We start from the raw sequence: 115,343 nt of genomic DNA, 5'->3' as shown, positions 1-115,343 counted from the left end.
GTTCTGGACGCCGCAGGATACCGATAATCACTCCGGTATTTTGCAGGTCATTAACATTGAAATGATGAGTAACTATCTGCTTGAACCCACTCTGCCCTGGGTTGAGCGCGCCATTTTCAACGTGGGCGACAAAAGCCTTGAATACGGAAATCCGATGGTAGAACAGGCGCTACCCTCTGAGGATGAAGTAACCTGGCAGGAGTCTTCACTGCGTTATCCTTTCTCTATCACGCTATTTGGTCCGGCCCCAACGCGACTGGCGCTGATGACCATGCCCTCACAGCTGCCGTTAGCCCTGCTATTGAGCCTGCTGATGGGCTATATCGTCTGGCTGGCGACCGCCAGCCGCATGAGTCTTTCCTGGCAAATCAGTTATGGCATTAACGCCCGTGAATTTATGGTCTACTGCCAGCCGCTGATTAATTCACGCAGCGGCGACTGTGACGGTATCGAACTGCTGCTGCGCTGGCATACCCCGCGACAGGGCTGGATACCACCGGATGTCTTTATCCCCCTGGCCGAACGCCAGGATCTGATTGCCCCGCTCACGCGCTTTGTGTTGAGCGAGGTGGCGCGTCACCTTCCCCTGCTGCCCACCTGTCCAACGTTTCATATTGCAATTAACGTCGCTGCGAGCCATTTTCATCAGCATCAGATTATTGACGATCTCCGGCGCCTGTGGTGGCCGGAAAATCCCGTCCCTCAGCTGATCGTCGAGCTTACGGAACGCGACGCTCTGCCGGAGGTCGATCAGCGCGTGGTGGCCTGTCTGCACACGCTGGGGGTGAAGCTGGCCATTGATGATTTTGGTACGGGACACAGTTCTCTCTCGTACCTGAAAACTCTCAGCCCGGACGTGCTGAAAATTGATAAGGTCTTTACGGCAGCCATCGGCACGGATGCGATTAACGCGACGGTAACGGATATGGTGATTTCACTGGCCCAGCGCCTGAATATCAGCCTGGTGGCGGAAGGTGTTGAAACGGAAGAGCAGGCAACCTACCTGCGGGAGAAAGGCGTGGATGTGTTGCAGGGTTACTTCTATGCCCGCCCCATGCCGCTGGGCGATTTCCCCGACTGGCTGAGCAGCCATAAAACCCTGCTGTTTGCCTGATATGCCCTCTGAGGCCGTGAGGGAAGCCACCCACTGCCCGCGTGGAGACACAGGTTCGCCCGCCACTGAGAGGCGAGCGCCCTGCGCCCAACAGCCGCGCATGACGGCAGACCGATTGCTGTCCGCCGCCATGCGCGATAAAGCGTACGCCTGGGAACATTACGCCTCTTCTTCTTCATCCTCATGGCGCTGACGCTTCACGCGAACCAGGTCGATTCGGTATTCAGTCGCTTCCAGGATCTGGAACGTTAGCGGCGGTAGCTCAATCACCTCGCCCACCTGCGGCAATTGCCCCTTCTGGGCAATCAGCAACCCGGCCAGCGAAGCATGATCTCTGTCGGCCGTGACCAGCACCTGCGTGTCCAGCAGCTGCTGTAACGAGTGCAGGTCGGTGCCACCCTTGACCTGCCATCCTTCGCCATCGGCGATGATATCCGGAGTTTCATCTTCATCCGGGAACTCACCGGCAATCGCTTCCAGCACGTCCAGAGGGGTAATCAGTCCCTGCACCACGCCAAACTCATTGGTGACCATCACAAAGCTTCCTCTGGCCCGGCGCAGCACGCCAAGCAGGTTAAGCGGTTCCAGCGTATCCGGCACGATGATCGGCGGTGTGGCCGAGGCGAACGTTGCCGCATCTATCCCCTGATCCAGCGCAACCAGCAGCTCCTTCGCCCGGACCACTCCGATAACTTCATCCAGCTCGCCACGGCAAACCGGAAACAGGCTGTGGGGCGTATCCAGCAGCTGGAGACGAACCTCATCCGCCGGACGGTCGGCATTGACCCAGGAGATTTCACCGCGCGGCGTCATAATACTGCGCACCGAGCGCGAAGCCAGCGTCAGTACGCCGTTAATCATATAGCGCTCCTCATCCTTAAAGGTTTCGCGCGGCTTGTCATTCGTCTCATTCTGTTCGCTGCTGCCGGTGGCTGGGCCACGACGCCCCCCCATCAGACGGACAATCGCTTCCGCCGTACGCTCGCGCATCGGCCTGCGAGCCTGATGGCGCATAAAGTTCACCCGTGCAATCTGATTAAACAGCTCAATCAGAATGGAGAAACCGATGGCGGCGTACAGATATCCCTTAGGAATATGGAAGCCAAAACCTTCGGCAACCAGGCTCAGGCCAATCATCAGCAGAAAACTCAGACAGAGTACGACAACGGTCGGATGCGCATTGACGAATCGGGTCAGCGGCTTCGAGGCCAGAAGCATAATACCCATCGCAATAACCACGGCGGTCATCATTATCGCCAGGTTGTTCACCATGCCCACGGCGGTAATTACGGCATCGAGTGAAAACACCGCATCCAGCACCACAATCTGAATAACGACCGCCCAGAAACTGGCGTAGCCCTTGTTGCCCTCGCCGTTATGATCGCGGTTTTCCAGCCGTTCATGCAATTCCATGGTGGCTTTGAACAGCAGGAACAGCCCCCCCACCAGCAGGATCAGGTCGCGGCCCGAAAAGCTGAATTCGCCTACGCTGAACAGCGGCCGCGTGAGCGTCACCATCCAGGAGATCAACGACAGCAGCCCCAGGCGCATCACCAGCGCCAGAGAGAGGCCTATAAGTCTGGCCTTATCGCGCTGCTTCGGTGGAAGCTTATCCGCAAGAATGGCAATAAAAACCAGGTTATCAATCCCCAGCACGATTTCAAGAACGATAAGCGTCAGCAGACCGGCCCAGATTGAGGGGTCTAAAATAAATTCCATTACAGACTCCAGATACGTGTAGGTATAAAGGCAGCGGGCGACGAGAAACTCGCGCAGCCGGAAACAGTGTAGAGGGGGTAAATCAGGTCGTCTGAAAAGGTGACGAAAATAAAACTGGTCGATTGTACCAGAGGCTGTGTAAAGCGACGTCGATGACAGTCCATAGGGTGGGCTGAGGCCCGTTACTCCTGTGTTAAAAAAGGATCCCTACTGTAAACAGCCGTGACCATAACGTCAAAAATATTTTCTTACACTTACACGCCGACCTGGCTTAAAGGCTAACCAATCAGACAACTGACCTTAATGAGTGAAACAAGGGTCTAAATAGCTGAGCACGGTCACATAATTTATTTTTTCGCACATTAAAATAAATCGCGTCTTAAGGGGTAACGTTTACACGGCTTAATGAAATAATGAATCGTCCCCTGCCATGTCATGTTTTACACACAGCATCAGAAAGGCCAAGACCCTTTGATGACTACACGCGCGGCTCAGCACTCTTTGTGGGTCGCTGGATAAGTATACGGAGGTAGCAAGTGACCATTGCTATTGTGATCGGCACGCACGGTTGGGCTGCTGAGCAGCTCATTAAAACGGCCGAAATGCTTCTCGGAGAACAGCAAAACATCGCGTGGATAGATTTTGTTCCGGGTGAAAATGCAGAAACTCTGATCGAGAAATATCAGGCGCGGCTGACCAATTTAGATACCCACCAGGGTGTCCTGTTTCTGGTAGATACCTGGGGAGGCAGCCCCTTTAATGCCGCCAGTCGTATCGTGGTTGATAAAGAAAACTATGAGGTTATCGCCGGGGTCAATATCCCCATGCTGGTGGAAACGCTTATGGCGCGCGATGACGACCCCAGCTTCGCTGAGCTGGTGGCCGTTGCCGTAGAAACGGGACGTGAAGGCGTCAAGGCACTCAAAACCAAAGCGCCAGAGTCTGCCCCTGCTCCCGCAGCAGTCAAAGCCCCTGCCGCCCCCCGGAAACCGCTGGGACCTGATGATCATATGAAAATCGGGCTGGCGCGTATTGATGACCGGTTAATCCATGGTCAGGTTGCCACCCGCTGGACGAAGGAAACCAATGTGAACCGTATTATCGTCGTCAGCGATGAAGTCGCCGCCGACACCGTTCGCAAAACGTTGCTGACCCAGGTGGCGCCGCCAGGTGTAACGGCGCACGTCGTTGATGTCGCGAAAATGATACGCGTCTGGAATAACCCAAAATATGCCCGGGATCGCGTTATGCTGCTGTTTACCAACCCTACCGACGTTGAGCGGCTGGTTCAGGAAGGGGTGAAAATAACCAGCGTGAATATCGGCGGCATGGCATTTCGTCAGGGAAAAATTCAGGTGAATAACGCCGTGTCCGTTGATGATAAAGATATTGCGGCGTTCAGGGATCTTAACGAGCGCGGTATTGAACTGGAGGTGCGTAAAGTTTCCTCCGACCAGCGGCTAAAAATGATGGACCTGATTAACAAAATGAATAAATAGCAAAGTTCGCATTATTGCCTGAACGCACAGGCTTAACTCAGTTCATGACTTTAAGAGGAGAAGTGCAATGGAGATTACCACTCTTCAAATTGTACTGATATTTATCGTTGCCTGTGTTGCAGGCATGGGATCAATTCTTGATGAATTCCAGTTCCACCGGCCGCTGGTGGCCTGTACCCTGATTGGCTTTGTCCTCGGTGATGTAAAAACCGGCGTAATTATCGGTGGTACGCTGGAAATGATCGCCCTGGGCTGGATGAACATCGGTGCCGCCGTGGCGCCTGATGCCGCCCTCGCCTCAATCATTTCAACTATCCTGGTTATTGCCGGTGGGCAAAGCGTCGGGGCCGGTATCGCGCTGGCTATTCCGCTGGCGGCTGCGGGTCAGGTGCTGACCATCATTGTACGAACCATTACCGTCGCCTTCCAGCATGCAGCCGATAAGGCCGCAGAAAAGGGCAACCTGACCGCTATTTCGTGGCTGCATGTTTCCGCACTGATTTTACAGGCCATGCGCATCGCGATCCCGGCAGCCATCGTTGCCGTCTCCGTGGGAACCAACGTTGTCCAGGGCCTGCTGGATTCCATCCCTGAGGTGGTGACCAACGGTCTTAACATCGCGGGCGGTATGATTGTCGTTGTCGGTTACGCCATGGTCATCAACATGATGCGCGCTGGCTATCTGATGCCTTTCTTCTACCTGGGTTTCGTTACGGCTGCCTTTACCAGTTTCAACCTGGTTGCGCTGGGCGTCATCGGCGTGGTGATGGCATCGCTCTATATCCAGCTGGCGCCAAAATATAATCGCGTGGCAGGTGCGCAGGCTTCAGGGCCAGCCGCTAATGACCTTGATAACGAACTTGATTAGGGAAAAGGTGAGCAAAATGGTTGATACCACTTCTACGACCACAGCAACGGCTGTGCAAAAGAAACTGACGCCAGGCGACGTACGTGGTGTGTTCCTGCGGTCGAACCTGTTCCAGGGGTCATGGAACTTCGAACGCATGCAGGCCCTGGGCTTCTGTTTCTCTATGGTGCCGGTTATCCGTCGGCTCTATCCTGAAAATAATGACGCCCGTAAGCAGGCCATTAAGCGCCACCTGGAGTTTTTTAACACCCACCCCTATGTCGCGGCACCGGTACTTGGCGTCACCATGGCCATGGAGGAGCAGCGCGCGAACGGCGCTGCAATCGACGATGCAGCCATCAACGGCATTAAAGTCGGTCTGATGGGGCCGCTGGCAGGCGTGGGCGACCCCATTTTCTGGGGGACCGTTCGCCCGGTTTTTGCTGCACTGGGTGCGGGCATCGCCATGACCGGCAGTCTGCTGGGTCCGATCCTGTTCTTTGTCCTGTTCAACCTTGTCCGCCTGCTGGTGCGCTACTACGGCGTGGCCTATGGCTACCGCAAGGGCGTCGATATCGTAGGGGATATGGGCGGCGGCTTTCTGCAAAAGCTGACCGAGGGAGCGTCGATTCTTGGCCTCTTTGTGATGGGGGCGCTGGTCAATAAATGGACCCACGTGGACGTGCCGCTGGTGGTATCCCGTATTACCGACCATACCGGAAAAACCACGGTTACCACCGTACAGTCAATACTGGATCAGCTGATGCCGGGGATGATACCGCTACTGCTGACCTTCGGCTGTATGTGGCTGCTCCGTCGTAAAGTCAATGCGCTGTGGATTATCATGGGCTTCTTTGTGATCGGTATTTTTGGCTACTGGATTGGCTTACTCGGGGTGTAACGCTTCGCCGGGATTATCCGGCGAACTGAAAAGGCAGGCCGGAACAGTGAGTTAGCGTTCCGGCCGACCTTTTGTGGGGATAATAACAGATGTCACTGACTGATTACTTCATCGTGCTTTTTATCGCACTGTTTATGATGTATGCGATTTATGATGAGCTGATTACGGCTCGCAGGCGGGGAGATACCCGACTGAGGGTTCCACTTAAGCGCCGCAATGGACTGGACAGCGCCATTTTTATCGGACTGATTGCCATTCTCATCTACAGAAACATTACCAGCCACGGAACGCAGGTCACCACCACCTTACTGATGGTGCTGGCCTTTTTTTCTGTCTATCTGTTCTGGCTACGTCAGCCTAAGCTGCTGTTTAAGCTGGAAGGCTTTTTCTATGGTCCGGTGTTTATTGACTATCGCCGCATTCAGAGCATGAATTTATCAGAGGACGGGGTATTGGTTATCCAGCTTGAACAGCGTCCACTCCACATCCATGTCAGTAAGCTCGACGACCTCGAGAGCATTTACCATTTTATGGTCCGGCAGCACCTGGCGGATAGCTAAAGCGCCACCGTTATCCCTCAGACTACCGCAGACTGGCTACTGCGCTGCCACAGGCGCAGCGTAAAATCGGTTTCACACTCAAACTCAGGCGTTGTTGCCAGTACCCCCCACACTTCCGGGCGCGCGCGCCACGCAAGCGGCGTCATTTGCAGCAGCGCGGCGGACTCTTCGCTGTTGAGCCGCATCGCATAGTTAAGTGAGTGTTGTTCCACCAGCACGAATCCCTCCATTTGCTCCGGGGTATCGTCATGCAGCCGCACATCCTGGTAGATCAGCGCCTTAAACTGAATTAAGTGACGTGGGCCCGGCGTCACCGTCAACACGTATCCCTGCTCTTTCACCACCCGAGCCAGCTCACGGGCTTTACAGGGCGCATAGATGCGCAATACGGCATCAAAGGTAGCTTCCGCAAAGGGCAGACGATGGCTTGACGCCACGCAGAATGAGACGTCACGGTAGCGCTTAGCGCCGATCCTTACCGCCACCCGGGAGACATCAAGGCCGTGTATGTCCGCCTCACCCCGGGCCGCCAGATGAAGCGCCACGGCCTGCGTGTAATACCCCTCTCCACAGCCGATATCCAGAACCTTCACCGATCCTTCAGCTAGAGCACCGGCAATAATTTCACAGACCTTCTGCTGGAGCGGGTGATAGTGTCCGGCATCGAGGAATTCTCGTCTGGCCTGCATCATCTCTGCGCTGTCACCAGGCTGCTTCGAGCGCTTATGCTGCACGGGCAGCAGGTTAACGTAGCCCTCTTTTGCCCGATCAAACTGGTGCCTGTTCTCGCAGCGCCAGCCAGACGCATCAGGCAGCAGAAGCTGGTGGCAAAGTGGGCATTGGTAGGACATAACGGCTCTCCGGATAGTATTGACGGCGGCAGTTTACCGGAAACGGGGGGCAAGGGCAGAATTTATTGGCGCGCATGAAAAAGCCCTGCCGGTACTGGCAGGGCTTTAGCATTAAGATTTTGCCCTTAACGACCCACCGCGCGGCGAGTCACAGGCTAAGATCGAAATTAGATAGCGGTGACGTTCACAGCAGCAGGGCCTTTCTGGCCGTCCTGAATTTCGAACTCAACGTTCTGGCCTTCAGCCAGAGTTTTGAAACCATTGCCCTGGATTGCAGAGAAGTGAACGAACACATCTTTGCTGCCGTCTGCAGGGGTGATGAAACCAAAACCTTTAGACTCGTTGAACCACTTAACCTGACCTTTAATCTTTGCCATTTTGCAAATTCCTTAGAGTGTTTATTCGCCCGAGGGCTTAACGTACAGAAAAACCAGAGACATTACTGCATGAGGCACGGATTAAGGCTCGGCAAGGAAGCGGTATTCAACGTCTTTACTCGAAACTTCTTTACTGAAGATGCCATACATAAACAGAACTGTACCTCGTTTTAACTAAAAGCGTTATCACATATTCGTTTATTAATGGCAAGTCATTTTTAAACGGTATATGAGATATCGCTCAGGATTGAAACAGAACAAGCCGCGAATGCACATTTCTGAGAAGTGCGCACGTCATGTCAGACAGGTATACTCCGGATGGGGGGGGTAACACCTGTACAGACAGCCTTTTACTGATTTCCATCTCCTGAAACCAAGCTTATCCTGCCGTCGGGCTTAAGTCTATTACCTGATAAATCATTAAGTGAAGACTAACCGTGGATATTGCACATTTATGGCAAAGCTTACTCAAAAAAATTCATTTAAACCTGTGTAAGTAAGTGATTACACGCCCGTCCCACTGGTACAAAAAAAAGTCAGCTTTAAAAGCGAGAATTTAAATTGCACCAAAATCAGGAGACTATATTTATCACTGCCCCATTAGCAGGCAGTGACCAACACCAATTAATAATGGCCTTATCATCAGTGATTTTGCTTTATTTGGAATATCCGGCTTCCCCTGCCCGTTAACATTTCTGGCGTTTTAAGAATTTTCCTGGCTGATATTATTAAGCGATTTCTTTGTGCCTATTTTCCACGCCTGAAAGCGCGCAGCATCGAGGCCGGCAGCCTGCATCGCCGCTGCCAGCACCACCGGCGGCTCGTCAAGGGATTCATCTGCCAGTTCAAATACGCCCCAGTGAATAGGTATGCTCAGCGGCTGGCCCAGCGCGGCATGCAGTGAAACCGCCTGTTCAGGATCCATATGCTGCCCGCGCATGAACCACTTTGGTGCATAGGCCCCTACGGGCAGCGCCGCAAGATTAAAGGGTCCCAGTCGTCGATTGATCTCCAGCAGGTTGTCGCTGTACCCGCTGTCGCCGGTAAACCAGAAATTGACCGCCGATGATTTAATGGTCCAGCCGCACCACAGCGCACGATTCCGATCAAAGGGCGTACGCATGCTCCAGTGGCGTGCCGGAACCGCATGCACCGTAAGACCTGCGGTCTGGGTGCTTTCCCACCAGTCAAGCTGGGATACCTTCCCCGCCCCGCGCTTGCGGAACCAGGATTGCAGCCCAAGCGGGACAATAAACTCCACGTCAGGGAAACGACGCAGGATTTGCCTGATGGTCTTGCGGTCGAGATGATCATAGTGGCTGTGAGAGATCAGCACGCAGTCCAGCGCGGGTAAATCCGCAATGCTCAGCGCCGCCGGGGTTTTACGCTTCGGCCCGTAAAAGCTGAGGGGTGACGCGCGCGGCGACAGAACGGGGTCAATAAGGAGATATTTTCCCTCCAGCCGCAGCAGCAGACAGGCATGACCCAGCCACCAGACGGCATCTTCGCTGCCGCCCAGCTCGGCCCTGCGCCACCACTGCCCGATAAATCCGGCGTATCCCTGCGCCGGGGGAAAGGGGAGTCCGGCAGCTTTACGCTCTTTTCGCCAGCGCTTAAGATCGCCATTCTGTCGCAGGTCAGGTTCGGGATTGCGAAAACCTTCAGGCGTATGGTGCGCCTTGGCAGGATCGTACCAGGGATTTTTCCAGGCCATGCGTTTCCTTTTAGATAATTAACGTTCAGGAATAAGACGAATAAACTCTCTGTTCTGGCTGTCGGCAGCGGAATCGCCCTGCTCATTACCGGCCAAAACCTCGTTCAGGCGGCTAAGCAGCAACGTTTGCCGTTTTTGCTCCTCCAGCAGCGACTCCAGCAGGCGGATATGCTGACTGGCCTTCACGCTGGCCCGATTGACAAAAAACCAGACTATCAGCCCGAGGATAACCAGCGCGAAGATAAAGCCTGCTGAAGCGAGCCCCGCTGCGCCATTTGCTAATTCATTCATAAAGGCCTCTGAAAACGAATGTCATACAGTATCTGCAAATGCAGACTTAGCCGAATTCTACCCGCTCCGCCTGGAAATGATAGCGTCATCACAGCTATTTCAGAACCTTCGGGAAGGCGTGTGGCGCCCCATTATGTATGCTTCATGACGAAATGCGGGCCGCGCCGCAGTATGCTGCTATGATGAGTGCCAGCAGCGAGGCGGTAACGTCAGGATTGCTTTTATAACGATCTTAAGGAGTAAACATGAGATTTTTAGTTCGACTCGTTGCGCTGTTAATTATTATCTGGCTGGCCCTGCTGGTGACCGGCTATGGCGTACTGGCGGGCAGTACGAAAAATGTTGCGGGCATGGGCCTTCAGTGTCAGTACCTCACCGCAAGGGGGATGATAACGGCGCAGTACCTGCACACCGACAGCGGTATTGTGGGGGTAACCGACTGTCCGTTGCTGAAAAAAAGCACAGAAGTGGTCGATAACTGATCCGAAGCGGGTCTGCTCCACGCAGATCCGCGCGATAAGTTGGATTAATCGCCAAAAAATCATTAGCATGGTGATATTCACCCCTCCTCCACAGTAAGGCCGATGCCGAAAACTCCTTCGATGGACGGACTGCCCGTTCCGCAGCGCTATGGCGCTATCCTGGCTATAGCGCTCGGCCTTACCGTTGCGGTGATGGACGGTGCTATTGCCAACGTTGCCCTGCCGACCATCGCCCGCGATTTGCTGGCCAGTCCGGCTGAGTCTGTCTGGATTGTTAACGCCTATCAGATGGCGATAATTGTCTCGTTACTCTCCCTCTCCTTCCTCGGCGATATTATCGGCTACCGGCGCATCTATCAGGCAGGACTGGTCATTTTTACCTGTACATCGCTGTTTTGCGCCTTCTCCAATACGCTGGGCATGCTTACCCTGGCGCGCGTGCTACAGGGTTTCGGCGGCGCGGCGCTGATGAGCGTAAATACGGCGCTGATCAGGATTATCTATCCGCAGCGGTTTCTCGGGCGCGGAATGGGCATCAATTCGCTGATCGTCGCGGTGTCCACCGCCGCCGGTCCAACCGTTGCGGCGGCGGTGCTTTCGGTCGCATCATGGAAATGGCTGTTTCTGATTAATGTGCCAATAGGCATTGCGGCACTGGGTCTGGCACTGCGTTTTTTGCCGGACAATACGCAGAAAGCCCAGGGGCAGCGCTTTGATGTTATCAGTGCGGTAATGAATGCGCTGACCTTCGGCCTGCTCATTTCGGCTCTCAGCGGCTTTGCGCAGGGGCAGAATAGCCGGCTGATCCTGGCTGAAGTAGCCGCGCTGGGGGTGATCGGTTATTTTTTTATCCGTCGCCAGCTTCGTTTACCCTTCCCCCTGCTGCCGGTTGATCTCTTTCGCATTCCGATCTTTTCCCTCTCCATTGGGACATCTGTTTGCTCTTTCTGTGCCCAGATGCTGGCAATGGTTTCACTGCCGTTCTTTCTGCAATCGGTACTGATGCGGGGTGAGGTTGCCACCGGCCTGCTGCTGACGCCCTGGCCGCTGGCAACCATGATTGTCGCGCCCATCGCGGGCAGAATGATTGAGCGCTACCATGCCGGTCTGCTGGGTGCCATTGGGCTTGCCCTGTTTGCCATCGGCCTGTTTGCGCTGGCGCTGCTGCCCGCCTCACCGGGTGATGGGGATATTATCTGGCGCATGGCGCTATGCGGCGCGGGTTTCGGGCTTTTTCAGTCGCCGAATAACCATACGATCATCTCTTCCGCTCCGCGTCAGCGAAGCGGCGGTGCCAGCGGTATGCTGGGAACCGCGCGCCTGCTGGGCCAGACCAGCGGTGCGGCACTGGTCGCGCTGATGTTCAACCTGTCTGGCGATCGGGGCACACACGCCTCGCTGATATTAGCGGGCATTTTCTCCGTTGCGGCGGCGGTTGTCAGCGCAATGCGCATCCGCCAGCCCGGCCCCCCTGCGTGATGCGTTTTGCGGTATAAAAAAACCGGGCCGTGCCCGATGCCAGTCGTTAAAGGAGATCAGCATCGGACCCAGACCCGGTTTTGTGTCAAACGTACCGCTATTTCAGATACTGTCCACTGCGAAGCGCCTCGATGCGCTTATCCAGCGGCGGATGAGACAGAAACAGTTCACTCAGGGATTTGGACTTGCCGTTGATGCAGAATGCCTGCATGGTGCTGGCTTCCTGCGGCTCATAGCTGGTCTTCAAACGCTGTAGCGCGGCAATCATCTTCTCGCGCCCCACCAGCTTAGCCGACCCGGCATCCGCATGGAATTCACGGTGACGCGAGAACCACATGGTAATAATGCTGGCTGCGATACCAAACACCAGCTCCAGCACCATTGATACCACAAAGTAAACCATCGGGTTGCCGTTGTTGCTCTCACCTTCTTCACGATCGCCGGAGAGAAATCCTGCGGCCAGCTGGGCCAGTATGCGTGAAATAAAGATAACAAAGGTGTTCACAATACCCTGGATAAGCGTCATGGTGACCATGTCACCGTTAGCGATATGGCTGATTTCATGTGCCAGCACCGCTTCAGCTTCATCCCGGCTCATATTCTGGAGCAGCCCGGTTGAAACCGCGACCAGCGATGCGTCACGGCGCGCCCCGGTCGCGAACGCATTAATATCTGGTGCGTGATAAACAGCAACCTGCGGCATGGCAATGCCCGCACGCTGAGCCTGTTGCGAAATGGTCTGCATCAGCCAGCGCTCAGTTTCATTACGCGGCTGCTCAATCACTTCGCCACCAACGGATTTCAGGGCCATCCATTTAGACATCAGCAGTGAAACGAACGCACCGCCGAAGCCAAACAGACCCGCCATAATCATCAGGCCATAAACACTGCTCGACTGGATCCCCGTCAGGCTGAGTATCAGCCCGAAAACCAACATTACACCCAGGTTGGTCAGCAGGAAAAGCGCAATACGCATCATATAATTTCATCTTCCTCAGTTAACGGATCGCACAACGCGGATAGCTATCGTATGGGTTCCGAAAAACATTTCAAGCGCTCTTAATCGTTAAGTACTTAAAAAAACATAACTTTACACTGTAAACGAATGAGGCAGCGGATAAGAAGGACGCGCACGATGATGCCGCTAAGGAGGGGTGAAAAATGCTGGAGGGGACTGGCCGTAAAAAAAGGCACAGACTGTGCTGTGCCCTGAGACGCTATTTTGCTGCGGAATCTGACGGTTGCGCTTTCTCAAGCTGTGCCATGTCATTGGCAATGTTGACCGTCTCATCCAGATAAGGATCGGGTTCCTTATAGTCCTTAGGCAGATCCTCAAGCCTGGCAAGCGGCTTCCTGCCCTCCTGCTTCAGGCGCGCGTTAATGCGTTCCAGACGCAGTGCATCATCTTCATGGTTCTCTTTCTCACGCTCGGCCAGATTGAGAGAGATAATGTTGCGCTTATCCTTCATGGCGTTGAAGCGTGCGATATCCTTGAGGATGTACTGGAACTCCTGATCCTGCGCGATACGTGCCTGATGGTCCTTCAGCAGCTGCGGGACCAGCGCTTTCACGTCACCCGTTTTGGTGTAGTTTGCAGCCGTCACGCTATCCCATGGCAGCGCGTTGTCCTCAAACTTCTCACCGGTTTCAATCGCCTCCACGCCGGTTGGCATCATCAGATCTGGCGTCACGCCTTTACGCTGCGTACTGCCGCCGTTGATGCGATAAAACTTCTGAATGGTGTACTGGACGGAGCCCAGCGCAGGCCATTCAGGGCGCAGCATCTGATCGTAAATGCGGTTCAACGAGCGATACTGCTGCACCGTCCCTTTCCCGAAGGTCGGTTCACCTACAATCAGTGCACGACCATAATCCTGCATGGCAGCGGCAAAGATTTCAGAGGCAGAGGCGCTGAAGCGATCGACCAGTACCACCAGCGGACCTTTATAGTAAACGATCCCGTCGTTATCACTGTCCTGACGCACCTTACCGATGTTGTCACGAACCTGAACTACAGGACCGCCAGGAATAAACAGACCAGAGAGTGAAACCGCCTCGGTCAGTGCCCCGCCGCCGTTGGTGCGCAAATCGATGACAATACTGTCAACGTTTTGCTTTTGCAGCTTCTGCAGCTGAACCTTAACATCGTCGGTCAGGCCCACGTAGAAACCGGGAATATCCAGTACGCCGACTTTCTGCTTGCCAACGTTATGCACGGTCATTTTCACCGCGCGGTCTTCAAGGCGGATCTTTTCACGCGTCAGCGTGACCAGGCGGGTTTTGGTGCCCTTACCTGCTGGCAGCACTTCAAGGCGCACTTTGCTGCCTTTCGGGCCTTTGATCTGCGCCACAACGTCATCAAGCCGCCAGCCAATAACATCCACTATCGGCTTGCCCGGCTGGCCTACGCCGACAATTCTGTCGCCGACGGTGATGGCTTTGCTTTTCGCCGCCGGTCCGCCAGCCACCATGGAGTTGATGACGGTGTAATCGTCATCCATTTGCAGCACCGCACCGATCCCCTCAAGCGACAGGCTCATTTCGGTATTGAACTGCTCGGTGTTGCGTGGAGACAGGTAGTTGGTATGGGGATCGATCTCGTGAGCAAACGCGGTCATCGCCAGCTGGAACACATCCTCACTGTTGCTCTGGGCCAGACGACGAATGGCAAACTGGTAGCGTTTGGTCAGGACATCGCGGATCTCTTTATCCGATTTACCAGTCAGTCTGAGGCTCAGCTCGTCATATTTGACTTTCGCATCCCACAGCTGGTTCAGTTCATCCGTGGTTTTCGGCCATGGCGCTTTGCTGCGGTCGATGTCAACGGTGTCATGACCATTAAAATTCATCGGCCTGTTCAGTACCGACAGCGCATACTGATAGCGCTCAAAACGACGCTTCTGCGCCAGATTATATAAATCGTAAAATACGTCCAGCTGGCCGGATTTTAACTCATCACCCAGGGTGCTTTTCTTGCTGGCATACTGCTGGATATCTGACGTCAGCAGCACGTTATGGCTGTAGTCGAGCAGATTAAGATAGCGTTCAAAAATCTTAACCGAAAAATCTGCATTAAGATCGAACTGGCGATAGTGGGATCGCGTAAAGCGAGAGGCTACGCGCTCACTCACTGTGGCATGCTGCGGCTCCTGATGAAGCTGAGGGATCTGGTCTGCGCGCACGATAGTATCGGCGGCAAAAACTTGCCCTGCCAGAAGCAGTCCCGCAATTGCGGTGGTTTTAAAAAAGTTGTTCATGCCCTGATTGGCCTCCGTATCAGAACTGCAAGTGTTCTGCGCGTACTATCATTGCCATGCCGGAAGCTAACTGTACACGGACGCCATCTTTAGTGATTTCAAGAATGGTGGCATCCATCGCACTTTTGCCTGCGGTGACTTTGATGTTCTGGCCGACTTGCAGTGCTGTGGTATCGGTAACGGGTTTGCTGCGCGGTGGTTGACGCTCGGCGGAAGGTGCGCGCTCGACGGCAGGTTTGCTGCGGACTTTACGCGGCTGCTCACCTTCAGCGCCAGGTTTACGCACCGGCTTACGGGGACGGCGCGGCGCACCTTCTTCACCCGCTTCGCGTTTTTTTGCCTGCTGCTGTTCGCGCTGGGCCTGTACACGGGCTTTTGCCTCTTCGAGCTGCTTACGGGCATGCTCAACATGCTGCTCTTCAAGAACGCCACACGCACTGCCGTCAAGATCAACGCGCGTTGCGCCTGCCTTGATGCCGTACAAATAACGCCAGCTTGACGTGTAAAGACGCAAAGCAGAACGAAGCTGAGTTTTACTCAGGTTCATTTCGCCCTGAACACGATCAACTAAATCCTGAAAGATGCCGATCTTAAGGGGTTTTGCTTCACCTTCTGCGCTAAAGCATTGGGGAAAACGCTCTGCCAGAAAGGCGATAACTTCTTTACTGCTATTCAACTTAGGTTGATTTTCCATGAAATTTCCTGATTACAACGGGTTTGCCAATCAGCGCAGGCATGAACAGGCGTCATTATAATGACACCGTCAGCAAATGCTACGTGATCCAGCGCTTTAGCTGCGTTTGATGTGAATAAATTTTTCCACATCCGATCCGGCCAGCACGTCACACAGCCCGTCGGTCAAAGTTTTCAGTCCGACTTCATCATCATTGTCGAAGCGGTTATATTCCACGCTATCGATATCCAGCACGCCGATTGTCTGGCCATTCACCACCAGCGGCAGAACGATTTCAGCATTGCTGGCCGCATCACAGGCTATGTGGCCCGGGAAGGCGTGAACATCTGAAACGCGCTGAACTGCGCATTCCGCCACCGCCGTACCACAAACCCCTTTACCCACCGGAATACGCACGCAGGCAATTTTGCCCTGAAACGGCCCCAGCACCAGCGTATCTGGCTCGGTCAGAAGATAAAAACCCGCCCAGTTAACGCTTTCAAGACGCTCAAATAAAAGCGCGCTACAATTACCCATTGCGGCCATGAAGCTGGTTTCACCGGCGATAAGCGCGCGCAAATCGCGGTTGAGGTCCGAATAAAATTCTGTTTTTGTCATTTTTTAACCATTGTGGAAACTTGTCGCGCGGTGGATGATGACCGCACCTGATAAAATAAGCATTATATGTTCAGATCGATAAGGTGAATCATCCCGAGAGTTAATATACCCTTAGTACCGTCTGGACCTTGAGCATGACCCGATGTGTTATCTGACATCATGGTGTACGACCAGGCCTAACCCTGCCCTGCATACGCACTGCCGGGTCAATCAGCATAGTCAGGATTATGAAAATACTCACCATTAGTCATGCTCTGCCTCAGGCACGTTATCAGCGTTGTCCACAATGCGATACCCTTTTTTCCTTGCCGGATGTGAAATCAAATGAGTCTGCGCACTGCCCTCGCTGCAATGCGCGTATCCTGAATGGTCGCGACTGGTCGATGACCCGTTTGACCGCCATGGCCGTCACCATGCTTCTCCTTATGCCGTTTGCCTTTAGCGAGTCGCTGGTTTCTATTCGTCTGCTCGGCACCAATATCAGCGCAACCCTGATTGGGGGTATTTATCAGATGGCGCAGCAGGGTAACGTGATCACCGCCTCTATGGTCGCGTTCTGTACCATTGGTGCGCCGGCAACGCTGGTGGCCTCGATCGCTTATCTCTATTTTGGCAAAAGGCTGGGGATGAACCTTCGGCCGGTACTCCTGATGCTTGAACGGCTGAAAGAGTGGGTGATGCTGGATATTTACCTGGTGGGTATTGCCGTCGCTTCGATTAAAGTGCAGGACTACGCCAGTATCACACCCGGTCCCGGTCTGGTGGCCTTTATTTCGCTGGCAGTGCTGAGCCTGGTCACCCTGATTCATATGAACATTGAACAGCTGTGGCATCGTTTTTATCCGCAGCCGCAGCCGCAGATTTCGCCCGACAGGCTCAGGGTATGCCTGAGCTGCCACCATACCGGGTTACCTGACGAACGGGGACGCTGTCCACGCTGTCATACCCCGCTGCGCCACCGTCGCCGCTTTAGCCTGCAAAAATCCTGGGCGGCGCTGATAGCGGCGATAGTTCTGCTCATTCCGGCCAACCTGCTGCCTATTTCTGTTATCTATCTGAATGGCGCCCGGAAAGAAGACACCATATTGTCGGGGATACTCTCGCTGGGGTCAGGGAATGTGCCCGTCGCGGCAGTGGTTTTTATTGCCAGTATTTTAGTACCCTTTACTAAAGTGATTGTCCTGCTGACGTTGTTGATCAGCATACATTTTAACTGTGAACAGGGTCTTAAAACCCGCATCCGGCTACTGCGTGTGGTTACCTGGGTAGGACGCTGGTCTATGCTGGACCTGTTTGTCATCTCGTTAACCATGTCTCTGGTCAACCGCGATCAGCTTCTGGCTTTTACTATGGGACCGGCTGCCTTTTATTTTGGCTCATCGGTCATTCTTACTATCCTTGCCGTCGAGTGGCTGGATAGCCGTTTACTTTGGGATGCTCATGCAACAGGAAACGCCGACTACACCGACTGACGCACGCATAAAGAGACGGCGCAGAATTTCTCCGTTCTGGCTGCTGCCTTTTATTGCGCTGCTGATCGCGGGCTGGCTCGTCTGGACGAATTTCCAGGAGCGCGGCACGACGGTCACTATTGATTTTGCCACGGCTGACGGCATCGTGCCGGGCCGTACACCGGTGCGCTATCAGGGCGTGGAGGTCGGGCTTGTGCAGGGTATCAGCATGACTGACGATCTGCGCACCATCAAAATCAAGGCCAGTATTAAGAGCGATATGCGCGATGCGCTACGCGATCAAACGGAGTTCTGGCTGGTAACGCCTAAAGCGTCGCTGGCGGGCGTCTCGGGCCTGGACGCGCTGGTAGGCGGCAACTACATCGGCATGATGCCGGGTAAAGGCAAGCCGCGTGAGAATTTCGTCGCGCTGGATACGCAGCCCAAATACCGCGTTAACACCGGCGAAATGCTTATTCATCTGCATACGGCCGACCTTGGATCGCTGAACAGCGGCTCGCTGGTCTATTTCCGTAAAATCCCCGTTGGCCGCGTTTACGACTACAGTATTAATGCGGGTAATCGGGGCGTTACGGTCGATGTACTGATTGAACGACGCTTTACTAACCTGGTGAAAAAGGACAGTCGATTCTGGAATGTCTCCGGGCTTAAGGCGGATGTGGGGTTAAGCGGGGCGAAAGTGCAGCTTGAAAGTCTGGCGGCGCTGGTGAACGGTGCCATCGCCTTTGACTCGCCGGATGCCTCACCCCAGGCAAAAACGGATGATAACTACGATCTCTATCCCGATCTGGCACACAGCCATCGTGGGGTGGTGATTACGCTGGATCTGCCTGATGGTAAAAATCTGCGCGCCAACAGTACGCCGCTGATGTATCAGGGGTTGGAAGTGGGCACCCTGACCGCCCTCAATTTGCAGCCAGGCGGCAAGGTAACCGGTGAGCTAACGCTGGATCCCTCCGTTACCGGGCTGATGCGCACCGGCACGCGTATTGAAATGCGCAGTCCTAAAATCAGCCTCACCGACAGCAGCCTGAGCAGTCTGCTAACCGGCAACACGCTGGAGCTGATCCCCGGCGACGGCGAGCCGCAGGATCACTTTACCGTTCTGCAAAGTAATGCTGCGCTGCTTCAGCAGCCGGACGCCATCGCGGTAAAGCTGACCGCCCCGGAAAGCTACGGCATTGACGCAGGCCAACCTCTGATGCTACACGGTATGCAGATTGGTCAGGTTGTCAGCCGCGATCTTACCGACAAAGGGGTTAATTTCAGCGTGGCCATCGCGGCTAAATATCGCCATCTGGTGCACGGCGACAGCAAATTCATCATTAACAGCCGGCTGGACGTAAAGCTGGGGCTGGACGGGATGGAAGTGCTCGGTGCCAGCGCCAGTGAATGGGTCAGCGGCGGCATACGGCTGGAGCCTGGCAGCAAGGGCGAGGTGAAATCCAGCTACCCGCTCTATGCCAATGCGGAGAAGGCGGCTGAGGGCATTACCACCAATCAGCTGCCCACCACCCTCACCCTGACGGCCAACAGCCTGCCCGATATTCAGGCGGGATCCGTGGTGCTCTACCGTAAGTTCCAGGTGGGCGAAATCGTAGATGTCATTCCAAAAGCCAGTCAGTTCGACGTGCGCGTGCATATAAAGCCGGAGTACCGCAATCTGCTGACGGCAAACAGCGTGTTCTGGGCTGAGGGCGGCGCGCGCGTGCAGCTTAACGGCGGCGGACTGACGGTCCAGGCTTCACCGCTTAACCGTGCGATAAAAGGGGCGATTAGCTTCGATAACCTGACCGGCGCGGGCATCGGCCTGACCAGCAAAGACAAGCGCGTGCTCTACGCCTCTGAAACAATGGCTCGGGCGGTGGGCAGCCAGATTATGCTGCACACCTTTGATGCCAGTAAGCTTTCACCCGGTATGCCGATTCGCTACCTCGGCATAACCATTGGGCAGCTTGAATCACTGGCGCTGAATCAGGATAAAAATCAGGTGATCGCAAAAGCCGTGCTTTACCCTGAATACGTGAATGATTTTGCGCGCTATGGCAGCCGCTTCTCGGTGGTTTCGCCGGTGATCTCTGCGGCCGGCGTTAACCATCTCGATACGCTGCTGCAGCCCTATATTAATGTCGATCCGGGTAAAGGCCAGGCACAGCGCACCTTTGAACTGCAGGAGTCCACCATCACCGACGCGCGCTATCTTGATGGCCTGAACGTGGTAATGGATGCGCCTGAGGGCGGCTCGCTGTCCGTGGGTACACCGGTGCTGTTCCGCGGAATTGAAGTGGGTACCGTGACCGGCACCTCTCTGGGCGCAATGGCTGACCGGGTGCAGATAACGCTGCGGATCAGCAAGAAGTACCAGCATCTGGTGCGTAATAACTCGGTCTTCTGGCTGGCCTCGGGCTATAACCTGAAATTCGGTCTGATCGGCGGCGTGGTGAAAACCGGCACCTTCCAGCAGTTTATTCAGGGCGGCATTGCGTTTGCCACGCCGCCAACCATCCCGCTGGCGCCGCAGGCCACCTCTGGCAAGCACTATCTGCTTGAGGATGAAGAGCCGAAAGACTGGCGTAAATGGGGGACTGCGGTTCCCGCGAAATAAGTCATAACGGGCAGCCTGGCTGCCCGTTTTTTTTACGTCCCCCGCCTGTGGTAAACTCCCTGCACTTTATCCCAGCGGAATTTTTCAGTGTCCCACTCTTCCCGAATCTATTTCCCCGACTCATTTCTCGACCAGATGCGCACCCTGCTGCCCGATGCAGCGGATTATGAGCGCTTTATCGCTATCAGCCAGCAACCGCTGCGTCGCAGCATTCGCGTCAATACGTTAAAAATCACCGTCGAGGCATTTCTGCTGCTGGTTGAACCGTACCGCTGGGCGCTGACGCCCATACCCTGGTGTACCGAAGGTTTTTGGATCGCCCGGGAAGACGCCGGTGCCCTGCCGCTGGGCAGCACGGCGGAACATCTCGCGGGCCTGTTCTACATTCAGGAAGCCAGCTCAATGTTGCCGGTCACCGCGCTCTTTGACGGCATGCCAGAACCCGAGCGGGTGATGGACGTTGCCGCTGCGCCCGGCTCAAAAACCACGCAGATTGCTGCCCGCATGGGTAACCGGGGCGCAGTGCTGGCCAACGAGTACTCCGCCAGCCGGGTGAAGGTGCTGCATGCCAACCTCAGCCGCTGCGGCGTCAGCAATACCGCGATTGCTCATTTTGACGGTCGCGTCTACGGCCCGGCCCTGCCTGAAAGCTTCGACGCGGTACTGCTGGACGCGCCCTGCTCGGGTGAAGGCGTTATCCGTAAGGATGCGGATGCACTGCGCAACTGGTCGCCCGAAAGTACGGCTGAGATTGCCGCCACCCAGTGCGATTTAATCGACAGCGCTTTCCATACGCTGCATCCGGGCGGCACGCTGGTCTATTCCACCTGCACATTGAACCAGAGTGAAAACCAGCAGGTTATCGCCTGGCTGATGGCCAAATACCCGCACGCGGTGGCGATTGAGCCGCTCGACGGGCTGTTCGCAGGCGCAGAGCGCGCCGCTACGCCGGAGGGTTTTTTGCACGTCTTCCCGCAGATTTTCGACAGTGAAGGTTTTTTTGTGGCGCGCCTGCGCAAGCTGCAAAGCGTTCCTCCCATGCCCGCGCCGGGCTACAAAGTTGGGAAACTCCCCTTCTCACCGGTCAAAAACCGTGAGCAGCAGGAAATCAGCGCGGCAGCTGCGAAAGCGGGACTGGTATGGAACAGTGCGACGCACAGCCTGTGGCAGCGCGATAAGGAGCTGTGGCTCTTTCCGCAGGCGATCGAATCTCTGCTGGGTAAGGTGCGATTTTCACGTATCGGTATCAGGCTGGCAGAAACCTTTCCTAAAGGCTGGCGCTGGCAGCATGAAGCCGTGATTGCGCTGGCAGATCCGCAGGCCACCAACCGCTTCGAACTGACGCTTGCCGAGGCCGAAGAGTGGTACAGAGGACGGGATATCTACCCGGAACGGGACCTGCCGGGGAGAGAAATTCTGGTTACCTGCCAGCATCAGCCTCTCGGCATCGCTAAAAAGGTGGGAAGCCGGATAAAAAATAATTATCCGCGCGATCTGGTGCGCGACGGAAAACTTTTCTCATCCTGATGGCTTACTGTATTTGCGCCAGCGTCAGCGAGTGACCATAAACGGCACCGGTATCTATATAGTGCTGGTTGAAAGCGTGAAGCGGCTTATCGAGGGGCGTATGACCAAAATAAAAGGCATCCGCCCCACGGATCTCCGCACCCGTGCCGTTTTGCAGGCGTTCAAGACGCGCCCTGCTCCAGACCACGTCGGTCGCATCCACTGCGGCCCCCCAGGCGTAAACGGCGGCGGGATAATCGGCATGGGCGACCACGATAAGGCGGCTGCCCTGCACGATATGCAGGATCAACGGCAGCAGGCGGCACTGGCTCAGCGCATGCTTTGCCTCAATCATGCCCGACCCGCTCAGCTGATAAAACCAGTCACCACCGTTTCTAATCCACGGGCTGTGCTGTCCGACGGTCAGCGCAGCGATCGCCATTTCTTCATGATTACCCCTTACGCTACGAAACCACGGCTCAGTCAACAGCGTCAGGCAGCCGAGACTGTCCGGGCCCCGGTCGATCAGATCGCCGACGGCGACCAGCAGGTCCTGAGAATAATCAAAATTCACCTCACCCAACCTTTCATCCAGCAGTTGCCGACAGCCGTGCAGGTCGCCGACGATATAGATATGTCGCCAGCTTTCACCGTTAAGAGACTGATAGATCATAATGAGACCACCCAAACATTTCGGGAAATTATTGACTGTATGTTTAAGATTAACCTCCTACAGTGTAGGCAGTTTACCGACGAGGGTAGTATGAGCTTATGAGCAGCCGTAAACAGTTTTATTGCCTGCTGGCGGTCATTACCGTGGGGAGTGTGCTGGTGATTGAGGGGCTGGCGAGACTGGTGCACCTGATTATTGTGGGATAAAGCCAGGGGCAGCGTCAGCGGTGAATCGAGGCGATTCACGCCTGACGCAACGATAACGGGATTATCTGGCTTTCAGGGCCCGCGGGTTTTTGCGCAGCGACGCCGACCAGTTATACTCTTTAATCTCACTCTCTTTCGCAGAGGCAGGCTTGCGAGGCTTGCTGGCGATAACCGCTTTGGTCGTCTCCTTCACTACGCGATCTTTCATCACCAGACGCTTAGCTTCCTTCATGATCTCCTTTTCTTCCTTCTTGCTGGCGATATGCGCCAGTTTAAGCGTCAGATGCTTCACTTTGGCTTGAACCAGCTCTTTCTCGGCATCGGTAAACTGGTCAATCGAAATCTCTTTGTCACTTTTCATCAGGTTGGCTCCAGGCCATTACGTACGGACGCAATTGTCGTGTATCGATCTTGCTTCCTGAGGGTAGAGCCTTGACGCACGATTAACAAGGGAAAGCGCATATTTCGTGCGGGATAATCGGAAATTCGTTGACTATAGTCGTGAATCTGAGGTAAACGCGGCGGATTGTACTGCTTTGAACCCTGACCTGCGACACGGCTGTGCCTGGCGGTAAAGTTGAGCCTGTACATAATCTTGTGGTGCGACACGAGGCTGTTCCTGTGATTGTTTCAGCCAGTATGCAGTAAGAAGTGCGAAGAAACCTGCTGTCTCACCAGCAGTTCCCTACCCGACTGTGCGCTGAGAGTAATTTCAGGGTGCAAAGCGTCGGGGACCATGTAGCCACGGATTATCCGTAGGGATGGACTGTGAGGTCCAATCTGAAACTGCCAGCCGCAGGCGGTGAAGGCGCCAGGGATAAGGGTATGGTCAGCATAAGCAAACCCCGACAAGCATCGTAATATGTAAGAAGCCAAAGCGGCTGTCAGGCTTCAGCCAAAAGGCAAGCGATCAGGTATACCTTCTCACAGATGGGGTATCGTGAGTGTTACATCGCCGGTGTTAACGGGGGACCTAACCCCTTGAGTCACAGGAACGGAACGTGGTAACCCCGTACAACTCCGTCAGGTAGCGAACTCGTGAGAGTAAGCCATGGTTGTGCGGGAACGGGACGCCGGAAGAAGCGAATGATCGGTTGTAACGACCGATATACGGTTTTTTTTTTTTACCGACCTGAAAAGGGGCTGACGTCCGGAGGGTCTTCTCTGGCGAGAAAGTCTGGAATATCGACGTTATGAGGGAACGCAAATGACGCAGCAGGTTACAAGCCAGTGCGGTGCGCCTTCAGCATCATCTCTGTGGTCATCGATCGACTGGCAACAGGTTGAAGATGATGTATTTCGATTACAGATGCGTATCGCCAAGGCAACCAAAGCGCAACGCTGGAATAAAGTGCGAGCGCTCCAGCGGCTTCTTACCCGATCTCATCAGGCGAAGTTGTTGGCAGTGAAACGCGTCACATCGAACCGGGGGCGTAATACTTCAGGTATCGACGGAACGTTATGGATAAACCCGCAACAAAAGTGGCAGGCCGCTCTGGCATTGTCCTGCCGGGGTTATCAGGCTCAGCCTCTAAGACGTATCCATATTCCCAAAAAGAATGGCAAAACAAGGCCGTTAGGGATCCCAACGATGCATGATCGTGCCATGCAGGCACTTTTTCTATTGGCAACAGAGCCCGTGGCAGAGACTACAGCGGATCATCACTCGTATGGTTTTCGGCCAAAACGCTCAGCCGCAGATGCAATAGAACGGTGTTTTGTGGTGCTGGCGCAGAGGTCATCAGCGCAGTGGATCCTCGAAGGGGATATTAAAGGCTGCTTTGATAACATCAGTCACGACTGGATGTTAAGACATCTCCGCATCGAGCGTAAAATACTCGAGCAGTGGCTGAAGGCAGGCTTTATCGAGAAAGGACAGCTTTTCTCCACCACAGCAGGAACGCCGCAGGGTGGGATCATTTCTCCCTGTCTGGCTAATGGTGTTCTGGACGGTATGGAATTGATGCTGAAAAGCATCACAAAACCCACCGACAAAGTGCACCTGGTCAGGTACGCCGATGATTTTGTGATAACCAGCAGCTCGAAAGAGCAACTGGAAAACATCATCAAACCGGCGGTAACGGGCTTCCTCAGGGAAAGAGGGCTGACGCTATCTGAAGAGAAAACGGCGATCGTATCGATCACTCAGGGATTCGATTTTCTGGGGTTTAATGTACGCAAGTACGGCAGTAAACTGTTGATTAAACCTGCGAAAAGCAGTATCGAATCCTTCCTGGATGTTATCCGAAAAGAGATCAGAGCAGGCATTGCGCTACCTACAGCTTCGTTAATAGGCTTGCTCAACCGTAAATTGACCGGCTGGGTAAACTATTATCGTCATGTGGTGGCAAAAGCCATCTTCAGTAAAATCGACACTGCCATCTTTTGGGCTCTTTATCGCATGATAAGGCGAAAACATAGCAGGAAATCAAAGGGCTGGCTTTACCGAAAGTATTACGGTAGCAGAGGGATGCGTCGCTGGATATTTCACTCGGTCTATCAGGTGAAGAGTGGCGAAAGCAGGATAATTAGCCTGAAACAAGCCTCAGCAACGCCAATACGACGTCACCGACAAATCCGTTCAGCCGCCAATCCCTACGATGTGGAATACCTTGATTACTTTAAAGAGAGAATGCGGAAATATCCTCCACAGCAGGAGGTTGCCGGGCCAGGGTTATCTAGCTTTATGAAGGCCTGAGCCGTGTGCGGGGAAACTTGCACGCACGGTTCTGAGGAGAGGGAGTCGCAGAAATGCGGCTCTCTTATCCGACTAACTGCCACCGCATTAAAGGTGATCGCTCAGACGGTCACCGAACTCGATAATAAAACGACTCATTGCCAGCCGCCAGTTCCTGATCGGCATATTCCATTTTTTTGAAGCATCCCCGATCGCCAGATAAATGACTTTTCGTACTGAGTCGTCCGTCGGGAACACCTTGCGTTTTTTGATAGCCTGTCGGATCACGCTGCCGCTGTGACGAACCTTCACCACGATACAGTCAGGGTAAACAATGGGATAAAGCGCATCCAGTGGCCGATTTTGCCACGCAGTCACCTGTTCTTTAACCGCATCAGTAACTTTAGATATCAGCGTTGGGGATACATCCGCGTCGTACATTTCTTTGAACGTGGCGACGATTTCGCGGGTCGTCATGCCTTTGGCGTACATGTATATTCATTTATGCGGCCTAAAGCTAACCTTTAAAACCCGGTTTACCGTTAGCCTGACGCCAATGTTTTACTTCCTGAACAACGCCTTCGGGACTATCATCTTTTCCATCCTTTGGGTAGAAGATAAGGTCGGAGCCTGATGGATGTTCAGCAAGTCGCCTAAACTCCCTGACGCGGCAATTATCGTCCTCTTCTGTTGGCCCTTCAGCATTATAAATTTTACGAACTAAATCTAAAAATTCGCTTTCTGTATAATCAGATAATAATTTTTTTCACCCATATTATTTACTCTGCCTCGTTGAATGAATATCGATATGCCGCTTAGGTGAAGTTATGCCCATATTATCGACATTATAAACCTCCCCACCTTTACTTATTGGAATAATATGATGGATTTCATAGCGTTCTCTTCCTCCAGCACGATCCAGTTCTCGTGTGAAAGGAGAGTTTCCATTACGTATATGAATTTTGTTACTCCCCCGGAACTGGCTTGATAGCTCAGGGGCTTTTGTAACCTCTAACCAAAAAGCCTTACGGAACTGGTCAAAGTTTCCAAAGGTTCGCACTCGTAGCCTGTCAGCAATCTGGCCTGGAACCAGTACGGGATTGTTTCGTATATTGATGAGGTCTGAGCTGGCTGTAATATCCTGTGATGTAATTCGTTATTGCCGTGCTGGCTTCGCTAAAATTCGCATAGCCATTATCCGGTACCCACTCTGTTTTCAGGCTTCTGAAGAACCGTTCCATTGGGCTGTTATCCCAGCAATTTCCCCGGGCTGCCCAGGCCATCGACAGGGCTTTACCTGTCAGTGCTGAATCTGGGAAAAATGACATCGCCCAGCCAACCGGTTTACGGGAAAACAAATCGAGTACAACATCCAGATAAGCCCAGCGTTTTCCCGTCCAGATATAAGTCACATCACTGCACCAGGCCTGGTTAGGCTCGGTAACAGCAAACGGGCGATCCAGATAATTAGGGATCTCAATGTTCCTTAGACGCCTTCTTATAACGATGGCCAGGTTGCTAACAGCTGATAATATTGAGCACTTTCATCAGCTTTGTTGCCCGCCAGCGGCTCAGTTTTATACCTTTGGTGGTGACCATTGCGGCAATGCTTCGCGCTCCTGCTGAACCGTTACTTTCGCGATAAACTTCACGCACAAGGCTCAGTAATGCCACTCTCGTGGCGTCAGGCTTCCTGGGCTGCCGCCAGTATTTATAACTGCTGCGATGAACCCCAAACACGTTGCACACAACGGCAACAGGAAACCGCGCCCTGAGTTTCTCCACTAATGAGAATTGTTCAGGGAGTCTGACATCAAGAGTGCGGTAGCCTTTTTTTTTCAAATATTCACTTATATTTCAATATCTTGAATTCTTTTCTTCAACTCACGTATCTCGATTTGCTCAGGTGTCATGGGTGAAGCTATGGGTGATTTTCCCGCTCGCTCTTCTTTCAGTTGTCGAACCCATTTGTCCATCGTGGATTTGCCGACATTCATCGCAGTGGCAGCGACGGCAACGGTGTAATGCTGATCGAGTACAAGCTGGGCAGCCTCGAGGCTAAACTCGGGGCTAAACTCGGGGCTAAACTCGGGGCTAAAATTGCGTCTGTTACGTCCGGTCATAATGTCACCTGTTTTGACTATGAGGTGATGATTTCACCTCTATTCAGGTGGCCAAATTCACTGTGCCACTACAGATCTATAAAGTTTTGCTTTAGTATGGACTGAGTAAAAAGCAGGCGTTAGGATAACTTGTTTATTGAGAACAGCGAGGAAAGGTATGGACACGGTAGAGCAGTTGAATGGAAAATATTTCTTCGATGGAATGAGCGTTGATGGCGATGAGCTTTTGCTCTGGTTAATACTTGATGAATTCAGAAAAAGATTTAGTGAAATCACGGATATTGTGGCAGTTGCCTCAATATTAGCAAGTTTTCCTGTTATCCCTGTCAGGGGGAAATTGGACGCCAAAAAAGCGACAAGGGGAACAAGTCCGCTTTCAATGATGAGCCGGATGTATATTCGTCAGAGATTTAAGAAGCCACGGCGAACTATTACCTGGAAGAAAATGTTACGTGGCGAGTGGGCATATACGACCAGCGTCGGAGCTTACGTTGGGCGCTGGGTTCCATGGGTTGGAGCTGCGATAACAGCTTACGATCTCTCAATCATTACCCGGAATGTTATTCACCGATATAAATTAATCACAGGGGTAAGAGGATAACGATGGTATGAATAAAGCTGAAGTTGTACGCAACCTGATTGCTAAATATTTTTGGGTGATGTCCGATGATGCATCCCTGAGTACAGGTAGGAAAAGCGTATTGCCTGAAGAGGCCAGTGATTTCATTGAAGAGTATGCTTCCTCACTTCAGATTGATATGAAAAGTTTCGACTTCAGCAAGTATTTTCCTAATGAGGGCGTTAGGTTTTTACCTAATGCTATTTTGCCAAAATTTTTGCGCAGTGATAATAATCAGCCCGAGCCATTAACCGTTCATATGCTGATTGAATCTGCTGAGGCGGGGCGTTGGCTATACTGATAGCTGTAACATAGACCATTTGTAAGAGACGTGAAAAGCTTTAGCAAAACAAGTATCAAATGACTGGAGTCGTCTTTTGCCCGCTGATCCTTCAGCAAATCCCAATCCCATACATCCCCCCACCCGATCTGGCAATCTGAGCACACCCATTACACGGAGTGCATCAGATATCTGATTATCGTCACGGTGTCCACGTTGTCGAAATCAAATATCCCCGAACAAAATTACTTTTATCAATACCAAAGGTAAGAAGAACCGCACGGTTCCTGTCGGGGATGAACTTTATAACGAGCTTAAGGACAATATTTCTCGGAATGCTATCGCCAGTTTTACCGGGTTATTCGCCTTGCAGCGATAGAGTTGCCAGAGGGTCAGATGAGTCATGTACTGCGTCACAGCTCTGCCAGCCACTTTATGATGGCCGGGTGCAATAGGGTACAACAGGGTGTGCTATAACTGATTGATTTTAATGTAAGTCACTGTTTTTAAAGCCCAAATAAAAAAAGACCGAAGACGATTCCTGTCTTCGGTCCAGGGAAATGGCTCTTTTAACGGAGCCTTGCGCTAAAAGTTGGCATTAATGCAGGCTATGTCGCCTTGCACTTTAAAAGGTAGTACAGGCGCGTGGATAATCCAGCCAGTTGTAAACCGAGCATAAAGAAGATGTTCGCTTTGTGATCGTAACGGAACAATTGCAAATGGATCTGAAAAAGGGGCGGGAAAAACAGTTAACGCGCTGGCATAAAGTGAAAACCCGATACCAGCGCCATCTTAATGCGTTATACAGATTTCTAAATAGCTGTTACAAAGCGCTATTTCGTCACGAAGCTTTTACTCGTATTTAATCACAGAGCTTCCGGGCACGATCGATTATCGGCTGCAGGCTTTTCTTCTGGCCCGGATGCTGTGGGTCATCTGTCTGGATAACGCTAATCGGCTGGCCCTTTGCGCTGCCACTTTTTACCAGCGCCTCGGCTTTGTCATTGAGCGGATACTGCATCAGCGTGCTGGGGTTGATGGCGAACAGCGCGTTGCCCCTGGTGCAGGTCAGCATCACTTCTTCACGATCGAACATCCATTTGTCTTTGCCGACCTGGAAACGACTGACGGTAATAATTTCCGCCGCCATCGCACTGGAACAAAAACTTAACGCGATCATCAGACTGGCCAACTTCTTCATGGTGGTTCAATTCCTCTTAAGAAAACGTCTGCCGCGCAGACGGTAGAAAAATGATAATCAGGCGGGTTCAACCGTGGCAAACAGGCTTACCAGCAAAAGGACAATGGCCGCCAGCAGCAGCTCAGCCAGCGTCGCCTGTATAAACCGGCGCTGGCCCTGCTCCCCGCTGTGCTGGAAGCGTGGGACCAGCCAGTAGCGATTAAACAGCGCGATGCCGCACATTAGCCCCACCAGCGCAATTTTTATCAGCAGCAGCCTGCTGTAGAGTTGAAAATGACCCGGCGGCCAGCCGAGCAGCAGCCATGCGTTAACCACCCCACTCAGCAGCACCAGCGCAACGGCAAGATGCCCATAGCGTGAGAAGCGCATCAGCGTATAGATTGCGTCATTGCGCGCGGGCTGTCGCATATCCCTCATCAGCAGCAGAACCGGCAGCAGTCCACCCGCCCAGAAGGCAGCGGAAATCAAATGCACGGCGTGATTGCTACGCTGTAAAAAACCGAGCGCGCCGTCCAGCATGGCGGCGTGGCCGGTAAATGCCAGACCGGCAAGCTGTCCGATCCCGCTTATCAGCAGCAGCTGCTGTCGCCCCCTGCCCTTTAGCGCCAGCGCCGCAACGCCGACCACGCTGGCGATAAGCTGCCACTGCCAGGCCACGCCAAAGCGGGTTTGCAGCACCAGCCGCCAGACCTCTACATTGCTCACATCCTGCCAGCCGTTGCCCATCATGCCGGTTTGGATCACCAGCAGCAGCACCGCCGTTAGCAGCGAGGCGATCGCGCCTGACGTAAGCAGCGGAGTGAGTCGCACCGCCATATGCGTCCTGAATTGGCAGGGCGCCAGCAGAACGGTAAAGGCGCTGGCGCCGGTTAGCGTGAGCAGCGCCATAAAGTGCAGCCAGCGGCACAGCACCCAGCACAGGCTGACAGACATATTACTTCACGCTGAAGGTGTAATTCCCATTGGTTTTATGCCCGTCAACCGACAGCACGTGCCAGCTGACCTGGTACTGGCCGCCTGGCAGTGGCTGCTTAAGCGGCACTATCAGCTGGTTGTGCTGTTTTGGCGCGCGTTCGGCCTTTTCCAGCGGCACGGCCTGCTGGCTGGCATTGAGCACCTCTATGCCGCTAAAGGCGGGTTCGATATCCTCAGAAAAGGTCAGCGTCAGGGCCTGCGGAGAGGCCTCCACGTTGGCGTTCGCTGCCGGATACTGGCTTTTCAGGTGGGCATGAGCAGAAGCCTGCTGCGAGAACGCGGCCGCGAGTGCCAGCGTAAAAACCATTGAGAACTTACGCATAATCATCCTATTATCCTTTTTCTGGCAACCTGTTGGCTGCATTAAGGCCGAAAGAATACTCCGCTTAAAATAAGGTGTCGAGCCGATAAGGGCGATTCCCGCCGTGAGGCTTGCGAAAGTCGCGCAACTGCTTTACTTTTGGCGCGGATATCAGGAGATCCCCATGAAATACAATCTGGCTGACGTTTCCCAGGAAGAGAAAGATAAGGTTAACGTGGACCTTGCCGCCGCAGGTGTGGCCTTTAAAGAGCGGTATAATATGCCGGTCATTGCTGAAATGGTTGAGCGCGAACAGCCAGAAGCGCTGCGTGACTGGTTTCGACAGCGGCTGGTGCAGTACCGACAGGCATCGCTCAGCCTTTCCCGTCTGCCCTATGAACCCAAACTGAAATAGCGTGAAATTTGTGGCTTCCCCGCTTACAGGTTTTTGCCGATGCGGCCAGCCAATATCACATGACGATTATCGTCGGCCTGCCGCTCACAGGGACAAAAATCGTACGCTGCTTGCCGCCATCACTTTTTTACCGGAGGGAACGCGCATCGCTTACGGTAAGCTAACGATCAGATTTTCAAAAGGGACGCTTTATGCTGCGTGTAATAGATACTGAAACCTGTGGATTGCAGGGTGGGATTGTTGAAATCGCCTCCGTGGATGTGGTGGGTGGAACAATTATCAATCCCATGAGCGATTTGGTGTGTCCGGATCGCCCTATTAGCCGCCAGGCGATGGCAATTCATCGCATTACGGAAGCGATGGTGGCCGATAAGCCGCCCATTGAGCAGGTTATCAGCCGCTATCACGGCAGCGCGTTTTACGTAGCGCATAACGCCAGCTTTGACCGCAGGATGCTGCCGGAGATGCACGGAGAATGGATTTGCACCATGACCCTGGCGCGCGGCCTGTGGCCGGGTCGCAAGTATGGTAATCAGGCACTGCGCGAGTCATTACAGCTGGAGGTGGAAACGCCCCCGGACCTGCATGCCCACCGGGCGCTGTACGACTGCTATGTGACGGCGGCACTGCTGATCCACATCATGGATTTTTCCGGCTGGGATGAAGCGGAATTAGTTCGCCGGATGAACGTTCGCGGCTCCAGCAGCACCTTCCCTTTTGGCAAATATCGCGGCAGCAAAATTGACGAGGTGGCAAAGCGCGACCCCGGCTATCTTAAATGGATGCTGAAAAACATCCCCGACCTGAAGCCCGACCTTCGCGGCGCGATGGAACGGGCGTTGTCAGCAGACTAATGTGCATTACCTGCGCTGAGCGTTTCCTGCGCCAGCGCAATAATAAAGGCATACTCCATTGCCACTCCTTCATACGATTTGAACCTGCCTGATTTCCCGCCGTGTCCGGCATCCATATCCGTGCACAGCAGCAGCAGGTTGTCATCCGTTTTCAGCTCGCGCAGCTTCGCCACCCATTTAGCAGGCTCCCAGTACTGAACCTGTGAGTCGTGCAGACCGGTGGTCACCAGCATATGCGGACAGGCCTGACGGCTGACGCAGTCGTAGGGGCTGTACTGGGATATGTAGCGATAGTACTGCTCCTCCGCTGGGTTGCCCCACTCGTCATATTCACCGGTGGTGAGCGGAATGGACTCGTCCAGCATGGTGGTGATGACATCGACAAAAGGGACCTGCGCCACAACGCCGTGGAAACGGTCCGGCACCATATTGATAACAGCCCCCATCAGCAGACCACCCGCGCTACCGCCCATGGCATAGAGCTTTTGTGGATCGCCATAGCCGCGATCCACCAGCGCGTTGGTAACATCAATAAAGTCGTGGAAAGTATTCATCTTATTCAGTAGTCGGCCATCGTCGTACCACTGCTGCCCCAGTTCGCCGCCGCCGCGAATATGCGCCAGCACATACACAAAGCCGCGATCGAGCAGGCTCAGGCGGCTGGCGCTAAAGTCGGCATCCATACTGCTGCCGTAGGAGCCATAGCCATAAACCAGCATTGGGTTTTTACCGGGACGGAAATGCTCCCGGTGGTAGACCAGCGAAACCGGCACCTCCACGCCGTCGCGCCCCTTGATCCACTGATGCTCGCTTTTATAGTGGCTGGCATTGAATCCTTTCACTTCGGCCTGCTTTAGCACCCGCCGCTCGCCGCTGTCCATATCCATCTCAAACAGGGTGTCGGGCGTGGTCATGGAGGAGTAACCGTAGCGCAGCCTGTTAGTCTCAGGGTTGGGATTGTAGGCAAGCCAGGTCACATAAGCCGGATCGTCATAGGCGATACCAAAGGATTCGCCGCTGTTCCTGTCGATCTGCCGCAGGCTGGTAAGGCCGCGCTGCCGCTCTTCCACCACCAGCCAGTCGCGAAACAGGCTGAAATCCTCCAGCACAATGTGTTCGCGTGCGGGGATCAGCGTCTCCCAGCTATTTTCCCGGAAGTGATCGGTGCGGTAGAGCCCGAAGTTTTTTCCTTCACGATTCGACCGCACATAGAAGTGATGCTGATAATGGTCGAGGGTATATTCGTGATCCTTGCGGCGCGGGCTGAACACCTGGGGGGCGGTATCCGCATATTCAGCATCCAGCAGCAGAATTTCACTGGTGGTGCTGCTGTTCAGCGCAATAAGGATAAAGTGCTCGGAGGTGGTTTTATGCACGCTGACGTAAAAGGTGTCATCCTTCTCTTCATACACCAGCTCATCTTCCCGCTGCGGCGTGCCCAGCCTGTGTCGCCATACCTGCCAGGGCAGCAGCGTTTGCTTGTCCTTTAAAACGTAATAGAGCGTCGTGCTGTCGTTGGCCCAGACAAAGCTGGATGATACATTTTCCAGCACTTCATCATACCAGTGCCCCGTTTCCAGATTGCAAAAGCGGATGCCGTACTGACGGCGGGAAAGAAAGTCCTCGGCCAGCGCCATGATGTTGTTATCCGGCGAAATATCCAGCCCACCCAGCGTGTAAAATTCACTGCGCGCGGCACGCTGGTTACCGTCTGTCAGCGTCTGCCAAACGTCGGGCGTATCGGTGCTTTCAGGCTGACGCGTATAGATAGCGTACTCATTCCCCTCTTCATAGCGGCGCTGGTAGCGGTAGCCATTTTTGATATAGGGCACCGAACGGTCGCGCTGGGGAATGCGATCGACAATTTCTTTTAACAGCCGATCCTGAAGCGCCTGCTGCGACTGCATCACCGCCCTGCCGTAATCATTTTCGGCATGAAGATAGTCCAGCACATCGGGATCTTCACGCTGGTCATCGCGCAGCCAGTAATAGTTATCTGTTCGCGTATCGCCGTGCAGCGTCATCTCGAAAGGTTTTTTTCTGGCTATCGGTGGTTTTTTCATCGCATCTGTCCCACTCACTAAAACATATGCACTAAGGGTGGCATGTTGCAGCGATGAATGCCAGGCAACGATAAAGTGTGATCTGAAGCACACTCCAAAGCGCTGACTATACTCATTACTCTGCCGGCGACCTCAGACCCTTTCCAGGGGCGATATCAGGCAGAGCGGGGCCGAAAGACAACCCGCAAATTTTACGGCACATTTTTAAAAGGGAGCAGATATGCGATTTAGTAATAACCCATTGTTTATCAACACCGTTTTGCTGGGCGGCACGCCCGAAGAGAAACTGATTGCGGCGTCTAAAGCTGGCTTTCAGCAGGTAGAACTTTGGCGTCAGGACGTGGAAAACGCGCAAGGAAATGCACAGGACGTAGGGACATTTACCCGGGAACAAAAACTTTCTCTGACGGATTACCAGGTGCTGCTGGATTTTGACGGCGCGCCGGATGACGAGCGTGAAGATAAGCGTAAGCTGGCCCTTGAGATGCTGGATACGGCCGTAAGCCTGGGCGCAACCACGCTACTCACCCCGGCGTCTACGCATCATGCCTGCGTGGCCCATCGGGAAGAAGATGACCTGCGCTGGCTGGTGAAGGAGGCAGATAAACGTGGGCTGCGCGTGGCGTTTGAAGCGATGGCGTGGAGCACGCATATCAATACTACCGTTCAGGCATGGCAGATGGTGCAGCGAATCAATGCGCCCAACCTCGGGCTGGTTGTCGATGCGTTTCATATCTTTGCCCGCAACCGTACCATTGCCGATCTTGCAGGGATCCCGATGGAGAAGATTTTCCTCGTCCAGCTGTCAGACCTTAGCACCCTACCCGGGCGGGACCAGCTGATAGATACCGCCCGCCACAGCCGACTGCTGCCGGGCCAGGGGAATTTCCCGCTCTACACGCTGCTGGACTACCTGGACGCTCAGGGTTATACAGGCCCGCTGGGACTGGAGGTCTTTAACGACAGCTACCATCAGCAGGCGCCTGAGGAAGTTGCAAAAGAGGCGATGCACGCCCTGAAACGCTGTATTGCCCAGCGTGGCCAGTAAAACCCACTCAGCATGGCAAGTCGCATCACTGCTCACGAGGTGCATAACGACTTTCGGTCCCCTTCTGATACCGGCTGGTTCGCCGCATAACTCCTTATAATTATTCGCCCCGGGCTGTCGCTGGGGCGATTAGCACGCTATGCCGCTTTGGACGTACGGGCAGACTTACGTTTGCTCGCGTTAGCTGATGCACCCTCATCGGTTTCTTCATCCGATTCATCCGCTGATGCCTGCACGTCTGTAGGCTGCTGCTCGCCCACTTCAACGGGGTTAGCGCTCTCAGCCCCTGCAGGGGCAGAAGCGTTATTCGCCTCTGCTTTTGCCCCTTCGGGCATTTTGCTGGTTTTCACAATATGCTGTACGGCATCCTTGTTCTCTGCCAGGAACAGACCAAAGGCTTCACGCTGCTGCTCATCAAGCGCCACCGGCCCTTCACTCAGCCAGTCGCTGAAGACTTCAGCCATATCAAGCATTTTATCGTAGGCGTCCGCGTCTTTTTTACTGGCGAATGTCATCTTTTCCTCACCTTTTCTAACGACAACGTATTTTATCTCAACAGCCATTCCGCTCACCTCATTTAACTGTATTTTTATACAGTATAGCAGCAGGCTAATTTTAGCTCAAGCCCGGAAAAGCAGATGAATACGCAAACGTTTTCGTTTATACTGCGCGCGTTTTTTCCTCCAATCAGGTAGCAACTATGACCACTCTCGGAACCGCGCTGCGCCCCGCCGCAACCCGCGTAATGCTGTTAGGATCAGGTGAACTGGGTAAGGAAGTCGCGCTGGAATGCCAGCGGCTTGGCGTCGAGGTCATTGCCGTCGATCGCTATGCCGATGCGCCCGCCATGCACGTGGCCCATCGCAGTCATGTGATCAATATGCTGAACGGCGAGGCGCTGAAATCACTCGTTGCGCTGGAGCGCCCTGACTATATCGTGCCGGAAATTGAAGCCATCGCCACGGATATGCTGGTTGAGCTGGAGAAACAGGGTCAGCATGTGGTGCCAACCGCCCGCGCGGCGCGTCTGACGATGGATCGTGAAGGTATTCGTCGCCTGGCTGCGGAAGAGCTCAGCTTACCCACCTCTTCCTATCGTTTTGCCGACAGTGAAGCCGCTTTTTTGCAGGCCGCCGATGAAATTGGCTTCCCGTGCATCATTAAGCCGGTAATGAGCTCATCGGGCAAAGGTCAGAGCTTTATTCGCGATGCCTCACAATTGGGCGCGGCCTGGCAGTATGCCCAACAGGGTGGACGGGCGGGTGCCGGACGCGTCATCGTGGAGGGCGTGGTTAAGTTCGATTTTGAAATCACCCTTTTGACCGTGAGCGCGGTTGACGGCATCCATTTTTGCGCCCCCATTGGCCACCGTCAGGAAGACGGCGACTACCGTGAGTCCTGGCAGCCGCAGCAAATGAGCGATCTGGCCTTACAGCGCGCGCAGCAGATAGCCGAAAAAGTGGTTAGCGCTCTTGGCGGCCACGGCCTGTTTGGCGTGGAGCTGTTTGTATGCGGCGATGAGGTGGTATTCAGCGAAGTGTCACCGCGGCCACACGATACCGGCATGGTGACGTTGATTTCTCAGGATCTCTCCGAATTCGCCCTGCACGTTCGCGCCTTCCTCGGCCTGCCGGTTGGCGGCATCCGCCAGTATGGCTGTGCGGCCTCTGCGGTGATCCTTCCCGAGCTGGAGAGCGATAATGTGCGGTTTGCAAATCTCGGCGCGGTACTGGGGGCCGGCTTGCAAATCCGCCTGTTCGGTAAGCCTGAGATTCAGGGTAAGCGCAGGCTGGGCGTCGCGCTGGCGACGGGTCAGGATAGCGACGATGCCATTCAGCGCGCTGTCGCCTGTGCGGCAGGCATTAAGGTTAGCGGCTAAGACTTCGATTAGCAGCTTTGATGCTGTGGTAAAAAAGGATCCTGCGTGGATCCTTTTTTATTTTGTCACCCGTTGCCGTAAGGATATTTTTGCCCTTAATAAATTCTGGTGGGACCGTAATAAACTTAGCCGTAGGGATGTCGCGTGATCCCCTTGCAGGCATAACGTTTATCCCCGGAAAGCGTGGTGAGCAGGTTATTTGAAAATATAAGGCTCAGTTGTTTTGAAAGAGCCTTATCCTGTAACCCTATTTGCAACAGTGCTCTCAATAAAACTATGTAATATTCGGTACCTGAAGTTTCATGCGTATAATTTTTCTGCCACTGCCAGGCATGACGCACCATGTCCTGAAGCGACATTTCTGCTTCCCAGCCTAGTACTGTCCTGGCTTTATCGACGTCTGCCCAGAACGCCGGCAGGTCCCCCTCCCTACGCGAGCGGATGGCGTAGGGTATCTGCACTTCGTTCTCTTTCTCAAAACACTTCAGAAGCTCCATGACAGATGTTCCCTGCCCTTTACCCAGATTGAATATATGTACGCCCGGCTTGTCCATAATTACCACCACTTTTAGGTGCCCCCGGGCGATATCCATAACATGAAGATAATCACGCTTGCATGTCGTCGCTGTCTGCCAGGATAATTTTATTAAAGGAGGCAAAGAGGGTATTGGCTTCCTCACTACCGACCCATTGCAATATTTCTGAAACAACATCCGGATAAGACGTTGACGAAAATCCGGCATAGACCTCCGGCTCTGCTCCCGTCATGCCCGCAGGTTGAATCACATTAAGTTTTGGTAACTGACTCTGTCGTTTGAATGCGGCAATTTTGACCGTCACGCCAGCCGCGATGGTTCCTTCACCCGTCAGTCGTGCAGGCTCCCAGGCTGAATCAGGGCGCGCAGAGGAATTGCGAAGGATAGCGGCCACCAGCGGCCATCCCTCTTTTTCGCCAAAAACCTGTAGGATTGTCGTTAGTGCTAAAAAGCCTGCGCCTGACTGTGCCGGATTCGGAAAAGCGATCATCCCTTTAAGGGCGGGATGTGCCAAATCCTTCCAGCCTTTTACCTGAACATCCTGCTGCTCCAGCAGAAGTGGGTCTGCAACGATTGCGGTAGAAAAGCCTGTAACGCGGAGGTATCCATCAGTATCACCTCCGGGTGAAAACACTTTGTCACCCAGGTTGACAGTTTTCGCCGCCGTGTCAGCCCACCCCAGGATCATATCAGCCTGAGGCTCATCCCTTTCAGCTTCAAGACGGTTTCTGAGCATCGTCGTTGACATACGCTCGATTTCGATCGCGACGTCTGGCAGAAGTAAAGCGAGTCTGTGCATATACTCTTTCAGCTCATAAGGCTCAAATGAGCTGTAGGCTTTTATGCACGCCCTCGTACCGCTCCCGGATGGCGCGTCAATCACAATGGAAGTCATGGAGCCGGTATCCTTATCCCACCAGTTGTTCAAAACGATAAGCAAGCTGAGGATCGGTAAAATCTGCAATAGCAGCGGAAGCCCCATGCTTAAACAATTCTTGTTCTCCCAGAGCACCTTTAAGGCCAAAGGTGAAAACACCCGCAGAAGACGCAGACTGAACACCTGGTCCCGAATCTTCAAATGCAAGCGCCTGACCAGATGAAACACCCAGAAGACGCATCGCTTCCTGGTAGGGATAGGGGTCAGGTTTACTGTGGGGAAGTTCTGCACCAATCAGCAGGTGATCTACATACTCATGGAGATTGAGGCTGCGGAGCATCATTTCGGCGCTTTCTCTTGGCGCATTCGTCACGACGCAGATCCCAACTCTGTGCGCCTGCGCTTTCTGAAAAAATTCTGTGACGCCCTGACGTCCCTCCAGCGGGCCCTTTAACTGTTCACGAAAAAGGGCTTCTTTACGCTCTCCCAGGGCATGGCGTTCTTCCAGGGATAATTCGGGAAACAAATCACGGGTGATCGTGTCCATTGGCGCCCCCATAATCTTTTCATTGTAATACTCCAGCGTCATGGACTGACCAAAGTCAGCTAGCAGCTGATCAAAGGCATTAATATGTAAAGGGTCCGTATCCAGTAATGTCCCATCCAGATCGAATAACAAGCCTGCGTGATACTTCATATTTTTCTCATTCCTTAAAGTTGACCCTGGCTTTCACTGTACCTGCGGGAATACGCGATTCAGCAGCGGGGCATAACGTGCAACAGTAGCTACATCAATCAGGCCAGGACTGGTCATGATTGCGTCATCATGTGCGGTGTGCCAGCAGTCGAAGTCCGTTACCATGGCGATCATGTTGTAGCAGATTTCCGCTTCCCTACAGAGCTTAGGCTCCGGCATTGCTGTCATTCCAATGACTGTCCCTCCGATCTGTTGATGGAAGACGGACTCCGCGCGGGTCGAAAACTGTGGGCCTTCCATGACGACATAAAGCCCTGTCGGCAAATGTGAGATCCCGTTTTCCCTGAGCGAATGAACCACCAAAGAATGGTTATTGCTGCAGACGGGCTCGCCAAAAGGGACATGGGCGACTACGCCAGCGCTGAAAAATGTGTTCACCCGACGGTAAGTACGATCAATAAATTGATCCACTGCAATGAAAGTCCCCGGAGGAGCTGAAGCTGTCAGGCTGCCCACAGCACTGAATGAAAGTACCTGTTCAACGCCGAGCATTTTTAGTGCGGCAATATTGGCTCTGACGTTGATTTCTGATGGTAAGCGCGTATGTCCGATCCCGTGGCGATTGTTAATGGCCACTGGAACACCGCTAATCTTGCCCAAAGTAATACAACCAGAGGGATCGCCGAACGCAGTTTTGACTTCTATATGTTCAGGAGACTCAATGATGGATAACTTATCCATTCCACTGCCACAGATGATGCCAATGCGGACTTTTTTATTCATGGGATATTCCTTTTTCGTGTTCACTAACGGGTAACCGGACCGGGCTGACAAGACGGTAATACAGCTCAGAAAGTGCAGCAGGCTGGCCGTCTGAACCAAAAATCATTCCCCGCGAAATATACTGGGTATAACGGGGCTCATTGATTTTCAAAGCCCGGTCTACTGAGGGGAGATACTGGTAGCGGACATTAGGATAAACGTGGTGTGCAAGATGATAAGCATCAGACATTGGAAAAATCAGGTACCGCTGAACGATACCTGCCAGCCCTGAAAAGTCCGTTGCTCGTCCGTGTTCATAATCATGAGCCAGGCGATTTCGTTGAGGAGTATAGGGCGTGTGCCAGCGGTGTGAATCGCCACAGTTTTAATCGACACTCAAGGTCATTTAAGATGGCTTAAAGAGAGGTGCCCATGAGCGGTATGTGTTGTCCTGAAGAGTGTAAAATTGAAGCAGTCAAACAGGTTGTTGATGTTGGTCATTATGTTTCCAGCGTTGCAACACGTCTCGATATCACCCCCCACAAACTTTACGCCATAAAAAGAGCCGCGGCTTACTTCGCAAAGCAGTCCAACTGAGGTACGCCATTATTCGTGACTACAAGCATTACTGGCCTGTTCGCCTACTCTGTCGGGTGCTGGATGTGCATACGAGTGGGTTTTACGCCTGGCTTCGGCAGCCGAATTCACAACGCCATCAGGCAGATTTGAGACTGACAGAATAAATCAAACAATATTGACTGGAATCGGGATGCGTTTATGGCTATCGCAAGATCCATCTGGACCTGCGAGCTAGCGGGCAGCAGTGTGGATTGACCCGGGGCTGGCTAATGCAGCAAAACAATTGATGCCAGGCCATAACAGTCCACATCAAAGGGAGAGGATAGTTTAACGTAATCTCGATGCCTTGATCAGCCCTGTGACAAGGGCTTAGCTCGCGGCTGACATAAAACTCGCGCAGCGTGCCATGACGCTGCGCGAAGAGGCGTTACTCGAACTCGTTCCAGGAGCGTCCGTCGCGGGTAATCATCGCGACAGAAGCAACGGGCCCCCAGGTTCCTGCCTGATACGGCTTAGGTGCTTCTTTATCGGCTGCCCATGCGTCCATGATGGAGTCAACCCATTTCCAGGCCTCTTCGACCTCATCACGGCGCACGAACAGCGCCTGAATACCCCGCATGGTTTCCAGTAACAGCCGCTCATAGGCATCGGCCAGATGCGACTGGTTAAAGGTTTCCGAGAAGCTCAGGTCCAGCTTGGTGGTTTGCAGGTTATGCTTATGATCAAGCCCTGGCACCTTATTGAGGATCTGAATATCCACGCCCTCATCAGGCTGCAAACGGATGGTCAGCTTGTTCTGCGGTAGCTCCTGCCAGGACTCTTTGAACAGGTTCAGCGCGGGATTTTTAAAATAGACCACCACTTCAGAGCACTTGGTCGGCAGACGCTTACCGGTACGCAGGTAGAAAGGTACGCCTGCCCAGCGCCAGTCGTCGATATCCACGCGGATAGAAACGAAGGTTTCAGTGCTGCTGGATTTGTTAGCATCCTCTTCTTCCAGGTAGCCCGGCACTTTTTTGCCCTGCACAAAGCCGGAGGTGTACTGGCCCCGCACGGTTTTCTCGCGCACGTTAGTGTGATCGATGCGGCGCAGCGAGCGCAGAACTTTCACTTTCTCGTCACGAATACGGTCAGCCGAGAGATCGGCCGGCGGCGACATGGCAATCATCGTCAGAACCTGTAACAGGTGGTTCTGGATCATATCCCGCATCTGGCCAGCTTTGTCGAAATAGCCCCAGCGCCCTTCTATTCCCACTTCCTCCGCCACGGTGATCTGCACGTGATCGATGGTGCGGTTGTCCCAGTTAGACGCGAACAGCGAGTTGGCAAAGCGCAGCGCCAGGAGATTTAAAACCGTCTCTTTGCCCAGGTAGTGGTCAATACGGAAGACCTGGTTTTCCTCAAAATATTCGCCAACCTGGTCGTTAATTTCGCGTGAGGTATCCAGCGACGTCCCCAGCGGTTTTTCCATTACCACGCGAGCGGGCTGGGCGTTGAGCTTCGCGGTGCCCAGGCCTTTGCAAATCGCCCCAAAGGTACCTGGCGGCATGGCGAAGTAGTTAATAGTGACGCGTTTTTTCTGATCGAGCATTTTACCCAGTTTGGTGAAATGCGCAGAGTCATTGACGTCAAGGTTGCAGAAGTCCAGACGATTGCTGAGCTTATCCCACAGCGCCTCGTCAATCTTCTCCTTCATAAAGGTTTCAAGCGCTTCGCGAACTACCTTGGTATAAGCGGCCTTATCCCAGTCGGCGCGACCCACACCAATAATGCGCGACTCTTCGTGGATCTGCCCGGCTTTTTCCAGCTGATACAGCGAAGGCAATAGTTTCCGGCGTGCGAGATCGCCTTTGGCACCGAAAATAACCAGATCGCATGCCTGAGCCGTTTGTGTAACCGCCATTATAATCTCCTCGTTGCAGGGCGAGCCTGACCTGCTGATTCCATAAACATCCAGGCTCTTATTATCATTCTCTTTGAATACAATGTACTGCTTTTGGCCGGTCCACGTAAACCTGACCGCGCCGTTACAGCACAGAGTATGCCATTTAAGCCGATTATATCGACAATGCCGCCCTCAGGTCGGTAGGTTCATTCGTTCTTTTCAACGGTTTTGTGTCTGATGACCGCGCTAAAAATACGATGTAGCTCAAACTCTGACAAAATAAACTGCGATTGCCGTCTCAATGCTGCCGCTGCCTGTTTAGCCCATTGTATATTCTCTACAAATTGACATCGGTTTCTCCTTTGAATGAAATCGTCAGAAAAGATGAGCGAAGCACGCTATGAATATGCTGGAAAAAATTCAGGTCACGCTGCTGAACCTGAGCAAATCCGAACGTAAGGTCGCGGAGGTGATTCTGGCCGCCCCTGAATCTGCTATCCATACCAGTATTGCCCTGCTGGCCCGCAAGGCGGCGGTAAGTGAACCGACCGTGAACCGCTTTTGTCACAGAATGGGCACCAAAGGGTTTCCCGACTTCAAACTGGTACTGGCGCAAAGCCTGGCGAACGGTACCCCCTATGTCAGCCGGCATGTCGAAGAACATGATAGCGCCGGGGCATATCTGCAAAAGATATTTGAATCGGCCATGGCCGGTCTCGACAGAGCGAAAAACAGCCTGGACGCCGTGGCCGTCAATCGCGCCGTCGACCTGCTTACGCAGTCGAAAAAGATCGCCTTTTTTGGCCTTGGCGCGTCCGCCGCCGTGGCTCACGATGCCATGAATAAATTTTTCCGCTTCAATGTACCGGTGATCTATTCCGATGATATTGTGATGCAGCGCATGTGCTGCATTAACAGTGCGGAAGGCGATGTGATTGTGCTTATCTCGCATACCGGGCGTACTAAAAATTTAGTCGAACTGGCGCAGCTTGCGCGGGAAAATGATGCTACCGCGCTGGCTATTACCTCGCCCGGGTCGCCCTTAGCGCTGGCAGCCACGCTGGCGCTGACGCTTGATGTGCCGGAGGACACCGACATCTATATGCCGATGGTCTCCAGGCTGGCGCAGCTCACGGTGGTGGACGTGCTGGCGACAGGGTTTACGCTGCGTCGGGGAGCCAGTTTTCGGGATAACCTGAAGCGGGTGAAGTCGGCGCTAAAAGAGTCACGTTTTGAAAAAGAGCCGCTCACGCCGGGTTAACCGCCGAAATGGCGCAACGGATTAATCAGGGCGTGGCCCGCTGAATAACAAGTGCTCACTTTTACCGGGGTTGCTGTGGCAACACCCCCTTACAACGTCAATGGAGTTATAGATGTCAAGACGTCTCAGAAGAACCAAGATTGTTACCACGCTGGGTCCTGCTACAGACCGCGATAATAACCTCGAAAAAGTCATCGCCGCGGGTGCCAACGTTGTCCGTCTGAACTTCTCACACGGTACGGCTGAAGATCATCTTCTCCGGGCGAATAAAGTGCGTGAAATCGCCGCGAAGCTGGGGCGTCATGTGGCGATCCTCGGGGACCTGCAGGGACCTAAGATCCGTGTTTCCACCTTCAAAGAGGGTAAGGTGTTCCTGAGCATTGGCGATCGCTTCCTGCTCGACGCCAGCCTGGGGAAAGGTGAAGGCGACAGCGAGAAGGTCGGTATCGACTATAAAGGTCTGCCCGCCGACGTCGTGCCGGGGGATATTCTGCTGCTGGACGACGGCCGCGTGCAGCTCAAAGTGCGCGAGGTCCAGGGCATGAAGGTCTTCACCGAAGTGACGGTGGGCGGTCCCCTTTCCAATAACAAAGGGATCAATAAGCTGGGCGGCGGCCTGTCAGCGGAGGCCCTTACTGAGAAAGACAAAGCGGATATCCTGACCGCGGCCAAAATCGGCTGTGACTACCTGGCCGTCTCCTTCCCGCGCTGTGGTGAAGACCTCAACTATGCCCGCCGCCTGGCGCGTGATGCTGGTTGTGAGGCAAAAATCGTCTCCAAAGTGGAGCGTGCCGAAGCCGTTGCCAGCCAGGAAGCGATGGACGATATCATTCTGGCCTCTGACGTGGTGATGGTTGCCCGCGGCGATTTAGGGGTAGAGATCGGCGATCCCGAGCTGGTTGGTATCCAGAAAGCCCTCATCCGCCGCGCCCGTCAGCTTAACCGCTCGGTGATTACCGCCACCCAGATGATGGAGTCAATGATCACCAACCCGATGCCGACCCGCGCAGAGGTAATGGATGTGGCCAACGCCGTGCTTGATGGCACCGATGCGGTGATGCTCTCCGCCGAAACGGCGGCCGGGCAGTATCCGGCGGAAACCGTCTCCGCAATGGCAAAAGTGTGTCTGGGAGCGGAAAAGATCCCGAGCATCAACGTCTCCAAACACCGGCTCGACGTGCAGTTTGATAATATCGAAGAAGCCATCGCCATGTCGGCAATGTATGCCGCTAACCATCTCCAGGGCGTTACGGCCATTATCACCATGACCGAGTCGGGGCGGACCGCGCTGATGACCTCGCGCATTACCTCCGGTCTGCCGATATTCGCCATGTCCCGCCATGAGCGCACGCTGAATCTGACTGCACTGTATCGCGGCGTGACGCCGGTGTTTTTCGACAGTGACAAGGATGGCGTCGCCGCAGCGCATGACGCCACCGACCTGCTGCGCGATAAGGGCTTTCTGATGTCCGGGGATCTGGTCATTATTACCCAGGGCGACGTGATGAGCACGACCGGTACCACCAATACCAGCCGTGTGCTGCGCGTGGAGTAGCGCCATGATAACCTCTGTGCCGTAAACGTTGAACGGTACAGCGCGGATGCAGTTTCAGGGCGGGATTTCCGCCCTTTTGGGTGCCCTTCACATTGCTACTTAGGATAGAGGTCCTTACGTCGGTAAGGCTCGATATCCCCCTCTTTACGCGTTTTCAGCAGCTTGAGGATCCAGGTGTACTGCTCGGGGTGCGGGCGCACGAAAACTTCCACCTCTTCGTTCATCCGCCGCGCCAGGGTGGTATCGTCCGCCTCCAGCAGATCGTCCATCGGTGGCCGCAGCAGGACGTCCAGCTGATGCGTTTTGCTGTTATAAACCGGAAACAGCGGCACGACTCTGGCACGGCACACCTTCATCAGGCGGCCCACGGCAGGCAGCGTCGCCTTATAGGTGGCAAAGAAATCCACAAATTCACTGTGTTCCGCCCCGTGATCCTGATCGGGCAGATAGTAGCCCCAGTATCCCTGCCGTACCGAGCTGATGAAGGGTTTGATGCCGTCATTGCGGGCATGCATCCTGCCGCCAAAGCGACGGCGAATCGCGTTCCAGACGTAGTCCATCAGCGGATTGCGCTGGTTATGGAACATCGCCGCCATTTTCTGCCCTTCAGACGCCAGTACCATAGCCGGGATATCAACTGCCCAGCCGTGCGGGACGAGGAAAATCACGTTCTCTCCCGCATCGCGACAGCTGTCGATAATTTCGCGGTTGTGCCACTTAATGCGCTCACGGGTATGCGCAGGACGCAACGCCAGCTCTGCCATCATCACCATTGACTGTGGTGCAGTGGCGAACATGTCGTCGATGATTTTTTCCCTGTCTGCTTCAGGAAGCTCAGGCATACAGTAAAACAGATTAATCTGTGCCCGACGTCGTGCGCTTTTCGCAAATTTTCCCGCCAGCCGCCCCAGCGACCCCAGCAGCGGATCGCGCAGTCTGGCCGGAACCCAGGCCATCCCTGCACAGCAGCCAATCGCCAGCCAGTTGCCCCAGTAGCGCGGCATCAGAAAGGATTTCTGAAAAACGGGGATAAATTCGATGCTGCTTTTTTTGCTCTTTTCCATGCACTCGCCTCAAACAATAACCGGCCTATGATAGTGCCGACGGGCGATAATGCAATGCCCCAGCATTTTGCGGATAAAACGAAAAAGCCGGCGGGAAGAACCCGTCGGCTTAAGAAACATCCACTAAGCCTAGTTAAAGCGCAGCTGCGGCATCACTTCCCGGACCTGGGCCAGATAAGCACTGCGCTCACTGCCGGTCAGGCCTTCCATCATGGGCAGCTTCGCGGTAAGAGGATTCACCGCCTGATTATTGATCCAGATTTCATAATGCAGATGAGGGCCGGTAGAACGTCCGGTGTTGCCGGTTAAAGCGATACGGTCGCCGCGTTTGACCTTCTGACCCGGCTTCACCAGCAGCGTTTTCAGATGCATATAGCGGGTCATATACTGCCGTCCGTGGCGGATAGCAACGTAGTTACCTGCCGCGCCGCTGCGCTTAGCAACGATTACTTCACCATCGCCCACCGCCAGCACCGGGGTACCGATTGGCACCGCAAAATCCACGCCCTTATGCGGCGCAATGCGCCCCGTGACCGGGTTCAGACGACGGGGGTTATAATTTGAGGAGACGCGATACTGTTTAACCGTGGGGAAGCGCATAAATCCGCGGGCAAGCCCGGCACCACTGCGATCGTAGAACTTACCGTCATCGGCACGAATGGCATAATAATCCTTGCCGCCGGTCTCCAGACGCACCCCTTTAAGCTGACTCTGCTGGCTTTTGCCATCCATCATCTCGCGGGACATCAATACTGAAAATTTGTCACCCTGGCGCAGCTTGCGGAAATCCATCTGCCACTGGAGGGCTTTGATTACCGCACTGATTTCACCGCTGCTTAGCCCTGCCTGTTTGGCGCTGGTGACGAAGCTGCCGCCCACCGTGCCGGAAAGCACGCTGCTTTTCCATTCGCCTTTCAGAATTTCAGCGCTGACTTTAAAGGTATCGCCTGAGCGATCGTAGGTGCGGGTTTCGCGGTGGGAGGCTTCCCAGGTGAGGCGCTGTAGCTGTCCATCGTCGGTCAGCGTCCAGGAAATTTGCTGGCCTACCTGTAAATTACGCAGGTCTTTATCGGCTTTAACCAGCTGAGCGATGTCGCCCATATCTATGCCATACTGATTGAGAACGCTACTCAGGGTATCGCCGGAAGACACGACATAGTCATGCGTACCGGTTTCGTTCTGCACGTCTTCATCAATTTCATCTTTCGGCACGTCATCTTCAGGGGCAGGCGTATCCTGATCGAGAGGCTCACTGGCTTCCGGGAGCAGCTTGCGCAGCTGATTTTTATCCATCTCAATTGTTTTTACGATCGGATTTTCATCAGCAGGATGATTGACATAGGGCCGCCAGACAGAGACGGCCAGTGTAACAGCGGTAAGTGAACCCAGCATGATGCGGTGGGTTCTTGGCAATGTGTTAAACGCCATGGCGACAGCGCGGGCAATCTGCTGCACGTAATATATTCCTCTAGGCTCCTTTCAGGCAGCTCGCATACTGGGTGGACAGCTGTGAGAGGAATTTCACATAGCTATCTCTGCCCGGCGTGATGGCGGTACCGAGTGGGTCCAGCGTACCAGATCGTACGTTTGTCCCCCTGGCAACGGCATCAATCACGGCTGGCCTGAACTGTGGCTCAGCAAAGACGCAAACGGCCTTATGCTCAACCAGCTCTGTTCGTATTTGATGAAGTCGCTGCGCGCCGGGTTGGATCTCGGGGTTAACGGTAAAATGTCCCGTTTGGGTCAATCCGTAATGTTTTTCAAAGTAGCTGTAGGCATCGTGAAAAACGAAATAACCCTTTCCTTTCACCGGAGCAAGCTGAGACTCGATTTGCGAATCGGCGGTAGCCAATTCTGCCTCAAAATGCTGCAGGTTCGCGTCTAGTTTGTCTCTGCTTTGCGGCATAAGTTCCAACAATTTTGCGTGGATTGCAACCGCAGATTGCCTTGCGATTTCTGGGGACATCCAGAGGTGCATATTGTACTCGCCATGATGATGAGAATACCCCGACTCATCATGGGCTTGTGCCCCCTCATCATGGCCGCGATCGTCATCATCGGCACCGCGAATTAGCAGGGGTTTAACCGTGGGCAGCGCGGCCAGTTCAATGGATTTCCCGGCGGGCAGTTGTCCCACAGCTTTTGGCATAAATGCCTCCATTTCTGGCCCCACCCAGACCACGAGATCCGCGCTGCGCAGGCGTTTGACGTCAGAAGGTCGCAGGGCATAATCGTGCTCGGATGCGCCATCGGGCAGCAACACCTGGACAGGCGTCACGCCGTCAGCTATAGCAGCAGCAATAAAGCCAAGGGGTTTGACTGAGGCAACAACCGCCGCCTGGGCAGGCAGGGTCAGCGAAGCGGCAAAAGCCAGCCCCGCAAGGGTGGCGAAAGTGGGTTTAATTTTATGTAACATAATGCGTCATACCATCGTGAGTCGTTGATGGAATGTGATATTATAACATTCTAAAACTTCTGCAACCTGTAATCACTATGACCTCACTGATTAGTCTTGAAAAAATTTCGGTCAGCTTTGGTGCGCGTCGCGTTCTCTCCGATGTGTCGCTTACGCTTAAGCCGGGTCGTATTCTGACGCTGCTCGGCCCCAATGGTGCAGGGAAATCGACCCTGGTTCGCGTAGTGCTGGGGTTGATTAAACCCGATCGGGGAAGTATTAACCGCCCTGCTCAGCTTCGTGTCGGCTACGTCCCACAAAAGATCCAGCTGGATCCGACCCTGCCGCTGACGGTTGAGCGCTTTATGCTGCTGCGCGGCGGCGTTCGACGCGCGGATATTCTTCCGGCGCTTAAGCGTGTCCAGGCCGCACAGCTGCTCAACTACCCGCTGCAAAAACTCTCAGGAGGAGAAATGCAGCGCGTACTGCTTGCCCGCGCCCTGCTCAACGAGCCGCAGCTGCTGGTGCTGGATGAACCGACTCAGGGCGTTGACGTTAATGGTCAGGTCGCCCTCTACGACCTGATAGATCAGCTGCGTCATGAGCTGAACTGCGGCGTGCTGATGGTGTCGCACGATCTGCATCTGGTGATGGCCAAGACCGACGAGGTGCTGTGCGTGAATCAGCATATTTGCTGCTCCGGCACGCCGGAAGCCGTGTCGCAACATCCTGAATTTATCGCCATGTTTGGCTCCCAGGGCGCCCAGCAGCTGGCGATCTATCGCCATCATCATAACCATCGACACGATCTCCAGGGACGTATCGTTTTACGCAGAGGAACAGGCCAGTGATGGAACTGCTTTTACCCGGCTGGCTGGCCGGGGTGTTACTGGCGCTGGCGGCGGGTCCGCTGGGCTCATTTGTGGTCTGGCGCCGTATGTCCTATTTTGGCGATACCTTAGCTCACGCCTCCCTTCTGGGCGTCGCATTTGGCCTGTTGCTTAACGTCAGTCCGTTTTATGCGGTTATCGCCGTCACGCTGTTACTGGCGCTGGTGCTGGTCTGGCTGGAGCGTCGTCCCCACCTGGCGATTGACACGCTCCTGGGCATTATGGCGCACAGCGCGCTGTCGCTGGGGCTGGTGGTGGTCAGCCTGATGTCCAACGTGCGGGTGGATTTGATGGCCTATCTCTTTGGCGATCTGCTGTCGGTAACCCCATCCGATCTTTACAGCATTGCGGCGGGCGTGGCCGTGGTGCTTACGGTGCTGGCATTGAACTGGCGTTCGCTGCTGTCCATGACCATCAGCCCCGAGCTGGCGCAGGTGGATGGCGTGAATATCCAGCGTAGCAAAATGGTGTTAATGCTGGTGACCGCGCTGACCATTGGGGTGGCAATGAAGTTTGTCGGCGCGCTGATCATCACGTCGCTGCTGATCATCCCGGCGGCCACCGCCCGTCGCTTTGCGCGTTCGCCGGAACAGATGGCCGGCGTTGCCGTGCTGGTGGGGATACTGGCCGTGTCGGCGGGCCTGAGCTTCTCTGCTTCCTGGGACACGCCTGCGGGGCCGTCGGTGGTGCTGGGGGCCTCTCTGATGTTTCTGTTCAGCATGGCAGTCAAGCCTCGCGTCTGAGATAACAACCTAAAAAAACCCCCTGCCAGCATGATGCGGACAGGGGGTTTTTGGGGTCTTCAGCCCCGGTATTCTCGTTACGTCTTTAAGCCGGGCGTCCCGGTTAATGACCCGGCCTGTTTATTCGCGCAGCATCTTTTAGGTCAGCATTTCTGCTTTCTGCCCCGGACGCAAGTCCGCTACTCTTCGCGGGTGATGCCAAAATGCTTGTAGGCATGCTGAGTCGCGATGCGCCCGCGCGGGGTACGCTGAATAAATCCCTGCTGGATCAGATAGGGCTCCAGCACGTCTTCGATGGTTTCGCGCTCCTCGCCAATTGCCGCAGCAAGGTTATCCAGCCCCACCGGACCACCGGTAAATTTGTCGATGATCGCCAGCAGCAGCTTGCGGTCCATATAGTCAAAACCCTCGGTATCGACGCTCAGCATGTCCAGCGCGCGGGAGGCCACCTCGCCACTCAGGCTGCCCGCGGCGCGCACCTCCGAGAAATCCCGTACACGGCGCAGCAGTCGGTTAGCGATACGCGGCGTGCCGCGGGCGCGACGGGCAATTTCCAGCGCCCCCTCCTCGCTGAGCGGCAGACCCAGACAGGCAGCGCTACGCGCCACGATATACTGGAGATCCTCAACGCGGTAGAACTCCAGCCGCTGCACGATGCCGAAGCGATCGCGCAAAGGTGAGGTGAGCGATCCCGCCCGCGTGGTGGCGCCAATCAGGGTGAAGGGCGGCAGATCCAGCTTGATTGAGCGTGCGGCAGGACCTTCGCCAATCATTATATCCAGCTGGTAATCCTCCATCGCCGGATAGAGCACCTCTTCCACCACCGGTGACAGGCGATGGATTTCATCAATAAACAGCACATCGTGCGGCTCAAGGTTGGTCAGCATGGCCGCCAGATCGCCTGCCTTTTCAAGCACCGGCCCGGAGGTCGTGCGCAGGTTTACGCCCATCTCATTGGCAACGATATTCGCCAGCGTGGTTTTACCCAGCCCCGGCGGGCCAAAAATCAGCAGATGATCGAGCGCCTCGCCGCGCATTTTGGCTGCCTGGATAAAAATCTCCATCTGCTCGCGCACGACCGGCTGGCCGATATACTCCTCAAGCAGTTTAGGGCGAATAGCCCGATCAATGACCTCTTCTTCATTGAGGGTTCCCGGCGAGACCAGGCGGTCGGCTTCAATCATGCTTTACCTCAGATAGCTGCGCGCAGGGCTTCGCGAATAAGCGTTTCGCAGTCCGCATTCGGGCGATCCACTTTTGCGATCATCCGGCTGGCTTCCTGAGGTTTATACCCCAGCGATACCAGCGCAGCAACCGCTTCACTTTCCGCGTCATTGGACACTGCCGCGTTCTGGACTTCGCTGGTCAGCGCAAAAGGTGCATCGGCAGCAAAGAGATCGCCATGCATACCTTTAAAGCGATCCTTCATCTCAACCACCAGCCGCTCGGCGGTTTTTTTGCCCACGCCCGGCAGTTTGACCAGCGCGGCGATCTCTTCCCGTTCTACCGCAGTCACAAACTGCTGGGCAGACATGCCGGAGAGGATAGCCAGCGCAAGCTTAGGCCCCACGCCGTTCACTTTGATCAGCTCGCGAAACAGCGCGCGCTCCTGTTTGCTGTTAAAACCAAACAGCAGTTGGGCGTCCTCACGCACCACAAAGTGGGTAAAAATCACCGCTTCGTGGTTCAGTTCTGGGAGCTCATAAAAGCAGGTCATCGGCATATGGACTTCATAGCCCACGCCGTTGGCTTCCAGCAATACCTGCGGCGGCTGCTTCTCAAGAATAATGCCTCGTAAACGACCAATCACATCTTACCCCTTATCTTTTAGGCTACCTGCTGATAAGCATCAGTGCGGGGTTATAGCATAAAAAAAGCTGGATGGATATCCAGCCTCTCAGGAACGCAGGCGACCACGCGCCAGGTTAAGCTGCCCTTCTCCCATGCGGTTAACATTCTGGCTAACGTGGCAGTGGGTGATGGCGATGGCCAGCGCATCGGCGGCATCCGCCTGGGGGTTAGAGGCCAGCTTAAGCAGCGTTCTGACCATATGCTGCACCTGGCTTTTTTCCGCGCCGCCCGTGCCGACCACGGTCTGTTTCACCTGCCGGGCGGCATATTCAAATACCGGCAGATCCTGATTGACCGCCGCCACAATTGCCGCGCCGCGCGCCTGACCAAGCTTCAGCGCGGAATCCGCATTCTTCGCCATAAACACCTGCTCAATGGCAAAATATTCCGGCTGGAACTGGGTAATAATCTCGCTGACGCCTGCATAAATCAGCTTCAGGCGGGTGGGTAAATCGGTCACCGAGGTGCGTATACAGCCGCTGCCCAGATAGGTCAGCTGCCGTCCGACCTGACGAATAACGCCATAGCCGGTTATGCGTGAACCTGGATCGATACCTAAAATGATCGCCATCACGCGTCTCCGGCCAGAGGGATTTTAAGTGGTTGCAACGCCATTAAAGGGTTGCCGCCACCTCATCAGAGATGTCACCGTTATGGTAGACCTCCTGCACATCGTCACAGTCTTCCAGCATATCAATCAGGCGCAGCAGTTTAGGTGCCGTTTCAGCATCCATATCGGCCTTCATTGATGGGATCATCGTGACCTCGGCCGATTCCACGGCAAGTCCTGCAGCTTCCAGCGCATCCTTCACGTCACCCAGCGACTCCCAGGCGGTGAAAACGTCAATGGCACCGTCATCATAGGTCACCACATCTTCTGCACCTGCTTCCAGCGCCGCGTCCATTACGCTGTCTTCTTCCAGCCCTGGCGCAAATGACACCACACCTTTACGGGTAAACAGGTAGGCGACGGAGCCGTCCGTGCCGAGGTTGCCGCCGGTTTTGGTAAATGCGTGACGCACTTCGGAAACGGTACGGTTACGGTTATCACTCAGGCATTCGACCATCACAGCCGTGCCGCCGGGTCCGTAACCTTCATAAATGATGGTTTCCATGTTGCTGTCATCTTCACCGCCCACGCCGCGCGCAATCGCACGATTCATGGTATCGCGCGTCATGTTGTTTGACAGCGCCTTATCCATTGCCGCACGCAGGCGCGGGTTAGAGGCGGCATCGCCGCCGCCCAGCCTGGCCGCCGTGACCAGCTCGCGAATAATTTTGGTGAAAATCTTACCGCGTTTGGCATCCTGAGCCGCTTTGCGGTGTTTGGTATTTGCCCATTTACTGTGACCAGCCATTAATTCCTCTCTCCTCGATCCCTCACAGGCTACCTCAATGATAACGCCTGGATAGTCAGATAATTTAAAACCGTCTTACGGTCAGAAAGTTAATCCAAAAGTGATACAACAAATTCTTCAATTGCCTGGCGGTTACTCCAGGATTTCGTCAGCTGCGCCGCCTCTTCGGCAGGCAGCCAGCAAAATGCCAGGTGCTCGCTAAGGACAACATCCCGCTCCGCGGGGAGGGCAAGACTGAACCAGTGTTCGGCATTATGCGTGACGTCAGGCGCATAACGATGGCGGAAATGCGCGAAGATCTCGAATTCTATCTGACGCTGGCAGTCGCTGACTGTGAGCTGCTCAGCGTTGACGTCAATTCCCGTTTCCTCCCACACTTCGCGCACGGCGGTTTCAGCCAGCGTTTCCGCAGGCTCCTGACTGCCGGTAACCGACTGCCAGAAGCTACTGTCATCCCGCCGTTGCAGCATCAGCACCCGCCGGGTATCGCTGGCGTAAATCACCACCAGCACCGATACCGGATGCTTAAAAGCCATTTACTCGCTCTCTGATGACGAATCAGAGGCGCGGGTCTGCTGTTTTTTCACCACTTCAATGCCCAGTTCGCCGAGCGATGCCGGATTCGCGAAGCTTGGCGCTTCAGTCATCAGGCAGGCTGCCGCCGTCGTTTTCGGGAACGCGATCACGTCACGGATGTTATCCGTGCCGGTCAGCAGCATCACCAGACGGTCAAGGCCAAACGCCAGACCCGCATGCGGCGGCGTACCGAATTTGAGCGCATCCAGCAGGAAGCCAAATTTCTCACGCTGTTCCTGCCCGGTAATGCCGAGAATGCCAAACACCGTCTGCTGCATCTGCCCGTTGTGAATACGCACGGAGCCGCCGCCGACTTCATAGCCGTTAATGACCATATCGTAGGCGTTGGCGATAGCCGCTTCGGGGGCCGCTTTCAGCGCGTCCGGCGTCAGCTCTTTCGGGGCGGTGAACGGATGGTGCATCGCGGTCAGACCCTCTTCACCGTCATCCTCAAACATCGGGAAGTCGATGACCCACAGCGGCTTCCAGGCGGCAGCATCGGTGATGGCCAGGTCGCGGCCCAGCTTCAGGCGCAGCGCACCCAGCGCATCTGCCACCACTTTCGCCTTGTCAGCGCCGAAGAAGATCATATCGCCGTCGGCGGCGTCGGTGCGCGCCAGAATGGACTCAACGATGTCCGCATTCAGGAACTTAGCCACCGGGCTGGTGATGCCCTCCAGGCCGTTCGCACGCTCGTTAACCTTGATCCAGGCCAGGCCTTTCGCACCGTAGATTTCAACAAATTTGCCGTATTCGTCAATCTGTTTACGGCTGAGCTGCGCGCCGCCCGGTACCCGCAGCGCCGCCACGCGACCTTTAGGATCGTTAGCCGGGCCGGAGAACACCTTAAACTCTACGGCATTCAGCAGGTCGGCAACGTCTACCAGCTCCATCGGATTGCGCAGGTCCGGCTTGTCCGAGCCGTAACGATGCATCGCTTCTGCGAAGGTCATTGTCGGGAAATCCCCCAGATCAACGCCCTTCACGTCCTGCCACAGCTCGCGCACCAGACGTTCCATGATCTCGCGCACCTGAGGGGCGGTCATAAACGAGGTCTCGACGTCGATCTGGGTAAATTCGGGCTGGCGATCGGCGCGTAAATCTTCATCGCGGAAGCATTTTACTACCTGATAGTAGCGGTCGAAGCCCGACATCATCAGCAGCTGCTTGAACAGCTGAGGCGACTGCGGCAGTGCATAAAACTTGCCTTTATGCACGCGGCTGGGTACCAGGTAGTCGCGCGCGCCTTCTGGCGTCGCCTTGGTCAGCATCGGCGTTTCGATATCCAGAAAGCCGTTGTCGTCCATAAAGCGACGAACAAAGCTGGTGATTTTAGCGCGCGCCTTCAGGCGCTGAGCCATATCCGGGCGGCGCAGATCGAGGTAGCGGTACTTAAGTCGGGCTTCCTCGCTGTTGACCTGATTGGGATCCAGCGGCAGTGGCTCGGCGCGGTTGATAATGGTCAGGTCGGTGGCAAATACTTCGATCTCACCGGTCGGCATCTCGCTGTTTTTGTTTTTATCATCGCGGGCGCGGACGGTGCCGGTGAGCTGAATGCAAAATTCGTTACGGAGTTCAGAGGCCAGCTGGAAAGCATCCTGACGGTCCGGATCGAAAAAAACCTGTACGATACCTTCGCGATCGCGCATATCAATAAAGATCAGGCTGCCCAGGTCGCGGCGGCGGTTGACCCAACCGCACAGTGTCACTTGCTGGCCTACGTGGGACAGATTGAGCTGTCCGCAATAATCAGTACGCATAACGATATCCTTTAAACTTCGCCGCTCACGCGCAGCAGTTTTGTTGTCTCTGCCCATTCAGGCGATGCTGTCGCGAAAAATGGCGGCCATTATAATTGAAAAAGCCCGGCGCGATAAGAGCCGTAACCGCATCAACGCCCCCGAAAACAGGTAAAATAGCCCGCGGACGCCCCGCCTCTCATAAACGCTAACAAATTTCACCCTTTGCGAACATTGTTCTTATCGCAGCAAAAGCAGGATTAGCTGTATTCTCAATGGTTTCCCTTTTGCACCGGAGAGACGATGTTAGAAATAAATGCAGCCAAAACCGCACTGGTATTAATCGACCTTCAGGAAGGGATCCTGCCCTTTGCCGGCGGCCCCCACAGCGCATCTGAGGTCGTCACCCGCGCCGCAACGCTTGCCGCGAAGTTTCGCGCCGTCAATGCCCCGGTGGTGCTGGTGCGCGTCGGCTGGGCTAAAGACTTCGGCGATGCGCCAAAGCAGCCGGTCGATGTCAGCCACGGCGGTGCCCTGCCCGGGAACTGGTGGGTCTACCCCGCAGCGCTGGGCAGAGAGGAGAGCGACATTGAAGTGACCAAGCATCAGTGGGGCGCATTCTACGGAACGGATCTGGAGTTACAGCTGCGCCGTCGTGGTATTGATACCATCGTGCTGGGCGGTATCTCTACCAATATTGGCGTGGAGTCCACCGCGCGTAACGCCTGGGAGCTGGGTTTTAATCTGATCGTGGCTGAGGACGTTTGCAGCGCGGGCAGCACCGATCAGCACGAGGGCAGCATGAAAAATATTTTCCCCCGCCTGGGCCGCGTTCGTCAGTCTGCCGATATTATCGCCGCGTTATAAGGCCTTACAACCCGTCGCCCCTGCTGACGGGTTGCACTCCGCTGCTGGCCTCGCTACATTTCCTGCAGGACAATACGAGAGGGAACGCCGGTGAAGCCTTTTTATCTTGGACTGCCGCAGTGGCAGCATCCTCAGTGGAAGAAGCTGGGTATTGCGACCCTTGCGGACTATGCCCGCTATTTTAACTGCGTAGAGGGTAACACCACGCTTTATGCCCTGCCGAGGCCGGAGATCGTGCAGCGATGGTACGACATGACGCACGACGACTTCCGTTTCTGCTTTAAATTTCCCGCAACCATCAGCCACCAGTCCGCCCTGCGCAACTGTCAGGATCTTACCGCAGAATTTTTTAGCCTCCTCGCCCCGCTTGATACGCGCATCGGCCAGTACTGGCTTCAGCTCCCTCCGGCTTTCGGCCCGGATGAGCTGCCGCTACTCTGGGCATTTCTGGATACCCTGCCCTCGGGCTTTCGCTACGGCGTGGAGGTCCGTCATCCGGCGTTTTTCACTAAGGGAGACGCTGAACGGGCGCTTAACCGTGGGTTGCACGACCGTAGCGTAAACCGGGTTATCCTCGATACGCGCGGCGTACATTCGGCAAAACCGAGTAATCCAGCCATTATCGAAGCACAGCGTAAGAAACCGATACTGCCGGTACATGCGGTCAAGACCGCCGATCAGCCGATGATTCGATTTATCGGCGGTGACGATCCCGACGCGAATCTGGCCTGGTTTCAATCCTGGCGGGCGCTGCTGCCGCTGTGGGCAGAACAGGGCCAGCCGTGGTTGTTCATTCATACCCCTGACATTGGTTTTGCACCCGACCTGGTTCAGGCTCTCTGGCCCACCCTGCAGGCGATGCTGCCACAGTGTGGAGACGCGCCGGACTGGCCGCAGCAGGCGCAGCTTTTCTGATCCTGAACGCTCTGAATTATCCTTAACGGGTCGCCATTTCCTGACAGATTGCACTTTCATCGCTATGATGTTGCCAGCAATTTCAAAAAAACGATGGAGTTGGAATGGTCAGCGCCCTGTATGTTGTGCTTGGTGCCCTGTTTCTTATCAGGCTGTCTTTGAACGTTTCACGCCTGCGTCAGCAGTATCGGATCGCCTGGGGTGATGGCGGATTTTACGAGCTGCAAATAGCGCTTCGTATTCACAGTAGCGCGGTAGAATTTATTCCTGTCGCCGCCCTGCTGCTGATCAGTATGGAAATGAACGGCGCTGATATCTGGCTGCTGCACCTTTCTGCGCTGTTTTTTTTCCTGGGGCGCTTCATGCATATCTATGGCCTGCGTACCAGCACCCCGTTGTGGCGCAAAAATGGCACAACGATTTCCATCCTTTCGCTGCTGGGAATGGCGATTATCAATTTGATTTACCTGCCCTGGGACCTGGTTCTGACGCTGCGCTAACGCTAAAACGGGCAGGCGATATTACCCCGACGTTCACCCGGCGTGGCGGAAAGGGTGCAGCCTGCGCCGCTTTCTGCCAGAATACCGCCTTTCCGTTTTCCTTTCGGACTTACCACTATGTCTAACCGCGATATGCTGTTCTCCGCGCCAATTGCCAAACTGGGCGACTGGACGTTTGACGAGCGCGTGGCTGAAGTTTTTCCCGATATGATCCAGCGCTCGGTGCCGGGCTATTCGAATATCATTTCGATGATCGGCATGCTTGCCGAGCGGTTTGTCCAGCCCGACACGCAGGTCTATGACCTCGGCTGCTCGCTGGGCGCAGCGACGCTTTCCGTGCGCCGTAATATTCACGTTGGCGGCTGTAAGATTGTCTCCGTCGATAATTCCCCGGCCATGGTGGAGCGCTGCCGACGTCATATTGACGCTTTTCGGGCCGACACGCCGGTTGAGGTTATCGAAGCGGATATCCGTGATGTCACCATTGAAAATGCCTCAATGGTGGTGCTGAACTTCACCCTGCAATTTCTTGAGCCTGCCGAGCGCCAGCAGCTGTTGAACAACGTCTGGCAGGGGCTGCGTCCCGGCGGCGCGCTGGTTCTGTCGGAAAAGTTCAGCTTTGCCGATCAGGATGTGGGCGAGCTGCTGTTTAACATGCACCACGATTTTAAACGGGCCAATGGCTACAGCGAGCTCGAGATCAGCCAGAAGCGCAGTATGCTGGAGAACGTTATGCTGACGGACAGCGTGGAAACCCATAAACAGCGGCTGCATACCGCCGGTTTTGAACATGCTGAACTCTGGTTCCAGTGTTTTAATTTCGGTTCGCTGATCGCGCTTAAAGCAGGGTCTGCCTGATGGATTTTGGACATTTTTATCAGCTTATCGCCAAAGGTCCACTGGCTCACTGGCTGGAAACGCTCCCCGCTCAGCTTGCCGCCTGGCAACGCGAGCAGCTGCACGGTCATTTCAAAAACTGGGATCGATCGGTGGAGTACCTGCCTGCGCTGACGCCCGAGAGTCTGGATTTGCTGCACGGCGTCAGCGCTGACAGCAGCCAGCTGAGCGATCGCCAGCGCGACGGCATTGAGAAGCTGCTGCGTAATCTGATGCCCTGGCGTAAAGGCCCGTTTTCACTTTACGGCGTGAACATTGATACCGAGTGGCGCTCGGACTGGAAATGGACGCGCGTACTGCCGCATATTTCGCCGCTGGCGGGCAGAACTATTCTGGACGTGGGCTGCGGCAGCGGCTATCACCTGTGGCGGATGATTGGCGCCGGGGCCAGTCTCGCGGTGGGCATTGATCCGATGCAGCTGTTTTTATGTCAGTTCGAGGCGGTGCGTAAGCTGTTGGGCAACGATCAGCGTGCGCATCTGCTGCCGTTAGGTATTGAGCAGCTTCCCGAACTTAAAGCCTTTGATACGGTCTTCTCTATGGGCGTGTTGTATCACCGCCGTTCGCCGCTGGATCATTTGCTACAGCTGAAAAATCAGCTGGTGAGCGGCGGTGAGCTGGTGCTGGAGACGCTGGTGATTGAGGGCGGCGAGCGGGATGTCCTGGTTCCGGGCGAGCGATATGCGCAGATGCGCAACGTCTATTTCATTCCCTCTACCGGGGCGCTGAAAGGCTGGCTGGAGAAGTGCGGATTTGAGGACGTGCGTATTGTAGATTATTCGCGTACCACGACGGACGAACAGCGCCGTACCGACTGGATGGTGACCGGCTCGCTGGCGGAGTTCCTTGACCCCGATGACAGTTCTAAAACCGTAGAGGGCTACCCGGCTCCGCTGCGTGCGGTACTGGTGGCGCGCAAGCCTTAAGACCTCACCGCGCTTAGCCCCCCCTTCACCCGCCGAGGCGGCACGCCCTGTGTCGCCTCAGATTAGAGCTATCCAGGCTGATGTTGCCTTACACTCTCATTCGATGGCGTTCCGCCACCCTTACATGTTTTCAGCAGGTTCTATCACTTATGTGCAACTTTCCGAAAAGCGTTTTTTAACAAACCGCGAAGCGATAAAAAGACCAGGATTAAGGAGACACACTTCTGTTTTATTTCATTACAAGGAGTCTCACATGAGTAAGTTTGTATTCTCTTCGCCGCGGAAATATGTTCAGGGTGCAGGCGTGTTAGCCCAGCTGGGCGAATATGTCGCAGAGCTTGGCAACAACGCGTTTGTGGTCGCGGACGACATTGTCTGGGGGCTGATTGGAAATGATGTCGAAACCTCACTAAAGCAGAACAACATTGCGTTTCACTACCAGCAGTTCAATGGTGAGGCCTCCAGTAATGAAATTTCCCGCCTTGCGGGACTGGCAAAAAACGGCGGAGCCAGCCTGGTCGTCGGTCTCGGCGGCGGGAAAACGCTGGATACCGTAAAGGCCGTCGCGGATGAACTGAAGCAGCCTGTGGTTATCGTTCCGACGATTGCCTCAACGGATGCCCCCTGTAGTGCGCTGTCGGTGATTTACTCGGACAGCGGCGTGTTTGAAAGCTACCGCTTCTACAGTAAAAACCCTGACCTGGTGCTGGTAGATACCCAGGTTTGCGCCCGTGCGCCGGTCAGATTATTCGCTTCCGGTATTGCCGATGGGCTGGCGACCTTTGTTGAGGCGCAGGCGGTAAAACGCTCGCACAGTAAGTCGATGGTCAATGGCGATCCGACCATTGCGGGCATGGCTATTGCCGAGGCCTGTGAAAAAACGCTGCTGACCTATGGGTTCAGCGCTTATCAGGCCGTTGAGAAAAAGCTGGTGACGCCCGCCGTGGAGGCCGTTGTTGAGGCGAATACGCTGCTTTCCGGCCTGGGGTTTGAGAATGCCGGGCTGGCAGGCGCACACGCGATCCATAATGGTTTTACTGCCATCGAAGGCGATATTCATCATCTTACCCACGGTGAGAAGGTAGCCTATGGCACCCTGACGCAGATGGTGCTTGAGCAGCGTCCGGATGAGGAGATTGCCCGCTATATTCGTTTTTATCGCGCGATTAAGATGCCGGTTACGCTGAAGGAGCTGCATCTGGAAAATGAGAGCTGGGAGAATCTGGTGAAGATTGGCGCACTGGCCAATAACGAAGGGGATACGCTGAAGAATCTCAATCCGAATCTCAGCGCAGAGGATATCGCCAGCGCCATTCTGGCCGTTGATGCCTTCAGTCAGACGGTTAAATAGCGCCCTCTCGGTTAAGCCCGTCGCTGGCGTGCGGGGCCGGCTGGCTAAAGGTTTGGTGCCGCCGCCTATAGGTGGGGCCCGGCTGGCTAAAGTCTGGTGCCGTCGCCTACGGGTGGGGCCCGCCTGCTCCTTTGGCATTGTTCTGGCTGGGTGTAAAAGCTATTTAGGATATTTCCTTTGCAATGTGCTGGCTGTGGTTAAGGGCAGTTTTACAAAGCGCCTCTGAAGCCAGAGAGGTGGATAATCCCTGCGGGTGACGGGCAATCCGCAGCGCTGCGGCGCAGACGGAAGGCCAGGCGAGGGCAGCAGGGATGCTGCACTCAGGGAGCGGCGGGCAGGACGCCCGCTCGCGACCGGGCCGTCCGGCCTGAAGTCGGAGCCAAAGGCACCAGGCAAAGCCTGGCGTGAGGACGCCGGGCGAACGCTGGGATTATCCACCGGCACCACAGGTATTGCAGCCCAAACAACTCACCGGCAAATGCTGGGATTGTCCACCGGAAAAACCGATATGGCAGCTTCATGGCAGACTAACGCACAAGACTTCAACGCGAAGTCGGCGTCGAAGACAGAGCCTGGCATCGGTCAAGGGAAAGTCCGATCGCCCTCCTCTGCCCTGCCCGCTTTATCCCAATACTCAAAGCGATAGGCAGTCGTGATAGCACGGTGAATCATTCCCGCCGGAAATAATTCCGTCTCGCGTGAATAGCTAAGAGTGCAATTGCCGCGATCGTCCCAAAGCTGGCACTCATCAACCGTACTCAGCTGGCTCAAGGGCGAAGTCGTCAGCGCACGCAGCATAAGCTCACGATCCTGGCTGTCATAACGCAGGAACATCCGGTTGCTACCCGAAAAGGAAGACGTCAGCTGATTCTTCTGATTCCACTGATAGATGCTCTCACCGTTCGCCAGACTGTCCGAACCACGCGCAACGCTCTTAATCAACCGAAAACGTGCATCAAAACTGTTCGTTGTAGCGGTAAAACCTTTCACTCCCTGCAACAGGAAAGTATCGGTGGAACTGGTTATAGTGCCATTTTTGCCGGTCATATAGCTGATGATGCCCTCCTTACGCGTCACCGGCTCAGCCTCGCCCGCCCTGATTACAAACACCGAAATGTCATACGCAGTTTGCCAGCCATCTTCAACGCGGTTGATGCTCTGCACCGCCTTCATCACCACATTACCTTCATTTTTATCGATGCTAATATTCGCATGGAGCAGCACACCGCAGGCGTCAAACTTCGCCAGCATCCGCTTTTGCCGATCCACGTCCTTTCCAAATTCACCGACGACAACCTGCTTTATCGGGCCGGTTGCGGTTCCACCCAGCAGTAAAAGAGCATTGCTGTCGTTAATCTGCTGAAAATGAGGCGGGCAATCCGGCGTTGCCATTACAACACCCGTGTGCAGCAGGACAGCACAACAGGCACTTAGCAGAAGGGGTTTCATACAGGGTCTCGTAGTAGGCAGGCATCCTGCAAAGTATAATGGGATCATCCTGGGCGCAACTCTCGCCAGATAAAAAAAGCCCCACCAAAATGATGGGGCCTGGTACTTGCAAACATCACGTCGCTGAACTGGCGTGCTGCGCGGCAAAATCGTTTCAGGCGACGTTAATAGATGAACTGTGTAACATCGCGCCTTTCATGGCTTCAACCATATCACTGTCCACGCAGGTTAGGCTGAATTCGTCTGTCTCTGCCACCGAACTCATTGACACACCCGCTTTACGGTAGCGCATCGGTGATGAAATTCGCTGGCTGGCTGAGCTGTGAAGTTCTCTAAGCCCGGCATCAAGGAACTTTTGCAGGTTGCTGAGACGCACCCCAGCACCCGCCATGATGATTGGACCACGGGTAGTGCGCGTTAGTTCCCTTAATAAAGGTAAACCGCTTTCGGCGCTTTGCTGCTGCCCCGACGTCAGGATGCGCGCCACGCCAAGATCGGTCAACTGTTGCAGCGCAGTCAGCGGGCTGTGGCAGAGATCGAACGCACGATGGAAGGTCACCGCCATGCCATTACAGAGCGCCATTACCTGCTTCATGCGCACAAGATCAATATGACCGTCCACGTCCAGTACGCCGACCACCAGCCCGGGAAAACCCCGTTCCCGAATAAAATCGATATCAGATTTGATTTCCTCAAATTCCCCAGCGGAATAGCAGAAGTCTCCGCCACGTGGTCGTACTATCGGGTGGACCGGGATGGTCAGCCTCTCCCGAGCCTGCATCAGACTACCGGCAGAAGGCGTAAGTCCTCCCTCAGCCGGGGCAGAGCAAAGTTCGATACGATCGGCTCCGGCTTTTTCGGCCGCCAGGGCGCAATCGACTCCGTAGCAGCATACTTCCAGTTTACACATCCCATCCTCCTGTTAATGACCGCCGTCAGGTTGTGAAAATCACAGCTGATGTTTAATCTGCCTTAAGACATTAGTAATTATATTAACGGGAATCACTGACATGACATCCAGTTTTAATGAACGGATCGATCGCCGTCACAGCGATAGTGAAAAATGGCACAAATACGGGAACCAGGACATCCTTCCCCTGTGGGTGGCCGATACGGATTTCCGATCGCCAGAATGTGTGATTAACGCGTTGAAACAGCGTGTTGAACACGGCATCTTCGGGTACGGCATTACGCCGCCTGAACTGGTTGATGTGGTGGTCGCCCGTATGGCGGAACGCTACCAGTGGAAAGTAGAGCCTGAGTGGCTGGTTTTCCTGCCGGGAGTGGTCAGCGGCCTCAATCTTTCGGTCCGTGCCTTTACCGAGCCTCACCAGGGAACCATCGCGCCGACGCCTGTATACCCGCCTTTTCGCTCGGCGGCAAAACTGGCAAATCGTACGCAACTCAATGCGCAGCTGCGTCTGGAAAATCAGCGCTGGGTAATGGACTTGCTGGCGCTTGAAATGCAGATGACCGGCAACGAAAAATTACTGATGCTCTGTAATCCTCAGAATCCGGGCGGCACCGTTTACCGACGTGAAGAGCTGGAGAGCCAGCTGCGCTTCGCTCAGCGCCACGATCTGATTGTCTGCTCGGATGAGATCCACTGCGATCTCATTCTGGAGCCGGGTCTGAAGCACATCCCTTTTGCCTGCCTCAGTGAAGACGCCGCGCAGCGCTCGGTTACGCTAATTTCTCCCTCGAAAACCTTCAATATTGCCGGTCTGGGCGCATCACTGGCGATCATTCCTAATCCTGAACTGCGCAGGCGCTTTATGCAGCAGCGAAAAGGCGTCGTACCGCCCGTGGATATTCTTGCCTACGTAGCCGCCACCGCCGCCTGGCGCGATGGACAGCCCTGGCTTGATAAGCAGCTGGCCTATTTGCGTGGAACGCGCGATCTGCTAACAGCAGAGATTAACGCCATGTCGGGTCTGACGCTGTCTGCGCCGGAAGCCACCTATCTGGCGTGGATCGATGCCAGTCAGTTAAATGTGGCCAGCCCCGCGCTCTTCTTCGAACGTCACGGGCTGGGATTCTCGCCGGGCCGGGATTTTGGTGATGATGCCTTTGTACGTTTCAACTTCGGCTGCCCGCGGGATATGATTAACGAAGCCCTGAAACGCATGAGAAACGCGGTCAGTCTAATGAATCGCTAGGGCTTACGCCCCTTCGCTTTCCACTATTTCCTTCAGGCTCCAGGGATGGAACTTGATGGTGATACTGCCATTCGACACGGCAAGAGTGGGATTGGGCAGCCGTTCACCTTCCCCCGCCGGTGCGCTGTTTTTTATTGTCACCCCGGGCTGCACCAGTCCGGTATCCGATAATAGCGCCAGTGCGCGGTTGCACAGCTCGCTCTCTTTACCCCGCAATACGACCTCAATATGCTCCCAGCCTTCATGTCGGTAGAGCCGATTGCCGGGCCAGGGAAGCTCGATCAGGGTGATCGCCCAGGGGCCCACCGTCAGCCCTTCCGTCAGTTCAAAAAGGGCAACGGGGCGACCATTAATATTTTTTTCTGAAAATAGCGTGCCGTGCTGTAAAAAACCTTTTTTCCACCGTTCCGCCGTCGTAATCTGGTTACAGCGCACGGCAATATGATCAATTTCAAGATCGGCCAGTCTTAAACCCAGACTTTCTGAAAATTCATCCAGCGAAGTCAAAAAACGCGGCAGATCATTGATAAGGTCGGTTAACTCTTCTGCAATTGGGCCTGTCAATGGCTCCCCCTTCAATACTTAAGTTAAATTACTGGTTTTTTTCAACGTCAGTGCCCGTATCGGACCAGTTAAACTCTTTATTTATCCAATTTCATGCTGAGAAGATGACATATAAGCCATTCTTCACTCAATTATACCCAGCTTATGCTGGTTCAGTACCAGTTTTTGTTTTAGATAGTTATACTTAACTATATGTTTTCATTTAGTTAATTTACAAAAATGCGACTTTTCTTAATTCCTGCGCGGCACCTTCCAGGCTATTCTTATTTGAGACAGATTGATCGTGACTCTCACTCAAGGAATAACCCTATGCTTATGTTGCTACTTGTCATCGTGCTGATTGCGATGATGGGATTTGCGCTGGTACGCCACTGGAAGGTACGGAATGATAAAAACACGATATCGAGCCCGCACCGTACCCACCGTCGTCGTCCATAGCGATTTCCCGAGGGGGGACAGATATGCTGTCCCCTGCCTCACCGCCGTAACCCGGTATACCCTGTACAGGTAAATCGGCCTGGGTTTGCCGTCATTTCCGACCAGCTTCATGGATAACTCTCTCCGAAATGCAGTATACTTCCCCCCTTATTTTTTTGCGCCCCGGCGCGCGGGTCAAATCAGCATAATTAGGGTAATTCGGTGAATATTCAGGCTCTTCTCTCAGAAAAAGTCAGTCAGGCGATGATCGCCGCAGGTGCTCCAGGCGACTGCGAGCCACAGGTGCGTCAATCCGCCAGGGCACAGTTCGGTGCTTACCAGGCCAACGGCATCATGGCCGTGGCAAAAAAGATGGGCAAGGTGCCCCGACAGCTGGCAGAAGACGTCATTAAACATCTCGATCTGGCAGGCATCGCCAGCAAAGTTGAGATCGCCGGCCCTGGCTTTATTAACCTTTTTCTCGATCCTGACTGGCTTTCAGCGCAGATCGACATCGCCATTGCGGCTCCCCGCCTGGGCGTAACGCCGGTTGAACCGCAGACCATCGTTATCGACTACTCTGCGCCAAACGTGGCAAAAGAGATGCATGTGGGCCACGTACGCTCCACCATTATTGGCGACGCGGCTGCGCGTACGCTCTCCTTCCTGGGGCACAAGGTTATCCGTGCTAATCACGTTGGTGACTGGGGAACGCAGTTTGGCATGCTGATCGCCTTCCTGGAAAAACAGCAGAACGAGCAGCATGGCGAGATGGTGCTGGCCGATCTCGAGGGGTTCTACCGCGAAGCCAAACGCACCTATGATGAAGATCCTGACTTCGCCGAACGCGCACGCGGCTATGTGGTGAAACTCCAGGGCGGTGACGAATACTGCCGCAGGATGTGGAAAAAACTGGTCGACATCACTATGACGCAGAATCAGACCATCTACGATCGGATGAACGTCACGCTGACGCGCAACGATGTGATGGGTGAGAGCCTTTACAACGATATGCTGCCCGGCATCGTTGCCGATCTCAAAGCAAAAGGTCTGGCCGTTGAAAGTGAAGGCGCCACCGTGGTCTTCCTGGATGAATACAAAAATAAAGATGGCGATCCGATGGGCGTTATTATCCAGAAAAAAGACGGGGGCTATCTTTACACCACCACCGACATTGCCTGCGCCAAATATCGCTACGAAACGCTGAAGGCCGACCGCGTAATTTACTATATCGACTCCCGTCAGCACCAGCATCTGATGCAGGCATGGACCATTGTGCGTAAGGCGGGCTACGTGCCTGAGTCGGTGCCGCTGGAGCATCATGCGTTCGGTATGATGCTGGGCAAAGATGGCAAGCCCTTCAAAACCCGTGCGGGCGGCACCATTAAGCTCTCCGACCTGCTGGACGAAGCCGTCGAGCGCGCCACCCGTCTGGTCAGTGAAAAGAATCCGGATATGCCTGCCGACCAGCTTCGCGCGCTGGCGAACAGCGTGGGCATTGGTGCCATCAAGTACGCCGACTTATCGAAGAGCCGTACCACGGACTATATTTTTGACTGGGATAACATGCTGGCCTTTGAGGGTAATACCGCGCCTTATATGCAGTATGCCTATAGTCGCGTGCTTTCGGTGTTCCGCAAGGCCGGTATAGCGGAAAGCGAGGTGACTGGTCAGACGGTGATTCGCGAAGAGCGTGAGTCTGCCCTGGCCGTTCGTCTGTTGCAGTTTGACGAAACTATCACGCAGGTGGCCCGAGACGGCACGCCGCACGTGATGTGCGCCTATCTGTATGACCTGGCCGGGCTGTTCTCAGGATTTTACGAGCACTGCCCGATTCTGACCGCTGAGGATGAAACGACGAAGCAGAGCCGACTGAAGCTGGCGCTGCTGACGGCGAAAACGCTCAAGCTGGGTCTGGATACGCTGGGTATTGATACGGTAGAGAGAATGTAGCATTTTCCCAACGGGCAGGCGCAGTGACATCTGCCCTGCCGTTTTCTGTTAGAAAGTGCAACATAAGGGATCTATAGCGGCGGTAGCCGTAAACCTTTCTGTCACGTCTTCACGTTTTAACGGTAGTTCACCATCACTTCATTACTCAGTACCCGCAGGGGCTGATTCAACCTGCCCCTTCCCACTATGCCATAAACAAAATGCAGGCTTTCTGACGCGCTGACGTTGGTCAGCCCTCTGGTGGTGCCGCTTGCGCCGTCAATGGCGACGCAGCGGCTCTCCGCACAGAGATGCACCCGCAGATCGCCCGGTGCCGGGCCGGTGAGCACATAGCGCCAGGCGACCTCGGTCATCACTCCGCTAACCGGCTCCGGCGACGTTAATGCAGGCGAGGCCGCCTGCATACCGCGATTGATCATGCCGGGTCCGGTGCTGCTCGCCTGCCAGCCGCCCGCCGCCTGGGTGACGCACGGCAGAAGCAGCACTCCCCACAATGCCTGTTTAACGGCTGCCCGCCAGGGGGCGGCGTCACGGGTCTCCGTCGGTTTCTTTGCTGCACTGATATGGGCGACGTCATGCGCATCTGCCGGTTTCATCAGTGGCCTCCAATGGTTGAGGTCATGCGCATCTGCCGGTTTTCAGTCAGCTCCAGGTTAGAGATAACCATCAGCTGCGGCAGATTACGGCGCAGGAAGCGGGCAAGCAGCGCCCGTAGTGGGTGGTTCACCAGCAGTACCGGCGGCGCGCCCAGAGATTCCTGGTGCGCCAGCGCACCCTGCGCCTGCGCCAGCAGTCGGTCCGCCAGGCCGGGCTCCAGCCCACCGCCGCCCTGTAGTGCCTGCAACAGCAGGCGCTCAAGCGTACTGTCCAGACCAATCACCTGAACTTCGCCGCTGCCGGGGAACCACTGCTGGGTAATTGCTCTGCCCAGCGCCACGCGCACCACCGAGGTCAGCTCATGCGGATCGGTTTGAATTGCCGCATGTTCCGCCAGGGTCTCAATAATGGTGCGCATATCCCGGATCGAGACGCGCTCCGACAGCAGATTTTGCAGTACCTTATGCAGGGTGGTCAGCGTGATAATGCCCGGGATCAGGTCTTCGGTGAGTTTTGGCATCTCCTGCGTCACCCGATCCAGTAGCTGCTGCGCCTCCTGCCGGCCAAAGAGTTCACTGGCGTACTGGCCAATCAGGTGGTTAAGGTGGGTGGCCACCACGGTACTGGCTTCAACCACCGTGTAGCCCTGGATCTGCGCCTGCTCTTTCAATGCGCTGTCGATCCAGATTGCCGCCAGGCCAAAGGCCGGGTCAACGGTGGCTTCGCCCGGCAGCGTTCCGGCGGCGGTACCGGGGTTAATTGCCATCCAGCGGCCCGGGTAGGCATCGCCGCTGCCAATTTCCACGCCCTTCATCAGAATTCGGTAGCGGGCCGGGGGCAGATCCATATTGTCACGAATATGCACCACCGGCGGCAGGAAGCCCATCTCCTGAGCGAATTTCTTACGAATGCTGCGAATACGGCCCAGCAGTTCGCCATCCTGTAAATGGTCAACCATCGGGATCAGCCGGTAGCCAACCTCCATTCCCAGCGAATCTTCAAGCTGGACGTCGGTCCAGGAGGCCTCGACGTTGGCCGCCGTCTCAACGTTGGTTTTGCTTTGCAGTTGCGGCTCAGGTTTGGGTTTGGTCTCTTTGCCGCGTATATACCAGGCCAGCCCAAGCAGGCCGGCGGTAAACAGCAGAAAGACAAAGTTAGGCATACCGGGAACCAGTCCCAGCAAACCCAGTACGCCCGCACTCAGCATCATTACCCGGGGGTTTTTAAACAGCTGGCTTACCATCTGCTCGCCAACGTCCTGATCGGTGCTAACGCGGGTCACGATCACACCCGCGGCGGTCGAAATCACCAGCGCCGGGATCTGCGCCACCAGGCCGTCGCCAATGGTCAGCAGCGTATAGCTTTCCGCCGCGTGGCCAACGTCCATACCGTGCTGGATAACCCCCACCAGCAGGCCGCCAACCACGTTGATCACCATGATCATAATGCCAGCGATGGCATCGCCGCGTACAAACTTACTCGCCCCGTCCATCGAACCGTAGAAGTCTGCTTCCTGGGTCACTTCGGCGCGGCGTTTTTTCGCCTCATCTTCTCCCACCAACCCGGCATTCAGATCGGCATCGATCGCCATTTGTTTGCCCGGCATCCCGTCCAGCACAAAGCGCGCGCCAACCTCAGCAATGCGCCCGGCACCCTTGGTAATAACCATAAAGTTGATGATTACCAGAATAATAAACACCACGATGCCGATGGCAAAGTTACCCCCCACAAGGAAGTGGCCAAAGGCTTCGACTACGTGGCCCGCCGCCCCGGCCCCGGTGTGGCCCTGCATCAGAATAATACGGGTGGAAGCGACGTTGAGCGCCAGCCGCAGCAGCGTGGAGAAAAGCAAAATGGTGGGGAAAGCGGCGAATTCAAGCGTGCGCTGGGTGAACATCGCCACCAGCAGCACCATGATCGACAGCGCGATATTAAAGGTAAACAGCAGATCAAGGATAAAGGGCGGCAGCGGCAGCACCATCATCGACAGGATCATCAGTATCAATACCGGCCCGGCCATCACCTGCCACTGGGTATCTTTAAAATTCGGTAACCGTAATAGTGCGGCCAGATTCGCCATCAGTCGTTTTCTCTTGTGTCAAAGTCCAGCGCTTCCGGCACCGGTAGATTGTCAGGTTTTTTCGGAGCCAGGCCGCCTTCCAGCTTCCAGCGACGGAGCTGCCAGACCCAGGCCAGGACTTCTGCCACGGCGGCATATAACGTTCCCGGAATATGCTGGCCAATTTCACTGTGCCGGTACAGCGCACGCGCCAGCGGCGGCGCTTCCAGTATCGGAATGCGATGCTCCTTGCCCAGCTCACGGATGCGCAGCGCAATATCGCCGGCACCTTTAGCGACCACTTTCGGTGCGCTCATTTTGCGTTCGTCATACTGCAGAGCCACGGAGTAGTGCGTCGGGTTGGTCACGATAACGTCGGCTTTTGGCACGTCAGCCATCATCCTGCGCCGTGCGGCCGCCCGCATCTGCTGGCGGATGCGCCCTTTTACGTGCGGATCCCCCTCCTGCTGCTTATACTCATCGCGAATATCCTGGCGGGTCATCCGCAGCCCTTTAAAATAGCTGTAGAGCTGCCAGAACACGTCGAATCCCACCATTGGCGACAGTCCCAGCACCACCAGCAGGCTGCACATCGCTATCATATTCAGCGCGCTGGCCAGCGCGGTAAAGGGTGCCTCGCTGACCAGGCGCAGCATATCCGGCCAGTGAAGGCGCAGATACCCCCAGGTGACACAGCCTACCAGGATGGCTTTTAGCACCGCCTTCAGCAGTTCAGCCGCCGACTGCGCGGAAAACAGCTTAGCCAGCCCCTTAATCGGGTTCATTTTGCCAAAGTCGACCTTGATCGCTTTGCCACTGATCACCACGCCGCCCAGCAGCATCGGCGCGGCGATGGCCACCAGTACCAGCCCGGCCATCATGGGCAGCAGGGCCATCACCGCCTGGGTGATCAAATCGCCAATCTGGTGCAACATCTGGCTGGTGTCGCTGACAACCGAGTGATTAAAGCTCAGCCCGTCCGTCAGTATTGCCCCCAGCTTGCGGCCCATGCTTTCGCCGCCAATCCACAGAATACTTAAGCCTGCAACCAACATCAGCACCGAGGTCAGCTCGCGCGAACGGGGGATTTGCCCCTCCTCACGCGCTTTTTCTATTCGGTGGGGGGTTGCGGATTCGGTCTTCTCTTCATCGCTGTCCTGGGCCACGGCAGCTCACCTTTAATACGGAATTTCAGGGGGTAGCATGCCAAACTGCCGCAGGAATAATGGCGCGAGTAAACGCGTAAAAAGGGGGTTATTTCAGGGATGGTAAACGGAAAGGGAAAAACAGCGCGCCGGAGACGCAGAGGTTTATCTCAGCGGGATATCAACTATTCCCGCTAAGATTCACCCTCTGCTCCCCCGATAGCGCAACCGCGACTGTCAATGTCAGACGCGGGGAACGTCAATTTAACAACCGCAACCACGCATTTTAGACGCAGGAACCGTCATTTTTAGGGACCGGGACGCTCTGTTTCAGAAGCCGAGGCTGTCGAGCAGGTCATCCACCTGGTCCTGGTTGGCCACCACGCCCGGTGCCGTCCCGTTGATCTGAGGCCCATTCAGCAGGCTGTCGGCATCCTTTTTCGCCCGGCCCGGCTGCTCAGGAATATTCTCCAGCAGCACGGCCAGCAGCTGGCGCTCTATCTCCTGGATAACGTCCATCATGCGCTTGATCACCTGACCGGTCAGATCCTGGAAATCCTGCGCCATCATGATTTCCATCAGCTGGGCATTGGTGAAAGCGGTATGTTCGGGTACGGATTCGAGATAACCACGCGTATCCGTAACCAGAGAGCGGGCATCTGCCAGGTCTACAGGATGTTCAAACCATTCATCCCAGCGGCCTTTCAGCGCCTTCGCTTCTTTCTCCATCAGGTTCTGACGCGGCTGTGATGCCTCCACGCAGTTCAGAGCACGTTCTGCCGCCTGAGCGGTCATTTGTACAACGTAATCCAGGCGATCGCGGGCATCAGGAATGGCTTCTGCCGCTTCGGCAATCGCCTGATCCAATCCCAGCTCACGCAGACTGTCGCGCAGCATCCGCGTCAGCGAGCCAATTCGGGAGATGATGTCGTGGGCCGAGGCCGCATCAACATTCGGTGTCGGTAAAGTGGTCATCTCGGCTCCTTACATACCCAGCTTTTCGAAGATCTTACCTAACTTCTCTTCAAGCGTGGCCGCAGTAAAAGGTTTAACGACGTAGCCGCTGGCACCAGCCTGCGCAGCCGCAATGATGTTCTCTTTCTTGGCTTCGGCCGTTACCATAAGCACCGGCAGTTTGCCCAGCGTGGCGTCGGCACGAATGGTTTTCAGCAATTCCAGACCATCCATATTCGGCATGTTCCAGTCGGAAACCACAAAATCAAACCCGCCTGCGCGCAGCTTGGTGAGGGCGTCAACGCCATCTTCAGCTTCTTCAACGTTGTTGAAGCCCAGCTCTTTTAACAGGTTACGGACGATTCGACGCATCGTATTAAAGTCGTCGACCACCAGAAACCGCATATTCTTATCTGCCATACCTACTCCTGTTTTTTGTAGCCCCGCGGGACGGGCGCTGCGTTATATACGTAATGCCTGTCCGGCGCTAATTTTTGCCAGCATGTGCTGGCTGATTTGGTGAAGATCCACCACCTCACTGGCGCCCCCGAGGCCAATCGCCTCGCGAGGCATGCCAAATACCACGCAGCTTGCTTCATTCTGAGCGATGGTCCAGGCACCGGCCTGATTCATTGCCAGCAATCCTGCCGCACCATCATTGCCCATTCCGGTCAGGATCACGCCGACGGCGTTCCGACCGGCATACTGCGCCACTGATTTAAACAGGACGTCCACCGACGGCCGATGCCGGTTGACCGGAGGAGCTTCGTTAAGCCTGATCTGATAGTTGGCCCCGCTACGCGTCAGCTCCAGATGCATGGCCCCCGGCGCGATATAGGCGTGGCCGGGCAGAATGCGCTCGCCGTCCTCTGCCTCTTTCACCGTTATCTGACAGAGCTTGTTCAGCCGCTCGGCAAAAGAGCGGGTAAAGCCTGGCGGCATATGTTGAGTAATCAGCAGCGCCGGGCTGGTGACCGGCAGCGGCTGAAGCACATGCCGTATAGCCTCGGTCCCGCCGGTAGAGGCTCCGATAGCAATCAGCTTCTCGCTGCTCAGCAGCGGGCCGGCTTTTAGCATGACCGGGGCGTTCTGCGGGCTGCGCGTTTGCAGCCTGGCGCGTGAAGCCGCACGGACCTTGTCGGCAATCATCTGGCTGTAGGCCAGCATCCCTTCGCGAATGCCCAGCGACGGTTTAGTCACAAAATCAACCGCGCCCAGCTCCAGCGCACGCAGGGTAATCTCTGATCCTTTGCCGGTCAGGGAGGAGACCATCACGACCGGCATGGGCCGCAGGCGCATCAGCTTTTCCAGAAAATCCAGTCCATCCATGCGCGGCATTTCCACATCCAGCGTCAGCACGTCGGGGTTGAACTGCTTAATCAGGTCCCGCGCCACCAGCGGATCCGGGGCCGAAGCCACCATCTCCATGTCCGGATGGCTGTTGATAATCTCCGTCATCAGCTGCCGCATCAGTGCGGAGTCGTCAACGCATAACACTCTGATTTTGCCCATTATCTTTCCTTAGTCAGTCCGTAGACCGTCTGGCCGCGCAGATAAAACTCTTTACTGATCTGGCTGAAGTTCTCTGAATGTCCGGCAAACAGGATCCCGCCGGGCTTCAGCATCGGGACAAAGCGCCGCAGAATCTTCTCCTGCGTCTCTTTGTCGAAATAGATCATGACGTTGCGGCAAAAAATCGCATCAAAGGGCCCCGGAACTGCCCATTCGTTGGCCAGCAGATTCAGCTGCGCGAAGCTGACCATATTCGCCAGTTCCGGCCTCACTCTGACCATCCCCGAATGGGGGCCGGTGCCGCGAAAAAAGAACTTTTGCATCTGCTGCGATGACAGCGTGCGCAGCTCCTCCTGGCGGTAGACCCCGGCCAGCGCCTTCTCCAGCACCTGAGTGTCGATGTCCGTCGCATGCACCTGGAACTTACCCGGCCCGCTGCCCAGCGTTTCCGCCAGCGTCAGCGCAATCGAGTAAGGTTCCTCACCCGTCGAGGCCGCCGCGCACCAGACGTTGAAAGAACCGCTGCGACGTTTGGCGTGTTCAGCCAGGATAGGAAAATGGTGCGCCTCACGGAAAAATGCCGTCAGGTTCGTGGTCAGCGCGTTAATAAATGCCTGCCACTCCGGGCTGTTGGAGTCACTTTCCAGCAGCGCAAGGTAACGACCAAAATCGTCGATGCCTAACATCCGCAGTCGGCGAACCAGGCGGTTGTAAACCATCTCCCGCTTGTGATCGGCGAGTACAATGCCTGCCCGCTGATAAATCAGCTGGCTGATACGCTTAAAGTGCGTATCGGATAACGGCAGGCGCTGCACCATCTGGGCCAGCAGCGTCGCGTTTTCCGTTGGCGCTAACAACGTCGATTTTTTCATCCTGATCCACCCTGCAATTTGCAGATTAAGGGGGTTATAAACGTCTTGTTTTCCCTGTAAGCCTGCGTTGCTACCTGTTCGGGCCTATCCTGCGGCATGCAGTGAGAATCGGCTCACCGTGTCGGTCAGATTATCAGCCTGTGCTTCAAGTGCTGCCGTGGCGGCTGCCGCTTCCTCAACCAGCGCGGCGTTCTGTTGTGTCACCTGGTCCATCTGGCCAACGGCCAGCGCGACCTGTTCGATTCCCCGCCGCTGCTCGTCAGACGCAGAGGCTATCTCAGCCATGAGATCGTTCACGCGGGTGACCGACTGTACGATCTCCTCCATGGTTTCGCCCGCAGAGGCCACCAGCGTTGACCCCTGATCGACCCGGCTAACCGATGCCTCAATTAGCGATTTAATCTCTTTCGCCGCCTGCGCGCTGCGCTGGGCCAGGCTGCGAACCTCGCCTGCGACCACCGCAAAGCCCCTGCCCTGTTCACCGGCTCTCGCCGCCTCTACCGCCGCGTTCAGCGCCAGGATATTGGTCTGGAAGGCGATGCCGTCAATCACGCTGGTGATATCGGCAATTTTCCTCGAACTGAGGGCGATTTCACTCATGGTGGTCACCACATTGCGGGTCAGCGAGCCACCCTTAAGCGCCGTGGAGGAAGCCTCTTTGGTCAGCAGCGATGCCTGTCGCGCATTGTCCGCATTGCCGGTTACCGTCGCGGTCAGCTGCTCCATGCTGGCCGCCGTTTCCGTCAGTGAGGCCGCCTGCTGCTCGGTTCGCGCAGAAAGATCGTTGTTGCCTGAAGCAATTTCGCGGATGCCGGTCTGCATGGCATGGCTGCCGTCGCGCACGTTTGCCACCGTGTCAGCCAGCGCCTGCTGCATGGTCTTCAGGCTGATAAACAGCTGGCTAAGTTCATTGCGGCCCTCCGCCACGATGGTGCCGCCGAGGTTGCCCGAGGCGATGCGCTCAAAGTGACCGCGCATATGCGCCAGCGGGGCGATAACGGCTTTTCTCACCCAGGTCATACCGGCCAGCGTCACCAGCAGCGACAGCAGCACGGCCGAAAAAAATATCGCCATCGACTCCGTGTAAAATCCCTTGCTCGCCTGGCTGGCATGGATGCGAAGCTTATCGATATGCAGCATCCAGCGGTTGTACTGCACCTGAAACTTGTCCTGCGTGCCCTGAGTAGGAGAGTTAAGGAAGTCCTGCAGCTGGTAGTTCTGCAAATAGGCAATCAGCCGAGCCAGCTCCTGGGAGTACCCGTCATAAGCCCCCTTCATCTCTTTCTTCAGTACGCTACCTTCTGGCGTCAGTGCCGGGATAGCTTCAAAGGCCTTATAAGCGTTATCGGCAGCATTCAGATCTTCCTGAGCCTTTGCCATTAAACTTGTTACCTGGTCGCGCGGCATACTTAGTGCCGCACGGGTCCCGGCGCGGCTTAGAGTCAGGCGGGCGCTGAGTAAATCGGCCCAGGTCTGCCCCAGCGCATCACGCTGGTTACCGCTTACCTCAACGTCATGCAAATTTTTCGCGTCCAGACGAAAAGAGTTAAACGACAACCCGCTGCTAACGATCTGCATGACGCAGAACAGCCCCAGTAAAAATATGATGGTGGTTGAGATGCGAATGCGGGCAAACATTGAAGTCTCCTGGTGTTGCCGCCCACAGCGGGCGGCTAAGGTCACGTTAAAAGGTTTCCCAGTTATCGTTGGATACCGGTGCAGCCAGCGCTTTGCGTGACGCCACCTGCGGGGTGGCTACTGCGCCAGTCGTTGTTCTGCTAACCGTTACGGCCTGAAGGGCAGTTTCTTTACGAATGCGGAATACCGCGACGGCCTGGTTCAGCCTGGCCGCCTGCTCTTCCAGCGCAGCCGAAGCCGCCGCAGACTCTTCAACCAGCGAGGCGTTCTGCTGGGTCACCCGATCCATCTCGGTTACGGCCGTGCCCACCTGGTCAATGCCGCGACTCTGCTCGTCGGAGGCGGAGGCAATTTCGCCCATGATGTCGGTGACGCGGGTGACCGCGCTGACAATTTCCGCCATCGTTTCACCGGCGCTTTCCACCAGCACCGAGCCGGTATCCACGCGGGTCACGGAGTCTTCGATCAGTCCTTTAATTTCTTTGGCTGCCTGAGCGCTACGCTGCGCCAGACTGCGCACTTCACCGGCGACAACGGCAAAGCCTCTGCCCTGCTCACCGGCACGGGCCGCCTCAACGGCGGCGTTCAGCGCCAGGATATTGGTCTGGAAGGCGATGCCGTCAATAACGCTGGTGATATCAGCGATCTTCTTCGAACTGCCGGCGATGTCGTGCATAGTTTTGACCACGCTATCCACTACCTTGCCACCCTTCTCAGCGGTGCCGGAGGCGCTGAGCGCCAGCCTGGAGGCCTGACGCGCATTCTCGGCGTTCTGCTTCACGGTAGCGGTCAGCTGTTCCATACTGGCAGCGGTCTGTTCCAGCGAGGCGGCCTGCTGCTCGGTACGCGAGGAGAGGTCGTTATTGCCGCTGGAAATCTCACTGGCGCCGGTATAAATCGCGTCGGAGCCATCCCGCACTTCGCTTACGGTCTGCACCAGCGACTGCTGCATCTCATACAGGCTTTTGGCCAGTTCGGACATTTCATTACGGCCCTCGAACTCGACGGTCTGGGTCAGGTCGCCGCGGGCAATGTGTCGGATATGGTCAATGTTGGTCCTGAGTGGACGCAGCAGCATATTGCTGATGCCGCCCCAGGCCAGAATAATTACCGCCAGCGAGATAACCAGCACCAGCCCCAGCACCCAGATAGTCTGCTGGTAGGAGTGCTGACTGGTCTCAACCACGCCTGCGGTCAGCTGGTCATTGGTGTCCAGCCAGCTCAGATAGGATTTCTGAAAGCTGTCCTGATAGCTCTGCGTCGGCTGGGCAACAAAGTCATCGAACCTGCCGGTGTTCATCATCACAATCAGGGCATCCAGCGCGCCATGAAGCTGCTGATAATCCGCCAGCATCACCTTCACGTTGTCCGCTTTTTTTCCCTGTTCAGAGAGCGAGGCGTTAAAGATCGCCAGTGATTTGTCCGCGTTATTCAGCTCCTGCTGAGCCAGCGCCATCAGATCGCTGACGCTGCTGCCCCCGCCGGTTTTCCCTGCATCCTGAAGATGCCGAATACCGGAACGGTTGAGCGTATTACGTGCCTGCACCAGCGAGACCCACGCATTGCCCATCGCCTGCTGCGAACTGCGCAGCCGCTGGCTAAAGGCAAAATTATCCCGGTCATTTTTGACGGTCTGGAAGAACAGGCCACCGGTACCCAGCTGAAGGACAGCAAACAACACCAGCACACTCACCAGGCCGGTAACGACTTTCACTCGCTTAAACATAACTACCTCTGTACAGGGGGCCAATTGGATATGTTATCGGCAGCGGAGCGGGGATCTTTATTAAGGATTTGACTGATTGTTCAGAGGACAAACTTATGAACGAGGAAAAATGCGCCGGGATCCGGCGCACTCAGGTTGCTGATGGAGACAGCTGTCAGAAGGTTTCCCAGTTACCGTCCGTTGCGGCTGGCGCGGCGACTTTCCCGGCGATCAGCTTACGCTGTGGGGGAGTGACCGCCAGCGGCGCAGCCTTGATCGCCTGCGACCGGTGCATGCGGAATACCGACACGGCCTGCGTCAGGCGGCTGGCCTGCTCCTCAAGCGCGGCGGCGGCCGTGGCAGACTCTTCCACCAGCGAGGCGTTCTGCTGGGTCACCCGATCCATCTCGGTCACGGCGGTGCCCACCTGGTCAATTCCGCGGCTCTGCTCATCAGATGCCGACGCAATTTCGCCCATAATATCGGTTACCCGGGTGACCGCATTAACGATATCGTTCATGGTTTCACCGGCAGTTCCCACCAGTACGGTACCGCTGTCTACCCGCGAGACGGAATCTTCGATCAACCCTTTGATCTCTTTCGCGGCCTGCGCGCTGCGCTGCGCCAGATTACGCACTTCCCCGGCCACGACCGCAAATCCACGGCCCTGCTCACCGGCGCGGGCGGCCTCAACCGCCGCGTTAAGCGCGAGGATATTGGTCTGGAAGGCGATGCCGTCAATCACGCTGGTGATATCGGCGATTTTTTTCGAGCTGCCCGCGATATCACTCATGGTTTTCACCACGCCATCCACCACCTGGCCGCCTTTTATCGCCGTCTCAGAAGCGGTCAGCGCAAGTTTTGAGGCCTGACGGGCGTTCTCAGCGTTCTGTTTCACCGTTGCCGTCAGCTGCTCCATACTGGCTGCCGTCTCCTCAAGGGAGGCCGCCTGCTGTTCCGTACGGGCTGACAGGTCATTGTTCCCGGCGGCAATTTCGCTGGCCCCGGTCAGGATAGCGTCTGAACCGTCGCGAACGTCACTCACGGTACGCACCAGCGCCTGCTGCATCTCTTTCAGGCTGGTGGCCAGCTGGGCCATTTCATTGCGCCCTTCCACCTGAATATCGTGGGTTAAATCCCCGCTGGCGATCTGACTGATATGTGCAATATTACTGTTCAGCGGCTTAATCAGTACGCGCTTCAGGCCAAACCAGCACAGCACGATCAGCGCGATAACCAGCAGCATCACTGCGGCAATCATCCAGAGCATTGAGATGTAAGCCGACTGGTTGTCCGCCACGCCCTGCATCATCAGTACGTTTTGCGCATCCCGCCAGTGGGTATAGGCTGCCTGCATCGCCTGCTGTTTCTCTTCAATGTTCATTTTGAACATCCCGGTCAGCTGCTGGTTATCCATCAGTTGCAGCATGGTGCCCAGCGCTTTCGAGTAAAGCACATAGTTCTGTTCAAGGCTGGCCACAATTTGTGGATCCATTCCACTGGTGGCGGGAAGCGACTGATAAAGCGCCCAGGATTTATCCGCACTGGCCAGCAGCTGCTTGCCCTGATCGCTGATTGTGCTCAGCGATGAGATGCTGCTCTGTGCTAATTCATTGCCCTGCAGGCGCAGCATGCCGCGGTTGATGGCGATACGCGTCTGGTTAAGCGCCACCCAGGCGTCGGTAAACGCCGACACGTTATCGCTGGCGTTTTGCGCCACGGAAAAATTCCTTTTATCGCTGTTTAGCGCCTTAATAAATAGCCCACCGGCAAGCAGTTGCAGTGCGCCAAATACCAGCAAAACCAGCAGCAGGCTGGTAACAACCTTCATTCGTTTAAACATAGATACCCTTGGTGTTTTGAAATGGAACAACAGAGAATTTATCGGCATGGCCTGGTGGATCTTTATTCAGCCCAGTGTGGCATAAGCAGAATAATATGTTGCCATCTAAGACAAAGCTGACGGCGTCATGCGAGAAAGCCGTACAAAATACAAAAAAGGCCGACAGAAAATCTGCCGGCCCTTTTCATCCTGAGAAAAACGCTTACGCGCTGCGCAGGTTATCCACCAGTGCCATCTCGTCGCTGCTGAGCAGCTTCTCGATATCGACCAGGATCAGCATACGGTCACCCAGCGCGCCCAAACCCGTCAGGTACTCGGTTGACATGGTGACCGCGAATTCCGGCGAAGGACGGATCTGGTCCTGCGTCAGCGACAGCACGTCGGAGACGCCATCCACAACGATGCCCACCACGCGGTGCTCCAGGTTCAGCACAATCACCACGGTATTATCGTTATAGTCCACATCGGGCTGCGCAAATTTCACGCGCAGGTCGATGATTGGGACGATCACGCCGCGCAGGTTGGTCACGCCTTTGATAAAGGTCGGCGTGTTGGCGATGCGGGTAACCTGATCGTAACCGCGGATCTCCTGCACCTTCAAAATATCAATACCGTACTCTTCGTCACCCAGCGTAAATACCAGGAACTCCTGACCGACGGTTTCGCCAGCGATTTTAGTTACAGTTGCCATTCCAGTCATAATTCTACCCTTAATAGGTTAACGTCAGGCTGCGGCTCCCGCCACGCGCTTTTCACGGTTGAGAGACTGCAGTGCCGAAACGTCGACAATCAGCGCCACGCTGCCATCGCCCAGGATGGTTGCCGCCGAGATACCGGGCACTTTGCGATAGTTGCTTTCGAGGTTTTTGACCACCACCTGGTGCTGACCAATCAGCTGATCGACCAGCAGCGCATAGCGTTTTCCGGCGCTTTGCAGGATAACCACAATGCCCTGCGTCGCTTCGGTTTTCGCGCCCTGCACTTCAAACACGTTCCACAGCTCAACCATCGGCAAATATTCACCACGCACTTCCAGCACGCGTTCGCCACCGGCCAGCGGATGCAGATCGTCCGCCAGCGGCTGAAGTGATTCCATCACTGCGTTAAGCGGCAGGATAAAGACTTCGTTTGCCACGCGAACGGACATGCCGTCGAGAATGGCCAGGGTTAACGGCAGCAGAATACGAATGGTGGTGCCTTTGCCCTGCTTAGAGGCGATTTCAACGTGTCCACCCATCTCCTGGATATTACGTTTCACCACGTCCATGCCGACGCCGCGTCCGGAAACGTCAGTGACCTGTTCGGCGGTAGAGAAGCCTGGCGCAAAAATCAGCATGCCGACCTCTTCGTCACTCATCGACTCACTGACCGGCAGGCCCGATGAGAGCGCTTTAGCCAGAATACGTTCGCGATTCAGACCGGCACCATCGTCGTTCACTTCGATACAAATATTGCCGCCCTGATGCTCAGCGGAAAGCGTCAGTTTACCGATAGGGTTTTTGCCTGCCGCCAGGCGTTTGTCCGGCGACTCGATCCCGTGATCCAGGCTATTTCGCACCAGATGCGTCAGGGGATCGATAATGCGCTCAATCAGGCTCTTATCCAGTTCGGTAGAGCTACCCTGCAGGATCAGCTCCACCTCTTTTCCGAGTTTGCTGGCCAGGTCACGCACCAGACGCGGGAAGCGGCTGAAAACGTATTCCATCGGCATCATGCGGATCGACATTACCGATTCCTGCAGATCGCGGGCGTTGCGTTCCAGCTGGCCCATGCTGTTCAACAGGTCGCCGTGCGCTACCGGGTCCAGTTCGCCCGAGCGCTGCGCCAGCATCGACTGGGTGATCACCAGTTCGCCGACCAGGTTGATCAGCTGGTCAACCTTTTCTACCGCCACGCGAATGCTGGTCGATTCGCTGGCCCTGGCGGCGCCAGGCTTTTTCGCGCTTTCACGTTTATGGGCGGGCGCGGCCTCGCTCACTACCGGCGGTGCGGCTTCCTGCACCACGTCAACCGGCGCCGCGACGTCGGCAATGGCCGGTGTCGTTTCAGGCACTGCTGCGGCAGCGTCGATAAAGTTAATCTGTGACTCTTCAATCACGAAGCAGAGTACGGCCCTGATATCATCCGGATCGACCGTCGCATCCAGGGTGGCTTCCAGCGAGTTTTCGCCTTTGACCACGTCTGAGACGGTGCACAGATTGCTGAGTTCTTCCAGCATCAACGGCACTTCACCCGGCTTCAGATTACTCAGTACCAGACGCTGGCCCGCCGCGTTTACCGCAGGTTCAACCGCCGTCGCGGCGAGCGTTTTCGGCGCTGTGATCACTTCACCCTTTGCCTCCAGCGCCAGCTGACGCAGCGCCTGACAAATGTATTCAAACGTCGCGGCATTGGGTTCCGTGGCGGTTTTATAGGCATCCAACTGTTCCTGCATAATATCTTTAGTTTCCAAAAACAGGTTGATGATATCGGTGCTTAGCTGCATTTCGCCGCGCCGCGCACCGTCGAGAATATTTTCCAGAATGTGCGTCGTTTCCTGCAGTACGCTAAACCCAAAGGTTCCCGCACCGCCTTTGATCGAGTGCGCCGCCCGGAAGATAGCGTTCAGCTGCTCCGAATCGGGTTCCTGCGGATCCAGCACCAGCAGGTGTTGTTCCATATCGGCCAGTAACTCATCGGCCTCATCAAAAAATGTCTGATAAAAATCGCTGATATCCATGCTCACGGTATCACCTCTGCTGTGAGTCGCGATCGGTCTGTGCCGCTGGCGCAGGTACCGCCGGGGCTAACGCCGCGTGGGTTACGTTGCTACCCGCAGGCTCAGCCTGAGAGGGTTGAGGGTCGGGTTTTTGGCCGGCGGCCATAGGTGAGGCCGGCGCCGCTAACTGTTTTAAACTGGCTGGATCGCTGTCGCTGACCTGTACCGCGTCACTTTCCGCATTTTCTTTTTCAATCTGCACTTCGGTGTCGTGGTTTAACACCACCAGGCTGATTCGACGATTTACCGCATCATCCGCGCCGCGGTTCTTTAACTTCATGGTATCGGCCATGCCAATAACACGAATCATCTTGCCGCTGGCCAGGCCGCCAATAATCAGCTCACGACGCGAGGCATTGGCGCGATCGGCTGACAGCTCCCAGTTGCTGTAGCCCCGGTCACCACCCGCATACTGAAAATCATCCGTATGCCCCGCCAGACTGATCCTGTTCGGCAGGTCGTTCAGGACCGGGGCTATCCCCCGCAGAATATCGCGCATATAGGGTTCAACTTCCGCACTGCCGGTTTTAAACATCGGGCGGTTTTCACTGTCGATAATCTGGATACGCAGCCCCTCTTCAACCAAATTGATAATCAAATGGGGGCGCAGCGTACGCAGCTTTGGATCGGCCTCAATCAGCTGATCCAGCCTCTCGCGCAGGCGGTTAAGACGGATCTCTTCCAGCTTGCGTTTCTGCGCATCCATGTCGACCACCTTATGCACCTCCCCCTGTTTCTGCGTGGGGTCATCGCCCCCACCCGGGATGGGGCTGTCGCTGTCGCTGCTGCGCGCGCCGCCGGTCAGCGCCACTTTCAGGGGCGTTTTAAAGTAATCGGCAATTTTCACCAGTTCCTGAGGGTTGGAGATCGAAATTAGCCACATCACCATAAAAAAGGCCATCATTGCGGTCATAAAGTCAGCGTAAGCAATCTTCCATGAGCCGTGTCCGCCCTCATGTTTCTTATGCTTTTTGCGCTTAACCAGCACAATGGGGTGATTATTATGCTTCATGCGTCCTCGTCGGATGTCTGTTTCGCTGGTGACTTCGCGTTACGAACGTGTTCCTCCAGCTCGGTGAACGACGGGCGATCGGTGGAGTAAAGCGTTTTGCGGCCAAATTCAACGGCAATCTGTGGCGCATAACCGTTCAGGCTGGAGAGCATCGTCACCTTGATGCACTGCATCATCTTGGTGGTTTCCGCACACTTCTGCCGCAGTACGCCCGCCAGCGGGGAGATAAATCCGTAGGCCAGCAAAATACCGAGGAAGGTGCCGACCATCGCGTGGGCGATCAGGGCACCCAGCTCAGCCGCCGGACGATCCGCGGAAGCCAGCGTATGCACCACCCCCATTACCGCTGCCACGATGCCAAACGCGGGCAGTGAATCACCGACGGTCTGAAAGGCCATTGCGGGCACTTCGCACTCGCTTTCGTAGGTTTCTATCTCTTCGTCCATCAGCGCTTCAATCTCAAAGGCATTCATATTGCCGCTGACCATCAGGCGCAAATAGTCGGTAATAAAGTCCACTAATCTTTTATCGGCAAGGATGCGTGGGTAATTAGAAAAAATTTCACTTTCCTGAGGGTTTTCAATATCGCGTTCGAGCGAAAGCATCCCCTGCTGGCGCGATTTCGCCATCAGGCGATAAAGCAGCGCCATCAAATCCATATATACAGCTTTATTATATTTCGACCCGCGCATCAATAAGGGCATGGCCTTCAGGGTGGCTTTTATCGCTTTACCGTTATTCCCTACGATAAATGCGCCAATTCCTGCCCCACCGATAATTAACAGTTCAGAAGGCTGATAAAGCGCGCCGAGGTGGCCGCCGACCATCGCGAAGCCACCCAATACTGACCCCAGTACCAGAATGTACCCTAAAATAATTAACACAATAAATCCTTACGTCTGCCGACGCGTGGGTGAAAGATGAATCAGCGTATAAAGAGCAGTTATCGTGGCTCGAGGCAAAAAAAAAGCAGCGGTTATTAACCGCTGCTGGATCTATTTTACCTGTCGAACCCAATTAAACGGCTTGTTTAATCTGTTCATCCAGCAGTTGTGAAATGTTATCGGCAGGTTCTGCGATAAGTTTACGTCTTTTTACCGCACGGGACGGCGGCTGGCACAGGCTGCAAACGAAGCTGCCGACGGGCTGGTGCGCATGGTTAATAAAGCTACCGCCGCAGCACTTGCAGTCAGACAGTTCGAGCATGCCGCTCTCAACAAACCGGACCAGGGTCCAGGCGCGGGTTAGCGCCAACAGCGGGCCTTCATCCTGTTGCGGGCACTGTTCGAGATAGAGACGGTAAGCTTTAATCACCGCATCTACGCCCTGGCTCTGCCCGCTTTTGAGTAAAAACTGCCATGCGTTACAGAACATGGAAGAGTGGATGTTCTGTTCCCAGGTCATAAACCAGTCGGTAGAGAACGGCAGCATGCCTTTTGGCGGCGGGCTGCCGCGCAGCTCTTTATAAAGCTTTATTAATCGACCGCGGCTAAGCTGTGTTTCACTTTCTAACATTTGCAGGCGGGCGCCCAGCGAAATGAGTTCCATCGCCAGCTGAATATCGCGCGCTTCCTGTACAATACTTTTTTCGCTCATTAGCTCGCCCTCTTTTTCGGCGCGGCTTCTTCTTTGGTCGTCACGCTGCGTAATAAACGACTGGATAACAAAATGCCGGTGTGGATTTGCTGTAAATCATCAACGCGAGACGCCTGCGTTAAGCGTTTAATCGTATTGTCATCGTTAAAACGGAATTGACAGATCAGCTGATTAGTCTCGGCAAGCTTTACCATCTCTGGCAGCGTTAATTGCGCGAGCGTATCAGCCATCGCCTCATCTATACCAAGACGAAACATTGCAGAAGCTTTTTCCTGATTAATAAGGCGCTGAGCAAGTAATAAATATGAAAGATTAATATCGTAAATATGTTTGAGTAATTCTGATGCACCCATTTTTTTCCATCCTGACTAACACGACTTAAACGTTTGCGGGTTATGCCGCTACCTTGTTTGCTGCTTGGTAAATCTAAAAATGGCAAAAAACTAGTGGCAGAAGCCAAACGTTTGCGAAGCTGTTAGCCGCATCTAAGGCTGCTAAACAGAAAGTAGTCATTACTCATTTTGCCAGTTGCTGCTCCCTCGTTTTCGCTCTCTTCCCTGGCGCAATCCCTTGTCTGTTTCACACATCTTTTAAGACAATTCCGAAAACAAGGCAACTCTATCCGCTCTTATTTCGACATACAATGTGAGCCACCGCAAATTTTAGATAAAGTGTGACGTAGATCACACTTTATCGGAAATTTCTCGTTTCGTACCCTTCAGCAGCGCTTTTCATTAGTGCACTAAGTAACCAATTTCTACAGTTTTTGTTAAAATTTAACATTTAGTGATCATTTTCAAATGAAAATGTCTCTCTTTACGCGTATCAATCGGCAAAAAGGCGTGACGAAGATCATGTTTAGCGTTAAATATCGCATTATAGTAAATTAATAGTGTATGAATCTAATTTTCACCCTAATGGCGTGATGTTAGATTAATCACCAGGCGTGACTGTTCAATATGAGTTGTAGTGCAGAAGTGTGACCTTGCGCAGGTTCTTATTATGAACTGCAAGTCTTTTGTAAACCGCGCCAGGCTTGTGTTTGGGGTACGAAAACAGATGTAACTGATAGTTACATTAGAAAGGTGAATGTTTGGAGGCTTTTTTCAGGATACGGGTTAAGTATCGGCGGCGGTTTAGATTTCTTTAGTAAAAACGGGATTTTTTTGCTTTTTTTCTAATAAATGGCCCTTATTGCGCACTTTGTGTACGTGTATTTTACCGCGCAGGCAAAAAAAAGGGCGATTCCCGATCGCCCCTTAAAAGAACTGGCACGGCTTATGCTAAGGGTGGGATGTCGCGGTCTGTGACTCCTTCTTCCCGGACGCCGGACGGGCAGGAACGGCCTGCAAATCCTTCAGATAGGTTTTACGCCAGTGGGTGATGTCATTTTTACGCAGCACGGCCATCATATCGTTATAGCGCCTGATACGTTCTTCCAGCGGCATAGTCAGCGCCTGGTTGAGCGCGGCCGCCACCTCATCACGATCGTAAGGATTGACGATTAACGCCGATGTCAGCTCATTGGCCGCGCCGGCGAAGCGCGACAGCACCAGTACGCCCGGATCTTCAGGGTCCTGTGCGGCGACGTACTCTTTCGCTACCAGGTTCATCCCGTCCCGCAGCGGCGTGACCAGGCCGATATCGGTCAGGCGGAAGATCTTCATCAGCAGGCGGCGGTCGAAATGCTGATTGAGGTAATAGAGCGGCGTCCATCCCAGCGTGCCGTAATGGCCGTTGATGCGCCCTGCTTCCGTCTCCAGCTGGTGGCGGATATCCTGATAGGCCTGTACGTCACCGCGCGACGTTGGCGCAATCTGTGAATAGCGGATCTGGCCCCGGTGCTCCGGATAGTGTTCCAGCAGCGCTTCATAAGCGAGAAAACGCTCAGGCAACCCTTTTGAATAGTCCAGGCGTTCGCAGGCAATAATATTCTTCGCATCCCCCAGATCCCGCTTCATCGCAGCCATTTTTGGCGGCAGCGGGCCTTCGGCCATCTCTTTAATACTGTCTGGCTCAATGCCGATAGGATAAACCTCAGTGGCAAAGCTGCGGCCCAATGCACGATGCTGTTTGCCGTCGCTCTCTACCGGCGTCATCAGCGACAGACACTCGACAAAGGCCATGCGATCGCTCTCGGTCTGGAAACCCAGCAGATCGTAGTCGCTCATCATCTCCAGCAGCTCGTTATGTGGCGGCAGTGCGTTGAAAATTTCGGGCGTTGGGAAAGGAATATGCAGGAAAAAGCCAATGCGGTTAGTCACGCCCAGCTTGCGTAACGCGGCGGCAAACGGCAGCAGATGATAATCATGGATCCACAGTACGTCATCAGGCTGTAGCAGCGGCAGCAGGCGCTTTGCCAGCAGGGTGTTGACGCTACAGTATCCGTCCCAGGCCTCACGCTGAAAATTCACTAAATCCAGACGGTAGTGGAAGGCGGGCCAGATAACGGCATTAGAGAACTGCAGATAATAGAGATCGTAATCGTTCTGGTTCAGTCCAAAAGAGGCGTAGGTCACACTGTCCTGCTCGAACAGCTCCATTTCCTCGTCATCTTCACCGATCTCATTGATGTTACCGTTCCAGCCAAACCACAGTCCACCGGTGGTTTTCAGGGCATCCATAATGCCGACGGTCAGGCCGCCGGCACTGGTTTTGGAACCATCAGGTACAGCAATGCGGTTAGATACGACTACTAAGCGACTCATAACCTTAACTCCTTACCGACGTTGTTTCGTCTTAATCTAATTGTAATAGTATGTTTTCAAGCCAGTGATAAACGGCATTCACGTCCGGCAGCCGATAGTCCGCCTGCGTGTCGCCCTCACCCACTTTTATTGTGATGCCCTCCCTTGCATTGACCGCTTCAAATCCTGCCTCATCGGTCAGATCGTCACCTAAAAAAACGGGCGTTCGTCCGGCAAACGGCGATTGCTGCATAAAGGCTGCAATCGCGGCGCCCTTATTCACGCCCTTTGGTTTTAACTCCACCACGCATTTACCGGGCTGCAGCACCAGCATGGGGAAACGTTCGGTCATTGCCTGCGCCAGAGCCATGATTGCCTGCTGATAATGCTCCGCGCGACGATAGTGCAGGGCAAAAGCCATCCCTTTGGCTTCAAGCTGGGTCCCTGGCATATCGGCCATCGCCCCGGTCAGCCGCGCTGTCAGTTCGCTGGCTACCTCCTGCGGCAGCGACAGACGCTCTACATTGTCGCGGGCATCGCGGCGTTCAGCGCCGTGGACGCCGGCAAGGGGAAAATGAAGCGGCGCGGACAGCGCATCCAGCTCGCTAATGGGGCGGCCTGATACCAGTGCAACGGCACCGTCACAGGATGCGGAAAGACGTTTCAGGCTGGCAATGACGGGATGAGGAATAAACGCGTCATCCGGGCGGGGTTGAATGGCGGCAAGCGTACCGTCAACGTCGAAAAAGAAAGCATAACGGCCCTCTTTATTCAGGGGCGGTACCTCATCATTCTGGGTGTTCACACGACTCCTCCTGCTTAAATGGTTGTGATGTTGCGTTTAGCCCAGACCCGCAGCGTCGGGCCTGTTCGACGCGGGCACAGTGACGGTTTTTTCACGTCCGGCCACGGGTGTCATAAAAAGCGGGGCTGCAATGCGGGAGGCAGACCTGACGGGAAAGTCGTGGTCGCCAGATGAAGGTGGGTGAGAAAGGCGTCCGTTTATATTTCATCCTCTTTCTTAAACATTTTCTTTCTGTCATCTGGCTGCACTCGGGGTGCACTATGCCCGTCCCCGCTGCATCATGCGCAACATCGTTAGTTTCCAGTATAGTCACTGATCCCGTCTCTGCCAGACTGGCTGGCGCTTATAAGCCTTTTTCTGATCTTCAGACTGTCAAAAAAAGCGTAATAAAGACATAGGATAAAGGCGAATTATGTCGGGAAAGGGGCGGGGAGAAGGCACGGGGTCTGTCCGGGGATAAATGGGCATAATGAAGGGCATTAAGCGCCGCAAAAAACTAAGGGAAAAGCCGCAGAAAGCTATGCGAAAAAGAAGCCTGCGGGGCAAAAGCGGTGCAGGTAGGGGCGTAAAAAAGTGAGTCGGTAAACTGGCCGCCTTTATTTATTGCGTCAGGAGGCCAGCGGCACCATCCACAGTGCGTTAAGGTTAATACCGCTCCAGGTGGCAGACTCTTCCAGCCCGGCGATGCTGTCCCAGCAGTAGCGGCTACCCAGATCGACGATTTCCGGCTTTATCGGCTGGCGCGTGATCAGCGAAAAGAATACGCAGACCTTAGGCTGCAGCAGCGATTTTTCTCCCGGCTCGGCGATCACCGCAATGCGCCCGGACGCCAGCCTGACCACCGAGCCAGGTGGATAGATCCCGACGGCCTTAACAAAAGCGTGAAATATCTGGCGGTCAAAATGGCCTTCCCAACTCGCCATCTGGTGCATCGCCGCCGCCGGGTTCCAGCCTGCCTTATAGGGACGGTCCGAGGTCACCGCATCATAGACGTCGCAAACGGCAGCCATGCGGGCCAGCAGAGAGATGCCCTCGCCTTTCAGGCCATGGGGGTAGCCTTCACCATTGATCTTTTCATGATGATGCAGGGCGACGTCCAGCACCTCAGTGTCGTCGTTGCTTTTTCGCAGCAGTGACTCCCCGATCGCCGGATGCAGCTTCATCAGCTCAAATTCGTCGTCGGTCAGCTTGCCCGGTTTATTGAGGATCTCCAGCGGGATGCCCGCTTTACCGACATCGTGCAGCAGTCCGGCCGTGCCCGCCTGACGCACCTGCCGTTCATCGAGCTGCAGCTGACGCGCCAGTGAAACCATCAGCGCACACACCGCCACCGAATGCAGATAGGTGTAGTCATCGTGCGTTTTCAGTCGTACCACGCTCAGTAACGCGGCCGGATGGCGGCTGATCGACCCGCCGATTTCATCCACCAGCGGCAGCGTGCTGTCAGCCCTGATGGATTTACCCATCCGCGCATTGCTAAACATATCCATTATCTGCCCCCTGGCGGTCAGACAGATGGCCTGTGCCTGCGCCACTTCGCTGTGCATGCTGGTCTGAACGGGCGCGGCGTGGTCTGCAACGGTCTTTGTCGATGGCGCGACGTCAGGCGCACGGCCTTTATCCAGGTCGATCCAGACTTCTTTAATGCCGTTCTCCATAATAATCTGAATCTGCTGCTCGCTGGTTAGCAGCATATCGTTGCGTACCAGCGGGTGTTTCAGCCAGAAAACTTCCAGCTTGTGCACGTACATCCCGGTGCGTAATGCCTCTATCCCGATTCGTCGTATCATTGCGCCCTCCTGCCTGTTCCCCCATTCAGTACAGATATCGGCATCGTCCGTAAAACCTTCACCTCCACAAAGGACGTTTGCGCGCGTTAACTGAAAATTTACGCTTCGGGCTCGCGATTAAAAAAAGCCGGGTCCCTTACTTTTTTGGGGTATTCCCGGTCGGTATTCTGTAAAAATTGTTAAGCAGAATGACCTTATCAAGGTATTCACCTAAGCATAACAACGACTTATTGTTAACTCTTTTAATCCCCGCCTTTTTTATCGCGTTTAATTTGTAGTGTGAGATAGTTTTCACGGAGATATTCAGCGTCCTGCCGATATCCCCAGGCGTTTCACCATGAAGCAGCAGGCAGATAATAATACGTTCTGGCAAGGATAGCGGGCAGATGGGCGGCATACTGCTATTAAGATGCCTGATTATCTCCTCAGCCATCTCTTCTCCGCTTAACTTCCTGGAAACTAACATACTAAATCGGGTGCTATGCTTTATACTTTCCTGATAAGCATCGATAAATATCGCGCGGGTTTTCTTAGCGGAATAATACTGTAAAATCCTCTCCATTTTTTCACGCTTATTGGAATCAATTATTATTGCGCGCGAACGCTCTCTTTCGTTCGGCTGCGCAATATTTTCTTCCTCCGGATCCGCTACGTAGGGCTCATACCCCATCAAAGAAAGATGAAAAGCCAGACCCAGCGTAAAATAGGCGTCCTCTGAATATATACAGATCCTCATCGTTTTTTCTCAGGATAAATATCCGTCAGACGGTTTTTTTTCAATATAAAAATAGAAAGGCTTAATCATCTCCCGCTTCAAACAGTGCCCCTTAACTTCAAATGTCTCAACGCGCATAATAAAGTCGTGCTCAACACCCAGCGTGGCCAGCCGCAGCTTCAGCGCCTGCATCACCTGCCATAGCCGCTGGCTGGATGATTTCAGGCCGTGCAGATCCCAGACGTTATACATAATCTGCTCGTTCGTCACAATTTTCCCATTGGCGTTTTCCAACAAAAAGAGGAATAGCCTCATCATCGTTCCCCTCAGAATATAACAGCGTATCTTCCTGCTTTTTGAGTCAAAATTACTTAACCTTCTCTGGGCTATTTCAAGCTGAACGTTGTTCCCAATATAATATCCAACCAGCACTCTTTCCATAAACCGCCATCCTTTTTAGTAAATTGAATTACGCTACCCAGATAAACCGCCTGCAACAGGGTATCTTATGTTACAGAAATCGGTAAAAAATCAGTACCGCTTGAGCACGACAATAAACCATCAAACTATATGGCAGATTACTCCAAAAAAATAAGCATATTATTCCATGTGTGACCATTTTCCCGTCCTTTATTAAAGGATTAATGCTAATGCAGAGCACGTTTTTCGGCATAATTTATAAATCAAATCATAAATATATTATTTTGTTTTTGTTAGTTAAACAGAGTTAAACTCTGTTGACGCGGCGGGATGAGAAAAACCCGCCGCTCGCGTAAACTATTTGCGTAATACATTCTCTACATGAAGCGCCACATTGCTCAGCGTGGCTTCATTGCTGCGGGTTATCTGTTTAGCGTGCATTCGCTATTGCTCGCGGGGATTCGTTTCCTGGCCGCCGCCTTAGATAATTTACGCCAGCCTAAATTCCCTGCCTGTTCAAGCGTTTTCATAAATCTTTCGGAAAGCGTCTTGATTGTGGCGCGCTTTTAAAGATACTGTATATAAATACAGTTAAACCGGAAACACCATCATGCAGTTCATTTCGCCCGGAGAAATTAGCAGTCTCCTGCTTTTGCCGCTCTTTACGGAGCGCGTACCCTGCGGCTTTCCCAGCCCTGCTCAGGACTACGTCGAAGACCGGCTCGATCTCAACAGGCTGGCGATTAAGCATCCCAGCGCCACCTATTTTGTTAAAGTCAGCGGCGACTCCATGCGCGGCGCAGGCATTGCCGATGGCGACCTTCTGATTGTCGACCGCTCCCTGACCGCCGAACACGGCGACATCGTGGTGGCAGCGGTTGATGGCGAATTTACCGTCAAAGAGCTGCGTACCCGACCCTTTCTGCAACTCATGCCGCATAATAGCCTCTACACGCCGATTGTATTTCACCGCGAAGAAGAGCTGGAGATCTTCGGCGTGGTGACCTTTACCCTGAAAGCGCATAAGTAACTATGTTTGCCCTGGTGGATGTGAACAGTTTTTATACCTCGTGCGAAACCGTTTTTCGCCCCGATCTGAAGGGTAAACCGGTGGTGGTGGTATCCAATAACGATGGATGCATCATTTCACGCTCGGCCGAGGCTAAAGCGCTGGGGATAAAGATGGGGGCGCCCTACTTTAAACTGAAAGACGAGCTGCGCCGCCAGCAGGTGCACGTTTTCAGCTCCAACTACGCGCTCTATGCCGATCTCAGCAACCGGGTGATGACCACGCTCGCCGATATGGCCCCTTCCGTGGAAATTTACTCGATTGATGAAGCTTTTATCGACCTCTCCGGCGTCAGTCACTGCATGTCGCTGGCCGACTTTGGTCACCAGATGCGCAGTCAGATCTTAAAGAACACGGGTCTGACCGTCGGCGTGGGGATTGCGCAAACCAAAACGCTGGCCAAGCTCGCCAACCATGCGGCAAAAACCTGGCGCAAAACGGGTGGTGTTGTCGATCTCTCCGATGTCGGCCGCCAGCGTAAGCTGCTGGCGCTGATACCCGTGGAGGACGTATGGGGCGTGGGGCGGCGTATCAGTAAGTCACTCCATCAGATGGGGATCCACACCGCACGCGATTTGGCTGACAGCGCGCTGTGGGTCATCAGGAAGCATTTTAATGTGGTGCTGGAACGGACCTCACGCGAACTGAGGGGAGAACCCTGCCTCAGCATGGAGGCGATGCCCGCCACCAAACAGCAGATTATTTGCAGCCGTTCCTTTGGTCACCGCATCACCCACTATAGCGATATGCACCAGGCTATCTGTACCTATGCCGAACGCGCGGCCGAAAAGCTTCGCCAGGAGGAGCAGTACTGCCGCTTTATTAGCGTTTTTGTCCGCACCAGCCCCCACGCGGAGGGTGAAGTTTTCTACGGTAACCAGGCTTCCGGCACCCTGCTAACCCCCTCGAATGACACGCGCGACATTATTCGTACGGCCACGGACGCGCTGGACAGGATATGGCGGGACGGTCATCGCTATATGAAGGCTGGCGTGATGCTGAGTGACTTCTTTAGCGAGGGCGTGGCACAGCTCAATCTGTTTGACGACAGGCAACCCCAGGCTAACAGCGAGGCGCTGATGAGCGTTATCGACCAGCTGAATCAGTCGGGGAAAGGCAAAATCTGGTTCGCCGGGCAGGGAGTGCAGAAAAGCTGGGCAATGAAGCGGGAGATGCTGTCGCCCGCCTGGACCACTCGTTATGCCGACCTGCCCGTTGCAAAGTGAATCACACACGGCGAGGCAGGCTACCGGACGCGCAAAGTCGACGCGGTAGCCTGCCCGCACGCTGCTACAGCGCGTTGATCTGCTGCAAAACAGACTGTTTGACAGCCTGCTGCTCCGACAGGCTGCCGGCCAGTTCCGGCTGCTGCTGAAAGGCCTGATCGAGCTTCTCCCCCAGCGTTGGCGAACCGGTTATCCAGGCATTGGTCGCCTCATCACCGATAACGGCTGCCACCACCCGGGCGGCCTCCTCCCAGGTCTGTATCGCTATCCACGGCGTATCAAGCGAGTAGACAGGCGTAGCCGAGGTGACCCGCAGCGGCACCTCGGCCACGATATCCCGCGATGAGCGCCCTATGCGCAGCGTAAAAGGGCCTTCCGGCACCCAGTCCTGTCGGTCTTCGTCGTAGTACGAGAAGGCGCGCTTATCCAGCCGCAGGGTCACGGTTTTAGATTCCCATCCGTTCAGCGTCACCTTTTCAAAGGCCTTCAGCTCCTGCACCGGGCGGTCGAGACGCGCGACGTTATCCCCCACGTACAGCTGCACCACCTCTTTGGCGGTTCTGTCCGAGGCATTGCGCAGCGTCAGGCTGACGGCCACGCTCTGCTGCTTATCAATGTCAAAGACCAGGGAGGACGGCGTGACCGGTCCATACTCAATTTTCGCATAGGAGAGACCGTGGCCAAAAGGATACGCCGGCGCGATGCCTTTAGTGTCGTAGTAGCGATAGCCGACATAGATGCCCTCGCCAAAAATGACCGTCTTACTGTTGCCGGGAAAATTGCCAAAGCTGGGCGTATCGGCATAGCGCACCGGAAAGGTCAGCGGGAGTTTGCCGGAAGGGCTGACTTTACCGGTCAGAATATCTGCCACGGCGTTGCCGCCCTGCTGGCCCGGCTGCCAGGCCAGCAGGATAGCGTCGACCTGGGCTTGCCAGGAGGTCATTTCAATCGGCGAACCGATGTTTAACAGCACCACGACCTTTTTATTCTGTTGGTGAAAGGCGGCCGACACTTTCTGGATCATCGCCAGCTCAGCCGGATGCACTGCCATCGTATAGCTGTCGGCCCCCTCCGTTGAGCTGCGGCCAATGGCGATCAGCGCAATATCGCTTTGTTCCACCGCGCGGGGCAGGGTTTTGTCCAGGCTACCTTCATCCAGCTCTTGCGTATCCAGGGTATCAATAAAGGTCACGCCCGCATTGCGCATCCCTTCCTGCAGGCTAACCCGCTGCTGCGGGTCAATATTGACCTCGGCGCTGCCGCCACCGGTGTCAAAAAAACGGTGGACGTTTTTGCCGAACGCGGCAATGCGCTGACCGCGCCTGAGCGGCAGCGTATGGTTACTGTTTTTCAGCAGTACCATGGAGTCTGCAGCCACCTCCCGCGCCAGCGCCGCAGGATCAGCCGGTGCGGCCTCCTCCGGCAGCGGGGCCTGCTTAAATGCCTGGGTTTTTATCACCGTTTGCAGAATGCGGGTCAGGTTAGTATCAATCTGTTTTTCCGTCAGCGCGCCGGACTTCAGCGCCGTGAGCACCACCTCCTGCGGGTCGGTATTGCGGGGAACAAACGGCGTGTCATTTTTCGATTTCCCGCCCGGCATATTCAAATCGTTGCCCGCCAGCAGCGCGCGCACCGGATCGGTCACGCCGTACCAGTCGGACATCACCATGCCGTTAAATCGCCACTGGTCGCGCAAAACCTGCGTTAACAGCCAGGCATTCTGCGAAGCAGCGGTGCCGTTAATCGCCGGATAAGAACTCATGATTGCCCAGGGCTGAGCCTCGCGGATCGCATATTCAAAACCGGGAAAGTAGATTTCACGCAGCGCACGTTCAGAGACGATCTGATTAAGGGTCTGCCGACGGGTTTCCTGATTATTCGCCGCGAAGTGCTTCACTACCGCCCCCACGCCCTGCGCCTGCAGCCCACGAATATAGCTGGTGGCGATGCGCGCGGTCAGCAGCGGATCCTCAGAGAAGTATTCAAAATTGCGTCCATTACGCGGGCTACGCTGGATATTGATTGCCGGGCCAAGCATTAAGTCCACGCCCCTCTCCCGCGCTTCCCGGCCTATTGCGCCGCCGACGCGCTGAATCAGCGCCGGATCCCAGCTGGCGGCCATGGCGATAGACACCGGGAAGCCGGTTGCAAAGCGCTTTGCGCCACCGGTCGGCCCGGCCCCGAGCCTGACCCCTACCGGCCCGTCGGCAAAGACAATTGCGGGAATACCCAGACGGGGAATAGCCAGGGTGGAACCGGCCGCGCCAGCCACCTTTTCGGCGTTGTTCATGCCGGCGCCGGTAACCAGTGCGGCTTTTTCCGCCAGCGTCATGGCGGCAATCACTCCCGGTATGGAGGCGGTATCTGTAAGCTGGGGGGCGCAAAAAGCAGCAGAAAAAGGCAGGGAGCAGGCGGCGAACAGGCTCAGGCGAAACACTCTTTTTTTCATATTAGTCCCTCAATCAGGTATTCACCGCAGGTGAATATCCTTTCCATTATTCATCCTCTGGGATTAGACCACCTTTAGCCGTTGTTTTTCAGCGATCTGGCGCACAGAGATCGTATACGCAGCCATCAAAGCGCTCGGGCAGAGGGCCTGCCCCGTAACGCTAATCACTCTGCGTCCTGATTGACTATACTCATCTGGCTTGAAGAGGCACCCGCGAAGGTGCGACGGTTTCCCTGTCAGGAGTAACGTTTTGATTAAATGTAGCGTGATGTATCCCAATACTGAACATGCCCGGTTCGACTATGACTACTACCGCGATGTGCATTTGCCGCTGGTCGAGAAGAGAATGGGACACTATCTGGTTTCCTGGTCGATAGATAAAATCGTTGGCACCACCGAAGGCGAACCGGCGCCTTATATCGCGGCCTGCCATCTGATCTGTCACTCCGTTGAAGATCTGCAAAAGGGCATGGCCGACCATATTGACGAGATCGTCGGGGACGTGGCGAATTTTACCAACCTCACCCCGCAACAGTGGATTTCGGAAGTCGTGAAGTAAATCACCGCCGGTTCGGCATAAAAAAACCCTGTCAGCCTGAGGCTGACAGGGTATGGGCGTCGCGCTTACCGTCCCACCTGAGCATCGCATTCCGCCACCGGTTTGGTGGCAGAGTTTGAGCGTCGCCCGGCGATTACAGCAGGTTTTTTTCGGCCAGATCCAGCGCAAAGTAGCTGAAAATCAGGTCGGCACCGGCGCGCTTAATTGCGCCCAGGCTTTCCAGCACTACATCGCGCTCGCTGATTGCCCCGGCCTGCGCCGCGAACTTAATCATTGCGTACTCACCGCTCACCTGATAGGCCGCCAGCGGCAGATCGGTGCGCTCACGCACGTCGCGAATGATATCCAGATAGGCGCCTGCTGGCTTAACCATCAGCGCATCCGCCCCCTGAGCCTGATCGAGCAGGGATTCCCGAATCGCTTCGCGGCGGTTCATCGGGTTCATCTGATAGGTTTTACGATCGCCCTTCAGCGAGGTACCTGCCGCCTCACGGAACGGGCCGTAGAATGAAGAAGCAAACTTAGTGGAGTAGGACATGATCGCCGTATCAGTAAACCCGGCCTCATCCAGCGCCTGACGAATCGCCGCAACCTGGCCATCCATCGCCGCCGAAGGCGCAATAAAGTCAGCCCCGGCGCGCGCGGCGGCAACCGCCTGCCTGCCAAGGTTCACCAGCGTGGCGTCGTTATCCACCCCGCGATCGTGCAGCACGCCGCAGTGGCCGTGGGTGGTGTACTCGCAGAAGCAGGTATCGGACATCACGATCATTTCCGGCACCGCATCCTTACAGATGCGCGACATGCGCGACACCAGGCCATTCTCCTGCCAGCTATCGCTGCCCGTCTCATCGGTATGATGTGAGATACCAAAGGTCATCACCGAACGAATCCCGGCTTTGGCGATACGCTCAATCTCGAAGGCCAGACGTTTTTCCGGAATACGCATCACGCCAGGCATCGCCTGGATCGCTTTGTAGTCATCAACGCCCTCTTCAACGAAAATCGGCAGCGCCAGATCGTTGATGCTGAGCGAAGTTTCCTGGAAAAGTGAACGAAGAGAGGGGGACTGACGCAGGCGTCGTGGACGCTGGCTGAGAGAGAAACTGGACAAAACAACCTCGGTTTAGCAGCTAATCACCCGCCCGAACGGCAGGCGGTGACGAAAAAATGAGTCTGCTAACAGTATACCTCTGCGCGCCCACTGACAACGTTTGTGGCCTTCTTCCCACCCCGGACGGCACAGAATGTGTAACTTAGTGCGCGGCCTCGCACTTTCACTGATAAAGCGCCCGTCCCCAGCATGAGACTGCTATGCTCAGGTGACCAGGCCCTTCACCCCTGATCTTCGCCCTGACCCTCATCGGTGAAGTATCCGACCTGCCCTACTCTTCCAGACTTGTCTTTTATCACGCGTGCCATCCTGCCCTTACTTAAGCCCGGTGCGTACGTATAAGGAATAGATGCGTGAGAAACCCATTTAGCGGCAAAGCGATCGGGCAGCGCGTCCCGATGCCTGAAAAAAACGACTACGCCAGCGTGAAGCCGGAGCTTTACTCAGCAGAACAGATGGTGCGCTACGGCGAGAAACTGGCCCGTTCCCACCGTCTGACGCAGCAAAAGCAGCCTTACTACCTGCTGAAAAGGCTGAATGATAACGAAGTGAGTCTGGCCGAAAGCTGTGAGGTTATCAGTCAGGGAGACAAAAGCAGTCGGGCACCGGCGGGTGAGTGGCTGCTGGATAACTTCTACCTGATTGAGGAACAGATCAGGCTGGTGCGCCAGCTGTTACCCTTTAATTTTGGTAAGGGCCTCCCGCAAATAGCCCTGCCGCACCACGGCCCGCGCATCTACGATATTGCGACCGAAGCGGTTGTACACAGTGACGCCCACTGGGATCTCAGTCTCCTGGCACGATTTATCACCGCCTATCAGACGGTAAGCCCGCTCACGCTGGGCGAACTCTGGGCGCTGCCGGGCATGCTGCGCCTGGCGCTGATTGAAAACCTGCACCGGGTGGCGATCGACGTCGCTCACGCCCACCAGCAGCGCGTACTTGCTGAGGGGTGGGTCAGGCGCATGCTGGAGTGCGAGGAGAACGAGCCGGCCAACCTTATCGTGGTGATGGCAGAGATGGTGCAAAGCCAGCCGCCGGAGAGCAGCGCATTTATTGCGGAGATGATCAGAGGGCTACAGGGTCACGGCTCCCGTCTGGCGCTGCCGCTGCTGTGGGTGGAGAAACGCATCGCCGAAGCCGGGCTAACCTCTGCCGAGCTGGTCAGCCGTTTTAACCAGCAGCTGAGCAGCAATCAGCTCTCCGTCAGCAACAGCATCAGCGGGCTGCGCCAGCTCAATGAAATTAACTGGGCCGATTTTGCCGAGTCGGTAAGCCTGGTGGAGCAGTGCCTGCGCCAGGATCCGGCCGACATTTACGCCCGAATGCACTTCGATACCCGGGATAACTATCGTCATCATATCGAGGTTCTGGCACGCCACAGCGCCTTTAGCGAAGAGGCCGTTGCCCGCAAGGTGGTGGTGCTGGCGGGCGTTGCACCGGCAGACAGCGTCAGGCGGCACGTAGGCTATTATCTGGTCGGCAAGGGTCGGGCAGAGCTGGACAGCGTGCTGAACGCACATTTTCATCCCCTCTCGCTGCTGCGCATTCAGCTCAATCAGACGCCGCTGCTGTGGTGGCTGGGGAGTATGAGCCTGCTGGTGATGGCCTTTAGCACCGAACTTCTTTTTCACGGCTATCGCCAGGGAATGGGCTGGTCGCTGCTACTGCTGACGTTACCGGTTATCGTGGTGGTTAGCCAGTTCACCGTTGCGATGCTGAGCGAAACCCTGACCCGTAGCCGCAAGCCTGAGCCGCTGCCGCGCATGGATTTTTCCGCCGGTATTCCGGCTACGTGTCAGACGCTGGTGGTGATCCCCTGTCAGCTGGGCAGTAAGCAGCATATTGATGCGCTGGTAAACCATCTGCACATCTGCTACCTGGGGAATGCACAGCCTAACCTTTACTATGCGCTGCTGACGGACTTTCACGACAGCGCGGTCCAGCAGGCGCCAGAACACCCGGCGCTGCTGGCCTATGCGGCTAACAAAATTGGCGCGCTGAACCGGCTTCATCCGCGCGACGGTGCGCATGACCAGGTATTTACGCTGCTGCACCGCGATATAGTATGGAACCCGGCACAGGGCGTCTGGATGGGCTATGAACGCAAGCGCGGTAAACTCTATGCCCTGCATCGCTGGCTGCGCGGGCAGGATACGCCGTTTTCGACCATCGTCGGGGCCAGCCAGTCAGTGCTGGCGGCGGTGAAATACATTATTACCCTGGACAGCGATACCCTGCTCCCCAGGGAGATGGCGCATCAGATGATCGCGGCGATGGCGCATCCCCTGAACCTGCCTGTCTGGGACGCGCATCGCCAGCGGGTCACGGAGGGTTACGCCATCCTTCAGCCGCGCCTGGCGGAGGAGATCCCAACGGGCGGACAGGGCCGCTACGCTGCGCTGTGCAGCGGCGAGCCGGGCATCGATCCCTACTCGGCCATCTCTTCGGATATCTATCAGGACCTGTTCGGAGAAGGATCCTTTGTCGGCAAGGGCATCTACGATGTGGATATGTTTATGCTGGCGACCCACAACAGCTGCCCGGAAAACCTCGTGCTCAGCCACGATCTGCTGGAAGGATGCTACGCGCGTTCCGGCCTGCTGAGCGATGCCGTGCTTTATGAGCAGTACCCTAACAATTACCTGGCGGACGTGGCGCGCCGCTATCGCTGGACGCGTGGCGACTGGCAGTTGCTTAACTGGCTGCGGCTAAAAGTGAGACGGGCTGACGGCAGCCGGGGTGATAACCCCCTCAGCCACCTCTCCCGCTGGAAACTGCTGGACAATTTACGTCGGAGCCTGGTAGCACCCAGCCTGCTGATTACGCTGTTCTATGCCCTGTCGCCGGCCCCTGATGCGCTGTTATGGCTGGCCTGCCTGCCCGTTGCCCTGCTGCTGCCGACCGTTGCCGCGCTGGTCATCGGCCTGCTGAAGAAAAATCGCCGCAATTCGCTGTATCAGCATATTCGCGCCGTGCTGCGCGGAACCCGTAGCCAGCTGCTGACCACGGCGATGCAGATCGCCACGATGCCGCATCAGAGTCTTTACTCGCTGCGGGCGATTGCCGTCACGCTCTGGCGTCTCGGCGTCAGCCACCGCTATCTGCATGAGTGGGTCGGCTCTGACGCCGGAAGAAATCGCTCAGCGCCATCTGTGGTCGTTTTTTATCGCGTCATGTGGATCAATCCACTTACCGGTATTCTTCTGCTGCTGATTAGCGGTTTATCACCGCCTCCCATGATGGCCATCGCGCTCTTACTCTGCCTGTGCTGGGTCGCCACGCCTGCCGTGCTGGCGTGGCTGAGCCGCCCGAGAACCGTGGCGAAACAGCCGCTCAGCCAGCCACAGCGAAACTATTTACGGCAGATTGCCCGCGAAAACTGGGCCTTTTTTGACACCTTTGTTACCGCAGAGGAGAACTGGCTGCCGCCGGACAACGTCCAGGAGATCCCTCAGCGCCGCGTGGCGCATCGCACCTCACCCACTAATATTGGACTCTCGCTGCTGGCTACGATGACCGCAGGGGATTTTGGCTACCTGACCCAGCAGGAGGTATTGCTGCGCATCACCCAGACGCTGGATACGCTGGATAAACTTGAGCACTATCGCGGCCATCTCTATAACTGGTACGACACCCATACGCTACAGCCGCTCCATCCGCGCTACATCTCAAGCGTCGACAGCGGTAATCTGGCCGGTCATTTGCTGACCCTAAAAACCGGGATAGCGGCCTGGCGTCACGCGCCCATTCTGGATATTGCCAGCGTGCTGGCCGGCGTGGATGACACGCTAAGATTGCTGCAATATGAGGTGGGAGGGAAAATGCCCGCCGCCCTTAAGCCGCTGCGTCAGCGTTTACAGATAGCCCACCGTCAGCCGCCGGATAAGGTCCTGCCCGAGCTGATTATCCTGCGCGAGCTTGCCGCTGCGCTGCTGAACGATATGCCCGCCCTGACGGGTAGCTGGCTGCAACACCTCCATAAGCAGCTTGAAGCAGTCTGCGAAGAGTGGCAGCTGATGGCAGGATGGCGGGATCCGCGCGTGTCGGATACTCCCTTCCCCTCGCTGCTGTGGCTGGTGGAACAGCACGAACAGGTTGCCCCGGGGGCGGATGACGCACTGCGTACCGCGAAGTTGGTTGCGCAAAAAAGGCTGGCTATGATCCATGAGCTGGAACTGCGGCTGGATGACCACGCCACCATGGATTTCCGCTTCCTGTATAACGCGACCACTCACCTGCTGAGCGTCGGCTATGACTGTGAGGCCAGCAAACTGGATAGCGGACACTACGATCTGCTGCCGTCTGAAATTCGCCTGACTAACTATGTCACTATCGCCACCAATCAGCTGCCGCTGAAAAGCTGGTTCGCACTGGGCCGCCTCTATACCGAAATCAATGGCGATCCGGTGCTGATGTCATGGAGCGGGTCAATGTTTGAGTACCTGATGCCACAGCTGGTGATGCCGCTCTGGCCGGATACCCTGCTTTCCCGCATGTGCCAGACGGCGGTGACGCAGCAAATTGCCTGGGGCAAGGCGCACCATATTCCCTGGGGAATTTCCGAATCGGCCTGGTATGCCTTTGACAATCAGCATAATTATCAGTATCACGCCTTTGGCGTACCGGGACTGGGGCTTAAGCGCGGCCTGAGTCAGGATATGGTCATCGCGCCTTACGCCACGCTGCTGGCGCTGCCGGTGCACGCCCAGGCGGCGATTAAAAACCTCCAGAGTCTGGAAAAGCTGGGGGCACATGGCGTCTACGGATTTTACGAGGCGCTCGATTTCACCGCCTCACGTCTGCCGCAGGGGCAGTCACAGGTCATTATTGAGTCATGGATGGCCCACCACCAGGGTATGGGCTTTCTGGCGCTGTCGAATCTGCTGCTGGATGCGCCGATGGTAAATCGCTTTGCCGCAAATCCCGATTTCGCATCAGCACGCCTGCTGCTACAGGAGCGCGTACCAACCACGGTCGAGCTTTTCACTCGCCGCCGTAAATTTGAGTCGAACGAGGGCACGCTGCAGCAGCCTGTGTTAGAGCAGCGCGAGTTCAGTGACGTTAATACGGCCTTACCGGAGGTTCAGCTGCTGGGGAATGGCCAGTACCACTTAATGGTTACCCTTGCTGGCGGCGGCTACAGCCGCTGGAATAATCTGGCCCTGACCCGCTGGCGGGCGGATGGTACAAAGGATAATCGCGGCACCTTCTGCTATCTGAGCGATCCACAGAGCGGTGAAGTCTTGAGCAACACCTGGCAACCAACGGGCAACAAAGGCGCGCAATACCATGCGCTGTTTACCGATGCGGGTGCGGAATTCCGCGTTACCACCGGCTCACTCAGTATCCACACCCATATTGTCGTCTCGCTGGAAGACGATGTTGAACTGCGGCGAATCACGCTAACGCATCGTGGTCGTCGCGCACGGACAATTGAGCTTACCACCTACGCCGAGGTGGTACTGGCACCGACCAGCAGCGAACTGGCGCATCCCACCTTCAGTAACCTGTTTGTGGAAACCACCCTGCTTCCGGCGCTGGAGGGCATACTCTGCCATCGTCGACCACGGGAAGCCGCTGAACAGACTCCGTGGCTGTTCCACCTGGTGGCGATTAACGGTTCGGTTGGCCGGGAAACCTCCTTCGAGACGGATCGCGCCGCCTTCACGGGCCGCGGTCGCACCCCCGCCGCGCCGCTGGCGCTTACCCAGCCGGGGCCGCTGGGGAACGGAGCCGGGGCGGTACTGGACCCGATTATGGCCATCCGCCAGCGTATCCGCCTGAAACCCGGCGTGCCGGTGGTGGTTGACGTACTGTATGGCGTAAGCAGCAGCCGTGATAGCAGCCTGACGCTGATGGAAAAATATCGCGACCGCACCATCGCCGATCGGGTATTTGAAATGGCATGGTCGCACAGTCAGGTGGTGCTGCGGCAGCTGAATGCCAGCGAGAGCGACGCCATGCTGTTCAACCAGCTTGCCTCTGCGATTATATTTCCGATCACGGAGATGCGCGCAGACCGGGAGGTGCTGAGCCGCAACCGGCGCGGGCAGTCGGGCCTGTGGGGCAATGCGATTTCAGGCGACCTGCCGATAGCCGTGCTGGCTATCGGCAGTGAAGATAATCTCGACATGCTGAAGACGCTTATCCAGGCACATTATTACTGGCAGCTAAAAGGGCTGGAGGTGGATTTGGTTATCCTCATACAGACGCGTGGGGGTTATCAGCAAAGCCTGTTTACGCTGGTAACCAGCCTGATCGCGTCCGGTCCGTCTGCCACCCTGACGGATAAACCAGCCGGCCTGTACGTGCGCAAAACCGAACTGTTAAGCAGCGAAGATCTGACGCTGCTGTTCAGCGCCGCCAGCCTGGTTCTGGACGACAGTCGCGGCAGCCTGACGGATCAGCTGACCCAGCCGATACAGATGCCGCCGCAAAGGCTACAGCTTACTCCCCTGGTCCCCCGCCTGCCCCGGCCTGATTACCCGGTTACCCCGCTGGCATTCGACATTTCTCAACTGCACTTTTTTAACGGCCTCGGCGGCTTTAGCCAGGACGGTCGGGAGTATTGCATCGTGCTGAAAGCAGGGCAAAGCACCCCTGCTCCCTGGTCCAATATTCTCGCCAACAAGGATTTCGGCAGCGTTATTTCCGAAAGCGGTCAGGCCTACAGCTGGTTTGGTAACGCACATGAATACCGGATCACGCCGTGGGAAAACGACCCGGTCAGCGACAGCTCGGGAGAAGCCCTTTATCTGCGGGATGAGGAGAGCGGCGAATTCTGGTCACCCACGGCCTTACCCGCCAGGACCGACTGCGACTACGTTACCCATCACGGCTTTGGCTACAGTCAGTTCAGCCATCAGTACAGCGGTATCGCCAGCGAACTGCGGGTGCTGGTGGCAAGAGATGCCCCGGTAAAACTGGCCATGTTAAGCCTTACTAATCATTCAGGTTATACCCGCAGGCTCTCGGTGACGGGCTACGTGGAGTGGACGCTGGGTGAGCATCGCAGTAAGACGGCGCTGCATGTGGCCACCTTACCGGCCAGAGTGGCGAAAGGCTGCGGCATCCTGGCGACCAATCACTATCGCGATACCGACGCGAGCCGAACGGCGTTTATCGCGTTAAGCGGCGTTCACTGCTCGGTGACCGGCGATCGCCGTGAGTTTATCGGTCGCAACGGATCGCTCAGCAAGCCCGCAGCGCTGGGCATGCAGCAGCTTTCTGACAAGACCGGCGTGGGATTAGACCCCTGCGGCGCCGTTCAGTCGGCGACGACTATTATCGACGGCGATCAGCGTACCTTTATCTTTATCCTCGGCGTGGGCGAAGATCGGGCAGAGGCGGAAAGGCTTATTGAGGTCTGGCTGGATGAGGCGAAGGTCAGAGAGGAACTGGCGGGTGTCCACGACTACTGGCACCACATACTGGACAAGATCCAGCTTTACACGCCCGATGCGGGCGTCAACCTGCTGGCAAATGGCTGGCTGCTTTATCAGACCCTGGCCAGCCGTATTCTGGCCCGCAGCGGTTATTATCAGTCCGGCGGCGCCTGGGGTTTCCGCGATCAGCTGCAGGATTGTCTGGCGCTGAGCAACGCTCTGCCCGAGCGGCTGCATGAGCAGATCCTGCTCTGTGCCAGTCGGCAATTCACCGAAGGCGATGTGCAGCACTGGTGGCACCCTCCAACCGGCAACGGCGTACGCACACGCTGCTCAGATGATTTCCTGTGGCTTCCGCTGGCGATCTGCCACTACGTGGAGACCACGGGGGACAAAACCCTCGTTGAGGAACAGGCGGGATATCTGAAGGCGCGTCAGCTGGAACCCCACGAGGAGTCCCTTTATGAACAGTCCGCTGTCAGTACCCTGAAAGAGTCAGTGTGGCTGCACGGTATTCGCGCTATCAAACGCGGCCTGGTTTTCGGTGAACATGGCTTACCGCTGATGGGCTCCGGCGACTGGAATGATGGCATGAGCCAGGTTGGGATTGCCGGGCGCGGTGAGAGCGTCTGGCTGGGTTTCTTCCTTTATACGGTACTGCGGCGCTATGCGGCACTGGCGGAAACGCTGGGTGATAATGACACCCTGACGCTCTGCCGTGACCAGGCGGACAACCTGCAAAAGAATCTCCAGGCGCATAGCTGGGATGGTGAATGGTACCTGCGCGGCTTCTTCGACAGCGGGGAACCACTGGGTTCCCACCTCAGTAAAGAGTGTCAGATTGACGCTATCGCACAGAGCTGGGCCGTGCTCTCGGGTGCAGGCGATGCCCAGCGCACGGCGGTGGCGATGAAGTCGCTTGACGATAAACTGGTTGATAATGACAACGGGCTGATCAAGCTGCTTACGCCGCCTTTCGACGGGAACGGCCCCGATCCGGGCTATATTCGCGGCTATCTGCCGGGGGTGCGGGAAAACGGCGGCCAGTATACCCACGGTGCTATCTGGGCAATTATGGCCTTTGCGGAAATGGGTGACAGCGAGCGAGCCTGGCAGCTGTTTGCACTGATAAACCCGATAAACCATAGTCTGACGCCGGAAGCCACGCAGCGTTATAAGGTCGAACCCTATGTGATGGCTGCGGATGTTTACTCCGTTGAGCCGCATATCGGACGCGGAGGCTGGAGCTGGTATACCGGCTCGGCGGGCTGGACCAGCCGCCTGCTGATCGAAGCCCTGCTGGGGATTAAACGCCGGGGAGAAGGCTTAACGGTTCGCCCGCATATGCCTGTGGCATGGCCGGCGCTAACGCTCACGTGGCGCGAAGGCACCAGCCGTTATCATATTGAGGTCATACGCGGCACGGCGGATTATGAACTCTGGATGGATGGCGTAAAGCTGGAGGAGGCGATTATCCCGCTGAGCGTCAGGGGCGAGGAGCATCAGGTCAGGGTTATTCTCGCGGGGTAGACGTAAGTTCATTCGGGTGGGATAAACGTAAGGTCATTCGGGTAGGATAAAGGTGAAAGCCGTATAACGCTCTGACGCGACAAAGCCCCAGCGCAACAGAAATAAGTAAAGGCCCGGCGCCCAACGTCTGGCCTTTACTTGACGGATGTTATGCCGCAGCCTGAGCGATCTGGGTCAGTTTTTCATCGGTACTTTTTTCTTCCGCCAGCGTCTCTGCCAGCAGCTTAGCCGCGTCCTTATAGCCGAGCTTTAACGCCATGGCGTGCAGTGTGCCGTAGGTGGCAATTTCATAATGCTCCACCTTTTGTGCCGCACCAATCAGCCCCGCATCTAATACCTCTCCCTTCTCGACGGTATCGATCAGTTCCTGAGCTTCTTCTGCCAGCCCTTCCAGCGCATGGCAGGTCATACGTTTGATTTTCACCCCTTCGGTGACGTCCACCAGCTGCTGGATGCGCTCTATTTGGCCGCGGGTTTCTTCAAGGTGTTTATTAAAGGCCGCAATTAACGTCTCACTGGTGGCGGCGCGCGCCATTTTCGGCAGGGCTCGGGTTATCTGTTTTTCTGCACTGTAAATATCTGACAGGTCATGTATAAAAAGTTCTTCTAAAGTAGTAATAGACATAATCGGCTCCGGAATAATAAATTAAGGCCAGGAATTATTATAAACTCTGACCAGCATGAAATAATAATCTCGGTAACGCAGATGATACCCCGCCTGCCGCTTCGCTCCGGCAGAGGAATTTTGCTCCGCACTCTTTTACTGCGCAGAGAAAATGGCACAGCCGCACCCCGTTAAGACGTATTGCTGCGTTATTTTTCCGCTACTTTTGAGTCCAGGTTACCTGGATCCCGCTACGTAGATAATAGTAGGTGATAAAAACACAATGCGAGACTTATTAAATTAAATACATTGCCTGAGCGATAAAAGAATAATTAAAACATTAATTAATCATCGGCTTATATTTAATCATCAGCGTAAATTCTTTATGTGATGTATTTAACAGTATTAATTTGCTGGTTGAATGTGGCATTTATGAAGCGACGCTATGACAAGTCTTCGCCGGAGGCGTCTAAAAGCGGGCGGTCGCATGTCAATGGGTCTGAGCATGGATGGGGGCGATCCCCCTTTTACTGCCCCTTGCCGACAGCTTATTTTTACTTCCCGGGCGTCTCGCAGGGTTTAAGGGCTGTAATCTGTCGTAAAGACTGAAAAAATTTGTTAATTCAAGCAGATATTCTGCGGCTTTCCGTATTATCGTCCATACTTAACGCAGTGATTTTGCCGTAATAAAGGAGTAATGATGGAATTTCTGGGTTGGACTGCCGCAACCGGTGGTTTATTACTGCTCATGTCGCTGGCGTCCGGGTGGATTAATCGCGGACCTGTCACCACCTTTGCACTTTACCTTATCGCCGGGGTGATCTGCGGTCCCTGGGTGCTCAATCTGCTCCAGGTGGATGTCGCCGCACATGCTGAGCTAGCCAAAAACCTGACAGAGATCGCCATGGCCGCCTCGCTGTTTATCACCGGGCTGAAGCTGCGTCTGCCTTTACGGAGTCAGGGCTGGCGCATCGGTATGCGTCTGGCGTTTCCAGGCATGCTGCTGACGGTAGGCGGCGTAACGCTGGCCGCGCATTTTCTGACCGGGCTATCCTGGCCGCTGTCGCTGGCCTTTGGTGCCATTGTCGCGCCAACGGACCCGGTGCTGGCCAGCCTGATCGCGGTTAACGATGCCCGGGATGATGATAATCTGCGCGTGTCGCTCTCCAGCGAAGCGGGCATGAATGACGGAACCGCCCTGCCGCTGCTGATGCTGGCGATACTGCTGCTCACGACCCAAGGCGATCTGACGCTGGCGATGTTCAGCCACTGGGCGCTGATCGATGTTTTATGGGCTATCGTCGGCGGTATCGCTATTGGCTTTCTGCTGGGGCGCTTCGTCGGTCAGTACGCGACGCATTTACGTTATACCCACCAGGACGTCGCGCCTAATGACTTCCTGGCACTGGCGCTGATTGCGCTCAGCTATGCTGCGGCGCAGTCACTCGATGCCTCAGGCTTTCTCGCCGCCTTCGCCGCTGGCGTCGGCCTGCGACGCGCTGAAATGCGCGTGACCCGTCGCCAGCCAGCGGATATCTTCCCCGACAGCGATAACCGGCCCCCCGCTGAGCTAATGGTCAACCCGCATATTCGTCACGAGTCAGGCGAGCCGAACGCCGCCAGCTCCGTGGGTCTGGTGGTGGGCGATGCCCTCTCCTTTGGCGATATGATTGAAAGGCTGTTTGCCGCAGGGATTATTATCGTTCTGGGCATTACTCTGGCTCACCACTGGGATCCTGTGGGGCTGCTGATGGGGCTGCTGCTGTTTGTGGTGATTCGCCCTCTGTCGGTGTGGGTGGCCACTATTGGGATGGGTGCGCCGCGTAAGCAGAGGCTGATACTGGGATGGCTGGGCATTCGCGGCATTGGCAGTATCAACTACATTGCATGGGCTTACACCCACGGCCTGGGGGGCGATGAGGCGAACCGCATGGCCAATATGGCCTTTACGCTAATTGTGGCCAGCGTGGTGGTACACGGCATTTCCGTGACGCCGCTGGTTAACTGGCGTCAGGCGAAGGTTGACGCAGCAGCTAAAGCCGCCGCAGAGGCTGCGGAAAAAGAGAAATCGCGCGGGTAAAAAGATGAAAATATCAGACAGTTTTCGCGCGCATTTTCTGCGTGAGATCCTTGCGCCCCTGGTGCTGGTGCTGTTGATTACCTCTCTCGGTGCGAGCTATGCCGTCTACTGGGCCACGTCAAAAAGCAATGCCGAGGCCGCGGCGCGCCAGCACCATATCATTCAAACGTCTCTTTCGCAGAGCCTGAGCGAGATGATTATCCAGCATCGCAGCCTTACGTTGTGGCAGCCGCTGGCGCTTCATGTGCAGCACGCTCCCCTTAACGAAGCCTGGCTGGATCTGAACGTGGGCGCATGGCTTTCCGGCATGTTTGGGCATCAGCGGGTTTATATCCTGCTTCCTGATGGCCAGCCGGTTTACCAGTGGGAAAATGGCCGCAGCGTCCGCCCCGACAGCGCGACGCCTGTCAGGCCGTCCGTGACGGCCGCGCTCGCCGGACTCAGCCATGCCGCTTCCAGCATGAAAGAACACCGTGAAAGCGTGGGGCTCGCGCTGATTGATAATCGTCCTGCGATGCTGGCGGTGGGAACCATTGATGGCGACCCCACCCAGCTTCACCGCCTTGTGCTGGTCAGCATCCGCTTTCTCGACAACGCTTTTCTTAATGCCCTGTCGCAGCGCAGCCAGCTTAAGGGGCTGCACTATGCTGATAAGCTACCTGGCCGCCCTCTTACGGCTGCCTGCCCGCTGATGAGCCCCGCGGGCCAGCCGCTGGGTTACCTGGCGTGGCAGGCCGACAGGCCGGGCACCCGCATGCTGGGCGTCATCGCCCCGCTGGTCGTAGCCGTACTGCTGATTATTACCCTCATCTGCACATTGATGATCCGCCGCCTCTGGCTCTCCTCACTCCGGCTCTCTCAGTCGCTGCTCCAGCTCAGCGCCAGCGAGGCTCAGGCGCAGCATCTGGCCTTTCATGACGTGCTGACCGGCCTGCCCAACCGTGCGCTGGTTGAAGAGCGTCTTACGCAAACCCTTGGCAGGCTGATGCGAAATCCTGACGGTGATAACGTGGCGCTGCTGCTGCTGGATCTCGACCGTTTCAAACTGGTGAACGATACCTACGGTCATCATGCGGGCGATGATTTAATCATTGAGGTGGCGCAGCGGCTCACGCAGCGGGTGAGTGAAAAAGATACCGTGGGTCGCCTGGGGGGCGATGAATTTGTGGTTATCCTGCCTGCTGTGGCAACCTCTGCTGAAGTAGAGAGGCTGTGTGAGCAGATAGTGGACGATCTCTCCCGCCCTTTCATCCTGCTGGGGAGTGAAACCTGGATCGGCGTCAGTATTGGCGTCATGCTGGCCAGCGGGGATTCGAGCGATCGTACCGAAATCATGCGCAAAGCGGACATCGCGCTCTATCAGGCGAAAAGCCAGGGGCGGGGCCAGTATCAGTTCTTTGATCCTTCGATGGACGAATCCATCAAAACGCGCCTGCAGGTGGCGACCGATCTGCGCCAGGCACTGCTGCATAAGCAGAACCTGGCGGTTTACTATCAGCCGCAGATGGATATTTCCGGTGAGAACGTCGTGGCGCTGGAAGCGCTTATACGCTGGGATCATCCCGTCCTGGGAGCCATTCCTCCCGGCGAATTTATTCCGCTGGCGGAGGAGATGGGGCTAATTATTCAGCTCGGTGAGTGGGTGCTGCGTGAGGCAAGCCGCGTGTCACTGGCATGGCCCGATCTGGTGATTGCGGTAAATGTCTCTCCCCTGCAATTTCGCTCACCGGGGTTCGTTGAACATTTCGAAGCGATTGTAAAACAGGAGCATACCCTGCCTTCACGTATCGAACTGGAAATTACCGAAGGTGTGCTGATCGAAGACAGTAAGGGCGCGAAAAAGATTATGACCCGTCTGCGTGAAATCGGTTTCCATATCGCACTGGACGACTTTGGCACCGGCTATTCCAGCCTTAATTACCTGAGCCATTTTTCGGTCGATAAAATTAAAATCGACCGTTCCTTTACCCAGGCGCTGGGCGTAACGGAAAACTCCATGGCGATCGTTGAATCGGTCATCAGACTGGGCCAGGCGATGGGTCTGGTTGTTACCGCAGAGGGAGTAGAGACCAGCAGCCAGATGGCGGCGCTGGCCGAGGCAGGCTGTAATCAGTTACAGGGGTATCTTTTTTCGCAGGCGGTTCCCGAGGGCCAGATTGCAACGCTGCTGGCCCGTGAGGAGAAGTAAGCGGGATCAGAAAAAACCCAGCGGCTCGGTGCTGTAACTGATCAGCAGATTTTTAGTTTGCTGATAGTGATCGAGCATCATTTTATGATTTTCCCGTCCGATGCCCGATTTCTTATAGCCGCCAAAGGCCGCATGGGCGGGATACAGATGGTAGCAGTTGGTCCACACGCGTCCTGCTTTGATTCCGCGGCCCATGCGATAGGCCCGGTTAATGTCCCGCGTCCAGACGCCTGCCCCCAGCCCGTAAATCGAGTCATTGGCAATAGCCAGGGCTTCGGCCTCATCTTTAAAGGTGGTAACCGCTACTACCGGCCCGAAGATCTCTTCCTGGAAAATGCGCATACTGTTATTCCCTTTCAGCAGGGTGGGCTGAATGTAATAGCCGCCTGAAAGCTCTCCTTCCAGCTTCTCCACGCCGCCGCCCGTCAGCAACTCAGCACCCTCTTTATGGGCGAGTTCGAGATAGGAAAGGATCTTATCAAACTGCTGCTGCGACGCCTGTGCCCCAACCATTGTCTCAGTGTCCATGGGGTCGCCACGTTTGATGGTTTGGATGCGCTTCATCACGGCTTCCATAAAGGGCACGTAGATCGACTCCTGCACCAGCGCGCGCGACGGACAGGTACAGATCTCGCCCTGATTCAGGAAGCCCAGGACCACCCCTTCCGCGGCTTTTTCGATAAAGCCCGGTTCGGCCTGCATAATGTCTTCAAAGAAGATATTAGGCGATTTCCCCCCCAGCTCGACGGTTGAAGGGATAAGATTTTTTGCCGCCAGCTCAAGAATATGACCGCCGGTGGCGGTCGAGCCGGTGAAGGCGACTTTCGCAATGCGGGGGCTGCTCGCCAGCACTTCGCCCGCCTCGCGCCCAAAGCCGTGTACCATATTCAGCACGCCTTTAGGCAGCAGATCGCCGATCAGCTCAACAAACAGCGAAATGGACAGCGGCGTTTGCTCAGCGGGTTTAAGGATCACACAGTTACCCGCAGCCAGGGCCGGAGCCAGCTTCCATGCCGCCATCAGCAAAGGAAAGTTCCATGGAATAATCTGCGCTACCACGCCCAGGGGCTCATGAAAATGATAGGCAGCAGTGAACTCATCAATTTCTGCCGCGCCGCCTTCCTGCGCGCGAATGCAGCCCGCAAAGTAACGGAAATGGTCCACCGCCAGTGGCATATCAGCGGCCAGGGTTTCACGCACCGGCTTGCCGTTATCCCAGGTTTCATTGACGGCAAGATACTCCAGGTTCTCCTCCAGTCGATCGGCAATTCTCAGCAGCGTCAACGAGCGCGTCTGCACAGAGGTTTTACCCCAGGCCTCAGCGGCGGCGTGCGCTGCATCCAGTGCCTTGTCCACATCCTGGTGGTCGGAACGTGGGAACTGCCCCACCGGGGAGCCGTTGATCGGTGAGCTATTGGCGAAATATTCGCCGTTTACCGGCGGCACAAACTCACCGTTAATATAGTTGCCGTAGTGCGACTGAAGAACGATCAGCGAATCTTTATGGCCCGGATATGCGTAACGCATCTTCTTCTCCCATGGGGTCGTACGCCCCGCCTTAGTTAACATTGAGATAACTTACTATTAACATTATTGCTAAGCGAGAGAATGGCAGAGCGTCACGGATGAAACTGTGATCGGGAGAGAGAATTGGTAAAATCTGGATCTAAATGTGAAGTACCGCACAGACAAAAGGGGAAAAGGATAAAGGGCGCGGATAGCGCCCCTTTCAGTCAGCCTTCAGGCAAACAGGCTGTTCTGACGTTGCCGGGCCCAGAAGTTCAGCAGCAGCTGACGGGCCCAGGTGGGTTCCGCCTGATGTGATATCAGGCTGCTCACGTCGCGCTCCCGCTGCGCGTTTTCCATGCAGGCAGTCATAATGCTGCCGGTAAATTCCGGATGGAACTGTACCGATATCGCCTGTGGGCTGTAGCGGATTATCTGGCAGTCATCCAGCGCAGAGACCGCCAGAACCTGCGCCCCCGACGGTGGCTGTAGTACCGACTGACGATGGGAAAGCCAGGCAGAGAAATGCGTCGGCAGCGCACCGAGCAGCGGATCGTGGCGATCGCCGTTAACCCTGCTGAGCTGCTGAAGCCCTTTCTCCCAGCCGCGCGGGTTGTCCCCGACCCGACCGCCGAGGGCATAAGCCATAAGCTGATGCCCGTAACAGACACCCAGCAGGGGCAGATCGTGCTCAACCGCGCTGCGGATCCAGGCGGCGGTGCGCTCGCTCCACTCCGCATGATCGGTCACCATCGCCCAGGAGCCGCTCAGTATCGCCGCCGCAACGGAGGACGGCGCCGGAAGCTCGTCCCCCAGGTCGGGACGAATGACAATATAGTCCTGTGGCTGCAAACTCAGTGCATCCACAAACCAGTGCTGCTGCTCACCCACCTGGGCGCTGACGCGTTCGGGCGGTGTTTCGAGCTGAATAATTGCTAAGGGAAGCGAAGAAGACATAAGGCTAAGGGTTCCTTTTGGTGATCTCTGACGCACACCTGACGCAAATCTCAGGATTCAGAACCTTATCATGGCAAGTTGCCGACAGCTTGTCACATTACTTATAGTGAGAGCTAATGCAGAAAATGACATAAGGCGCTGTGGGTTGCAGCACATCCCGAAGCATTTATACATCTATAAATAGCGCAAGAAAGAGAGGGGAATATTATGGATAACCGTCGGATGACAGCGCAACGGGCCTGCGATGCGCTACAGATGGCGTAGTGGCGGCGTAAACGCACGGAGAATGTCATCGTCCACACATATCGTGGAGGGCAGTACTGCTCAGCAGGTCTGAAAGACCGCTTTCCTGCCGGAAATGGCCGTTACCGCCAGGGCTGTAAACAGGTGGGTGGAAGTGTGATTTTCTTCGTTGCCAGTAAACTGCTGAAGGAAAGTCTCATCTGTCCACCCGGTAACGGTATCCCGGATAAAGGATGCCACCCGGGATACAGCATTAATATGTATTAGCTCAGACCTGATC

98 protein-coding genes and 5 pseudogenes (1 of these 103 running past the window's edge) are annotated in these 115,343 nt (G+C 55.3%); 38 read left to right on the top strand and 65 right to left on the bottom strand.

Annotated features, from left to right (window positions below):
* Window positions 1-1,114 carry the 3' portion of a cyclic di-3',5'-guanosine monophosphate phosphodiesterase PdeD gene (gene pdeD / locus ACLRGG_RS04185; RefSeq protein WP_416248561.1) on the top strand. Its footprint begins 449 nt before the window's first position, so the window shows 1,114 of its 1,563 coding nt (coding positions 450-1,563); the start codon falls outside the window, past its left edge; the stop codon is at window positions 1,112-1,114.
* A 159-nt stretch (window positions 1,115-1,273) separates the two neighbouring features.
* On the opposite strand, the gene ACLRGG_RS04180 is transcribed toward pdeD, so the two are convergent.
* A complete protein-coding gene (locus ACLRGG_RS04180) occupies window positions 1,274-2,833 on the bottom strand; it encodes a TerC family protein (RefSeq protein ID WP_416248560.1) in 1,560 nt (519 codons plus the stop codon).
* Window positions 2,834-3,369: 536 nt separating this feature from the next.
* Here ACLRGG_RS04180 and manX point away from each other — a divergent pair.
* The 4 genes from manX (at window position 3,370) to ACLRGG_RS04160 (ending at window position 6,640) form a co-directional block, all read left to right on the top strand.
* Window positions 3,370-4,332 carry a PTS mannose transporter subunit IIAB gene (manX, locus tag ACLRGG_RS04175; RefSeq protein WP_416248559.1) on the top strand — a complete coding sequence of 321 codons (963 nt, stop codon included), beginning with the start codon at window positions 3,370-3,372 and terminating at the stop codon, window positions 4,330-4,332.
* Between the two features lie 67 nt (window positions 4,333-4,399).
* On the top strand, window positions 4,400-5,200 hold the full coding sequence (locus ACLRGG_RS04170; RefSeq protein WP_416248558.1) for a PTS mannose/fructose/sorbose transporter subunit IIC: 801 nt from the start codon (window positions 4,400-4,402) through the stop codon (window positions 5,198-5,200).
* 16 nt (window positions 5,201-5,216) lie between these two features.
* A complete protein-coding gene (locus ACLRGG_RS04165; RefSeq protein WP_416248557.1) occupies window positions 5,217-6,080 on the top strand; it encodes a PTS mannose transporter subunit IID in 864 nt (287 codons plus the stop codon).
* 89 nt (window positions 6,081-6,169) lie between these two features.
* Entirely contained in the window at window positions 6,170-6,640 is a 471-nt protein-coding gene (locus ACLRGG_RS04160; RefSeq protein ID WP_416248556.1) for a DUF986 family protein, read from the top strand.
* A 17-nt stretch (window positions 6,641-6,657) separates the two neighbouring features.
* On the opposite strand, the gene rlmA is transcribed toward ACLRGG_RS04160, so the two are convergent.
* The 5 genes from rlmA to ACLRGG_RS04135 all read right to left on the bottom strand — a co-directional run bounded on the left by rlmA (window position 6,658) and on the right by ACLRGG_RS04135 (window position 9,873).
* Window positions 6,658-7,491, bottom strand: a complete 834-nt coding sequence (gene rlmA / locus ACLRGG_RS04155) for a 23S rRNA (guanine(745)-N(1))-methyltransferase (RefSeq protein ID WP_416248555.1) — start codon at window positions 7,489-7,491, stop codon at window positions 6,658-6,660.
* A 167-nt stretch (window positions 7,492-7,658) separates the two neighbouring features.
* Window positions 7,659-7,868: a transcription antiterminator/RNA stability regulator CspE gene (cspE, locus tag ACLRGG_RS04150; RefSeq protein ID WP_001062678.1), complete on the bottom strand. Its 210-nt coding sequence runs from the start codon at window positions 7,866-7,868 to the stop codon at window positions 7,659-7,661.
* An 81-nt stretch (window positions 7,869-7,949) separates the two neighbouring features.
* Window positions 7,950-8,018, bottom strand: coding sequence for a DUF2627 domain-containing protein (locus ACLRGG_RS04145; RefSeq protein WP_231877563.1), 69 nt, complete (start codon window positions 8,016-8,018; stop codon window positions 7,950-7,952).
* 553 nt (window positions 8,019-8,571) lie between these two features.
* Complete coding sequence (locus ACLRGG_RS04140; RefSeq protein ID WP_416248554.1) at window positions 8,572-9,582, bottom strand: MBL fold metallo-hydrolase; 1,011 nt, start codon at window positions 9,580-9,582, stop codon at window positions 8,572-8,574.
* A gap of 18 nt (window positions 9,583-9,600) precedes the next feature.
* Window positions 9,601-9,873, bottom strand: coding sequence for a YebO family protein (locus tag ACLRGG_RS04135; RefSeq protein ID WP_416248553.1), 273 nt, complete (start codon window positions 9,871-9,873; stop codon window positions 9,601-9,603).
* A gap of 245 nt (window positions 9,874-10,118) precedes the next feature.
* Here ACLRGG_RS04135 and ACLRGG_RS04130 point away from each other — a divergent pair, with 245 nt between their 5' ends.
* Both ACLRGG_RS04130 and ACLRGG_RS04125 read left to right on the top strand, forming a co-directional pair.
* Complete coding sequence (locus ACLRGG_RS04130; protein WP_416248552.1) at window positions 10,119-10,355, top strand: YobH family protein; 237 nt, start codon at window positions 10,119-10,121, stop codon at window positions 10,353-10,355.
* 102 nt (window positions 10,356-10,457) lie between these two features.
* Window positions 10,458-11,834: an MFS transporter gene (locus tag ACLRGG_RS04125; protein ID WP_416248551.1), complete on the top strand. Its 1,377-nt coding sequence runs from the start codon at window positions 10,458-10,460 to the stop codon at window positions 11,832-11,834.
* Between the two features lie 97 nt (window positions 11,835-11,931).
* On the opposite strand, the gene htpX is transcribed toward ACLRGG_RS04125, so the two are convergent.
* From htpX to msrC, 4 genes are all read right to left on the bottom strand, one after another.
* A complete protein-coding gene (gene htpX / locus ACLRGG_RS04120) occupies window positions 11,932-12,813 on the bottom strand; it encodes a protease HtpX (RefSeq protein WP_416248550.1) in 882 nt (293 codons plus the stop codon).
* Window positions 12,814-13,051: 238 nt separating this feature from the next.
* Window positions 13,052-15,091 carry a carboxy terminal-processing peptidase gene (gene prc / locus ACLRGG_RS04115; RefSeq protein ID WP_416248549.1) on the bottom strand — a complete coding sequence of 680 codons (2,040 nt, stop codon included), beginning with the start codon at window positions 15,089-15,091 and terminating at the stop codon, window positions 13,052-13,054.
* Window positions 15,092-15,110: 19 nt separating this feature from the next.
* Window positions 15,111-15,785, bottom strand: a complete 675-nt coding sequence (gene proQ, locus ACLRGG_RS04110) for an RNA chaperone ProQ (RefSeq protein ID WP_416248548.1) — start codon at window positions 15,783-15,785, stop codon at window positions 15,111-15,113.
* Between the two features lie 96 nt (window positions 15,786-15,881).
* Window positions 15,882-16,382 carry a free L-methionine (R)-S-oxide reductase MsrC gene (gene msrC / locus ACLRGG_RS04105; protein ID WP_416248547.1) on the bottom strand — a complete coding sequence of 167 codons (501 nt, stop codon included), beginning with the start codon at window positions 16,380-16,382 and terminating at the stop codon, window positions 15,882-15,884.
* Window positions 16,383-16,609: 227 nt separating this feature from the next.
* On the opposite strand from msrC, the gene yebS reads away from it, so the two are divergent.
* The 3 genes from yebS to rsmF all read left to right on the top strand — a co-directional run bounded on the left by yebS (window position 16,610) and on the right by rsmF (window position 21,986).
* Window positions 16,610-17,854, top strand: a complete 1,245-nt coding sequence (yebS, locus tag ACLRGG_RS04100; protein WP_416248546.1) for a membrane integrity lipid transport subunit YebS — start codon at window positions 16,610-16,612, stop codon at window positions 17,852-17,854.
* Window positions 17,823-20,459, top strand: coding sequence for a PqiB family protein (locus tag ACLRGG_RS04095; protein ID WP_416248545.1), 2,637 nt, complete (start codon window positions 17,823-17,825; stop codon window positions 20,457-20,459). Before yebS ends, ACLRGG_RS04095 begins: the two co-directional genes overlap by 32 nt.
* An 87-nt stretch (window positions 20,460-20,546) precedes the next feature.
* Entirely contained in the window at window positions 20,547-21,986 is a 1,440-nt protein-coding gene (gene rsmF / locus ACLRGG_RS04090) for a 16S rRNA (cytosine(1407)-C(5))-methyltransferase RsmF (RefSeq protein WP_416248544.1), read from the top strand.
* A 4-nt stretch (window positions 21,987-21,990) separates the two neighbouring features.
* On the opposite strand, the gene ACLRGG_RS04085 is transcribed toward rsmF, so the two are convergent.
* The gene (locus ACLRGG_RS04085) at window positions 21,991-22,638 is read right to left on the bottom strand and encodes a metallophosphoesterase (RefSeq protein ID WP_416248543.1); all 648 of its coding nucleotides are present in this window, start codon (window positions 22,636-22,638) and stop codon (window positions 21,991-21,993) included.
* Window positions 22,639-22,905: 267 nt separating this feature from the next.
* Complete coding sequence (yjbD, locus tag ACLRGG_RS04080; protein WP_416248542.1) at window positions 22,906-23,205, bottom strand: DUF3811 domain-containing protein; 300 nt, start codon at window positions 23,203-23,205, stop codon at window positions 22,906-22,908.
* Between the two features lie 846 nt (window positions 23,206-24,051).
* Between yjbD and ltrA the strand changes: the two genes are divergently transcribed.
* On the top strand, window positions 24,052-25,542 hold the full coding sequence (gene ltrA / locus ACLRGG_RS04075; protein WP_416248541.1) for a group II intron reverse transcriptase/maturase: 1,491 nt from the start codon (window positions 24,052-24,054) through the stop codon (window positions 25,540-25,542).
* Between the two features lie 249 nt (window positions 25,543-25,791).
* Here ltrA and ACLRGG_RS21415 read toward each other — a convergent pair.
* The 4 genes and pseudogenes from ACLRGG_RS21415 to ACLRGG_RS04055 form a co-directional block, all read right to left on the bottom strand.
* Window positions 25,792-26,013 (bottom strand): annotated as a pseudogene (locus tag ACLRGG_RS21415) (transposase); the annotation flags it as partial.
* 25 nt (window positions 26,014-26,038) lie between these two features.
* A pseudogene (locus ACLRGG_RS04065) lies at window positions 26,039-26,287 on the bottom strand (bacteriocin immunity protein); the annotation flags it as partial.
* Window positions 26,288-26,296: 9 nt separating this feature from the next.
* Window positions 26,297-26,581 (bottom strand): HNH endonuclease signature motif containing protein, encoded by a 285-nt coding sequence (locus ACLRGG_RS04060; RefSeq protein ID WP_416248540.1) that lies wholly within the window; start codon window positions 26,579-26,581, stop codon window positions 26,297-26,299.
* Between the two features lie 10 nt (window positions 26,582-26,591).
* Window positions 26,592-27,644, bottom strand: a pseudogene (locus ACLRGG_RS04055) (IS3 family transposase).
* Window positions 27,645-27,801: 157 nt separating this feature from the next.
* On the opposite strand from ACLRGG_RS04055, the gene ACLRGG_RS04050 reads away from it, so the two are divergent.
* The 3 genes and pseudogenes from ACLRGG_RS04050 to ACLRGG_RS04040 all read left to right on the top strand — a co-directional run.
* The gene (locus ACLRGG_RS04050) at window positions 27,802-28,245 is read left to right on the top strand and encodes an STM2901 family protein (protein WP_416248539.1); all 444 of its coding nucleotides are present in this window, start codon (window positions 27,802-27,804) and stop codon (window positions 28,243-28,245) included.
* A gap of 7 nt (window positions 28,246-28,252) precedes the next feature.
* The gene (locus tag ACLRGG_RS04045; protein WP_416248538.1) at window positions 28,253-28,564 is read left to right on the top strand and encodes a DUF1493 family protein; all 312 of its coding nucleotides are present in this window, start codon (window positions 28,253-28,255) and stop codon (window positions 28,562-28,564) included.
* Between the two features lie 205 nt (window positions 28,565-28,769).
* Window positions 28,770-28,996 (top strand): annotated as a pseudogene (locus ACLRGG_RS04040) (site-specific integrase); the annotation flags it as partial.
* A 409-nt stretch (window positions 28,997-29,405) separates the two neighbouring features.
* Here the strand turns inward: ACLRGG_RS04040 and ACLRGG_RS04035 are convergent.
* From ACLRGG_RS04035 to yobA, 3 genes are read right to left on the bottom strand one after another with little or no spacing between them, the layout of a single operon-like run.
* Window positions 29,406-29,744 (bottom strand): YebY family protein, encoded by a 339-nt coding sequence (locus ACLRGG_RS04035; RefSeq protein WP_416248537.1) that lies wholly within the window; start codon window positions 29,742-29,744, stop codon window positions 29,406-29,408.
* A 57-nt stretch (window positions 29,745-29,801) separates the two neighbouring features.
* Window positions 29,802-30,677: a copper homeostasis membrane protein CopD gene (copD, locus tag ACLRGG_RS04030; protein ID WP_416248536.1), complete on the bottom strand. Its 876-nt coding sequence runs from the start codon at window positions 30,675-30,677 to the stop codon at window positions 29,802-29,804.
* 1 nt (window position 30,678) lies between these two features.
* Window positions 30,679-31,041 (bottom strand): CopC domain-containing protein YobA, encoded by a 363-nt coding sequence (gene yobA, locus ACLRGG_RS04025; RefSeq protein ID WP_416248668.1) that lies wholly within the window; start codon window positions 31,039-31,041, stop codon window positions 30,679-30,681.
* Between the two features lie 163 nt (window positions 31,042-31,204).
* Between yobA and ACLRGG_RS04020 the strand changes: the two genes are divergently transcribed.
* Complete coding sequence (locus ACLRGG_RS04020) at window positions 31,205-31,435, top strand: DNA polymerase III subunit theta (protein ID WP_416248535.1); 231 nt, start codon at window positions 31,205-31,207, stop codon at window positions 31,433-31,435.
* Between the two features lie 191 nt (window positions 31,436-31,626).
* Entirely contained in the window at window positions 31,627-32,289 is a 663-nt protein-coding gene (gene exoX / locus ACLRGG_RS04015) for an exodeoxyribonuclease X (RefSeq protein WP_416248534.1), read from the top strand.
* Here exoX and ACLRGG_RS04010 read toward each other — a convergent pair.
* A complete protein-coding gene (locus ACLRGG_RS04010; RefSeq protein ID WP_416248533.1) occupies window positions 32,286-34,352 on the bottom strand; it encodes a prolyl oligopeptidase family serine peptidase in 2,067 nt (688 codons plus the stop codon). The genes exoX and ACLRGG_RS04010 overlap by 4 nt on opposite strands.
* Before the next feature lie 220 nt (window positions 34,353-34,572).
* Between ACLRGG_RS04010 and ACLRGG_RS04005 the strand changes: the two genes are divergently transcribed.
* Window positions 34,573-35,400 (top strand): sugar phosphate isomerase/epimerase family protein, encoded by an 828-nt coding sequence (locus ACLRGG_RS04005; RefSeq protein WP_416248532.1) that lies wholly within the window; start codon window positions 34,573-34,575, stop codon window positions 35,398-35,400.
* A gap of 137 nt (window positions 35,401-35,537) precedes the next feature.
* Here ACLRGG_RS04005 and ACLRGG_RS04000 read toward each other — a convergent pair whose 3' ends face one another.
* Entirely contained in the window at window positions 35,538-35,963 is a 426-nt protein-coding gene (locus ACLRGG_RS04000) for a YebG family protein (RefSeq protein ID WP_416248531.1), read from the bottom strand.
* Between the two features lie 137 nt (window positions 35,964-36,100).
* Between ACLRGG_RS04000 and purT the strand changes: the two genes are divergently transcribed.
* Window positions 36,101-37,279 (top strand): formate-dependent phosphoribosylglycinamide formyltransferase, encoded by a 1,179-nt coding sequence (purT, locus tag ACLRGG_RS03995; protein ID WP_416248530.1) that lies wholly within the window; start codon window positions 36,101-36,103, stop codon window positions 37,277-37,279.
* 125 nt (window positions 37,280-37,404) lie between these two features.
* Here the strand turns inward: purT and ACLRGG_RS03990 are convergent, their stop codons facing one another.
* Genes ACLRGG_RS03990 through ACLRGG_RS03975 form a run of 4 tightly spaced genes read right to left on the bottom strand, consistent with a single transcriptional unit; the run spans window position 37,405 to window position 40,172 of the window.
* Window positions 37,405-37,833 (bottom strand): hypothetical protein, encoded by a 429-nt coding sequence (locus ACLRGG_RS03990; protein ID WP_416248529.1) that lies wholly within the window; start codon window positions 37,831-37,833, stop codon window positions 37,405-37,407.
* A 52-nt stretch (window positions 37,834-37,885) separates the two neighbouring features.
* Window positions 37,886-38,797: a type 2 periplasmic-binding domain-containing protein gene (locus ACLRGG_RS03985; RefSeq protein WP_416248528.1), complete on the bottom strand. Its 912-nt coding sequence runs from the start codon at window positions 38,795-38,797 to the stop codon at window positions 37,886-37,888.
* Window positions 38,724-39,389 (bottom strand): HAD family hydrolase, encoded by a 666-nt coding sequence (locus ACLRGG_RS03980; RefSeq protein WP_416248527.1) that lies wholly within the window; start codon window positions 39,387-39,389, stop codon window positions 38,724-38,726. Before ACLRGG_RS03980 ends, ACLRGG_RS03985 begins: the two co-directional genes overlap by 74 nt.
* A 33-nt stretch (window positions 39,390-39,422) precedes the next feature.
* Window positions 39,423-40,172 carry an MTAP family purine nucleoside phosphorylase gene (locus ACLRGG_RS03975; protein ID WP_416248526.1) on the bottom strand — a complete coding sequence of 250 codons (750 nt, stop codon included), beginning with the start codon at window positions 40,170-40,172 and terminating at the stop codon, window positions 39,423-39,425.
* Between the two features lie 405 nt (window positions 40,173-40,577).
* On the opposite strand from ACLRGG_RS03975, the pseudogene ACLRGG_RS03970 reads away from it, so the two are divergent.
* Window positions 40,578-41,008, top strand: a pseudogene (locus ACLRGG_RS03970) (transposase); the annotation flags it as partial.
* Window positions 41,009-41,157: 149 nt separating this feature from the next.
* On the opposite strand, the gene zwf reads toward ACLRGG_RS03970, so the two are convergent.
* Entirely contained in the window at window positions 41,158-42,633 is a 1,476-nt protein-coding gene (gene zwf / locus ACLRGG_RS03965; protein WP_416248525.1) for a glucose-6-phosphate dehydrogenase, read from the bottom strand.
* Window positions 42,634-43,015: 382 nt separating this feature from the next.
* Here zwf and ACLRGG_RS03960 point away from each other — a divergent pair, with 382 nt between their 5' ends.
* Window positions 43,016-43,876 (top strand): MurR/RpiR family transcriptional regulator, encoded by an 861-nt coding sequence (locus tag ACLRGG_RS03960; protein ID WP_416248524.1) that lies wholly within the window; start codon window positions 43,016-43,018, stop codon window positions 43,874-43,876.
* Between the two features lie 112 nt (window positions 43,877-43,988).
* Entirely contained in the window at window positions 43,989-45,431 is a 1,443-nt protein-coding gene (gene pyk, locus ACLRGG_RS03955) for a pyruvate kinase (RefSeq protein ID WP_416248523.1), read from the top strand.
* Between the two features lie 95 nt (window positions 45,432-45,526).
* Here the strand turns inward: pyk and lpxM are convergent, their stop codons facing one another.
* The 3 genes from lpxM to znuA form a co-directional block, all read right to left on the bottom strand.
* A complete protein-coding gene (gene lpxM / locus ACLRGG_RS03950) occupies window positions 45,527-46,495 on the bottom strand; it encodes a lauroyl-Kdo(2)-lipid IV(A) myristoyltransferase (RefSeq protein WP_416248522.1) in 969 nt (322 codons plus the stop codon).
* A 129-nt stretch (window positions 46,496-46,624) separates the two neighbouring features.
* Window positions 46,625-47,950 (bottom strand): murein DD-endopeptidase MepM, encoded by a 1,326-nt coding sequence (gene mepM, locus ACLRGG_RS03945; RefSeq protein WP_416248521.1) that lies wholly within the window; start codon window positions 47,948-47,950, stop codon window positions 46,625-46,627.
* Between the two features lie 13 nt (window positions 47,951-47,963).
* The gene (gene znuA / locus ACLRGG_RS03940) at window positions 47,964-48,911 is read right to left on the bottom strand and encodes a zinc ABC transporter substrate-binding protein ZnuA (RefSeq protein WP_416248520.1); all 948 of its coding nucleotides are present in this window, start codon (window positions 48,909-48,911) and stop codon (window positions 47,964-47,966) included.
* A 77-nt stretch (window positions 48,912-48,988) separates the two neighbouring features.
* On the opposite strand from znuA, the gene znuC reads away from it, so the two are divergent.
* Both znuC and znuB read left to right on the top strand, forming a co-directional pair.
* The gene (gene znuC / locus ACLRGG_RS03935; protein WP_416248519.1) at window positions 48,989-49,741 is read left to right on the top strand and encodes a zinc ABC transporter ATP-binding protein ZnuC; all 753 of its coding nucleotides are present in this window, start codon (window positions 48,989-48,991) and stop codon (window positions 49,739-49,741) included.
* A complete protein-coding gene (znuB, locus tag ACLRGG_RS03930; protein WP_416248518.1) occupies window positions 49,738-50,523 on the top strand; it encodes a zinc ABC transporter permease subunit ZnuB in 786 nt (261 codons plus the stop codon). The genes znuC and znuB overlap by 4 nt, the downstream gene beginning before the upstream one ends.
* Window positions 50,524-50,702: 179 nt before the next feature.
* Here the strand turns inward: znuB and ruvB are convergent, their stop codons facing one another.
* The 6 genes from ruvB to aspS form a co-directional block, all read right to left on the bottom strand.
* The gene (ruvB, locus tag ACLRGG_RS03925) at window positions 50,703-51,707 is read right to left on the bottom strand and encodes a Holliday junction branch migration DNA helicase RuvB (protein ID WP_416248517.1); all 1,005 of its coding nucleotides are present in this window, start codon (window positions 51,705-51,707) and stop codon (window positions 50,703-50,705) included.
* Window positions 51,708-51,715: 8 nt separating this feature from the next.
* Window positions 51,716-52,333, bottom strand: a complete 618-nt coding sequence (ruvA, locus tag ACLRGG_RS03920; RefSeq protein WP_067701137.1) for a Holliday junction branch migration protein RuvA — start codon at window positions 52,331-52,333, stop codon at window positions 51,716-51,718.
* A gap of 87 nt (window positions 52,334-52,420) precedes the next feature.
* Entirely contained in the window at window positions 52,421-52,945 is a 525-nt protein-coding gene (gene ruvC / locus ACLRGG_RS03915; protein ID WP_416248516.1) for a crossover junction endodeoxyribonuclease RuvC, read from the bottom strand.
* Window positions 52,946-52,988: 43 nt separating this feature from the next.
* Window positions 52,989-53,732, bottom strand: coding sequence for a YebC/PmpR family DNA-binding transcriptional regulator (locus ACLRGG_RS03910; protein WP_416248515.1), 744 nt, complete (start codon window positions 53,730-53,732; stop codon window positions 52,989-52,991).
* An 89-nt stretch (window positions 53,733-53,821) separates the two neighbouring features.
* Window positions 53,822-54,268 carry a dihydroneopterin triphosphate diphosphatase gene (nudB, locus tag ACLRGG_RS03905; protein WP_416248514.1) on the bottom strand — a complete coding sequence of 149 codons (447 nt, stop codon included), beginning with the start codon at window positions 54,266-54,268 and terminating at the stop codon, window positions 53,822-53,824.
* A complete protein-coding gene (gene aspS, locus ACLRGG_RS03900; protein ID WP_416248513.1) occupies window positions 54,269-56,068 on the bottom strand; it encodes an aspartate--tRNA ligase in 1,800 nt (599 codons plus the stop codon). It abuts the gene before it with no gap.
* Between the two features lie 282 nt (window positions 56,069-56,350).
* Here aspS and ACLRGG_RS03895 point away from each other — a divergent pair, with 282 nt between their 5' ends.
* The 6 genes from ACLRGG_RS03895 (at window position 56,351) to ACLRGG_RS03870 (ending at window position 61,503) form a co-directional block, all read left to right on the top strand.
* The gene (locus ACLRGG_RS03895) at window positions 56,351-56,914 is read left to right on the top strand and encodes a hydrolase (RefSeq protein WP_416248512.1); all 564 of its coding nucleotides are present in this window, start codon (window positions 56,351-56,353) and stop codon (window positions 56,912-56,914) included.
* 90 nt (window positions 56,915-57,004) lie between these two features.
* A complete protein-coding gene (locus tag ACLRGG_RS03890) occupies window positions 57,005-57,829 on the top strand; it encodes a DUF72 domain-containing protein (protein ID WP_416248511.1) in 825 nt (274 codons plus the stop codon).
* A gap of 104 nt (window positions 57,830-57,933) precedes the next feature.
* The gene (locus ACLRGG_RS03885) at window positions 57,934-58,329 is read left to right on the top strand and encodes an MAPEG family protein (RefSeq protein ID WP_416248510.1); all 396 of its coding nucleotides are present in this window, start codon (window positions 57,934-57,936) and stop codon (window positions 58,327-58,329) included.
* A 117-nt stretch (window positions 58,330-58,446) separates the two neighbouring features.
* Window positions 58,447-59,187: a carboxy-S-adenosyl-L-methionine synthase CmoA gene (gene cmoA, locus ACLRGG_RS03880; protein ID WP_416248509.1), complete on the top strand. Its 741-nt coding sequence runs from the start codon at window positions 58,447-58,449 to the stop codon at window positions 59,185-59,187.
* Window positions 59,184-60,152 carry a tRNA 5-methoxyuridine(34)/uridine 5-oxyacetic acid(34) synthase CmoB gene (cmoB, locus tag ACLRGG_RS03875; RefSeq protein WP_416248667.1) on the top strand — a complete coding sequence of 323 codons (969 nt, stop codon included), beginning with the start codon at window positions 59,184-59,186 and terminating at the stop codon, window positions 60,150-60,152. Before cmoA ends, cmoB begins: the two co-directional genes overlap by 4 nt.
* A 253-nt stretch (window positions 60,153-60,405) precedes the next feature.
* Window positions 60,406-61,503 carry a glycerol dehydrogenase gene (locus ACLRGG_RS03870; protein WP_416248508.1) on the top strand — a complete coding sequence of 366 codons (1,098 nt, stop codon included), beginning with the start codon at window positions 60,406-60,408 and terminating at the stop codon, window positions 61,501-61,503.
* 582 nt (window positions 61,504-62,085) lie between these two features.
* Here the strand turns inward: ACLRGG_RS03870 and ACLRGG_RS03865 are convergent.
* Together ACLRGG_RS03865 and cutC are read right to left on the bottom strand one after the other, a co-directional pair.
* Window positions 62,086-62,895: a hypothetical protein gene (locus ACLRGG_RS03865; RefSeq protein WP_416248507.1), complete on the bottom strand. Its 810-nt coding sequence runs from the start codon at window positions 62,893-62,895 to the stop codon at window positions 62,086-62,088.
* A gap of 211 nt (window positions 62,896-63,106) precedes the next feature.
* On the bottom strand, window positions 63,107-63,862 hold the full coding sequence (gene cutC, locus ACLRGG_RS03860; RefSeq protein WP_416248506.1) for a copper homeostasis protein CutC: 756 nt from the start codon (window positions 63,860-63,862) through the stop codon (window positions 63,107-63,109).
* Window positions 63,863-63,962: 100 nt separating this feature from the next.
* Between cutC and ACLRGG_RS03855 the strand changes: the two genes are divergently transcribed.
* Window positions 63,963-65,111, top strand: a complete 1,149-nt coding sequence (locus tag ACLRGG_RS03855) for a MalY/PatB family protein (protein ID WP_416248505.1) — start codon at window positions 63,963-63,965, stop codon at window positions 65,109-65,111.
* A 3-nt stretch (window positions 65,112-65,114) separates the two neighbouring features.
* On the opposite strand, the gene ACLRGG_RS03850 is transcribed toward ACLRGG_RS03855, so the two are convergent.
* Window positions 65,115-65,675 (bottom strand): VOC family protein, encoded by a 561-nt coding sequence (locus ACLRGG_RS03850; protein WP_416248504.1) that lies wholly within the window; start codon window positions 65,673-65,675, stop codon window positions 65,115-65,117.
* 309 nt (window positions 65,676-65,984) lie between these two features.
* Here ACLRGG_RS03850 and ACLRGG_RS03845 point away from each other — a divergent pair, with 309 nt between their 5' ends.
* Together ACLRGG_RS03845 and argS are read left to right on the top strand one after the other, a co-directional pair.
* Window positions 65,985-66,113 carry a hypothetical protein gene (locus tag ACLRGG_RS03845; RefSeq protein WP_416248503.1) on the top strand — a complete coding sequence of 43 codons (129 nt, stop codon included), beginning with the start codon at window positions 65,985-65,987 and terminating at the stop codon, window positions 66,111-66,113.
* A 201-nt stretch (window positions 66,114-66,314) separates the two neighbouring features.
* Window positions 66,315-68,045 (top strand): arginine--tRNA ligase, encoded by a 1,731-nt coding sequence (gene argS, locus ACLRGG_RS03840; protein ID WP_416248502.1) that lies wholly within the window; start codon window positions 66,315-66,317, stop codon window positions 68,043-68,045.
* 116 nt (window positions 68,046-68,161) lie between these two features.
* Here the strand turns inward: argS and flhE are convergent, their stop codons facing one another.
* The 21 genes from flhE to ACLRGG_RS03735 form a co-directional block, all read right to left on the bottom strand.
* On the bottom strand, window positions 68,162-68,641 hold the full coding sequence (flhE, locus tag ACLRGG_RS03835) for a flagellar protein FlhE (RefSeq protein ID WP_416248501.1): 480 nt from the start codon (window positions 68,639-68,641) through the stop codon (window positions 68,162-68,164).
* Complete coding sequence (flhA, locus tag ACLRGG_RS03830) at window positions 68,641-70,722, bottom strand: flagellar biosynthesis protein FlhA (protein WP_416248500.1); 2,082 nt, start codon at window positions 70,720-70,722, stop codon at window positions 68,641-68,643. The genes flhE and flhA overlap by 1 nt, the downstream gene beginning before the upstream one ends.
* Entirely contained in the window at window positions 70,722-71,867 is a 1,146-nt protein-coding gene (gene flhB / locus ACLRGG_RS03825; protein WP_416248499.1) for a flagellar biosynthesis protein FlhB, read from the bottom strand. Before flhB ends, flhA begins: the two co-directional genes overlap by 1 nt.
* Before the next feature lie 309 nt (window positions 71,868-72,176).
* Window positions 72,177-72,821 (bottom strand): protein phosphatase CheZ, encoded by a 645-nt coding sequence (gene cheZ, locus ACLRGG_RS03820; RefSeq protein ID WP_067701079.1) that lies wholly within the window; start codon window positions 72,819-72,821, stop codon window positions 72,177-72,179.
* 9 nt (window positions 72,822-72,830) lie between these two features.
* Complete coding sequence (cheY, locus tag ACLRGG_RS03815; RefSeq protein ID WP_067701075.1) at window positions 72,831-73,220, bottom strand: chemotaxis response regulator CheY; 390 nt, start codon at window positions 73,218-73,220, stop codon at window positions 72,831-72,833.
* 42 nt (window positions 73,221-73,262) lie between these two features.
* Complete coding sequence (locus ACLRGG_RS03810; RefSeq protein ID WP_416248498.1) at window positions 73,263-74,312, bottom strand: protein-glutamate methylesterase/protein-glutamine glutaminase; 1,050 nt, start codon at window positions 74,310-74,312, stop codon at window positions 73,263-73,265.
* Entirely contained in the window at window positions 74,312-75,184 is an 873-nt protein-coding gene (gene cheR, locus ACLRGG_RS03805; RefSeq protein WP_416248497.1) for a protein-glutamate O-methyltransferase CheR, read from the bottom strand. The genes ACLRGG_RS03810 and cheR overlap by 1 nt, the downstream gene beginning before the upstream one ends.
* An 84-nt stretch (window positions 75,185-75,268) precedes the next feature.
* Window positions 75,269-76,822, bottom strand: coding sequence for a methyl-accepting chemotaxis protein (locus ACLRGG_RS03800; RefSeq protein ID WP_416248496.1), 1,554 nt, complete (start codon window positions 76,820-76,822; stop codon window positions 75,269-75,271).
* Between the two features lie 46 nt (window positions 76,823-76,868).
* Window positions 76,869-78,548: a methyl-accepting chemotaxis protein gene (locus tag ACLRGG_RS03795; protein ID WP_416248495.1), complete on the bottom strand. Its 1,680-nt coding sequence runs from the start codon at window positions 78,546-78,548 to the stop codon at window positions 76,869-76,871.
* Window positions 78,549-78,702: 154 nt separating this feature from the next.
* Window positions 78,703-80,370, bottom strand: coding sequence for a methyl-accepting chemotaxis protein (locus tag ACLRGG_RS03790; protein WP_416248494.1), 1,668 nt, complete (start codon window positions 80,368-80,370; stop codon window positions 78,703-78,705).
* 202 nt (window positions 80,371-80,572) lie between these two features.
* Window positions 80,573-81,070, bottom strand: coding sequence for a chemotaxis protein CheW (gene cheW, locus ACLRGG_RS03785; protein ID WP_416248493.1), 498 nt, complete (start codon window positions 81,068-81,070; stop codon window positions 80,573-80,575).
* Between the two features lie 24 nt (window positions 81,071-81,094).
* Complete coding sequence (gene cheA / locus ACLRGG_RS03780) at window positions 81,095-83,089, bottom strand: chemotaxis protein CheA (RefSeq protein WP_416248666.1); 1,995 nt, start codon at window positions 83,087-83,089, stop codon at window positions 81,095-81,097.
* Window positions 83,090-83,099: 10 nt separating this feature from the next.
* A complete protein-coding gene (gene motB / locus ACLRGG_RS03775; protein WP_416248492.1) occupies window positions 83,100-84,140 on the bottom strand; it encodes a flagellar motor protein MotB in 1,041 nt (346 codons plus the stop codon).
* Window positions 84,137-85,024: a flagellar motor stator protein MotA gene (gene motA, locus ACLRGG_RS03770; protein ID WP_067701049.1), complete on the bottom strand. Its 888-nt coding sequence runs from the start codon at window positions 85,022-85,024 to the stop codon at window positions 84,137-84,139. The genes motB and motA overlap by 4 nt, the downstream gene beginning before the upstream one ends.
* Before the next feature lie 133 nt (window positions 85,025-85,157).
* Entirely contained in the window at window positions 85,158-85,736 is a 579-nt protein-coding gene (gene flhC, locus ACLRGG_RS03765; protein WP_067701046.1) for a flagellar transcriptional regulator FlhC, read from the bottom strand.
* Window positions 85,736-86,089 carry a flagellar transcriptional regulator FlhD gene (flhD, locus tag ACLRGG_RS03760; RefSeq protein WP_416248491.1) on the bottom strand — a complete coding sequence of 118 codons (354 nt, stop codon included), beginning with the start codon at window positions 86,087-86,089 and terminating at the stop codon, window positions 85,736-85,738. Before flhD ends, flhC begins: the two co-directional genes overlap by 1 nt.
* Before the next feature lie 930 nt (window positions 86,090-87,019).
* A complete protein-coding gene (gene otsA / locus ACLRGG_RS03755) occupies window positions 87,020-88,444 on the bottom strand; it encodes an alpha,alpha-trehalose-phosphate synthase (RefSeq protein ID WP_416248490.1) in 1,425 nt (474 codons plus the stop codon).
* A 31-nt stretch (window positions 88,445-88,475) separates the two neighbouring features.
* Window positions 88,476-89,228, bottom strand: coding sequence for a trehalose-phosphatase (gene otsB, locus ACLRGG_RS03750; protein ID WP_416248489.1), 753 nt, complete (start codon window positions 89,226-89,228; stop codon window positions 88,476-88,478).
* 608 nt (window positions 89,229-89,836) lie between these two features.
* Window positions 89,837-91,018: an HD-GYP domain-containing protein gene (locus ACLRGG_RS03745; RefSeq protein WP_416248488.1), complete on the bottom strand. Its 1,182-nt coding sequence runs from the start codon at window positions 91,016-91,018 to the stop codon at window positions 89,837-89,839.
* A gap of 136 nt (window positions 91,019-91,154) precedes the next feature.
* A complete protein-coding gene (locus ACLRGG_RS03740) occupies window positions 91,155-91,754 on the bottom strand; it encodes a hypothetical protein (RefSeq protein ID WP_416248487.1) in 600 nt (199 codons plus the stop codon).
* Window positions 91,755-91,763: 9 nt separating this feature from the next.
* Window positions 91,764-92,051 (bottom strand): winged helix-turn-helix domain-containing protein, encoded by a 288-nt coding sequence (locus tag ACLRGG_RS03735; RefSeq protein WP_416248486.1) that lies wholly within the window; start codon window positions 92,049-92,051, stop codon window positions 91,764-91,766.
* 712 nt (window positions 92,052-92,763) lie between these two features.
* On the opposite strand from ACLRGG_RS03735, the gene umuD reads away from it, so the two are divergent.
* Together umuD and umuC are read left to right on the top strand one after the other, a co-directional pair.
* Window positions 92,764-93,183, top strand: a complete 420-nt coding sequence (gene umuD / locus ACLRGG_RS03730; RefSeq protein WP_416248485.1) for a translesion error-prone DNA polymerase V autoproteolytic subunit — start codon at window positions 92,764-92,766, stop codon at window positions 93,181-93,183.
* A 2-nt stretch (window positions 93,184-93,185) separates the two neighbouring features.
* Entirely contained in the window at window positions 93,186-94,448 is a 1,263-nt protein-coding gene (gene umuC, locus ACLRGG_RS03725) for a translesion error-prone DNA polymerase V subunit UmuC (protein ID WP_416248484.1), read from the top strand.
* A 64-nt stretch (window positions 94,449-94,512) separates the two neighbouring features.
* Here the strand turns inward: umuC and ACLRGG_RS03720 are convergent, their stop codons facing one another.
* A complete protein-coding gene (locus ACLRGG_RS03720; protein WP_416248483.1) occupies window positions 94,513-96,897 on the bottom strand; it encodes a beta-glucosidase family protein in 2,385 nt (794 codons plus the stop codon).
* A 250-nt stretch (window positions 96,898-97,147) separates the two neighbouring features.
* On the opposite strand from ACLRGG_RS03720, the gene ACLRGG_RS03715 reads away from it, so the two are divergent.
* The gene (locus tag ACLRGG_RS03715) at window positions 97,148-97,456 is read left to right on the top strand and encodes an EthD family reductase (protein ID WP_416248482.1); all 309 of its coding nucleotides are present in this window, start codon (window positions 97,148-97,150) and stop codon (window positions 97,454-97,456) included.
* Between the two features lie 133 nt (window positions 97,457-97,589).
* On the opposite strand, the gene hemB is transcribed toward ACLRGG_RS03715, so the two are convergent.
* Complete coding sequence (gene hemB, locus ACLRGG_RS03710) at window positions 97,590-98,567, bottom strand: porphobilinogen synthase (RefSeq protein ID WP_416248481.1); 978 nt, start codon at window positions 98,565-98,567, stop codon at window positions 97,590-97,592.
* Between the two features lie 398 nt (window positions 98,568-98,965).
* Between hemB and ACLRGG_RS03705 the strand changes: the two genes are divergently transcribed.
* Window positions 98,966-107,485 (top strand): GH36-type glycosyl hydrolase domain-containing protein, encoded by an 8,520-nt coding sequence (locus tag ACLRGG_RS03705; RefSeq protein ID WP_416248665.1) that lies wholly within the window; start codon window positions 98,966-98,968, stop codon window positions 107,483-107,485.
* A 148-nt stretch (window positions 107,486-107,633) separates the two neighbouring features.
* Here ACLRGG_RS03705 and ACLRGG_RS03700 read toward each other — a convergent pair whose 3' ends face one another.
* Window positions 107,634-108,110, bottom strand: coding sequence for a YciE/YciF ferroxidase family protein (locus ACLRGG_RS03700; protein ID WP_416248480.1), 477 nt, complete (start codon window positions 108,108-108,110; stop codon window positions 107,634-107,636).
* Window positions 108,111-108,789: 679 nt separating this feature from the next.
* On the opposite strand from ACLRGG_RS03700, the gene ACLRGG_RS03695 reads away from it, so the two are divergent.
* Both ACLRGG_RS03695 and ACLRGG_RS03690 read left to right on the top strand, forming a co-directional pair.
* Entirely contained in the window at window positions 108,790-110,169 is a 1,380-nt protein-coding gene (locus ACLRGG_RS03695; protein ID WP_416248479.1) for a cation:proton antiporter, read from the top strand.
* Window positions 110,170-110,173: 4 nt separating this feature from the next.
* Window positions 110,174-112,357, top strand: coding sequence for a putative bifunctional diguanylate cyclase/phosphodiesterase (locus ACLRGG_RS03690; RefSeq protein WP_416248478.1), 2,184 nt, complete (start codon window positions 110,174-110,176; stop codon window positions 112,355-112,357).
* Between the two features lie 6 nt (window positions 112,358-112,363).
* Here ACLRGG_RS03690 and exaC read toward each other — a convergent pair whose 3' ends face one another.
* From exaC to ACLRGG_RS03675, 3 genes are all read right to left on the bottom strand, one after another.
* Complete coding sequence (gene exaC, locus ACLRGG_RS03685; RefSeq protein WP_416248477.1) at window positions 112,364-113,884, bottom strand: acetaldehyde dehydrogenase ExaC; 1,521 nt, start codon at window positions 113,882-113,884, stop codon at window positions 112,364-112,366.
* Window positions 113,885-114,097: 213 nt separating this feature from the next.
* A complete protein-coding gene (locus ACLRGG_RS03680; protein ID WP_416248476.1) occupies window positions 114,098-114,820 on the bottom strand; it encodes a glutamine amidotransferase in 723 nt (240 codons plus the stop codon).
* 324 nt (window positions 114,821-115,144) lie between these two features.
* Window positions 115,145-115,343 (bottom strand): hypothetical protein (locus tag ACLRGG_RS03675; RefSeq protein ID WP_416248675.1); only part of this gene is annotated, 199 nt, incomplete at its 5' end.

It is taken from the genome of Erwinia sp. PPS120 (assembly GCF_047918655.1).
Taxonomy (GTDB): domain Bacteria; phylum Pseudomonadota; class Gammaproteobacteria; order Enterobacterales; family Enterobacteriaceae; genus Erwinia; species Erwinia tasmaniensis_A.
This window is presented reverse-complemented; position numbering and strand designations above follow the sequence as displayed.

Excerpts from the sequence above, each read along its gene's own strand:
- ACLRGG_RS04180 (WP_416248560.1), bottom strand. The coding sequence starts at position 2,833 with ATGGAATTTATTTTAGACCCCTCAATCTGGGCCGGTCTGCTGACGCTT.
- ACLRGG_RS04170 (WP_416248558.1), top strand. The coding sequence starts at position 4,400 with ATGGAGATTACCACTCTTCAAATTGTACTGATATTTATCGTTGCCTGT.
- ACLRGG_RS04165 (WP_416248557.1), top strand. The coding sequence starts at position 5,217 with ATGGTTGATACCACTTCTACGACCACAGCAACGGCTGTGCAAAAGAAA.
- ACLRGG_RS04160 (WP_416248556.1), top strand. The coding sequence starts at position 6,170 with ATGTCACTGACTGATTACTTCATCGTGCTTTTTATCGCACTGTTTATG.
- rlmA (WP_416248555.1), bottom strand. The coding sequence starts at position 7,491 with ATGTCCTACCAATGCCCACTTTGCCACCAGCTTCTGCTGCCTGATGCG.
- cspE (WP_001062678.1), bottom strand. The coding sequence starts at position 7,868 with ATGGCAAAGATTAAAGGTCAGGTTAAGTGGTTCAACGAGTCTAAAGGT.
- ACLRGG_RS04140 (WP_416248554.1), bottom strand. The coding sequence starts at position 9,582 with ATGGCCTGGAAAAATCCCTGGTACGATCCTGCCAAGGCGCACCATACG.
- ACLRGG_RS04135 (WP_416248553.1), bottom strand. The coding sequence starts at position 9,873 with ATGAATGAATTAGCAAATGGCGCAGCGGGGCTCGCTTCAGCAGGCTTT.
- ACLRGG_RS04130 (WP_416248552.1), top strand. The coding sequence starts at position 10,119 with ATGAGATTTTTAGTTCGACTCGTTGCGCTGTTAATTATTATCTGGCTG.
- ACLRGG_RS04125 (WP_416248551.1), top strand. The coding sequence starts at position 10,458 with ATGCCGAAAACTCCTTCGATGGACGGACTGCCCGTTCCGCAGCGCTAT.
- htpX (WP_416248550.1), bottom strand. The coding sequence starts at position 12,813 with ATGATGCGTATTGCGCTTTTCCTGCTGACCAACCTGGGTGTAATGTTG.
- prc (WP_416248549.1), bottom strand. The coding sequence starts at position 15,091 with ATGAACAACTTTTTTAAAACCACCGCAATTGCGGGACTGCTTCTGGCA.
- proQ (WP_416248548.1), bottom strand. The coding sequence starts at position 15,785 with ATGGAAAATCAACCTAAGTTGAATAGCAGTAAAGAAGTTATCGCCTTT.
- msrC (WP_416248547.1), bottom strand. The coding sequence starts at position 16,382 with ATGACAAAAACAGAATTTTATTCGGACCTCAACCGCGATTTGCGCGCG.
- yebS (WP_416248546.1), top strand. The coding sequence starts at position 16,610 with ATGAAAATACTCACCATTAGTCATGCTCTGCCTCAGGCACGTTATCAG.
- ACLRGG_RS04095 (WP_416248545.1), top strand. The coding sequence starts at position 17,823 with ATGCAACAGGAAACGCCGACTACACCGACTGACGCACGCATAAAGAGA.
- ACLRGG_RS04085 (WP_416248543.1), bottom strand. The coding sequence starts at position 22,638 with ATGATCTATCAGTCTCTTAACGGTGAAAGCTGGCGACATATCTATATC.
- yjbD (WP_416248542.1), bottom strand. The coding sequence starts at position 23,205 with ATGAAAAGTGACAAAGAGATTTCGATTGACCAGTTTACCGATGCCGAG.
- ltrA (WP_416248541.1), top strand. The coding sequence starts at position 24,052 with ATGACGCAGCAGGTTACAAGCCAGTGCGGTGCGCCTTCAGCATCATCT.
- ACLRGG_RS04050 (WP_416248539.1), top strand. The coding sequence starts at position 27,802 with ATGGACACGGTAGAGCAGTTGAATGGAAAATATTTCTTCGATGGAATG.
- ACLRGG_RS04045 (WP_416248538.1), top strand. The coding sequence starts at position 28,253 with ATGAATAAAGCTGAAGTTGTACGCAACCTGATTGCTAAATATTTTTGG.
- ACLRGG_RS04035 (WP_416248537.1), bottom strand. The coding sequence starts at position 29,744 with ATGAAGAAGTTGGCCAGTCTGATGATCGCGTTAAGTTTTTGTTCCAGT.
- copD (WP_416248536.1), bottom strand. The coding sequence starts at position 30,677 with ATGTCTGTCAGCCTGTGCTGGGTGCTGTGCCGCTGGCTGCACTTTATG.
- yobA (WP_416248668.1), bottom strand. The coding sequence starts at position 31,041 with ATGCGTAAGTTCTCAATGGTTTTTACGCTGGCACTCGCGGCCGCGTTC.
- ACLRGG_RS04020 (WP_416248535.1), top strand. The coding sequence starts at position 31,205 with ATGAAATACAATCTGGCTGACGTTTCCCAGGAAGAGAAAGATAAGGTT.
- exoX (WP_416248534.1), top strand. The coding sequence starts at position 31,627 with ATGCTGCGTGTAATAGATACTGAAACCTGTGGATTGCAGGGTGGGATT.
- ACLRGG_RS04010 (WP_416248533.1), bottom strand. The coding sequence starts at position 34,352 with ATGAAAAAACCACCGATAGCCAGAAAAAAACCTTTCGAGATGACGCTG.
- ACLRGG_RS04005 (WP_416248532.1), top strand. The coding sequence starts at position 34,573 with ATGCGATTTAGTAATAACCCATTGTTTATCAACACCGTTTTGCTGGGC.
- ACLRGG_RS04000 (WP_416248531.1), bottom strand. The coding sequence starts at position 35,963 with ATGGCTGTTGAGATAAAATACGTTGTCGTTAGAAAAGGTGAGGAAAAG.
- purT (WP_416248530.1), top strand. The coding sequence starts at position 36,101 with ATGACCACTCTCGGAACCGCGCTGCGCCCCGCCGCAACCCGCGTAATG.
- ACLRGG_RS03990 (WP_416248529.1), bottom strand. The coding sequence starts at position 37,833 with ATGGACAAGCCGGGCGTACATATATTCAATCTGGGTAAAGGGCAGGGA.
- ACLRGG_RS03985 (WP_416248528.1), bottom strand. The coding sequence starts at position 38,797 with ATGGGGCTTCCGCTGCTATTGCAGATTTTACCGATCCTCAGCTTGCTT.
- ACLRGG_RS03980 (WP_416248527.1), bottom strand. The coding sequence starts at position 39,389 with ATGAAGTATCACGCAGGCTTGTTATTCGATCTGGATGGGACATTACTG.
- ACLRGG_RS03975 (WP_416248526.1), bottom strand. The coding sequence starts at position 40,172 with ATGAATAAAAAAGTCCGCATTGGCATCATCTGTGGCAGTGGAATGGAT.
- zwf (WP_416248525.1), bottom strand. The coding sequence starts at position 42,633 with ATGGCGGTTACACAAACGGCTCAGGCATGCGATCTGGTTATTTTCGGT.
- ACLRGG_RS03960 (WP_416248524.1), top strand. The coding sequence starts at position 43,016 with ATGAATATGCTGGAAAAAATTCAGGTCACGCTGCTGAACCTGAGCAAA.
- pyk (WP_416248523.1), top strand. The coding sequence starts at position 43,989 with ATGTCAAGACGTCTCAGAAGAACCAAGATTGTTACCACGCTGGGTCCT.
- lpxM (WP_416248522.1), bottom strand. The coding sequence starts at position 46,495 with ATGGAAAAGAGCAAAAAAAGCAGCATCGAATTTATCCCCGTTTTTCAG.
- znuA (WP_416248520.1), bottom strand. The coding sequence starts at position 48,911 with ATGTTACATAAAATTAAACCCACTTTCGCCACCCTTGCGGGGCTGGCT.
- znuC (WP_416248519.1), top strand. The coding sequence starts at position 48,989 with ATGACCTCACTGATTAGTCTTGAAAAAATTTCGGTCAGCTTTGGTGCG.
- ruvB (WP_416248517.1), bottom strand. The coding sequence starts at position 51,707 with ATGATTGAAGCCGACCGCCTGGTCTCGCCGGGAACCCTCAATGAAGAA.
- ruvC (WP_416248516.1), bottom strand. The coding sequence starts at position 52,945 with ATGGCGATCATTTTAGGTATCGATCCAGGTTCACGCATAACCGGCTAT.
- ACLRGG_RS03910 (WP_416248515.1), bottom strand. The coding sequence starts at position 53,732 with ATGGCTGGTCACAGTAAATGGGCAAATACCAAACACCGCAAAGCGGCT.
- nudB (WP_416248514.1), bottom strand. The coding sequence starts at position 54,268 with ATGGCTTTTAAGCATCCGGTATCGGTGCTGGTGGTGATTTACGCCAGC.
- aspS (WP_416248513.1), bottom strand. The coding sequence starts at position 56,068 with ATGCGTACTGATTATTGCGGACAGCTCAATCTGTCCCACGTAGGCCAG.
- ACLRGG_RS03895 (WP_416248512.1), top strand. The coding sequence starts at position 56,351 with ATGTTAGAAATAAATGCAGCCAAAACCGCACTGGTATTAATCGACCTT.
- ACLRGG_RS03885 (WP_416248510.1), top strand. The coding sequence starts at position 57,934 with ATGGTCAGCGCCCTGTATGTTGTGCTTGGTGCCCTGTTTCTTATCAGG.
- cmoA (WP_416248509.1), top strand. The coding sequence starts at position 58,447 with ATGTCTAACCGCGATATGCTGTTCTCCGCGCCAATTGCCAAACTGGGC.
- ACLRGG_RS03870 (WP_416248508.1), top strand. The coding sequence starts at position 60,406 with ATGAGTAAGTTTGTATTCTCTTCGCCGCGGAAATATGTTCAGGGTGCA.
- ACLRGG_RS03865 (WP_416248507.1), bottom strand. The coding sequence starts at position 62,895 with ATGGCAACGCCGGATTGCCCGCCTCATTTTCAGCAGATTAACGACAGC.
- cutC (WP_416248506.1), bottom strand. The coding sequence starts at position 63,862 with ATGTGTAAACTGGAAGTATGCTGCTACGGAGTCGATTGCGCCCTGGCG.
- ACLRGG_RS03855 (WP_416248505.1), top strand. The coding sequence starts at position 63,963 with ATGACATCCAGTTTTAATGAACGGATCGATCGCCGTCACAGCGATAGT.
- ACLRGG_RS03845 (WP_416248503.1), top strand. The coding sequence starts at position 65,985 with ATGCTTATGTTGCTACTTGTCATCGTGCTGATTGCGATGATGGGATTT.
- flhE (WP_416248501.1), bottom strand. The coding sequence starts at position 68,641 with ATGAAACCGGCAGATGCGCATGACGTCGCCCATATCAGTGCAGCAAAG.
- flhA (WP_416248500.1), bottom strand. The coding sequence starts at position 70,722 with ATGGCGAATCTGGCCGCACTATTACGGTTACCGAATTTTAAAGATACC.
- cheZ (WP_067701079.1), bottom strand. The coding sequence starts at position 72,821 with ATGACCACTTTACCGACACCGAATGTTGATGCGGCCTCGGCCCACGAC.
- cheY (WP_067701075.1), bottom strand. The coding sequence starts at position 73,220 with ATGGCAGATAAGAATATGCGGTTTCTGGTGGTCGACGACTTTAATACG.
- ACLRGG_RS03810 (WP_416248498.1), bottom strand. The coding sequence starts at position 74,312 with ATGGGCAAAATCAGAGTGTTATGCGTTGACGACTCCGCACTGATGCGG.
- cheR (WP_416248497.1), bottom strand. The coding sequence starts at position 75,184 with ATGAAAAAATCGACGTTGTTAGCGCCAACGGAAAACGCGACGCTGCTG.
- ACLRGG_RS03800 (WP_416248496.1), bottom strand. The coding sequence starts at position 76,822 with ATGTTTGCCCGCATTCGCATCTCAACCACCATCATATTTTTACTGGGG.
- ACLRGG_RS03795 (WP_416248495.1), bottom strand. The coding sequence starts at position 78,548 with ATGTTTAAGCGAGTGAAAGTCGTTACCGGCCTGGTGAGTGTGCTGGTG.
- ACLRGG_RS03790 (WP_416248494.1), bottom strand. The coding sequence starts at position 80,370 with ATGTTTAAACGAATGAAGGTTGTTACCAGCCTGCTGCTGGTTTTGCTG.
- cheW (WP_416248493.1), bottom strand. The coding sequence starts at position 81,070 with ATGACTGGAATGGCAACTGTAACTAAAATCGCTGGCGAAACCGTCGGT.
- cheA (WP_416248666.1), bottom strand. The coding sequence starts at position 83,089 with ATGGATATCAGCGATTTTTATCAGACATTTTTTGATGAGGCCGATGAG.
- motB (WP_416248492.1), bottom strand. The coding sequence starts at position 84,140 with ATGAAGCATAATAATCACCCCATTGTGCTGGTTAAGCGCAAAAAGCAT.
- flhC (WP_067701046.1), bottom strand. The coding sequence starts at position 85,736 with ATGAGCGAAAAAAGTATTGTACAGGAAGCGCGCGATATTCAGCTGGCG.
- flhD (WP_416248491.1), bottom strand. The coding sequence starts at position 86,089 with ATGGGTGCATCAGAATTACTCAAACATATTTACGATATTAATCTTTCA.
- otsA (WP_416248490.1), bottom strand. The coding sequence starts at position 88,444 with ATGAGTCGCTTAGTAGTCGTATCTAACCGCATTGCTGTACCTGATGGT.
- ACLRGG_RS03745 (WP_416248488.1), bottom strand. The coding sequence starts at position 91,018 with ATGATACGACGAATCGGGATAGAGGCATTACGCACCGGGATGTACGTG.
- ACLRGG_RS03740 (WP_416248487.1), bottom strand. The coding sequence starts at position 91,754 with ATGAGGATCTGTATATATTCAGAGGACGCCTATTTTACGCTGGGTCTG.
- ACLRGG_RS03735 (WP_416248486.1), bottom strand. The coding sequence starts at position 92,051 with ATGATGAGGCTATTCCTCTTTTTGTTGGAAAACGCCAATGGGAAAATT.
- umuD (WP_416248485.1), top strand. The coding sequence starts at position 92,764 with ATGCAGTTCATTTCGCCCGGAGAAATTAGCAGTCTCCTGCTTTTGCCG.
- umuC (WP_416248484.1), top strand. The coding sequence starts at position 93,186 with ATGTTTGCCCTGGTGGATGTGAACAGTTTTTATACCTCGTGCGAAACC.
- ACLRGG_RS03720 (WP_416248483.1), bottom strand. The coding sequence starts at position 96,897 with ATGAAAAAAAGAGTGTTTCGCCTGAGCCTGTTCGCCGCCTGCTCCCTG.
- ACLRGG_RS03705 (WP_416248665.1), top strand. The coding sequence starts at position 98,966 with ATGCCTGAAAAAAACGACTACGCCAGCGTGAAGCCGGAGCTTTACTCA.
- ACLRGG_RS03700 (WP_416248480.1), bottom strand. The coding sequence starts at position 108,110 with ATGTCTATTACTACTTTAGAAGAACTTTTTATACATGACCTGTCAGAT.
- ACLRGG_RS03695 (WP_416248479.1), top strand. The coding sequence starts at position 108,790 with ATGGAATTTCTGGGTTGGACTGCCGCAACCGGTGGTTTATTACTGCTC.
- ACLRGG_RS03690 (WP_416248478.1), top strand. The coding sequence starts at position 110,174 with ATGAAAATATCAGACAGTTTTCGCGCGCATTTTCTGCGTGAGATCCTT.
- exaC (WP_416248477.1), bottom strand. The coding sequence starts at position 113,884 with ATGCGTTACGCATATCCGGGCCATAAAGATTCGCTGATCGTTCTTCAG.
- ACLRGG_RS03680 (WP_416248476.1), bottom strand. The coding sequence starts at position 114,820 with ATGTCTTCTTCGCTTCCCTTAGCAATTATTCAGCTCGAAACACCGCCC.